General features: G+C 60.0%; 88 protein-coding genes and 3 pseudogenes (2 of these 91 only partly in view). 47 read left to right on the top strand and 44 right to left on the bottom strand.

Translation table 11 applies throughout. The features are described from left to right. Positions 1-3,330, top strand: the 3' portion of a protein-coding gene (hrpA, locus tag AC3IT6_RS06910; protein WP_489354699.1) for an ATP-dependent RNA helicase HrpA. It extends 582 nt beyond the left edge of the window; 3,330 of the gene's 3,912 nt are visible here — the last part of the coding sequence; its start codon lies beyond the left edge, outside the window; its stop codon occupies positions 3,328-3,330. 344 nt (positions 3,331-3,674) lie between these two features. Further along, positions 3,675-4,796, top strand: a complete 1,122-nt coding sequence (locus tag AC3IT6_RS06915; protein ID WP_489354700.1) for a beta-ketoacyl-ACP synthase III — start codon at positions 3,675-3,677, stop codon at positions 4,794-4,796. Positions 4,797-5,042: 246 nt separating this feature from the next. On the opposite strand, the gene AC3IT6_RS06920 is transcribed toward AC3IT6_RS06915, so the two are convergent. Further along, positions 5,043-6,374 (bottom strand): putative porin, encoded by a 1,332-nt coding sequence (locus AC3IT6_RS06920; protein ID WP_489354701.1) that lies wholly within the window; start codon positions 6,372-6,374, stop codon positions 5,043-5,045. Between the two features lie 280 nt (positions 6,375-6,654). On the opposite strand from AC3IT6_RS06920, the gene AC3IT6_RS06925 reads away from it, so the two are divergent. Then, positions 6,655-7,779: a GNAT family N-acetyltransferase gene (locus AC3IT6_RS06925; RefSeq protein WP_489354702.1), complete on the top strand. Its 1,125-nt coding sequence runs from the start codon at positions 6,655-6,657 to the stop codon at positions 7,777-7,779. An 11-nt stretch (positions 7,780-7,790) separates the two neighbouring features. Here the strand turns inward: AC3IT6_RS06925 and aqpZ are convergent, their stop codons facing one another. The 5 genes from aqpZ to AC3IT6_RS06950 form a co-directional block, all read right to left on the bottom strand. Further along, entirely contained in the window at positions 7,791-8,489 is a 699-nt protein-coding gene (gene aqpZ, locus AC3IT6_RS06930) for an aquaporin Z (protein WP_489354703.1), read from the bottom strand. Between the two features lie 309 nt (positions 8,490-8,798). Next, positions 8,799-10,631: an ABC transporter ATP-binding protein gene (locus AC3IT6_RS06935; protein WP_489354704.1), complete on the bottom strand. Its 1,833-nt coding sequence runs from the start codon at positions 10,629-10,631 to the stop codon at positions 8,799-8,801. Positions 10,632-10,725: 94 nt separating this feature from the next. Beyond that, entirely contained in the window at positions 10,726-11,289 is a 564-nt protein-coding gene (locus tag AC3IT6_RS06940; protein WP_489354705.1) for a peptidylprolyl isomerase, read from the bottom strand. Between the two features lie 3 nt (positions 11,290-11,292). Continuing rightward, positions 11,293-12,096 (bottom strand): alpha/beta fold hydrolase, encoded by an 804-nt coding sequence (locus tag AC3IT6_RS06945; RefSeq protein WP_056721391.1) that lies wholly within the window; start codon positions 12,094-12,096, stop codon positions 11,293-11,295. A 14-nt stretch (positions 12,097-12,110) separates the two neighbouring features. Then, complete coding sequence (locus tag AC3IT6_RS06950) at positions 12,111-13,034, bottom strand: PA3225 family LysR-type transcriptional regulator (RefSeq protein WP_008018223.1); 924 nt, start codon at positions 13,032-13,034, stop codon at positions 12,111-12,113. 49 nt (positions 13,035-13,083) lie between these two features. On the opposite strand from AC3IT6_RS06950, the gene AC3IT6_RS06955 reads away from it, so the two are divergent. The 3 genes from AC3IT6_RS06955 (at position 13,084) to AC3IT6_RS06965 (ending at position 15,449) form a co-directional block, all read left to right on the top strand. Continuing rightward, complete coding sequence (locus tag AC3IT6_RS06955) at positions 13,084-13,398, top strand: 3-phosphoglycerate kinase (protein WP_150724377.1); 315 nt, start codon at positions 13,084-13,086, stop codon at positions 13,396-13,398. 230 nt (positions 13,399-13,628) lie between these two features. After that, on the top strand, positions 13,629-14,228 hold the full coding sequence (locus tag AC3IT6_RS06960; RefSeq protein WP_489354706.1) for an FMN-dependent NADH-azoreductase: 600 nt from the start codon (positions 13,629-13,631) through the stop codon (positions 14,226-14,228). A 354-nt stretch (positions 14,229-14,582) separates the two neighbouring features. After that, entirely contained in the window at positions 14,583-15,449 is an 867-nt protein-coding gene (locus tag AC3IT6_RS06965) for a carboxylate/amino acid/amine transporter (RefSeq protein WP_489354707.1), read from the top strand. Positions 15,450-15,565: 116 nt separating this feature from the next. On the opposite strand, the gene AC3IT6_RS06970 is transcribed toward AC3IT6_RS06965, so the two are convergent. Continuing rightward, positions 15,566-16,453, bottom strand: coding sequence for a LysR family transcriptional regulator (locus AC3IT6_RS06970; protein WP_489354708.1), 888 nt, complete (start codon positions 16,451-16,453; stop codon positions 15,566-15,568). Positions 16,454-16,611: 158 nt separating this feature from the next. On the opposite strand from AC3IT6_RS06970, the gene AC3IT6_RS06975 reads away from it, so the two are divergent. Then, positions 16,612-17,256: a hydrolase gene (locus AC3IT6_RS06975; RefSeq protein ID WP_008018228.1), complete on the top strand. Its 645-nt coding sequence runs from the start codon at positions 16,612-16,614 to the stop codon at positions 17,254-17,256. A 145-nt stretch (positions 17,257-17,401) separates the two neighbouring features. Here AC3IT6_RS06975 and AC3IT6_RS06980 read toward each other — a convergent pair whose 3' ends face one another. Continuing rightward, the gene (locus AC3IT6_RS06980; protein ID WP_489354709.1) at positions 17,402-18,700 is read right to left on the bottom strand and encodes a mechanosensitive ion channel family protein; all 1,299 of its coding nucleotides are present in this window, start codon (positions 18,698-18,700) and stop codon (positions 17,402-17,404) included. A 191-nt stretch (positions 18,701-18,891) separates the two neighbouring features. Here AC3IT6_RS06980 and AC3IT6_RS06985 point away from each other — a divergent pair, with 191 nt between their 5' ends. From AC3IT6_RS06985 to AC3IT6_RS07020, 8 genes and pseudogenes are all read left to right on the top strand, one after another. Further along, a complete protein-coding gene (locus AC3IT6_RS06985) occupies positions 18,892-20,232 on the top strand; it encodes a DEAD/DEAH box helicase (protein WP_489354710.1) in 1,341 nt (446 codons plus the stop codon). Between the two features lie 407 nt (positions 20,233-20,639). Then, entirely contained in the window at positions 20,640-21,245 is a 606-nt protein-coding gene (locus AC3IT6_RS06990) for a two-partner secretion domain-containing protein (protein ID WP_489354711.1), read from the top strand. Continuing rightward, entirely contained in the window at positions 21,242-29,128 is a 7,887-nt protein-coding gene (locus AC3IT6_RS06995) for a hemagglutinin repeat-containing protein (protein WP_489354712.1), read from the top strand. The genes AC3IT6_RS06990 and AC3IT6_RS06995 overlap by 4 nt, the downstream gene beginning before the upstream one ends. Then, positions 29,125-29,373 (top strand): hypothetical protein, encoded by a 249-nt coding sequence (locus tag AC3IT6_RS07000; protein WP_489354713.1) that lies wholly within the window; start codon positions 29,125-29,127, stop codon positions 29,371-29,373. The genes AC3IT6_RS06995 and AC3IT6_RS07000 overlap by 4 nt, the downstream gene beginning before the upstream one ends. 584 nt (positions 29,374-29,957) lie before the next feature. Further along, positions 29,958-33,590: pseudogene (locus AC3IT6_RS07005) on the top strand (DUF637 domain-containing protein); the annotation flags it as partial. 3 nt (positions 33,591-33,593) lie between these two features. After that, entirely contained in the window at positions 33,594-33,923 is a 330-nt protein-coding gene (gene imm40 / locus AC3IT6_RS07010) for an Imm40 family immunity protein (RefSeq protein ID WP_489354714.1), read from the top strand. A gap of 49 nt (positions 33,924-33,972) precedes the next feature. Further along, positions 33,973-34,204 (top strand): annotated as a pseudogene (locus AC3IT6_RS07015) (colicin E5-related ribonuclease). A gap of 323 nt (positions 34,205-34,527) precedes the next feature. After that, positions 34,528-34,860, top strand: a pseudogene (locus AC3IT6_RS07020) (hypothetical protein); the annotation flags it as partial. A gap of 128 nt (positions 34,861-34,988) precedes the next feature. On the opposite strand, the gene AC3IT6_RS07025 reads toward AC3IT6_RS07020, so the two are convergent. Further along, positions 34,989-35,459 carry an AraC family transcriptional regulator gene (locus AC3IT6_RS07025; protein ID WP_489354715.1) on the bottom strand — a complete coding sequence of 157 codons (471 nt, stop codon included), beginning with the start codon at positions 35,457-35,459 and terminating at the stop codon, positions 34,989-34,991. Positions 35,460-35,733: 274 nt separating this feature from the next. Between AC3IT6_RS07025 and AC3IT6_RS07030 the strand changes: the two genes are divergently transcribed. Next, the gene (locus tag AC3IT6_RS07030; RefSeq protein ID WP_489352329.1) at positions 35,734-36,681 is read left to right on the top strand and encodes an IS110 family RNA-guided transposase; all 948 of its coding nucleotides are present in this window, start codon (positions 35,734-35,736) and stop codon (positions 36,679-36,681) included. 102 nt (positions 36,682-36,783) lie between these two features. Here the strand turns inward: AC3IT6_RS07030 and AC3IT6_RS07035 are convergent, their stop codons facing one another. Continuing rightward, positions 36,784-37,518 (bottom strand): DUF899 domain-containing protein, encoded by a 735-nt coding sequence (locus AC3IT6_RS07035; RefSeq protein WP_489354716.1) that lies wholly within the window; start codon positions 37,516-37,518, stop codon positions 36,784-36,786. A 194-nt stretch (positions 37,519-37,712) separates the two neighbouring features. Between AC3IT6_RS07035 and AC3IT6_RS07040 the strand changes: the two genes are divergently transcribed. Further along, positions 37,713-38,105: a transcriptional regulator gene (locus AC3IT6_RS07040; RefSeq protein WP_489354717.1), complete on the top strand. Its 393-nt coding sequence runs from the start codon at positions 37,713-37,715 to the stop codon at positions 38,103-38,105. 136 nt (positions 38,106-38,241) lie between these two features. Here AC3IT6_RS07040 and AC3IT6_RS07045 read toward each other — a convergent pair whose 3' ends face one another. The 3 genes from AC3IT6_RS07045 to AC3IT6_RS07055 form a co-directional block, all read right to left on the bottom strand. After that, positions 38,242-39,111 carry a DUF6279 family lipoprotein gene (locus AC3IT6_RS07045; protein WP_489354718.1) on the bottom strand — a complete coding sequence of 290 codons (870 nt, stop codon included), beginning with the start codon at positions 39,109-39,111 and terminating at the stop codon, positions 38,242-38,244. Positions 39,112-39,188: 77 nt separating this feature from the next. Then, positions 39,189-39,911, bottom strand: a complete 723-nt coding sequence (locus AC3IT6_RS07050) for a TorF family putative porin (protein WP_223445898.1) — start codon at positions 39,909-39,911, stop codon at positions 39,189-39,191. A 206-nt stretch (positions 39,912-40,117) separates the two neighbouring features. Beyond that, positions 40,118-40,306 (bottom strand): hypothetical protein, encoded by a 189-nt coding sequence (locus AC3IT6_RS07055; protein ID WP_015096330.1) that lies wholly within the window; start codon positions 40,304-40,306, stop codon positions 40,118-40,120. Positions 40,307-40,656: 350 nt separating this feature from the next. Between AC3IT6_RS07055 and AC3IT6_RS07060 the strand changes: the two genes are divergently transcribed. Both AC3IT6_RS07060 and AC3IT6_RS07065 read left to right on the top strand, forming a co-directional pair. Further along, positions 40,657-41,493, top strand: a complete 837-nt coding sequence (locus tag AC3IT6_RS07060) for a CvfB family protein (RefSeq protein WP_056721413.1) — start codon at positions 40,657-40,659, stop codon at positions 41,491-41,493. Between the two features lie 196 nt (positions 41,494-41,689). Then, positions 41,690-42,622: a DMT family transporter gene (locus AC3IT6_RS07065; protein ID WP_008046826.1), complete on the top strand. Its 933-nt coding sequence runs from the start codon at positions 41,690-41,692 to the stop codon at positions 42,620-42,622. Here AC3IT6_RS07065 and AC3IT6_RS07070 read toward each other — a convergent pair. Continuing rightward, positions 42,567-43,748 (bottom strand): MFS transporter, encoded by a 1,182-nt coding sequence (locus tag AC3IT6_RS07070; RefSeq protein ID WP_489354719.1) that lies wholly within the window; start codon positions 43,746-43,748, stop codon positions 42,567-42,569. The genes AC3IT6_RS07065 and AC3IT6_RS07070 overlap by 56 nt on opposite strands. Before the next feature lie 104 nt (positions 43,749-43,852). Here AC3IT6_RS07070 and ptrR point away from each other — a divergent pair, with 104 nt between their 5' ends. Together ptrR and AC3IT6_RS07080 are read left to right on the top strand one after the other, a co-directional pair. After that, entirely contained in the window at positions 43,853-44,746 is an 894-nt protein-coding gene (ptrR, locus tag AC3IT6_RS07075) for a putrescine utilization regulator PtrR (protein ID WP_223445903.1), read from the top strand. A gap of 135 nt (positions 44,747-44,881) precedes the next feature. Further along, complete coding sequence (locus tag AC3IT6_RS07080) at positions 44,882-45,010, top strand: PA1414 family protein (protein ID WP_007972508.1); 129 nt, start codon at positions 44,882-44,884, stop codon at positions 45,008-45,010. 86 nt (positions 45,011-45,096) lie between these two features. On the opposite strand, the gene AC3IT6_RS07085 is transcribed toward AC3IT6_RS07080, so the two are convergent. The 6 genes from AC3IT6_RS07085 to speB form a co-directional block, all read right to left on the bottom strand. Further along, positions 45,097-45,348 (bottom strand): acyl carrier protein, encoded by a 252-nt coding sequence (locus AC3IT6_RS07085; protein ID WP_489354720.1) that lies wholly within the window; start codon positions 45,346-45,348, stop codon positions 45,097-45,099. A gap of 70 nt (positions 45,349-45,418) precedes the next feature. Beyond that, positions 45,419-46,144: an MBL fold metallo-hydrolase gene (locus tag AC3IT6_RS07090; RefSeq protein WP_489354721.1), complete on the bottom strand. Its 726-nt coding sequence runs from the start codon at positions 46,142-46,144 to the stop codon at positions 45,419-45,421. A gap of 348 nt (positions 46,145-46,492) precedes the next feature. Further along, complete coding sequence (locus tag AC3IT6_RS07095) at positions 46,493-47,872, bottom strand: sodium:solute symporter family protein (RefSeq protein WP_489354722.1); 1,380 nt, start codon at positions 47,870-47,872, stop codon at positions 46,493-46,495. Positions 47,873-48,034: 162 nt separating this feature from the next. Continuing rightward, entirely contained in the window at positions 48,035-49,546 is a 1,512-nt protein-coding gene (locus AC3IT6_RS07100) for a purine-cytosine permease family protein (RefSeq protein ID WP_489354723.1), read from the bottom strand. Positions 49,547-49,601: 55 nt separating this feature from the next. Beyond that, positions 49,602-50,024, bottom strand: coding sequence for a YybH family protein (locus AC3IT6_RS07105; RefSeq protein WP_150755714.1), 423 nt, complete (start codon positions 50,022-50,024; stop codon positions 49,602-49,604). Positions 50,025-50,033: 9 nt separating this feature from the next. Next, complete coding sequence (speB, locus tag AC3IT6_RS07110; RefSeq protein ID WP_007984912.1) at positions 50,034-50,984, bottom strand: agmatinase; 951 nt, start codon at positions 50,982-50,984, stop codon at positions 50,034-50,036. 267 nt (positions 50,985-51,251) lie between these two features. Between speB and AC3IT6_RS07115 the strand changes: the two genes are divergently transcribed. Further along, a complete protein-coding gene (locus tag AC3IT6_RS07115) occupies positions 51,252-52,145 on the top strand; it encodes a LysR family transcriptional regulator (RefSeq protein ID WP_007972518.1) in 894 nt (297 codons plus the stop codon). Between the two features lie 5 nt (positions 52,146-52,150). After that, entirely contained in the window at positions 52,151-52,747 is a 597-nt protein-coding gene (locus tag AC3IT6_RS07120; protein ID WP_489354724.1) for a tRNA-uridine aminocarboxypropyltransferase, read from the top strand. Positions 52,748-52,885: 138 nt separating this feature from the next. Here AC3IT6_RS07120 and AC3IT6_RS07125 read toward each other — a convergent pair whose 3' ends face one another. Genes AC3IT6_RS07125 through AC3IT6_RS07135 form a run of 3 tightly spaced genes read right to left on the bottom strand, consistent with a single transcriptional unit; the run spans position 52,886 to position 57,785 of the window. Next, positions 52,886-54,241: an HlyD family type I secretion periplasmic adaptor subunit gene (locus AC3IT6_RS07125; RefSeq protein WP_489354725.1), complete on the bottom strand. Its 1,356-nt coding sequence runs from the start codon at positions 54,239-54,241 to the stop codon at positions 52,886-52,888. A gap of 9 nt (positions 54,242-54,250) precedes the next feature. Next, positions 54,251-56,410 (bottom strand): type I secretion system permease/ATPase, encoded by a 2,160-nt coding sequence (locus AC3IT6_RS07130; RefSeq protein ID WP_489354726.1) that lies wholly within the window; start codon positions 56,408-56,410, stop codon positions 54,251-54,253. Between the two features lie 16 nt (positions 56,411-56,426). After that, positions 56,427-57,785, bottom strand: coding sequence for a TolC family outer membrane protein (locus AC3IT6_RS07135; RefSeq protein ID WP_458370833.1), 1,359 nt, complete (start codon positions 57,783-57,785; stop codon positions 56,427-56,429). Positions 57,786-58,373: 588 nt separating this feature from the next. Between AC3IT6_RS07135 and AC3IT6_RS07140 the strand changes: the two genes are divergently transcribed. From AC3IT6_RS07140 to AC3IT6_RS07150, 3 genes are all read left to right on the top strand, one after another. Beyond that, positions 58,374-67,058: a retention module-containing protein gene (locus AC3IT6_RS07140; protein WP_489354727.1), complete on the top strand. Its 8,685-nt coding sequence runs from the start codon at positions 58,374-58,376 to the stop codon at positions 67,056-67,058. 273 nt (positions 67,059-67,331) lie between these two features. After that, on the top strand, positions 67,332-69,311 hold the full coding sequence (locus tag AC3IT6_RS07145) for a hypothetical protein (protein ID WP_489354728.1): 1,980 nt from the start codon (positions 67,332-67,334) through the stop codon (positions 69,309-69,311). Positions 69,312-69,601: 290 nt separating this feature from the next. Then, positions 69,602-71,791, top strand: a complete 2,190-nt coding sequence (locus AC3IT6_RS07150; RefSeq protein WP_489354729.1) for an autotransporter outer membrane beta-barrel domain-containing protein — start codon at positions 69,602-69,604, stop codon at positions 71,789-71,791. Positions 71,792-71,882: 91 nt separating this feature from the next. Here AC3IT6_RS07150 and AC3IT6_RS07155 read toward each other — a convergent pair whose 3' ends face one another. The 5 genes from AC3IT6_RS07155 to AC3IT6_RS07175 form a co-directional block, all read right to left on the bottom strand. Further along, complete coding sequence (locus AC3IT6_RS07155) at positions 71,883-74,534, bottom strand: carboxypeptidase-like regulatory domain-containing protein (RefSeq protein ID WP_489354730.1); 2,652 nt, start codon at positions 74,532-74,534, stop codon at positions 71,883-71,885. 134 nt (positions 74,535-74,668) lie between these two features. Then, complete coding sequence (gene lapD, locus AC3IT6_RS07160; RefSeq protein WP_489354731.1) at positions 74,669-76,609, bottom strand: cyclic di-GMP receptor LapD; 1,941 nt, start codon at positions 76,607-76,609, stop codon at positions 74,669-74,671. 22 nt (positions 76,610-76,631) lie between these two features. After that, positions 76,632-77,339 carry a cysteine protease LapG gene (lapG, locus tag AC3IT6_RS07165; protein WP_489354732.1) on the bottom strand — a complete coding sequence of 236 codons (708 nt, stop codon included), beginning with the start codon at positions 77,337-77,339 and terminating at the stop codon, positions 76,632-76,634. Positions 77,340-77,440: 101 nt separating this feature from the next. Beyond that, on the bottom strand, positions 77,441-77,836 hold the full coding sequence (locus AC3IT6_RS07170) for a YbaN family protein (RefSeq protein ID WP_223441261.1): 396 nt from the start codon (positions 77,834-77,836) through the stop codon (positions 77,441-77,443). A gap of 10 nt (positions 77,837-77,846) precedes the next feature. Further along, positions 77,847-78,434, bottom strand: a complete 588-nt coding sequence (locus AC3IT6_RS07175) for a UPF0149 family protein (RefSeq protein WP_489354733.1) — start codon at positions 78,432-78,434, stop codon at positions 77,847-77,849. Positions 78,435-78,820: 386 nt separating this feature from the next. Here AC3IT6_RS07175 and recQ point away from each other — a divergent pair, with 386 nt between their 5' ends. From recQ to AC3IT6_RS07195, 4 genes are all read left to right on the top strand, one after another. Then, on the top strand, positions 78,821-80,947 hold the full coding sequence (recQ, locus tag AC3IT6_RS07180; RefSeq protein WP_489354734.1) for a DNA helicase RecQ: 2,127 nt from the start codon (positions 78,821-78,823) through the stop codon (positions 80,945-80,947). A gap of 119 nt (positions 80,948-81,066) precedes the next feature. Continuing rightward, complete coding sequence (locus AC3IT6_RS07185) at positions 81,067-81,501, top strand: MarR family transcriptional regulator (protein WP_150724407.1); 435 nt, start codon at positions 81,067-81,069, stop codon at positions 81,499-81,501. Between the two features lie 127 nt (positions 81,502-81,628). After that, a complete protein-coding gene (locus tag AC3IT6_RS07190; RefSeq protein ID WP_489354735.1) occupies positions 81,629-82,882 on the top strand; it encodes a type IV pilus assembly protein FimV in 1,254 nt (417 codons plus the stop codon). Between the two features lie 33 nt (positions 82,883-82,915). Then, the gene (locus AC3IT6_RS07195; RefSeq protein ID WP_223456411.1) at positions 82,916-83,203 is read left to right on the top strand and encodes an Rdx family protein; all 288 of its coding nucleotides are present in this window, start codon (positions 82,916-82,918) and stop codon (positions 83,201-83,203) included. Here AC3IT6_RS07195 and AC3IT6_RS07200 read toward each other — a convergent pair. After that, on the bottom strand, positions 83,197-84,090 hold the full coding sequence (locus AC3IT6_RS07200; RefSeq protein WP_489354736.1) for a DMT family transporter: 894 nt from the start codon (positions 84,088-84,090) through the stop codon (positions 83,197-83,199). The genes AC3IT6_RS07195 and AC3IT6_RS07200 overlap by 7 nt on opposite strands. Positions 84,091-84,167: 77 nt before the next feature. Then, positions 84,168-84,926 (bottom strand): helix-turn-helix transcriptional regulator, encoded by a 759-nt coding sequence (locus AC3IT6_RS07205; protein ID WP_489354737.1) that lies wholly within the window; start codon positions 84,924-84,926, stop codon positions 84,168-84,170. 134 nt (positions 84,927-85,060) lie between these two features. On the opposite strand from AC3IT6_RS07205, the gene AC3IT6_RS07210 reads away from it, so the two are divergent. Further along, on the top strand, positions 85,061-85,876 hold the full coding sequence (locus tag AC3IT6_RS07210) for a UDP-2,3-diacylglucosamine diphosphatase (RefSeq protein WP_223441250.1): 816 nt from the start codon (positions 85,061-85,063) through the stop codon (positions 85,874-85,876). A gap of 144 nt (positions 85,877-86,020) precedes the next feature. On the opposite strand, the gene AC3IT6_RS07215 is transcribed toward AC3IT6_RS07210, so the two are convergent. After that, complete coding sequence (locus AC3IT6_RS07215) at positions 86,021-86,611, bottom strand: HD domain-containing protein (RefSeq protein ID WP_489354738.1); 591 nt, start codon at positions 86,609-86,611, stop codon at positions 86,021-86,023. A 27-nt stretch (positions 86,612-86,638) separates the two neighbouring features. Further along, entirely contained in the window at positions 86,639-86,950 is a 312-nt protein-coding gene (locus AC3IT6_RS07220) for an Mpo1-like protein (protein WP_489354739.1), read from the bottom strand. 159 nt (positions 86,951-87,109) lie between these two features. On the opposite strand from AC3IT6_RS07220, the gene AC3IT6_RS07225 reads away from it, so the two are divergent. Beyond that, positions 87,110-88,171, top strand: coding sequence for an AraC family transcriptional regulator (locus AC3IT6_RS07225; protein WP_223441241.1), 1,062 nt, complete (start codon positions 87,110-87,112; stop codon positions 88,169-88,171). Here AC3IT6_RS07225 and AC3IT6_RS07230 read toward each other — a convergent pair. Then, positions 88,128-89,582, bottom strand: coding sequence for a TrkH family potassium uptake protein (locus AC3IT6_RS07230; RefSeq protein WP_223441239.1), 1,455 nt, complete (start codon positions 89,580-89,582; stop codon positions 88,128-88,130). The genes AC3IT6_RS07225 and AC3IT6_RS07230 overlap by 44 nt on opposite strands. 121 nt (positions 89,583-89,703) lie before the next feature. Here AC3IT6_RS07230 and AC3IT6_RS07235 point away from each other — a divergent pair, with 121 nt between their 5' ends. Beyond that, positions 89,704-90,270 (top strand): NAD(P)H nitroreductase, encoded by a 567-nt coding sequence (locus AC3IT6_RS07235; RefSeq protein ID WP_489354740.1) that lies wholly within the window; start codon positions 89,704-89,706, stop codon positions 90,268-90,270. 142 nt (positions 90,271-90,412) lie between these two features. On the opposite strand, the gene AC3IT6_RS07240 is transcribed toward AC3IT6_RS07235, so the two are convergent. The 6 genes from AC3IT6_RS07240 to AC3IT6_RS07265 form a co-directional block, all read right to left on the bottom strand. Further along, a complete protein-coding gene (locus AC3IT6_RS07240) occupies positions 90,413-91,756 on the bottom strand; it encodes a sensor histidine kinase (RefSeq protein ID WP_489354741.1) in 1,344 nt (447 codons plus the stop codon). Between the two features lie 188 nt (positions 91,757-91,944). Further along, on the bottom strand, positions 91,945-92,394 hold the full coding sequence (locus tag AC3IT6_RS07245; protein ID WP_056721474.1) for a Spy/CpxP family protein refolding chaperone: 450 nt from the start codon (positions 92,392-92,394) through the stop codon (positions 91,945-91,947). Between the two features lie 258 nt (positions 92,395-92,652). After that, positions 92,653-93,330, bottom strand: coding sequence for a response regulator transcription factor (locus AC3IT6_RS07250; RefSeq protein WP_489354742.1), 678 nt, complete (start codon positions 93,328-93,330; stop codon positions 92,653-92,655). 7 nt (positions 93,331-93,337) lie between these two features. Further along, positions 93,338-93,751: an SH3 domain-containing protein gene (locus tag AC3IT6_RS07255; protein ID WP_150757648.1), complete on the bottom strand. Its 414-nt coding sequence runs from the start codon at positions 93,749-93,751 to the stop codon at positions 93,338-93,340. 122 nt (positions 93,752-93,873) lie between these two features. Continuing rightward, a complete protein-coding gene (locus AC3IT6_RS07260; RefSeq protein WP_057715934.1) occupies positions 93,874-94,173 on the bottom strand; it encodes a YciI family protein in 300 nt (99 codons plus the stop codon). Between the two features lies 1 nt (position 94,174). Then, a complete protein-coding gene (locus AC3IT6_RS07265) occupies positions 94,175-94,771 on the bottom strand; it encodes a septation protein A (protein WP_150724421.1) in 597 nt (198 codons plus the stop codon). Between the two features lie 87 nt (positions 94,772-94,858). Between AC3IT6_RS07265 and AC3IT6_RS07270 the strand changes: the two genes are divergently transcribed. From AC3IT6_RS07270 to arfB, 7 genes are all read left to right on the top strand, one after another. After that, positions 94,859-95,722: a PHP domain-containing protein gene (locus AC3IT6_RS07270; RefSeq protein ID WP_489354743.1), complete on the top strand. Its 864-nt coding sequence runs from the start codon at positions 94,859-94,861 to the stop codon at positions 95,720-95,722. Positions 95,723-95,735: 13 nt separating this feature from the next. Then, positions 95,736-96,365, top strand: a complete 630-nt coding sequence (locus tag AC3IT6_RS07275) for an L-threonylcarbamoyladenylate synthase (protein WP_032829738.1) — start codon at positions 95,736-95,738, stop codon at positions 96,363-96,365. After that, positions 96,366-97,184 carry a segregation and condensation protein A gene (locus AC3IT6_RS07280; protein ID WP_007984128.1) on the top strand — a complete coding sequence of 273 codons (819 nt, stop codon included), beginning with the start codon at positions 96,366-96,368 and terminating at the stop codon, positions 97,182-97,184. Positions 97,185-97,195: 11 nt separating this feature from the next. Next, entirely contained in the window at positions 97,196-98,185 is a 990-nt protein-coding gene (gene scpB / locus AC3IT6_RS07285; RefSeq protein ID WP_489354744.1) for an SMC-Scp complex subunit ScpB, read from the top strand. Positions 98,186-98,481: 296 nt separating this feature from the next. Further along, positions 98,482-99,702 (top strand): 23S rRNA pseudouridine(2605) synthase RluB, encoded by a 1,221-nt coding sequence (rluB, locus tag AC3IT6_RS07290; RefSeq protein ID WP_489354745.1) that lies wholly within the window; start codon positions 98,482-98,484, stop codon positions 99,700-99,702. An 848-nt stretch (positions 99,703-100,550) separates the two neighbouring features. After that, a complete protein-coding gene (locus AC3IT6_RS07295; protein WP_489354746.1) occupies positions 100,551-101,963 on the top strand; it encodes an amino acid permease in 1,413 nt (470 codons plus the stop codon). Between the two features lie 160 nt (positions 101,964-102,123). Further along, the gene (gene arfB, locus AC3IT6_RS07300; RefSeq protein WP_057715927.1) at positions 102,124-102,537 is read left to right on the top strand and encodes an alternative ribosome rescue aminoacyl-tRNA hydrolase ArfB; all 414 of its coding nucleotides are present in this window, start codon (positions 102,124-102,126) and stop codon (positions 102,535-102,537) included. On the opposite strand, the gene AC3IT6_RS07305 is transcribed toward arfB, so the two are convergent. From AC3IT6_RS07305 to phhA, 5 genes are all read right to left on the bottom strand, one after another. Continuing rightward, positions 102,534-103,733: an MFS transporter gene (locus AC3IT6_RS07305; protein WP_489354747.1), complete on the bottom strand. Its 1,200-nt coding sequence runs from the start codon at positions 103,731-103,733 to the stop codon at positions 102,534-102,536. The genes arfB and AC3IT6_RS07305 overlap by 4 nt on opposite strands. A gap of 98 nt (positions 103,734-103,831) precedes the next feature. Then, positions 103,832-104,017 (bottom strand): hypothetical protein, encoded by a 186-nt coding sequence (locus AC3IT6_RS07310; RefSeq protein WP_160388219.1) that lies wholly within the window; start codon positions 104,015-104,017, stop codon positions 103,832-103,834. A gap of 479 nt (positions 104,018-104,496) precedes the next feature. Further along, the gene (locus AC3IT6_RS07315; RefSeq protein ID WP_489354748.1) at positions 104,497-105,690 is read right to left on the bottom strand and encodes an amino acid aminotransferase; all 1,194 of its coding nucleotides are present in this window, start codon (positions 105,688-105,690) and stop codon (positions 104,497-104,499) included. Further along, positions 105,690-106,046: a 4a-hydroxytetrahydrobiopterin dehydratase gene (locus AC3IT6_RS07320; protein ID WP_046037728.1), complete on the bottom strand. Its 357-nt coding sequence runs from the start codon at positions 106,044-106,046 to the stop codon at positions 105,690-105,692. Before AC3IT6_RS07320 ends, AC3IT6_RS07315 begins: the two co-directional genes overlap by 1 nt. A 104-nt stretch (positions 106,047-106,150) precedes the next feature. Beyond that, positions 106,151-106,942 (bottom strand): phenylalanine 4-monooxygenase, encoded by a 792-nt coding sequence (gene phhA / locus AC3IT6_RS07325; RefSeq protein ID WP_057398326.1) that lies wholly within the window; start codon positions 106,940-106,942, stop codon positions 106,151-106,153. A 316-nt stretch (positions 106,943-107,258) separates the two neighbouring features. Here phhA and AC3IT6_RS07330 point away from each other — a divergent pair, with 316 nt between their 5' ends. The 7 genes from AC3IT6_RS07330 to flgK form a co-directional block, all read left to right on the top strand. Beyond that, complete coding sequence (locus tag AC3IT6_RS07330) at positions 107,259-108,818, top strand: sigma-54-dependent phenylalanine hydroxylase transcriptional regulator PhhR (protein ID WP_008021363.1); 1,560 nt, start codon at positions 107,259-107,261, stop codon at positions 108,816-108,818. 311 nt (positions 108,819-109,129) lie between these two features. Next, positions 109,130-109,870, top strand: a complete 741-nt coding sequence (locus tag AC3IT6_RS07335; RefSeq protein ID WP_489354749.1) for a flagellar basal body rod protein FlgF — start codon at positions 109,130-109,132, stop codon at positions 109,868-109,870. Between the two features lie 45 nt (positions 109,871-109,915). Then, the gene (flgG, locus tag AC3IT6_RS07340; protein ID WP_015096282.1) at positions 109,916-110,701 is read left to right on the top strand and encodes a flagellar basal-body rod protein FlgG; all 786 of its coding nucleotides are present in this window, start codon (positions 109,916-109,918) and stop codon (positions 110,699-110,701) included. Positions 110,702-110,752: 51 nt separating this feature from the next. Then, positions 110,753-111,448 (top strand): flagellar basal body L-ring protein FlgH, encoded by a 696-nt coding sequence (gene flgH, locus AC3IT6_RS07345; protein WP_489318839.1) that lies wholly within the window; start codon positions 110,753-110,755, stop codon positions 111,446-111,448. Between the two features lie 27 nt (positions 111,449-111,475). Beyond that, entirely contained in the window at positions 111,476-112,564 is a 1,089-nt protein-coding gene (locus AC3IT6_RS07350) for a flagellar basal body P-ring protein FlgI (protein ID WP_057715914.1), read from the top strand. Between the two features lie 11 nt (positions 112,565-112,575). Beyond that, on the top strand, positions 112,576-113,862 hold the full coding sequence (gene flgJ / locus AC3IT6_RS07355) for a flagellar assembly peptidoglycan hydrolase FlgJ (protein ID WP_489354750.1): 1,287 nt from the start codon (positions 112,576-112,578) through the stop codon (positions 113,860-113,862). Positions 113,863-113,885: 23 nt separating this feature from the next. Next, positions 113,886-115,343: the 5' portion of a flagellar hook-associated protein FlgK gene (flgK, locus tag AC3IT6_RS07360; RefSeq protein WP_489354751.1), read on the top strand. The gene runs 588 nt beyond the window's last position; 1,458 of the gene's 2,046 nt are visible here — the first part of the coding sequence; its start codon is at positions 113,886-113,888; its stop codon lies off the right edge, out of view.

The following is a 115,343-nucleotide window of genomic DNA, read 5'->3' on the forward strand; positions in this document are numbered from 1 at the left end:
CACGAGCGCAGCCTCAACATCGACTTCCTGCTGGGCTACCTGAAAACCCTGCTGCCGCGTCGTCCCGACCTGAAGGTCATCATCACTTCGGCGACCATCGACCTGGAGCGCTTCTCCAAGCACTTCGATGACGCGCCGATTGTCGAGGTGTCCGGCCGCACCTACCCGGTGGACACCTGGTATCGCCCGCTGACACTTGAGCAGGACGAAGAGGGCAACCGCGTCGAGGACGACCTGACGGTGGATCAGGCGATCCTCGCCACCCTCGATGAAATCGCCGCCTATGAGCGCAGTGAGCGCCGCAGTCCCGGTGACGTGCTGGTGTTCCTGCCCGGTGAGCGCGAGATTCGTGACGCTGCCGACATGCTGCGCAAGGCCCAACTGAAACACACCGAAATCCTGCCGTTGTACGCGCGCTTGTCGCCAGCCGAGCAACAGCGGATTTTCCAGTCGCACCCAGGGCGTCGCGTGGTACTGGCGACCAACGTCGCGGAAACCTCGCTGACCGTACCGGGCATTCGCTACGTGATCGACAGCGGTACGGCACGCATCAGCCGCTACAGCTACCGAGCCAAGGTCCAGCGCCTGCCCATCGAAGCCATTTCCCAGGCCAGCGCCAACCAGCGTAAGGGCCGCTGCGGACGGGTCGAGCCGGGCATCTGCGTGCGGCTGTACAGCGAAGAGGATTTCCTCGGTCGCCCGGAATTTACCGATCCGGAAATCCTGCGCACCAACCTCGCGGCGGTCATTTTGCAGATGCTGCATCTGCGCCTTGGCGAGGTCAGCGCTTTCCCGTTCATCGAGCCGCCGGATGGCAAGGCCATCAGCGACGGGTACAACCTGCTGCAAGAACTCTCGGCGGTGGACCGCAACAGTGAGCTGACCCCGCTCGGTCGCCAATTGGCGCGGCTGCCGGTGGACCCGCGCATGGGCCGCATGTTGCTCGAAGCGGCCAAGCTCGGCAGCTTGCAGGAAGTGCTGATCGTCGCCAGCGCCATGTCGATCCAGGACCCGCGCGAGCGTCCGCCGGAGCGTCAGCAAGCGGCGGACCAGGCCCATGCCCAGTGGAAGGACGCCGATTCGGATTTCGCCGGGCTGGTCAACCTGTGGCGCGGTTTCGAGGAGCAGCGCCAGGCGCTGACCGCCAGTCCGCTGCGCAACTGGTGCCGCAAGAATTTCCTCAATTACCTGCGCCTGCGCGAGTGGCGCGACTCTCATCGCCAGTTGAGCCTGATCTGCCGCGACATGCAGTTGAGCCTCAATAAAGAGCCGGCGGATTATCCGAAGCTGCACAAAGCGGTGCTGGTGGGGTTGCTCAGCCAGATCGGCCAGAAAACCGAAGACGGCGACTACCTTGGCGCCCGTCAGCGGCGCTTCTGGATTCATCCGTCGTCGGGTATCGGCAAGAAGCGCCCGCAATGGCTGATGACCGCCGAACTGGTGGAAACCACCAAGCTTTACGCGCGGATGGTGGCGAAGATCGACGCCGACTGGATCGAGCCGCTGGCCGGGCATCTGATCAAGAAAAACCACTTCGAACCCCACTGGGAGAAGAAACGCGGCCAGGTCGTGGCGTTCGAGCAGATCACCTTGTTCGGGTTGATCGTGGTTGGGCGCCGGCCGGTGCATTACGGCCCGGTCGACCCCGTGGTGTCCCGCGAATTGTTCATCCGCGAAGCGCTGGTGCGCGGCGAAATTCAGTCCAAGGCCAAGTGCCTGACGGCCAACAAGCAATTGCTGGAACAGCTCGACGAACTGGAAGCCAAGGCTCGCCGTCGCGACATCCTCGCCGACGAAGAAACCCTGTACGCCTTCTACGACGCGCGACTGCCAGCGGAGATCCACCAGACCGCGACTTTCGACAGCTGGTACCGGATCAACAGCCAGAAAGACCCGCAGCTGCTGATCATGCGCGAAGAAGACGTGCTGGCCCGCGAAGCCAGCGAAGTCACCGCCCAGCATTACCCGGATACGCTGCATATCGGTGATCTGGAATTGGCCCTCAGCTACCACTTCGAACCGAATCACCCGCGCGACGGCGTGACCCTGCGCGTGCCGGCACCGCTGTTGCCGATGCTGCCGCCGGAACGCCTGGAGTGGCTGGTGCCGGGTGTCATCGAGGCCAAGTGCATTGCCCTGGTGCGCAACCTGCCCAAGGCTCTGCGCAAAAATTTCGTGCCGGTGCCGGACTTCGTCAAGGCGGCCTTGCAGCGCATGATCTTTGCCGAAGGCTCGCTGCCCCAGGCCTTGGGTCGCGAGCTGCTGCGCATGACCGGTGCGCGGGTCAGCGATGAAGCCTGGGCCGAGGCGGCGCAGCAGGTCGAAAGCCATCTGCGGATGAACCTGGAAATCGTCGACGCCCAGGGCAAGTTCCTCGGCGAAGGTCGCGATCTGGCCGAACTGACTGCACGTTTCGCCGAGGCCAGCCAGGCCGCATTGGCGGTGCCGCAAACCGCCAAGAGCCAGCAACCGGTGGAGCCGAAAGTGTTTGCCGCCGTGGCCGAGAAAACCCAGCAGAAGATCGCCGGGCTGTCGATGACGGTCTATCCGGCGCTAGTGGAGGAGGCCGGGACGGTCAAGGAAGGGCGTTTCTCGACCCCGGCCGAGGCCGAGTTCCAGCATCGCCGCGCGTTGCAACGCTTGCTGATGCAGCAACTGGCCGAACCTGCCAAGTTCCTCCGAGGCAAGTTGCCGGGCCTGACTGAATTGGGTCTGCTGTACCGCGACATGGGCCGCGTCGATGCGCTGGTGGAAGACATTCTGCTGGCCAGTCTCGACAGCTGCATTCTTGAGGGCGAAGACCCGCTGCCCCGTGACGGCGCCGGTCTGGCGTCCCTGGCCGAGCGCAAGCGTGGCGCCTGGACCGAGCACGCCGAGCGTGTGGCGAAGTTGACCCTGGAAATCCTCAAGCTTTGGCATGGCCTGCAAAAACGCTTCAAGGGCAAGATCGACCTGGCGCAAGCCGTGGCCCTGAACGACATCAAGCAGCAGCTCAGCCATCTGGTGTATCCGGGGTTTGTCCGGGAAACGCCGATGCAGTGGCTCAAGGAGTTACCGCGTTACCTCAAGGCGATTGAACAGCGCTTTGAAAAAATCGCTGCCCAGGTGCAGCGCGACCGGGTCTGGAGTGGCGAGTTGAGCGGGTTGTGGACGCAATACCAGACCCGCGCCAACAAACACGCCCAGGAAGGCAAGCGCGATCCGCAGCTGGAGTTGTATCGCTGGTGGCTGGAGGAATACCGGGTTTCGCTGTTTGCGCAACAGTTGGGGACCAAGGTGCCGATCTCCGACAAGCGCCTGAACAAGCAGTGGTCGCAAGTCGAACCGTAGGGCCTGAGACCAATGCAATACCCTGTGGGAGCGGGCTTGCTCGCGAAGGCGTCGTGTCAGTCGATATCACTGTTGCCTGACACACCGCCTTCGCGAGCAAGCCCGCTCCCACAGGTCAGGTGGTGTGTCAGTGGGAGTTTGATCCAGCAAAAGGGGCGAAATGCCCACGTTTATGGCAAACTTCGCGCCTATAAACGCCGGCCCCGCGGTTTTGAGCCTTCACGGTCTCGGGCAGGTCGGAATAAAGCGATGCCAGGTTTGCGTCCCCCGGATGGGAATAGACCCTTTGTGTGTTGGTACGACGGTGCCAATGCTTTCTGCCTGAACAGATTAGAGACACGACCATGCATAACGTCGTCATCAGTGGCACCGGCCTGTACACCCCGGCCAACAGCATTTCCAATGAAGAGCTGGTGCAGTCTTTCAATACTTACGTCGCGCAATTCAACGCCGACAACGCCGATGCCATCGCGCGCGGCGAAATTGAAGCATTGACCGAGTCCAGCGCAGCGTTCATCGAAAAAGCTTCCGGCATCAAGAGTCGCTTTGTCATGGACAAGGACGGCATCCTCGACCCGCAACGCATGGCCCCACGCCTGCCGGAACGTTCCAACGACGAGTGGTCGGTACTTTGCCAAATGGCCATCGGTGCGGCCGAACAAGCCTTGCAGCGCGCCGGCAAGACCGCAGCCGACATCGACGGCGTGATCGTCGCCTGTTCCAACCTGCAACGCGCCTACCCGGCCATTGCCATCGAAGTCCAGGAAGCGCTGGGTATCCAGGGTTTCGGCTTCGACATGAACGTGGCGTGCTCGTCCGCAACCTTCGGCATCCAGACCGCTGCCAACAGCGTGCAACTGGGCCAGGCCCGGGCGGTCCTGATGGTCAACCCGGAAGTCTGCACCGGCCACCTGAACTTCCGTGACCGCGACAGCCACTTCATCTTCGGCGATGCCGCCACTGCGGTGATCATCGAGCGTGCTGACCTGGCGACGTCCAAGTACCAGTTCGACATCGTCAGCACCAAGCTGCTGACCAAGTTCTCCAACAACATCCGCAACAACTTCGGCTTCCTCAACCGCGCGGCGCAAGAGGGCATCGGTGCCAGGGACAAACTGTTCGTGCAGGAAGGCCGCAAGGTGTTCAAGGAAGTCTGCCCGTTGGTTGCCGAACTGATCGGTGAGCATCTGCAAGAGAACCAGCTCAACGTCAGCGACGTGAAGCGCTTCTGGCTGCACCAGGCCAACCTCAGCATGAACCACTTGATCGTCAAGAAACTGCTGGGTCGCGACGCCACCGAACAGGAAGCGCCGGTGATTCTCGACACCTACGCCAACACCAGTTCCGCCGGTTCCGTGATTGCGTTCCACAAGAACCAGGACGATCTGGCCGCCGGTTCGCTGGCCGTACTCAGTTCGTTCGGTGCCGGTTATTCGATTGGTAGCGTGTTGCTGCGCAAGTTGTAGGATGTAGGAGCGAGCTTGCTCCGGGCGGCGTTCCGACGAAGAACTCAAAGACGCTGCGTTTATCCAGATTGCACGCGTTATCGTTGACGACCTTCGCGAGCGAGCTCGCTCCTACATTCAGGTTGGATTAGCAGAAATAGAAACAGCCCGGCGTTGATGCATCGGAGGATGATGGGGACCGATACATCAACGCCAGGCTGTAAAAGGGGCCCGGGCTTCCTTGCCCGAGTCGTGCAGCGGGGTGAATCAGAACTTCGCTTCGGCATCCAGTTGCAGGGTGTTGATGTCCGAATCCTTCTTGTTGATGTTTGCGTTGGTCTGGTCCGAGGTCGCCATGTAGTAGGTCGCGCCCAGGGCAAAGTTCTTGTCCAGGTCGTAGCTCACTTTCAGCTTGCTGCCGCGCGAACCGGTGAAGCCGTTGGCGAAGTCGGAGTCGGTGAAGGCGCCAACCACAGCGTTACGCTGCACGTCGCGGTAGTTGTAGTCCACGTTGAAGCCGTAGAGCTTGGACTTCACACCGGCCAACCAGCCAGTGTCCTGGTCGTTGCTGGCATCGGTGTTGTTGACGTACTGACCGTAGATCGACAGCGGAACCGGCAGGTTGCTGAAGTCCAGCTGACCAAAGCCTTCGTACAGTTTGAACTGCTCGCCCGGGCTGTTGCCGTTGACGGCCAGTGCGCATGGCGTAGTAACGGTACCCGAGGTAGGGCAAGCGCTGCTGTCGTCGTTGTCGTAGGCGTAGAGACTGCCGCCCAAGGTCATTTTCATGCTGTCGGTGATGGCGAAGCGCGCACCCAGCTGGCCGGCGTACAGACGCAGGTCGTGCTTGAACTGCACGCCTTCGCCGTCGACGTTGTCCTTGAGGGTGTAGTGACCGGCGCTACCGAACAGCTCGGTGCTGCCGCTCAGCGGGTACTTGTAGGTAACGGCCAGACCTTCCGGGTTGATGTCGCTATCCCAGATGATGTCGCCCATGCTCACCCATTGTTGCGGCATCTTGCCGCCAACCAGGTGCAGGTTCTTGATCGCGTCCGGGTGGTAGTCGATGTAACCCTGGTCCAGCCAGATCTGCTTCTTGTCGAAGTAGTTGTTCAGGTCCTGGTTGGTCGAGCGAGCGTCGTCGTTGCTGCCGGTGGCGATACGGATACCGGTGTCGACTTGCGGGTTGATTTCGCTGTAGGCACCCAGGCGGGCACGAATGCGCTGACGGTCCTGGTCCTTGTTGTTCGGCACGCCATCGTTGTGGACGTTTTCCTGACGGAAGCGCACGTCGCCCTTGAACTGGGTCTTTGCCGCCCATGCAAGCTTCTGGTCGAAAGCGCTCAGTGTGTCGGTTTTCTTCGCGGTGGCCGCGATTTGCTCGTTGGTCTCTTGCTGAGCCTGACGGGCGATCTGCTGGTCTTTCTGATCCCTGGCCAGCTCGGCTTGCAGTTCGCTGTACTGCGCGTTGGTGATCGAGCCGTTAGCCTTGAGCATGTCGAGCAGTTTGGCGTCGACTGCGGCACTGGCCGGAACACTCATGGCCAGCAACAGGCCACCGCACAAGGCCGCCGCAGTTTTCGTGGAAGCAAGACGCATATCAATCTCCGAAGATGAGAGGGGATGACAGAGCCATCCGGGACACAACCGACCGTTAGGGGCGGAAAACAGTGACCGGGTATAACCCGGCGCTCTAAAAACAGGCGCCAGTATCGCGATGGTTTATGACAGAGCAGTGGCAATGTGATGTCATGTCGGTGACGATACAAAGTCGCCGTGAACTATTGAGTTAGAGCACTGTCGTCGTTTTGCCCGTGTGCATTGCGGAGCGATAGGCGATACTCGCGGGGCTTTCACGCCATGAAGAGTGAGGATGGTGATGCCGTTGCAACGCCTGCAAAAACTGTCAGAAATCGCCCCGCAGATATGGGACGCACTGGTGCCCGAGACTCAGCCTTTTCTGCGTCACGCTTTTTTGAGCGCACTGGAAGACAGCGGCAGCGTCGGACCCCATACCGGCTGGCAGCCTGAGCATTTGTTGCATGTTGAAGGTGAGCGCTTGATCGCCGCGCTGCCCGGTTATCGCAAGTGGCATTCCTACGGCGAGTATGTGTTCGATCACGCCTGGGCCGATGCCTGTGAACGTGCCGGCATCGACTACTACCCCAAGCTGTTGAGCGCGGTGCCGTTCAGTCCTGTCACCGGGCCGCGGCTGTTGGCGGCCACGGTCGAAGACGGTTTCGAGTTATTGAAAAGCCTGCCGGGCTACCTTGAGCTTGAAGGGCTCTCCAGCGCGCACATCAACTTCACCGATCCGTTCACCGACGCGGCACTGAGCGAGCAACCGGGCTGGCTGCAGCGCGTTGGCTGTCAATACCACTGGCAGAATCGCGGCTACCGGGATTTCCAGGACTTCCTCGACGTGCTCAGTTCGCGCAAGCGCAAACAGATGCGCAAGGAGCGCGAGCAGGTGGCGGGGCAGGGCTTCGATTTCGAATGGCTGGAGGGGCGGGAACTGAGCGAGGCGCAATGGGATTTCGTCTATGCCTGCTACGCCAATACCTACGCAGTGCGCCGGCAAGCGCCGTATCTGACGCGGGAGTTTTTCAGCCTGCTGGCCGAGCGCATGCCGGAGTCGATTCGCGTGGTGCTGGCCAGGCAAGGTTCACGGCCGGTGGCGATGGCGTTCAGTCTGGTGGGGGGCGACAGCTTTTATGGCCGTTACTGGGGATGCCTGGCAGAGTTCGATCGCCTGCATTTCGAGACCTGTTTCTACCAGGGCATGGACTATGCCATTGCCAATGGTTTCCAGCGTTTTGATGCCGGGGCCCAGGGCGAGCACAAACTGATTCGTGGATTCGAGCCAGTCATTACGCATTCCTGGCACTACTTGCGGCATCCGGGATTGAAAGCTGCGGTGAAAGACTTCCTGGAGCAGGAGCGACTGGGAGTGCTGGCTTATGCAGAGGAGGCGAAGTCAGCCTTGCCATATCGACAAGGCTGAGCATCAGCGTTTCAGCTTTCTTCTTTACCCAGCCAGCGATACAGCACGCCGCCGACCACTGCACCGAGTAGCGGTGCGACCCAGAACATCCACAGTTGTTGAATCGCCCAGCCGCCGACGATCAGCGCCGGGCCGGTGCTGCGCGCCGGGTTGACCGAGGTGTTGGTGACCGGGATCGAGATCAGGTGGATCAGCGTCAGCCCCAGGCCGATGGCAATCGGTGCCAGGCCTGCCGGTGCACGCTTGTCGGTGGCGCCGAGGATGATCAGGATGAACATCGCGGTCATCACCAGTTCACAGACAAACCCTGCCGCCATTGAATAGCCGCCAGGGGAGTGTTCGCCGTAGCCGTTGGACGCCAGGCCCCCCGCCAGTTCGAAACCGGGTTTGCCGCTGGCAATGAAGTAGAGCAGGGCGGCCGCAATCACGCCGCCAATGACCTGGGCAACGATGTAGGCCGGCAATTCCTTGGCCGGAAACCGCCCACCCACCACCAGGCCGAGGGATACCGCGGGGTTGAGATGACAGCCGGAAATATGGCCGATGGCGAAAGCCATGGTCAGCACGGTCAGGCCAAACGCGAAGGACACCCCGAGCAGGCCGATCCCCACCTCCGGAAAAGCCGCGGCCAACACGGCGCTGCCGCAACCACCCAACACCAGCCAGAACGTACCTACCAACTCGGTAGCCGAACGTTTTAACAGAGACATAAGAGAGTGTCCTTTCGAGATTATGCTGCCTTTAGCATCCAGCCGATGGACTGCAGAACCACCTCCAGAACGTTGAAGTGAGTACAGCACGGTTTTTTCAGAATTCCAGCAGGCATAAAAAACCGCCAGGCCCCGTTGTTGGCGGGGCCTGGCGGTTATCCAAGGTCCATCGGAATCACTTGACCCCTGTAGGAGCGAGCTTGCTCGCGATGGTCGTCAACGATAATGCTGAGAGCCTGACACCGCGCGGCGTTCTTTGATCCATCGCGAGCAAGCTCGCTCCTACAGGTAATGTGGCCATCCTGAGGATCAATCGATCCCGACAAACCCACCGGTCTGGTGTTGCCACAACCGCGCATACAAACCGCCATGGGCCAGCAGTTCGGCATGGCTGCCGGTTTCGGCGATCTTGCCGTTTTCCAGCACCACCAGCCGGTCCATCCGGGCGATGGTCGAGAGCCGGTGAGCAATGGCAATCACGGTTTTGCCCTGCATCAGGGTTTCGAGGCTTTCCTGGATCGCCGCTTCGACTTCCGAATCCAGTGCCGAGGTGGCCTCGTCCATGATCAGGATCGGCGCGTCCTTGAGCAACACACGGGCAATGGCGATGCGCTGGCGCTGGCCGCCGGAGAGTTTCACCCCGCGCTCACCGACGTGGGCATCGAAACCGGTGCGGCCTTCAGCGTCCGACAGCGAAGGAATGAATCCGTCAGCCCGTGCCTTGTGCACCGCTTCCCAAAGTTGCGCGTCGGTGGCGTCGGGTTTGCCGTACAGCAGGTTGTCGCGGATCGAGCGGTGCAGCAGCGAGGTGTCCTGGGTGATCATGCCGATGCGTTCGCGCAGGCTTTCCTGGCTGACGTCGGCGATGTTCTGGCCGTCGATCAGGATGCGTCCGCCTTCGACGTCGTACAGGCGCAGCAGCAGGTTCACCAGGGTCGATTTGCCGGCACCGGACGGGCCGATCAGGCCGATTTTCTCGCCAGCCTTGATGGTCAGGTTGAGGTCGCCGATGATCCCGCTCTGCTTGCCGTAGTGGAAATCCACCTGTTCGAAGCGCACTTCGCCACGGGCCACCGCCAGGGGTTTGGCCTGGTCGCGGTCGGTGACGCTGACCGGTTGCGAAATGGTCTGCAGACCGTCCTGGACCATGCCGATGTTTTCGAAGATGCCGGTCACCACCCACATGATCCAGCCGGACATGTTGACGATGCGGATCACCAGGCCGGTGGCCAGGGCAATCGCCCCCACGCTGATCAACGACTGCGTCCACAACCACAGGGCCAGACCGGTGGTGCAGACGATCAGCAAGCCGTTCATGCTGGTGATGACCACGTCCATGCTGGTGACCACGCGGCCGGCCAGTTGCGCCTTCTCGGTCTGCTCCTTGATGGCTTCGCGGGCGTATTGCTGCTCGAAGTTGGTGTGGGCGAACAGCTTCAGGGTGGTGATGTTGGTGTAGCCGTCGACAATCCGCCCCATGAGTTTTGAGCGGGCATCGGACGCCACCACCGAGCGATCCTTGACCCGTGGCACGAAGTAACAGAGGGCGCCGATGAAGGCGAAGATCCAGGTCAGAAGCGGGATAATCAGGCGCCAGTCGGCTTCGGCGAATAGCACCAGCGAACTGATGGCGTAGATCAGCACATGCCACAACGCATCCACGGCCTGCACGGCGGAATCGCGCAGTGAGTTGCCGGTTTGCATGATGCGTTGGGCGATGCGCCCGGCGAAGTCGTTCTGGAAGAAGTTCAGGCTCTGCTTGAGCACGTAGCTGTGGTTCTGCCAGCGGATCATGCTGGTCATGCTGGGGCTCAGGGTCTGGTGCACCAGCAGGTCATGCAGGCCCACGAATATGGGGCGCAGCACCAGCGCAACCACCACCATCCAGGTCAGTTCGAGGGCATGATCCTGGAACAGACTGACGTTCGGCGTACCTTGGGCCAGGTCGATGATGCGGCTCAGGTAGCTGAACAGCGCCACCTCGATCAACGCACCAATCAGGCCGACGATCAGCAGGGCGGCGAAGCTCGGCCAGACCTGCTTGAGGTAATAAGTGTAGAAAGGGAAAACCCGGTCCGGCGGAGACGCCGTCGGTGCTTCACGGAAAACATCGATCAGTTTTTCAAAGCGGCGATAAAGCATTGGTTGTTCGCCCGCGAGCGGGCTCTCCTTTTAACGTTTTGAGCGTTGCCGGCAAGCACCGGCAACGGCTCGGACATCCTTGTCCAGCTTAGTCTCAGTCGATGCGCTTGGCCGACTTGATGAACACCGGATCGGCCGGCACGTCGCGCATACCGTTTTTGGTGGTGGTCGGTGCATTGACGATGATATCGACCACATCCATGCCCTTGACCACTTTGGCGAATACGGCGTAACCGGCGTCGCGGCCCGGATCAAGGAAGTCGTTGTCCTTGACGTTGATGAAGAACTGGCTGGTGGCCGAGTCAGGATCGGAGGTGCGTGCCATCGACAGCGTGCCGCGTACGTTATGCAGGCCGTTGCTGGCTTCGTTCTTGATCGGGTCCTTGGTTGGCTTCTGCTGCATCGAGGAACTGAAACCACCGCCCTGGACCATGAAACCCGGGATCACCCGGTGGAAAATCGTGTTGTTGTAGAAACCTTTGTCGACGTACTCAAGGAAGTTCCTGGTACTGATCGGGGCCTTGACCGGGTCCAGTTCGATTTCGATCTGGCCGTTGGTGGTGTCCAGCAGCACATGCGGTGCCTTTTCCGGCGTCGCGGCCATCAGGTTGGCGGCAAACAGGACGGAGCCTGCGGCGAGGGCGATTTTTTTCAGCATGGGTCAGTGATCCTGAGTGGTGGTGTCGACTGCGGTCAGAAACTCCAGCAGTGTTTGGTTGAAGTGTTCCGGCTGGTCCAGCGGCGTGGCGTGGCGTGAATCGGCGATCACCACCAGCCGCGCGTCAGGCAGCAGTTTTACGTAGTTTTCCTTCAGCGCCACCGGTGTGTAGTCCCGGTCGGCGCTGACGATGAGGGTTGGACAGGTGACCTTCGAAAGTCGTTCCTGAACCCCCCAGCCGACAATGGCATTGAAGCTGGCGAGATAAGCATGTTTGTCGTTTTTTGCCCAGCGTTCGGCCATTTTTTGTCGCAAGTCGGCCTGCTCGGGTTTCGGAAACAACTTGCCGCCCAGCGCCTTGCCGATGGTGCCCAGGCTAAGGGCGCGCATCAGGCTCCAGCGCTTGAACCACTGCCAGTAGTCATCGCGGCTGCGCAGTTTGACCTCGGGCGCGCTGTTGACGATGCACAGGCTCTTGAGCAGCTGCGGCTGATCCACGCCCAACTGGAAGCCGATCATGCCGCCCATGGACAAGCCGACATAGTGTGCCGGACCGAGATTGAGGTGCTCGATCAATGCAATCAGGTCAGCGCTGAATCCGGCAATGCTGTAGCGCTCCCGGGGTTTGTCCGAACGGCCGTGACCGCGCACATCCGGGACGATCACCCGGTAGCGGGTAGCAAGTGTCGGGATCTGTTTTTCCCAGTCCAGGGTGCTGGAACCAAGACCGTGGACCAGCAGCAGCGGCGTGCCGTGGCCATATTCCTCATAGTGCAGGTTGCAACCTTCGTGTTCGAAATAGGCCATGCATACACTCCGTGTCAGGCTTGTTCGGGGGCGGCGAACGGTGCGTCCAGTGGGGCGGTGTCAAACGTACGCAGCAGTTCGATGAGAATCTGCGTGGCCGGCCCCAGCGGTTTGTCCTTGTTCGAATACAGGTAAAAGCTCGGGTTACGGCTGCCGCCCTGATCCAACGGTAGCAGCTTGAGCGTACCCTCCTTGAGTTCCCGTTCGATCATGTGCCTGGGTAGCCACGCAAACCCCAGGCCGCTGCTGACGAAGGTCGCGGCGGTGGCCAGGCTGCCGACGGTCCAGCGCTGTTCGGCACCGAGCCAGCCGACGTCCCGTGGCTGCTGGCGGCCCGAGTCGCGGATCACCACTTGCATCTGGCTTTCCAGGTCCTGGAAGCTCAGTTCGCGGTTGAGGCGGTGCAGGGGATGCTCCGGGTGGGCGACCGCGACGAATTCGACGTCGCTCAATTCCGCACCCAGGTAACCGGGAATACTGAAACCCGTGATGGCCAGGTCGGCCACGCCTTCGAGCAGGACTTCCTCCACACCCGACAGCACTTCTTCACGCAGGCGCACCCGGCAGCCACGGCTTTGCGGCATGAACGCGGTCAAGGCGCGGACAAGGCGGGCGCTTGGGTAAGCGGCATCGACCACCAGGCGCACTTCGGCTTCCCAGCCCTGCTCCATGTGATGGGCCAGGTCTTCGAGTTGACTGGCCTGTTTCACCAGTTGCCGGGAACGGCGCAACAGCACGCCGCCGGCTTCGGTCAGCACAGCTTTGCGTCCGTCGATGCGCAGCAACGGCACACCGAGTTGATCCTGCATGCGGGCCACGGTGTAGCTGACTGACGATTGCGAGCGATGCAGCGCCTCGGCGGCCTGGGCGAAACCACCGTGATCGACCACGGCCTGCAGCGTTCGCCATTGATCAAGGGTCACGCGGGGCGCTTTCATGTTGAGCTCCTCTTGTCCTAAGCTGGCAGCCCTTATTGGAGGCTGCTGAATGAAAAAATTCTGTTGTGTGCTGCTGGCGCTTCTGCCGCTGACGGCGATGGCTTACCCGATCGATGTGAAAAAAGACCTCAACGGCATGAAGATCGATTACCAGACCTACGACACGGATAGCGACATCGGCTCCATTCAGGTGGCCAACTACGGCGACGTCGATGCGAGCTGCAAGGCCGTTTTCATCAATGGCCCGGAAGCCCCCCGCACTCGCAAGCTCGATGTACCGGCCGGCAAACACAAAAACGCCACGGCCAAATTCAGCCGCAACATCATCAAATTGCGCATCGAGCTGACCTGCACCCCGAAATGACATCCAACCCCTGTGGGAGCGGGCTTGCTCGCGAAGAGGCCGTGTCAGTCGATATCAACGTTGAATGACACACCGCCTTCGCGAGCAAGCCCGCTCCCACAGGGGCATGGTTTGCTTATAAACGAATTTATTGATGGGTTATACCAGTTATTTGCGCTTTTTCATCGATATAACTCTGTTTAACCTTCACTCCATCGACCTGAAGCATTCTCAGATGGAGGCTACATCCCATGTCCCGCGTTCTGATCATCGAAAGCAGTGCCCGTCAGCAAGACTCGGTTTCCCGTCAGCTGACCCAGACCTTCATCAGCCAGTGGAAAGCCGCTCACCCGAATGACCAGGTCACCGTCCGGGACCTGGCCGCCAAGCCGGTGCCGCACCTGGACATCAGCTTGCTGGGTGGCTGGATGAAACCCGCCGAGCAGCGCAGCGACATCGAGCAGGCGTCCCTGGAACGCTCCAACCAGTTGACCGATGAATTGCTCGCCGCCGATGTACTGGTCATGGCCGCGCCCATGTACAACTTTGCGATCCCCAGCACCCTGAAAGCCTGGCTCGACCATGTGCTGCGGGCCGGCGTGACCTTCAAGTACACCGAGACCGGCCCGCAAGGCCTGCTCAGCGGCAAGCGTGCCTATGTGTTGACGGCTCGCGGCGGCATCTATGCCGGCAGCACCGCCGATCACCAGGAACCGTACCTGCGTCAGGTCATGGGCTTCATCGGCATCCACGACGTGACGTTCATCCACGCCGAAGGCATGAACCTGGGCGGTGACTTCCAGGAGAAAGGCCTGAACCAGGCGAACGCCAAGCTCTCGCAAGTGGCTTGACCGGTTAATCGCCAGATAATCGCTGGATGGTCTAGTGACCTGGCGCAACCCTTCAAGCCTGTACGCGCATCGAACCTCCCTTCGCACTGGTTGCTCCTGAGTGCCCTGGCCCGATTGAACGCTTTAGCGAGATCGGGCTTTTTTTTTGCCTGTGAATCAGCCATCACCCAAGAACCCTGTGGGAGCGGGCTTGCTCGCGAAAGCGGTATGTCATCCCACATTTATGTCGACTGACACTCCCTCTTCGCGAGCAAGCCCGCTCCCACAGGTTTTAGCGTATTTTCCGACAGCTTTCGGGGATCGCGATTCAAAGCAAAAACCGCTATCGTCGCCGCCATTCGAAATGAGGCGAGCATGGGCTATCTACTTTTTGTCACGCTGATCCAGGCGTTTTCCTTCAGTTTGATCGGCGAATACCTGGCCGGTCATGTCGACAGTTACTTCGCCGTGTTGGTACGGGTACTGCTGGCAGGGCTGGTGTTCATCCCGCTGACCCGCTGGCGCTCGGTGGAACCGGCGTTCATGCGCGGCATGCTGCTGATCGGCGCGTTGCAGTTCGGCGTGACCTACGTCTGCCTGTACCTGAGCTTTCGCGTACTGACGGTGCCGGAAGTGTTGCTGTTCACCATCCTCACGCCGCTGCACGTGACCCTGATCGAAGATGCGCTCAATCGTCGCTTCAATCCCTGGGCCCTGGTCGCGGCGCTGGTGGCGGTGGCGGGGGCGGCGGTGATTCGCCTTGACCGGATCAACCCGGACTTCTTCATGGGCTTCCTGTTGCTGCAACTGGCCAACTTCACCTACGCCGCCGGGCAGGTGCTCTATAAACACCTGGTTGCCCGCCACCCGAGCGATCTGCCGCATTACCGTCGCTTCGGCTACTTCTACTTCGGCGCACTGGCCGTGGCGCTGCCGGCGTTTCTATTGTTCGGCAAACAGAACTTCCTGCCCGAAGCGCCACTGCAATGGGGCGTACTGCTGTTCCTTGGCCTGGTCTCGACCGCTTTGGGGCTCTACTGGTGGAACAAGGGCGCGTGCCTGGTCAATGGCGGGACGCTGGCAGTGATGAACAACCTGCATGTACCGGTGGGGTTGCTGATCAATCTGCTGATCTGGAACCAGCATGAAGAACTGGGGCGGTTGTTGCTCGGCGGGTCGGTGATTTTGCTGGCGGTGTGGATCAGTCGGTTGGGTATACGCCAGTCGTTGGTGGCACGCTGAACCCTGTGGGAGCGGGCTTGCTCGCGAATGCGGTGTGTCAGTCGATACCTTCATTGGCTGACACACCGCATTCGCGAGCAAGCCCGCTCCCACACTGGATTGCGTGATCTCCGAAATCACTTCGGCGCCAGTTGCCCCACCAGAAACTCGATAAACGCCCGGGTCTTCTGCGGCACCCGTCGTGCTGACGAATACACCGCATTGATGGTGATCGCCGGAGCCTGCCATTCGCACAGCACCGGCACCAGTCGCCCGGCTGCCAGCGCATCCTCGACGATGAAGTCGGGCAGCAGGGCGATGCCCATGCCGGCTTCGGCGGCCTGGGCCAGCAGGTCGCCGTTGTTCGCGTGCAGTGGGCCGGTGACGTTCACTCGCTGGGTTTCCTTGCCATTGCACAGTTGCAGGCTGACACCGCTCTGCAGATACCCGTAGTTCAGGCATTGATGGGCGCGCAGATCCTGCGGAGTCTGCGGAACGCCCACGCGCTCGAGATAAGCCGGGGACGCCACCATGATGCGCGGTGCGGGCGCCAGTTGCCGGGCGATCATCGTCGAGTCAGGCATGCTGGCGATGCGGATGGTCACGTCAAATCCGCCCCGCACGGGATCGACCTGCTGGTCGCTGAGCACCAGTTGCAGCTCGATGTTCGGGTGCTGTTCATGAAACAGCGGAATCAACGGCCCCAGCCGCCGAAGACCGAACGACATCGGCGCATTGACCCGCAATACACCGCGTAACTCGCCGATGCCGTCACGGGCGCGTTGCTCGGCTTCGTCCAGTGCCGCCAACACTTCCCGTGCTGCATCGAAATACTCGGCTCCGGCCTCGGTCAGGTGCAGGCTGCGCGTGGTGCGTTGCAGCAATTGCACGCCGATGGCTTCTTCCAGTGCCTGAATCTGTTTGCTGACTTTCGAGCGCGGCACGTCCATGGCCCGGGCGGCTGCGGCGAAGCCGTTCTCGCCGACCGTGACGACGAAGGCGCGCATGCATTCGATGCGATCCATATTGTCCCTTTTTCAGAATCAATGATTCTCAATTTTAGGTAATTGTCCCTTTTATAGCCAGCCCCTAAAGTGACATCCAAGCCGACAACAACGCCGCTGAAGGCAAGGTCGACTAACCCCTTACCCATTCGAAGTATCGACATCAAAAGGAACGCGCCATGTCTATTCGTGAACTGCTCAACCCAACCAACTCCGCCCTGATCCTGATCGACCACCAGCCGCAAATGGCATTCGGCGTGCAGTCCATCGACCGCCAGACCCTGAAGAACAACACTGTTGGCCTGGCCAAGGCGGCGAAGATCTTCAACGTACCGACCATCTACACCTCGGTCGAAACCGAAAGCTTCAGCGGTTACATCTGGCCCGAATTGCTGGCAGTGCACCCGGATCAAAAACCGATCGAGCGCACTTCGATGAACTCCTGGGAAGACAAGGCATTGGTCGACGCGGTGAAAGCCACCGGTCGCAAGAAGCTGATCATTGCCGCGCTATGGACCGAGGTCTGCCTGACTTTCCCGGCATTGGAAGCCCTGGCTGAAGGCTACGAGGTGTACATCGTCACCGACGCCTCCGGCGGCACCAGCAAGGAAGCCCACGACATGTCGGTGCAACGGATGATTCAGGCCGGCGCGGTGCCGGTGACCTGGCAGCAAGTATTGCTCGAATACCAGCGTGACTGGGCGCACAAGGATACTTACGAGGCGGTGATGGAACTGGTGCTGGAACACAGCGGCGCCTACGGCATGGGCGTGGATTACGCCTACACCATGGTGCACAAGGCGCCGCAGCGGCAGGTCAAGTAACCCGCAAATTCTGAAAACGATGTAACCCTTGTGGGAGCGGGCTTGCTCGCGAAAGCGGAGTGTCAGTCGACATCAATGTTGAATGACCCACCGCATTCGTCGGAACGCCGCCCGGAGCAAGCCCGCTCCCACATTTTTTTGGGTGTTACACCCTGCGCTTTTCGGCTTCGGGAATATGACTCGCGCCCAGTACCGCCGGCAATATCCCCGCACGCAAATCCGTTCCGCTCGGCTGCTGATAAAGACTCAACCCAAACTCCGGTAGCACCGCCAGCAGGTAGTCGAAAATATCCCCCTGGATCCGCTCGTAGTCGGCCCACGCCGTGGTGCCAGTAAAGCAGTAGATTTCCAGCGGAATGCCTTGGGCCGTGGTCTGCATCTGGCGCACCATGCAGGTCATGTTCGGCTGGATCCCCGGGTGACACTTCAGGTAGGCCAGCGCATAGGCGCGGAAAGTACCGATGTTGGTCATTCGCCGGCGGTTGGCCGACATGGCCGCGACGTTGCCCTGGGCTTCGTTCCAGGCCTTGAGTTCGGCCTGTTTGCGAGTCATGTAGTCGGTGAGCAAGTGCACCTGGGACAGCTTCTGCTCTTCGTCGTCACGCAGAAAACGTACGCCGCTGGCGTCGATGAACAGGCTGCGTTTGATCCGGCGGCCACCGGAAGCCTGCATGCCGCGCCAGTTCTTGAACGACTCGGACATCAGGCGCCAGGTCGGGATCGAGACGATGGTCTTGTCGAAGTTCTGCACCTTGACCGTGTGCAGCGTGATGTCCACCACATCGCCGTCGGCGCCCACCTGTGGCATTTCGATCCAGTCGCCGACCCGCAGCATGTCGTTGCTGGTCAACTGCACGCTGGCGACGAACGACAGCAGCGTGTCCTTGTAGACCAACAGAATCACCGCCGACATGGCACCCAGGCCCGACAGCAGCAACAGCGGCGAGCGGTCGATCAGCGTGGCGACGATGATGATCGCGCCAAATACGTACAACACCATTTTCGCCAGTTGCACATAGCCCTTGATCGAGCGGGTGCGGGCGTGCTCGGTGCGGGCGTAGATGTCCAGCAGGGCGTTGAGCAGGGCGCTGACCGCCAGCAGCAGAAACAGGAAGGTGAAGGACAGGGCGACGTTGCCGAGGAAATTCAGGCTGGTTTTGCTCAGGTCCGGCACCAGATTGAGACCGAACTGGAGCACCAGCGAAGGCGTGATCTGCGCCAGTCGATGGAACACCTTGTTCTGTAGGAAATCATTGACCCAGTGCAGGGCCGGCTGGCGGCCGAGCATTTTTGCTGCGTGCAGAATGAGGTAACGCGCCACCCGTCCGAGGAACAGCGCAATCGCCAAAAGCAACAACAGCGACAGGCTGGAGTGCACGAGCGGGTGCTGGTCGAGGGCGCCCCAAAGGTCCAGGACGTTGGTCCAGAGCTGTTTGATATCCATGGTCGAAACGATTCTTCTGTAAGGCGCGAGAGGGGATTAGAGCATTTAAGACGCTTTGTATTACGTTTCGGGAAAAATCAGGCAACAAAAAACCAACTGTTTACCGCCATTTGTATAAAGAAACTCGGCCTGAGCGCTCGAAACCGTTACCCTATGCAGCTGTTTTTTTGCATTTCTTCGAGGTAGCACCCGTGTTTTCCCAATTCGCCCTGCACGAACGCCTGCTCAAAGCCGTGGCCGAGCTGAAATTTGTCGAGCCAACGCCTGTGCAAGCCGCGGCCATCCCGCTGGCGCTCCAGGGGCGTGACCTGCGGGTGACGGCGCAAACCGGTAGCGGCAAAACCGCTGCATTCGTTTTACCCATCCTCAACCGTCTGATCGGCCCGGCGAAAATCCGCGTCAGCATCAAGACCCTGATCCTGCTGCCGACCCGCGAACTGGCTCAGCAGACTTTGAAAGAAGTTGAACGCTTTTCGCAGTTCACCTTCATCAAGTCCGGCCTGATCACCGGCGGCGAAGACTTCAAGGTCCAGGCCGCGATGCTGCGCAAGGTGCCGGACATCCTGATCGGTACGCCGGGCCGGATGATCGAGCAACTGAACGCCGGCAACCTCGACTTGAAAGAAGTTGAAGTACTGGTGCTCGACGAAGCCGACCGTATGCTCGACATGGGCTTCGCCGATGACGTTCAGCGTCTGGTGGACGAGTGCACCAACCGTCAGCAGACCATGCTGTTCTCCGCCACCACCGGTGGTTCGGGCCTGCGCGAGATGATCGCCAAGGTCCTGAACAACCCTGAGCACTTGCAGCTCAACGCGGTCAGCCAGCTGAACGAAACCACTCGCCAGCAAATCATTACCGCTGACCACAACCAGCACAAAGAACAGATCGTCAACTGGCTGCTGGCCAACGAGACCTACCAGAAGGCCATCGTCTTCACCAACACCCGGGCCATGGCCGACCGTATCTACGGCCGCCTGGTGGCGCAGGAATACAAGGCGTTCGTGCTGCACGGCGAGAAAGACCAGAAGGATCGCAAACTGGCGATCGACCGCCTGAAGCAGGGCGGCGTGAAAATCCTCGTGGCCACTGACGTCGCCGCTCGCGGTCTGGACGTGGACGGCCTGGACCTGGTGATCAACTTCGACATGCCGCGCAGCGGCGACGAATACGTGCACCGCATCGGTCGTACCGGTCGCGCCGGTAACGACGGCCTGGCCATCTCGCTGATCTGCCACGGCGACTGGAACCTGATGTCGAGCATCGAGCGCTACCTCAAGCAGAGCTTCGAGCGCCGCACCATCAAGGAAGTCAAAGGCACCTACGGCGGACCGAAAAAGGTCAAGGCCTCGGGCAAGGCCGTCGGCGTGAAGAAGAAAAAGACCGACGCCAAGGGCGACAAGAAGAAAACCGCCGCCAAGACCCCGACCAAGCGCAAGAGCGCCAACCGGCCGAAGACCGATTCCCTGGTCAGCAAGGACGGCATGGCCCCGCTCAAGCGCCGCAAGCCGGAAGCGCCGGCGGCTGAGTAAGTCGATGGCGTGACCAAAAAACCGGGCAAATGTCCGGTTTTTTTTTGCTCGAAATTCCTCAAACGATCAGCTTTCGGCTTTCTTGTCCGTCGTCTGCTCGGTGAGCCTGGTCACTTCCTGAACCAGTTGCTCGCGCTTGGCGGTGGCTTCCTCTTAACCGCTACCGTTCGTCCCCCATACTTTTCGAATGGATCCATTATTTGACGCCAGGATGATGGCTCTTTAATATTGCGCCATTATTGTGCTATCACTTTCCGCTTCGAGGGATCGAACATGTACTTACCCGCCCTTGTGGCGAGGTTGTGCCTGGCTTTGCTGTGCCTTTCTCCGCTGAACTCTGCTAATGCTGCCACTCCCCCGGGTGACACTGATCTCATCCGCGAACGTCAGGATCGTCTAACGGGCGCGTGGATCGTTATCAGGTGGATCAGGGCAGCGTCTCCATCGACGGCGCAGGGCTGAATGCCAACAACGTCGACAGCTTCGAAATCATCACTCGCAGCGCGAAGATCAACGCCGAGATTCAAGCGAAAAACCTGACGATTGTGGCCGGTCGCAACGACGTCAACGCCCAGACTCTCAGTGCTACTGCTCGCGCCGATGACGGCAGCGCCAAACCACAATTGGCCATCGACAGTTCGGCGCTGGGTGGCATGTACGCCGGGGCGATCAAACTGGTCGGCACCGAGGCTGGGGTCGGGGTGAAGCTGGCCGGTAATCTGGCCGCCAGTGGCGGTGACATCCAGATCGATGCCAATGGTCATCTGAGCCTGGCCCAGACTGCTGCCGCTGGTGCAGTCAACGTCACAACCGCGAGCCTCGATGCCCAGGGGTCGGTTTATGCGGGCACCAGCCTTGCAGTCACCACCTCTGGAGACCTCAACACACAACAAAACCTCGCTGCCCGCGACCGCATCAGCCTGTCCAGCGGCGGGCAACCGCAACGGCAGCATCAGCAGCGATGCCGACCTGAGCCTGCAACTGGCTGGCGCGCTGCTCAACCAGAACGGTGAACTGTCCAGCGCCGCTACTGATTCAAGGTGCGAGCCAAATCAACAACCGGGGTGGGCAACTGGCGAGCCAGTCTCTGCTGACCCTGCTCACCGGCGGCCTCGACAACAGCAATCGCGGCACCGTGGCCGCCAATGGTCAACTATTGCTCACGGCAACGGGCGCCGTGCAGAACAACGCCGATGGCTTGATCTACAGCAAGAATGGTGGTGTGCAACTGCAAGCCGCCAACCTGGCCAACAGTCATGGCGCACTGCAAAGCCAGGGCGTGCTGAACCTTAACGTCGCCGGTGACATCGACAACCATAGCGGTCGCATCATCGCCCAAGGCAGCGACCTGACCGTCATTGCCGGCAACCTCGACAACCGTGGCGGCGTGTTGGCCAGCCTGCAAGGCGCGTTCAGCGCCCACCTCACCGGCGTGCTGAAAAACGGCTACGACCCAAGCAACAACAACCAGGGCGGCGTCACCCAGGCCCAGCGCCTGGACCTGACCGCGCTGGCCGGCATCGACAACTACGGTGGGCGTATCGCTGCGCAAGCCGGCGATACGATCATTCATACCGCTGACTTCGACAACCGCAATGGCGGTCTCTATGCCCAGGGCCGGGTCAGTGTCACTGGCAACAACTTCGACAACAGTGGCAGCAATGACGGCCAGATCGCCGGCAGCCAGATCGACCTGACCCTGAGCGGTGCTCTGAACAACCGCCTGGGCATCATCGAAAGCGACAGTACCCTGGCGATCACCGCCGCGAGTATCGACAACCAGACGGGCCAACTACGTGCCCTCGGCACCAGTGGCGCGACCCAATTCAATGTCGGTGGCCTGTTCGATAACCGTAATGGCACCGTCGAAAGCGCCAACAGCGACCTGACCCTTGGTGCTGGCAGCTTCTTTAACACTGGCGGCACCCTGTTGCATGTCGGCACCGGAACTTTTGGCCTGTCCATGCCCAACGTCGTCAATGCGGGCGGTAGCATCGTCACCCGTGGCGGCCTGACTCTAAACGCGGACACCTGGACCAACAGCAGCGTCATTCAGGCCGGGCGCCTGAACGTCAACGTCAACAACTTCAGCCAAACCGCCGGTGGCCAACTCCTGGCCTCCGACAGTTTCACGGGGAGCGGGGGCAACTGGTACAACGATGGGTTGATCGCCAGCAGCGGTAGCCTTGCCCTCAACCTGGGAGGTGTTTATAGCGGCAATGGCAGCGTGAGCAGTGTCGGCAATCTTGGTCTGAGTGCTGCGCAGATCGACCTTACCTCTGTGGCGAGTATCACGGCTGGCGCCAGTGGAACCGTCGGTAGCAGTGGCAGCCTGACCAACCTCGGACGCCTCACTTCAGTCGGGGCACTGACCGTCAATGCCGCCTACCTGAACAACCAGGGCACCCTGGGCAGTGGCGCCAACCTGCGCGTCAACGCCCCCACCATCCTCAACCAGAATGGCCTGATCTTCAGTGGCGGCGACATGGCGCTGCGCACTGATAACTTCACCAACCGCTACGCGGATATCTTTGGCCTCGGCAACGTCAGCATCGCCAAGGACGACAACAATGGATTGAGTGCGTCGATCTCCAACGTGTCGGCGACCATCGAGAGTGGTGGCGACCTGAGCCTGGCGTCCAGCTCCATCGAGAACCGCAAGGACGTATTCCAGACCACAGGCGGGTTGGTCTCTGGCGAGATCGGCGTGCAGTGCTACACCTGCTCTTCGCTCGATCCTCTTGCCCCGTTGGGCTTGAGCAGTTATGCGGTCTGGGTGGAAAACTACCAGTCGCAGATTGTCCAGGATTCAGCCTCGGCCAGTATGACGGCTGGGCGTAGCTTTCTGGCAACCGGCGGGGTGTTTCTCAATCAGGCGTCGATCCTCAGCGCAGGAAACAACCTCACGTTCAACCTGCAGACCTTTACGAATCAAGGGGCTTCTGTAGGCGACTATAACGTGCGGCGATCTATTGCTCTTACTGCCGGGCAACAGACTACCGATTTGAATCTATGGAATTCGATCATGGCTTACAACGCTGCCAATGATCCTTCCTACGATCCGGGATCATTGGGATACGTCGGCGGCAGCAACCCGACCTTCTCAAGGCCTAATCTCCATTTCTGGAACAGTTCCGGTGCCGAATCCGTAATACAGGTAGCACCTCACCCTGGCGGCAAAAACCTGGAAACCTACATTAGGTTTGGTTCGGTATATATCACCGTGCCTGCTGGATCCCTATGGTACGACTTTGCGCTTCCTCATTACGGCGATGGTGTACGGACCGCTGCACCGGGCGCGATCCAGTCCGCAATTCCCTTCGACACCACGGTGACTTACAACAGCCCATCGTCCTACGCTAATGCGGTCGTGCAGGCGGGTGGTGCAGTCAATATCACCGCGTCGCAAAATCTCACCAACAGTGTGGTCCGCGAAGGGGTGGTCATCGGTTCCGGTGCATCACGCGTCGGCTCGACCCAGGTCAGTGGGCAGCCCGCGCCGACCATCGTCAATCTCAACGCCCAACTACCTCCCAACCTGGCCCAACAGCAGGTCAACCCCCTGACACTGCCGGGCTTCAACTTGCCAACCGGCCAAAACGGTCTGTTCCGCCTGAGCGGGCAGGGCGGCAACGGTGCCCAGGCAACTCAGGCCAACGCTGCGCCACAAAGCTGGACCTTCGGTGGTGCCAGTGTCGCCTTGGCTCAACGCGACCAAGCAGTGCCGGATGCTCAGGTGCGCGACATCCAACTGAGCGATATCACGCAGACCTCGCTCGCCAGCCGTCAGGTAGTCGCGGACGCCCGTCAAGGTGCCGGCGTTGTCGGCAATGCATCGTCGATCAATATCACGGCGCCGAGCGATGGCGGTGCCGGCAGCGTCGTCGTGCCGGGGCACAGTGCCGATGCGCCCGCTGCCACCGTGATCAGCGATATAACCGGCGCGAACCTATCCAGTCAGGCAGCCGCCGTCGCTCCGCTGCCCGGTCAGTCCAGTGTCGTTGCTCCGCTGCCTGGTCAGCCCGCCGCCGTCGCTCCGCTGCCCGGTAAGCCCGTCGCCGTCGTCCCGCTGCCCGGTAAGCCCGTCGCCGTCGCTCCACTGCCCGGTCAGCCCGCTGCCGTCGCTCCGCTGCCAGGTCAGCCCGCTGCCGTCGCTCCGCTGCCCGGCAAGCCCGTCGCCGTCGCTCCTCTGCCTGGTCAGTCCAGTGTCGTTGCTCCGTTGCCCGGTCAGCCCGCCGCCGTCGCTCCGCTGCCCGGCCAGACATCGCCTGCAACTGCGCAAATCACCCCGGCAGCCAGCCAGACCGTCGCCCGGGTGCAAGGCCTGCCCAGCAGCAGCGGTCAGTCCAAACCGCAAAAATACCTGATCGAAACCAATCCAGTGCTCACCGACCTCAAGCAGTTCATGAGTTCGGATTACCTGCTGGGCAACCTCGGCTACGATCCTGACGACAGCGCCAAGCGCCTCGGCGATGGCCTGTATGAACAACGCCTGATTCAGCAAGCGGTGGTCGCCCGTACCGGTCAACGCTTTCTCGACGGCCTGACCTCGGACGAGGCCATGTTCAAGTACCTGATGAACAACGCCATCGCCAGCAAGGAGGCGTTGAATCTGTCGCTTGGCGTATCCCTCACCGCCGAACAGGTCGCAGCACTCACCCACGACATCGTCTGGATGGAAACCATGCAGGTCAATGGCGAGGACGTGCTGGTGCCGGTGCTGTACCTGGCCCACGCCAACAATCGCCTGGCACCCAACGGGGTACTGATTCAGGGCAGCGACGTGACCCTGATCGCCGGGCAGGACCTGAACAACGCCGGTACTCTGCGCGCCAGCAACAATCTGGCCGCCATGGCCGGCAATGACCTGGTCAATAGCGGCCTGGTGCAAGCGGGCAACCGCCTGGACCTTTTGGCCGGCAATGACCTCGTCAACAAAGCCGGCGGCATCATCGCGGGCCGTGACGTTACCCTGACTGCCGTCAACGGTGACGTGATCAACGAGCGTAGCGTGACCACCCATGAAAGTGGTACGGGCAACATCAGCGAGCGCAGGGACTTCGTCAACAGCGCGGCCCGCATCGAAGCCGCCAACAACCTGACCCTCAAGGCCGGGAAAGACGTCAACAACATCGGTGGCGTACTGAAAAGCGGTGCCGACACCACGATCAACGCAGGGCGTGACGTCAACCTCATCTCCGCCGAGCAAGTCGTCAGCGGGGTTCGCGGGCTGCATCGGGATCAGACCGTCACCCAACATGGCTCAGCGATCGAGGTGGGCCAGGACCTGACCGTCAACGCCGGTCGGGACATCTCCGCGATCGCCAGTCAGATCGACGCCAAGCGGGATGTGACGATGAGCGCGGTGGCTGACCTGACCCTGGCTTCAGCGGCGGATGAACAGCACTCCTTCGATCAGAACAAAAAATTCAAAAGTCAGGAAGACAATGTCAGTCAGGTATCCACCACGCTCACTGCGGGGGGCAGCGTTGCGCTGAGTGCGGGCAAGGATCTGGGCCTGATTGCCAGTCGGGTGAGTGCGGGGGATGAAGCCTATCTGTATGCCGGCAATGATGTGAATCTGGAGACGGCGGACAACGTTGACTACTCCTATTACTCGAAAACCAAGAAGGGCTCGTTCGGCAAGAAAAAGTCGACGATGACCGAGAGCGGAGGTGAAGAAGCAGTTTCTTCAGTTGTACAGTCCAAAGGCAAAGCGACATTAGTCGCGTTGAATGACATCAATATCGAAGGATCGAAAGTTAACAGCGACGGAGGTGAATTAAGGGTTATGGCGGGTAATGACGTCAATCTCACTGCGGCCCAGAACAGTGAGTTCAACGCCTCTGCAAAATCGAAGTCCGGTGGTTTCGGGTTATCCAGCACCAGCAAGGCGAGCAGTGATTCGTCAAGCAATACGTGGCTGACAGGTTCAACGCTCAGCGGCGATACGACGTTGATTCAGGCGGGACATGACTTACTGGTCTCTGCCAGCAATGTGGTATCGACCAATCAAACGACCTTGCAGGCTCGCAACGACGTACGCATTGAAAGTGACACTGAAAACTTCAGCGCGGACCACGGTCAATCGACCAAAAAGTCTGGTCTGATGAGCTCTGGCGGAATTGGTGTCACCCTCGGCTCCTCCAAGAATACGTTTACGCAATCGACACATAGCGAGACTCAGAAAGGCAGCATGGTGGGTAGTGTGCTGGGTGATGTAAATATCACTGCGGGTAATAACCTGACAATACAGGCATCAGATGTCGTTACCGGAGGCGATATCAATTTGGCGGCGCAGAATGTCAGCATCCTTGCCGCGCAGAATCAGAGTTCCACTCATCAAACTCAAGAGAGCAAGAAAAGTGGTTTGACACTGGCGCTGTCGGGCGTAGTGGGCGAAGCCGTCAACACGGCTTACCAGACTGCACAAGCGGCCAGACATGAAGATGACACACGCTTGGCGGCGCTTCAGGGGGTAAAAGCGGGACTAACGGGGTATCAAGCCTATCAGGCTGCGCAAGCGCTTGAGTCCGGGGCGGAGGCGGGTAGCTTTGTGGGTATCAGCCTGTCTCTCGGTACCCAAAAGTCCAGTTCGAAACAGACTCAGGAACAAAGTGTCAGTCAAGGCAGTGGTTTGACGGCAGGCAACAATCTTCGAGTCGTTGCAACGGGTAGCGGTAAAGCCGGTTTTGAGGATGGTGATATCACCATTCAAGGCAGCAAATTGCAGGCCGGTAATGACATGGTGATTGTAGCCAACCGAGACATCAATTTACTTGCTGCCTCTAATACGCAAAAAGTCGACGGGTCAAACAAAAGTGGCGGGGGGGCGGTTGGTATCAGTCTGGGTGTGGGTTCAAGCGGTGCGGGTTTGAGCATTTTTGCCAGCGGTAATAAAGGGGCTGGCAAGGAAACCGGTAACGGAACGACTTGGACTGAAACCACTCTTGACGCGGGTAACAACCTCAAGATCGGCAGCGGACGCGATACAAACCTGATCGGGGCGCAGGCCAATGCTCAGCAGGTGGTCGCCGGTGTGGGACGCAATCTGACGCTGACCAGTTTGCAGGACACTGACCGTTATAACTCCAAGCAAACCAATGTCAGCGGTGGGGCCAGTTTCACATTTGGCTCCATGACTGCAAGTGGTTCGTTGAGTGTTAGTCAGGACAAAATAAACTCAAACTTCGACAGCGTTCAGGAGCAGGCCGGTTTGTTCGCCGGGAAGGGGGGGTATCAGATTAATGTCGGCGAACACACTCAACTCAATGGCAGTGTGATCGCCAGTACCGCCACTGCCGATAAGAACACGTTAAGCACTGGATCTCTGGGCTGGATCGATATCGGTAACAAGGCTGATTTCAGTAGCCAGCATCAAAGCGTCAGTGCCAGTAGCAACGGCAGCATGGGTGAACAGTTCATAGGCAACATGGGCAGTATGTTGCTGGTGGGTGCGAACAACAGTGGCCACGATAGCAGCACTACCCATGCAGCAATTTCCGGGGCAGGACTGGTTATTCGTGACAAGAACGATCAGCAGCAAGATATTTCGACACTTAGTCGGGATGTTGAAAATGCCAATAACGCACTGAGCCCAATCTTCAATAAGGAGAAAGAGCAGCGACGCCTGCAACAGGCCCAACTGATCGGTGAGATTGGCAACCAGACGATGGACATCGTCCGGACTCAAGGAATGATTGAGGCGAGCAAAGCGGCTCAGGCAGAACTGACGGACGAACAGAGAAACATGCCAGGTGCCAACCCCAATGCTTCGTATGAGGATCGTCAGAAATATATAGCTGTGCTGCAGGCTACCGATGCGTACAAAAATACGATGACCACCTACGGGACGGGTGGCAGTTTGCAGCAGGCGGCTCAGGCCGTGACAGCCGCCATTCAAGGATTAGCGGGCGGCAATGTCGGGCAGGCATTGGTTGGGGCTTCCGCGCCTTATTTGGCTGAAACCATCAAACAAATGACCAAGGGCAATGAGGAGGCCAGAATTATGGCTCACGCTGTATTGGGTGCGCTCACCGCGAGTGTGCAGGGAGGCAATGCGGCGGCTGGAGCAACCGGTGCAGCTCTGGCTGCGGGTAGTACCGAAGCCATTATGCAGGCGTTGTACGGCACCACGGACGTGAAGGAGCTGAGTGAAAGTCAAAAGCAGACCGTTTCCGCGGTCGTGACGTTGGCCAGCGGTATTTCCGGGGGGCTCATAGGAGGGAACAGCGCCGCCGCTATTGCTGCCGCACAAGCCGGGAAAAATGCTGCCGAAAACAATGACATGTTTATCTTACCTCCCGGGTTGGTGGCCACTAGCCAAGCCGCCACATCGTATGGTGAGTATGCGGTTCTTCACGGCGCGTCAGCGGAAGAGATGGAAGCAGGATTTAAGGCCATAAGAGAGGGCGAAGGTTTTGAAGGACCAGACGCCGCCAAAGGACTTATTCAAGCATGGACCATTATGATTGCAGGCCCCCTGACTGCAACCGAACTTTCGGTTGGGGCTGCGGCGATGGGCTTGGGCGCGGCAATTTCGGGTGGGGCAAACGCTGGATACCAGCTGACAAAAGGGGAACCTTTCAGCTATACCGATGCTTTTATTGCTGCGACTGTAGGTGCGTTGACACAAGGGAAAGGTTTTTTAGTAACCCAAGGGGCAGGCTTGAGCGGTTCCTTTGCTGGTAGCCTGATAAAAGGAGAGGATCCGACCTATCCGTTATTGGGCTCGTTTGTAGGAACAACCATTGGATTTAAAGGTGGCCCTATAATATCTAATCAGCTTAAACCGCTTGTCGGAGATTCGGCGGCGGATACCTTGGGCAATATGGCTGGTTCTACATTTTCGGAGATGGCGGGCGATGAAATTCAAACATTAGGGGATAAAAAATGAAACCGAAAACAGTGGGTTTTCACTTATTTGTTTTATTGGTTTTGTATAGTTTTTCATTGTTTTTGGTAGTGGGGGTTTGTGCCGTTTTTTTTGGTGCCTCCGTGAATTATTTTAAGCATGATGTTTGGACATTTAGTGGTGAGGATATTGCGAAAATTCTGAAAATGGCTAGTATTTATGGGGGGTTTGCTGCAACCGGAATTTGGATTAAATCAAAAATAAATGAACGTAAAAAAAATAAATAGCATCGGTGATTATCTCAGACCCCGCTTCTGACAATACCAAGTTGCCAAACTAACGCCAAGTTACTTCCGCCAGCCTAGAACAATGTCTAACCGCACCGAGATAAACGGGGACAGACCACGTTTTCGGTGCTTCTTCATACATGGGGCGCGAACCCGGCCATGATGGCGGCAGCTATGAGTTCGTCAGGCTGACCGACACGCAAACCGGCCTGGTAGTCAATGAACGCTGGGGCTACGGCTACCCCTTGCCAGGATTCAGCTACGGTTTCGAGGGCCATTTCCCCTCGCTGTACGACCCGAATAATCTGGTCCAGTTGCCCGATCGTTTGACCCAGTACACGCCCATCTCGGACATCGAATTCGCCAAGGACAACACCGGTTCGGCCAGTACCGGCACCGTGCGAAACGCGGTGATCCAGGCCGGTGGAAAAGTCGCAATCACGGCCACGCAGGACCTGGTCAACAACGTGATTCACGAGGATTACGCCTACGCTGGCAGCGCCAGCAAGGTGCTGGATACCCAGACGAGCGTCGGTCCGCGTGTTCAAGTCCGGATCAATGCGCAACTGCCGCCGGACCTCGCCCAGCAAAAGGTCGATCCGACGACCCTGCCAGGCTTCAACCTGCCAACCGGCCAAAACGGTCTGTTCCGCCTGAGCGGACAGGGTGGTAGCGGTGCCCAGGCCACTTCGGCCAATGCTGCGTCACAAAGCTGGACCTTCGGTGGTGCCAGTGTCGCCTTGGGTCAACGCGACCAGGCCGTGCCGGATGCTCAGGTGCGCGATATCCAACTGAGCGATATCACGCTTGCCTCGGCCTCCAGCCGTCAGGTAGTCGCGGACGCCCGTCAAGGCGCGAGTGTTATTGGCAATGCATCGTCGATCAATGTTACGGCGCCGAGCGATGGCGGTGCCGGCAGCGTCGTCGTGCCGGGGCACAGCGCCGATGCGCCCGCTGCCACCGTGGTCAGCGATATACCCGGCGCGAACCTATCCAGTCAGCCCGCCGCCGTCGCTCCGCTGCCCGGCCAGACATCGCCTGCAACTGCGCAAATCACCCCGGCAGCCAGCCAGACCGTTGCCCGGGTGCAAGGCCTGCCCAGCAGCAGCGGTCAGTCCAAACCGCAAAAATACCTGATCGAAACCAATCCAGTGCTCACCAACCTCAAGCAGTTCATGAGTTCGGATTACCTGCTGGGCAACCTCGGCTACGATCCTGACGACAGCGCCAAGCGCCTCGGCGATGGCCTGTATGAACAACGCCTGATTCAGCAAGCGGTGGTCGCCCGTACCGGTCAACGCTTTCTCGACGGCCTGACCTCGGACGAGGCCATGTTCAAGTACCTGATGAACAACGCCATCGCCAGCAAGGAGGCGTTGAATCTGTCGCTTGGCGTATCCCTCACCGCCGAACAGGTCGCCGCACTCACCCACGACATCGTCTGGATGGAAACCATGCAGGTCAATGGCGAGGACGTGCTGGTGCCGGTGCTGTACCTGGCCAACGCCAACAATCGCCTGGCACCCAACGGGGCACTGATCCAGGGCAGCGACGTGACCCTGATCGCCGGGCACGACCTGAACAACGCCGGTACTCTGCGCGCCACCCACAACCTGTCGGCCACTGCGGGTAACGATCTGGTCAACAGCGGCCTGGTGCAAGCGGGCAACCGCCTGGACCTTTTGGCCGGCAATGACCTCATCAACAAAGCCGGCGGTATCATCGCGGGCCGTGACGTTACCCTGACTGCCGTCAACGGTGACGTGATCAACGAACGCAGCGTGACCGCCGCGCAAGCCAGCAACGGTGATTTCAGCACCGGCCGCGCGTACGCCGACAGCGCCGCCCGCATCGAAGCCGCCAACGACCTGACCATCAAGGCCGGTCGTGACGTCAACAACATCGGCGGGGTGCTCCAGAGCGGCCGAGACACTACGATCAACGCCGGTCGGGATGTGAACCTGGTGTCCGCGCAGGCCGAAAACAAGCTTGCGAACGGCAGCAGCTTTCTCGAGCAAAACATCACCCAGATGAGTGGCTCCGTCAGCGCCGGTCGTGACCTCTCGGTCAATGCGGGGCGTGACATCAGCGTCATCGCCAGCCAGATCGACGCCACACGCGACATTGCCATGGCGGCGACGGACAACCTCACGTTGGCCTCGGCAGCGGACGAGGGGCATAGCTACAGCAAAACCAAAAAAGTCACGACGCAGGAAGACCACGTCAGCCAGGTCGGCACCCGCCTCACCGCCGGCGGCAACGTCGCCCTGAGCGCCGGGCAGGACCTGACCCTGCTGTCCAGCCGGGTCAGTGCCGGCGACGAAGCCTACCTGGTGGCGGGCGGCAACCTTGAGTTGCTGGCCGCACAGGACAGCGATTACTCGCTGTACGACATGAAGAAAAAGGGCGGCTTCGGCGGTAGCAGCAAGACGAAACGCGACGAAGTCACCGATGTGACAAACATCGGCAGTGCAATCACCAGCGGCGGCGACCTGACCCTGGTCAGCGGTGGTGATCAACGTTACCAGGGCGCCAAGCTCAATAGCGGCCAGGACCTGACGTTGGACAGTGGTGGCAGCATCACCTTCGAAGCGGTCAAGGACCTGCACCAGGAAAGCCACGAGAAGAGCAAAGGCGATTTGGCCTGGAACTCAGCTTCAGGCAAAGGTCAGACCGATGAAACACTGCGCCAGAGCACATTGGAGCACCAGGGCCAATTGGCGATCAAGGCCGCTGACGGCCTGCAGATCGACCTCAAGCAGATCGATCAGAAGTCGGTCAGTCAGACCATCGATGCCATGGTCCAGGCCGACCCGAATCTGGCTTGGTTGAAGGAGGCCGAAGCCCGTGGCGACGTAAACTGGCAGATGGTCAAGGAGCTGCACGACTCTTTCGACTACAGCAGCTCCGGCTTGGGTGCAGGGGCACAACTTGCCATCGCTATTGTCATGGCAGCTTTTGTCGGTCCATATGCCCTGACTGCGTTGAGTTCAATGGGTCCAGTAGTTGCCGGAGCAGGTGCGGCGATTGCCGCCGGGGCGGCGACCAATGCCTCTATCAGTCTGGTCAACAATCGTGGCGACCTGGGTGCCGTATTCAAGGACGTCACCTCCAGTGACGCGCTCAAGGGCTATGCCATCTCCGGTATCACGGCAGGTTTGACCGCCGGCGTCTTCGATAACTGGACCGGTACCACTACTGATCCGGTTACCGGCAAGGTCACCACCAATCTCAGTACCTGGAAAGGGATTGGTCAGTTCGCGGCCAACCAAGGTTTGCAAAACGGCACATCGGTGGCGATGAGCAGAATCATGGGCCAGGGCGGTGACTTGGGTGATGCCCTGCAAAGCACGTTGTTCAACACCCTGGCGGCGGCGAGCTTCCATGCAGTGGGAGATAACGTTCCAGCTGCTGACGGTAGTCTGCAAAAGATCATGGTTCACGCCATTGTCGGTGGCTTATTGGCCCAAGTCAGCGGTGGCGACTTCAAGACTGGGGCGCTGGCAGCTGGGGCTAATGAAGCCGTGGTGGCGGACCTCAATAAACTGGTTCAAGGCAATCCGAATCTACTGAGCATGAGCTCGCAGCTGGTCGGCTTGCTTGCCGCGTCCATACAAAGCGGCGCGGACGAAGACAGCCTTAAAACTGGGGCATGGGTCGCACAGAACGGCACCCAGTACAATTTTGGGGATCACCTGCCTCCAGGTTTGAACGAGTATGGACAAGCGGCAACCTCCCTTTTGGAGCACATGCAAAACCAAGGGGCTTCAGCTGAAGATATGGATCAGGTCGCACGCGCACTCGCTCAAGGCCAAGGATTTGACGGCGTCCAGCCCGCCAACGAATTCGTCAAGGCGTGGGGCGAGTTCATGGCCGGACAGCTCTCGGGCTTAGGGTTAGCATCTGTGCTGGGGAAGGCCGGTTCTTGGTTTGCAAAAGGCGAAAGCACGGTCGCGAATGATTTCTTTGCAGGTACGAAATACACAGATAAAGTCTTAGGTCAGATCAAGACTGGCGATCTTCATGGATTCCCGGAAAGTGTCACAACGTTCCAAGGGGCCGGACAAGTGACGAAGATCACAGGGGGAGACGGTGTTGTAAGAGATATGTTGAAAATTCCAGGTGAGTATCGTGGGAAAAAAGGCGTCTTCGAGTTCATAAAGGAGTCGGATGGGTCAATCAATCATCGACTATTCAAATCGGCCCCGGTGGAGTGAATTATGGACGTTATATGGTCGGAACAAATTGATCCTATTCTCCGTCAAGGGATATCCCTAGATCATTTGGGGGTGAGGAACTGGGCTTTGGGTCGTGATGACGCTTTGCGCGCTATTTATGAGCTTAAGGCCTCCGGCATCTCGATTCTTGGAGGGGATGTATACCAATTAGTTGGCGAGATAGCGGAGGAGACGTATGACAGTTGGTACTGTGATCAAGGGCCCGATGAGTCGGATTCTGTTTTTTTAAAGCGAAGCTCAGATAAGGCCGTGAATTACATTTGCAGCTACTCAATGCAAGGGGGGCTCTTTGCGCTAGTGCCTAAAATTTAATGGGGCAAAAGGAGTGCCATCCGTTATTGAGCCAAAAATTGCTCAGCAGATGGGGAAACGAGGCTGGACAGATGATTCTCTCGAAAGCGTCATCGCAAATCCCAACAATCGTCGTGACTAAAGATACTAGATTCGATCCAATTTCTGGTACGCGGCTCAATGACCCTGCAACTGGTTATGTGGCCAAAGATGGTTCTTATGTCGTCCGAAGCGACCGGACGGGTGCAATCGTCCAGATTTCAGATAACAATGATAAAAACTGGGTTGCGCCATGGGGCTGATTGAAGTTGAAGTGTCGTAGAGGATTTGCCTATTACTCCTACATTGATGTGGAATGGCACTCCTTTGTTTGATGTCGGCGATGGAATTAGGCTGCTCGACTACTGCAAAAATAATGATATTGCAGTTCTGGGCATGGAGGGATTTAAAATCAAGGGAAATAAGAGGGTTCTAGATATGGATTGTATCGTTGACTTTTCTGCGTAATTAAATGAAATGTATTTCGCCACGAAGTCGATAGGAGTAGAAAAGGGGGCGGATATATTTGTTTGGTTTGTGTGATGACCAGTAAGTAAATCTGTCCGCTATTTCCGATAACCACCCCGTCAACCGTGTTACCGTCCTACCGGACATCAAGGCGTCGAACAACGCTCACAAATACCTGATCGAAACCAATCCAGTGCTCACCGACCTCAAGCAGTTCATGAGCTCGGATTACCTGCTGGGCAACCTCGGCTACGATCCTGACGACAGCGCCAAGCGCCTCGGCGATGGCCTTTATGAACAGCGCCTGATTCAGCAAGCGGTGGTCGCCCGTACCGGTCAATGCTTTCTCGACGGCCTGACCTCGGATGAGGCCATGTTCAAGTACCTCATGAACAACGCCATCGCCAGCAAGGAGGCGTTGGATCTGTCGCTTGGCGTCACCCTTACTGCCGTCAACGGTGACCTTGAATCGCTGGCCGCACAGGACAGCGAACCGACGATGTCGGTGTGTCAGTCGATCTTCGCAGCGGATGTTAGTCCGCCATCGCGAGCAAGCTCGCTCCCACAGGGTTTTGGGGGTTATTGGTCTTTTATGGCGATGCACATGTCCATTTCCATCACGCCGGTATTCTCGTCGTAGGAAGCCTCCACCGGGTACCGCTCGAAACCCGGACGCTGGTCGTAGGCCAATCCGCTTTCTGGCATCCACTGTCCGCACAACTCACCCCACGCCGCCGGGATCTCACTGGCCGGTCCTTTGAAGTGGGCGACGGCGTAGCGGCCGCCGGGCAGGTGGGTGACGGCGAACGGGTATTCGGGTTCGAAGTCGGCGGGCACTTCGACGCAGGCGTCGTAGCGGCAATATTGCGGTGGGGTGGTGCTGGGATCGTCGTGGCCGATGCCGTAGCGCACGCGGTTGAGCAGGTTGTTTTCGATCATCCACGGGGCGATGGTTTCGCGCCAGAAGGTACCGATTTCCGGGCCGTAGGGGCCGGTGTAGCGAAGGTAGGCTATGCGGGCCGGGGGCAGGGTTTTGAGGGTTACGTTCATTGGCTGGGCCTTGATTTCAGTCTGTGATTTTTGCGTTGGCGGGTTGGGCCTCTTCGCGAGCAGGCTCGCTTGTATGCTAGGACTTGAAGGGAGGAGGAGGGACAAGGCTCGATTCTGACTGTTAGCGCAGTACAGATCCGTGGGAGATTTCGCCCCTCCTCCTTTCACCCAAGCGCCGATAAAGAATGCATCTGGCTAGACCGACGATAGGAACAAGCCTGCGCCTCTGGGTGAGCCCTTCAAGTGCTCAAAACCATATCTCGGGGGATGTTCAATGGCAATGCCGGTTTCTGCTATCAAACCAATCGTGGGCGTGGATGTCGCCAAGAATGAATTGATGATCTATCAGGCCGAACTGGATCTGCTTGAGACGCTTCCCAATAACAAGCCAGCCATCAAGAAATGGCTGAAAGCCTTGCCGGCACCGGTCGATGTCGCGATTGAGTCGACCAATATCTATCACCTGGAGTTCGCCGACCTGGCCCATGAGGCCGGTTGCACCATTTACATGGTCGGCGGCTATGAACTGAGTCACTACCGCAAAGGTGTGAAGGTTCGCGCCAAAACGGACGCACTGGATGCAAAGTTGCTCGCTCGTTATCTGAAGAACGAGTATGAAGAGCTCCATCCATGGATTCCGCCATCGCCGCTGTACCGCTGCCTCTTGAGCCTTTTCCGCCGGCGCGCGGCGCTGGTTCAGGCGCGGGTTGGCCTGGTGCAGAGCTGGACAAATGAACCGCTGCTCAAAGCCGCTTTTGCCGAGCAAGTGGCCTCCATGCAGAGGCTTGAAGGGCTGGTCGAGAAAATGATCAACGACCGCCTGAAAGAGGCCGGCTTGCTTGCCCAGTTGAAGCGTTGCATGAAAGTTGAAGGTATTGGTTTTCTGACTGGCGCCCGCTTGATCGCGGCCTTTCAGCGAGGCGATTTCAGAAATGCAGATGCCTTCATCGCGTTTTTGGGGATGGATTTGCGGGTATCGCAGTCAGGACAAAAAGACGGTCGCCGCAGCCTGACAAAGCGAGGCGATCCGGAGGCGCGTCGGCTTTTGCACAACGCTGCCATGTCGGCCAGCCGCACAGCCGCCTGGAAAGGTTTTTACCAAGAACAAAGAGCTAAAGGGTTCAGTACTACGCAGGCACTGGTGATCTTGGCCCGTAAACTGGCCCGGATCGTATTTGCACTGCTGAAAGGGCAAGGTGAATACCAACCGAAAGCAGGTTGAGGGCTTCCCCTCAACCATAGAATCTCCCACAGGGCACCGTGGCGAGCACAAGTCCAATGTGGGAGCGAGCCTGCTCGCGATGGCCTCGATTCGGTTTCAAGGCTAACCACCATGACAGCAGCTCGACTTCTCCTGTTCCCCATATTTGTCGTGATGCCGCACCCATTCCATGATCTCCTCCTCGTTGCGGCCCTTGGGCGTCAGGTCGAGGTAGTTGTAGGCGCCGACCAGCAAGTCCAGGCCCCGGGCGTAGGTGGAGTAGGTGTGGAAGATGTCGCCAGCTTCGTTGCGATAAAACACGCTGAGACCGGGGAGTTCTTCCTCGGCGCCGTCGGTTTTTTCGTAGTTGTATGTAGCCTTTCCGGCGGCGACGTCTTCGGCTCGGGCGGTGACGCCAAAGTCGTAGTTGAAATCGCAGCCTTCGGACGATACCCAGTCGAACTTCCAGCCCATGCGCCGCTTGAACGCCTGGAATTCGGCGAACGGTGCGTGGGAAACCGCCACCACGGCCACGTCATGGTGGGCCAGGTGCTGGTTGGCGCCGTCGATGTGATCGCTCAGGTACGAGCAACCGGGGCAGCCCTCATCCCAGCCCTCGGCAAACATGAAGTGGTAGATGACCAACTGGCTGCGCCCCCCGAACAGGTCCGCCAGTTTCAGTTCGCCGTTGGGCCCCTGGAAGTGGTAGTCCTTGTCGATTTTCACCCAGGGCAGGTCGCGGCGTTCGGCGCTGAGTCTGTCCCTTTCCTTGGTGAAGGCTTTTTCGTGGGCCAGGTGCTGTTTGCGGGCGGCGAGCCATTCTTCCCGCGATACGACGGGATGGTTCTGAATATTCATGTTGTTTTCTCCTGCGTGGGGCGGGGAGGTGACTTACATAGCCTAGTCGTTTGGCTTGCATGGATTTCGACATGCCGCCGGTCGGTCGTCAGCAAATGCCCGGCTGAACGGCGGCCGGGTGTACCGGTCACAACCTGTAAGGCCCGTTCAATTGCACGGGCATCAATCGAACGGGCACCGGAGGTTGAATCAGGATGACGACTTACAACTGGGACTTGATTGAGCGCTTGCTGCATGAAGTGCAAAACAGTGCGGGCCACAGTTTCACGCCGCGGCCTTACGCCGAACAGCATGCCGCGCAGAAGGCCGCGGAAGGCGAGCCGATTGAAAATCTTGATCACTTGAAAACGGTGGCTGGAGAGTACGAAAAGTTACTGCTGGCGCGTGGCTATATCGAGCCGCGACCGGCGGACGAAGGTGGCACGGGCGCCAATTATATTTTGACGGCGCGGGGTTCGCGTTTGTTGAGCCTGATCGACAGCAGTATTCCCGGCAATGATCACCCGCGGCAGGTACTGGACGAGCAGGAGGATGCACTGGATGAGATGACGTTCGATGAGGTAGCGTCGATGGCGCAGATTGCCTGAAATGCCGTTGTACCCTTGTGGGAGCGGGCTTGGTCCGGGCGGCGTTCCGACGAAAGCGGTCTGTCAGTCACATCCATGTTGGATGTGCCGGCGTCTTCGCGAGCAAGCCCGCTCCCACATGTGACTTGTGTTGCAGTCAGCTTTGTTTCGCCGCTTTCAGGCACTTCAAGTCGCTGAAGTCCTTCCTCACACCTTCAATTTTCTTCAGTAATCGTGCGCGTTGGTTCGGCGTGCTGTCAGCCATCAGATCCACGAACAGCGCACGTGCCTGGGCCTCGGTGTTGGCAAAGGCCTGACGATAGGCGGGTGTCCACAAGCTCTCGCGATTGACCAGAAGTGTCTCGATGCGTTGTGGGAATTGGGGACTCTGTCGTTGGGCAACGGCCGCGCTGAACTGCTTCTGCCAATGGACCCGGTTGGCAAGCCACTGGGTGTTCTGCTCGCCCAGGGCGCTGGACCATGTGGCTACCCGCTGTCGCTGGGTGGTGCTCAGTGGCCCGAGCCAGTCGTTCAGGCGCTTCTCCATGCGCGCGCCGCGTTCCTTGATCTGCTGGTCGAGGGTGGGTTTGAGGTATTCCTCCTGGCGTTTGCGCTGGTCCTTGGCAAAGGCGTCGTTCATTTCGGCGACTTGCTTGTCATCCAGCCCTTGCAGCAACTCGATGGCTGACGGGGTGATTTCCCGCGCGGTCTCGGCGATCGCCTGTTCGGCTTCGTGGGCGCGGGCCTGCAAGGCGGCATCGGTGACCTGGTTGGTGGCGATCATGGTTTGCAGGCGATCCAGCCAGTCGAGATAGTCGGGCAGTTGGGTGGTGCAGTGCCAGCTCAGGTGTTCCTTCAGGCGTTCGTCCAGCCAGCTTTTCTGCTCGCCGTTCATGTCCAGGTAGTCGCTGAGCGTCCACGGGATGATCACATCGAGATTGCGGTAGGCCAGGCCCACGCGGCTGCACGCGCCGAGGGCGAGGGCGACGGTCAGCACAAAGGCGATATGTTTGAACCAGCGGGACATGGGCGAATCCTTGCGAAAGCCAGCCTTCGGGGTCTGATTCTCATGTGAACCCGGGAGGAGCCCGGCAGTTCAGCCGATCAATAGAACGCGTGTTCGGCCTTGAGCGTCACCAGCCCGTCGCATTGGTTGTTGTGCCCGGCATAGGCCGAGCAACCGCTGCCGCTCAGGCTGGAGTCACTGTAGATCAGGTCGAGGTCGATGCCCATGAACGGGCGGGACAATTTCAGCGACCAATCGGTAAAACTGCCTACATACCCGCCATCCACCGCCACTGGCGTATTGAATTGGTGAGTGGTGTATTTCAGGCTGACACCGACACCGAACGGTTGATTGCCGCTCAAGTCAGCGAACAGGGTGTTGTTCTGTTTGTCCGGGTCATTGCTGAAGGCAATGCCGAAACGGCTGCCGAGCAAGGTCAGGCCGCCGAACAGTTCCTGGCTGTCAGGGGTGGTGACTTCGGGGTAGCTGTAGCGGATCAGGCCCACTTCGTAGCCGAGGGTCTGGTCGAAGGGTTGTTTAAAACCCATGTAGGAATCGATCTCGAGGTCTTTCCCCGGGCTGATGCCCATGCTGGGCGACCATTGGCCCACGTAGAAACCGCTGTCGTGGCTCAGGTCCAGGCCACCGTGGAACGAGCCGACGGCCGAGGGTTTGACCAGGCCTTGGGCCATGCTGCGGGTGGGGGTGGTGCCGAGCTTGAGGTCGAAGGCACCCAGCTCACGCTGAAAGATTTGTGCGTGGGCTACGGAGCAGGCCAGCAGGCTGGCGAGCAATGCCGATAGATAGAAAGGTTTGAACATGCGTCACTCCATGAACAGCGAGGACAGGCTGGCGGGCCCGCTGAAACGCTTGATCCAGACGTGTGCAAGGATACCGGCGAATGATCGGCAATGAAGGCCGTTCGTCGATTTCTACGGGATTTGAGGGAGTGCCAGAGGAGTAACGAGGGTTCCAGTCCAAGCGCTTCGAAGCTCAAAGCGCTTTGGGACCAGGTGACGCGAGGGGATTACTTTTTGCCCAGAGTGATCTGCTTGGACGGGCCGAACGTCTGGCCGCTGACGCCTTTGGCAATTTGCTGGATTTCACCGCCGGACTTGAGGAACGCAGCGATCTGGCTGTTGATCGACTCGCTGGTTTCGACGGCTGGAGCTGGCTTTGCTTTGCTGGTGGATGCTTTTACGCGCATGGCGGCCATTAACCTGTAGAAAATTAACTTGGCCAGGCATCGTACAGGAATTACCTGATAATTGCTTGGCAAATATCCCCTCGGCATATTCGTAAAGGCGGGGTAGTTAGCCACCGGCGAATATTCGAAATATGCACCTAAGCCGCTGTTTTAACTAATAACATTGTCTGGAAAAATACCGTATCACGCTTGCCTGGGCGTGGCGTAAATGCCCGGAACGGCCTGACGAGCGGACGGGGTGCGAAGAAAACCCGGGAAAATTAAGGGTTTCAGAGGATTTTCTCGCGCCATCGGGCCGGCTGCCGAACGCGGCGCTTAAAACCGGGTAGAATGCCGCCCACGCAATGAGGGTATTGGACATGGCTTTAGTCGGGCGTTACAACAGTTTGCAAGTGGTTAAACACACTAACTTCGGTTTATATCTGGACGGTGGCGCGGATGGCGAAATCCTTCTGCCTAATCGTTATATTCCAAAAGATATTCCTACCGAAGATGAAGACTGGCTCAACGTTTTTATTTATCTGGACAGCGATGACAAACTCATCGCAACTACTGAGAAGCCGAAAGTTCAAGTCGGTGAGTTCGCCAGTTTGAAAGTTGTTGAAGTCAACAGCATCGGCGTATTCCTGGACTGGGGGTTGCCGAAAGACCTGTTGCTGCCGTTCTCCGAAGAGAAGCGCCAGATGACGGCGGGCGAGTATGTGGTGGTGCACGTCTACCTGGACAAGCACACCCGTCGCATCACCGCCACCGCGCGCCTGGACCGCTACCTGGACAAGACCCCGGCCAACTATACCGCGGGCCAGGAAGTTGACTTGCTGGTGGCCGAAGCCACGGACATGGGCTTCAAGGCCATCATCAACAACAAGCATTGGGGCCTGATCCACAAGAACGAAATCTTCAAGTTCATGCGCGCCGGTAAAGAAGAAAAGGGCTTCATCAAGGAAGTTCGCGCCGACGGCAAGATCAGCCTGAGCCTGCAACCGGTCGGCCAGGAAGCGGCCACCAGTCTGAACTCGAAGATCCTCGCCAAGTTGCGCGAAAACAACGGTAGCCTGGCGGTGAGCGACAAGAGCGATCCGGCGTTGATCAGCAGCCTGTTCGGTGTCAGCAAGGGCAACTTCAAGAAGGCCATCGGTGCGTTGTACAAGAATGGCCAGATTGTCATTCATGCCGATCGCATCGAACTCAGTTGATGCACTGACAATACAGAGGGCCAGGATGGCGCAAGCAGAGAAGTAGAGGTCTCTGGCGGGCGGCATTTTCTGGTTTTCTGGTTAATAATCGACAACATGATTTTTCGCCCCGGTGTTTTCTTTTCAACGAGAAGGCCGGGGTTTTGCTTTTTTACTGCCGAGTCTTTGCCATGGATTGTGTCTTCGAGGTGTTCCGGTGAGCGCCACCCGGCGCAGCGCCGACGGGTTTGCCCTGCAGGTTATGGTCGGGTTGTGCCTGGTCTGGGGCGTTCAGCAGGTGATGATCAAGTGGGCGGCGGCCGATATCGCGCCGGTGATGCAGGCGGCCGGACGTTCCGGTATGTCGGCGTTGCTGGTCGGGTTGCTGATCTGCTGGAAGGGCGGCTGGAACCAGGTGGGTGCGACCTGGCGCGGCGGTCTGCTGGCCGGTGCCCTGTTCGGCCTGGAGTTCTTCTTCATTTCCGAAGGCCTGCAACTGACCACGGCGGCGCACATGTCGGTGTTCCTCTATACCGCACCGATCTTCACCGCATTGGGGGTGCACTGGTTGCTGCCCAGTGAGCGATTGCGGCCGTTGCAATGGCTGGGGATTGTCCTGGCCTTTATCGGGATTGCCATTGCATTTGCCGGCGGGGTGTCCTGGGACAACCTTGATTACCGCATGTTGATGGGCGATGCCCTGGGTGTGCTGGCGGGTGCCGCCTGGGGCGCGACCACGGTGGTGGTACGCGCGTCGCGCCTGTCGGAAGCGCCGGTGACCCTGACGCTGTTCTATCAGTTGATTGTCGGTTTCTTCGGCTTGTTGTTGATTGCGCTGCTCAGCGGCCAGATCACCCATGTCAGCCTGACCCATGTGGCGGTGGCCAGTGTGCTGTTTCAGGGCGTGGTCGTGTCGTTCTTCAGTTACCTGATCTGGTTCTGGCTGCTGCGCCGTTACCTGGCTGCCAACCTCGCGGTGTTTTCGTTCATGACGCCGTTGTTCGGCGTCACCTTCGGTGTGGTGCTGCTCGGTGAGGAACTGAGCCTGAACTTCGTCATCGGTGCCGTGCTGGTATTGGCGGGCATCACTTTTGTCAGCGCCGAGCAGTGGTTGCGCCGTCGTTTGCGCAAAGCCCTCGGGCAGCACTGACCGGCGCGAGCAACAGGCCGCCGGCGATCAGCAAGCCGCAGCCGGCGACCACCAGTGCCGGCTGCAAACCGCCACTGAAATGACTGCTCAGCGCCGCCAGCAATGGCCCGCTGATCTGGCCCAAGGCAAAGCAGGCTGTCAGCAGGCCGGCATTGCGCTGGGTGGTGTGGGGCGCCAGTTCCCGCGAGCGTTGCATCACCAGTTGCATGCAGGCCAGGAACGGCGTGCCGCACAGGATCACGCCCAATGCCAGACCTGGACCGTTGCCCAGCAGGCAGGCGAACACACCAGCGGCTTGCAGCCATAACGTCGCCATCAACCAGTGACCCGTGGCGCCAGGTTTTTGCCGCCGCAGACTCACCAGCACCACACCGGTTGCTGCCGCCAAACCAAAGCATGGCCAGAACAGGTCGGCCTGCCATTGGCCATGGAATTGTGCGTTGGCCATTTGCGACAAAAAGGTCGCCGGAATGATGTAGCCCAATCCGTACAAGGCGTAAATCCAGCCCAGACGAGCGATACCTTGATTGCCCGACGCGCTGGCACTGGGCGCAGCAGTCGCGGTGATACCCGGTTGTGGCAGGAACGGCAGGATCCCCAGTAACATCACCAGCCCTGCGGCGGCGTACACCAGCCACAAGGTGGCGGAAGTCTGGCCCAGCAGATTCGAGCCCAGGGCCAACAAACCTGTCAGAAAAATCCCCAAACCGGGTCCGGCGAAGACCAGGGCGCCGAGTCGAGGACGACCGGCCTCTGCCGCAAGGGGTTGGCTCAGGGCAGTAATCATCACCAGCACCCAGGCGCTGGCCACGCCGGTGCCGAAGCGCAGCAGCAGGTGCGACCAGAAACCATTGGCCCAGAACGACGCCAGGGTCAGCAGCACGCAGAGCCACAATCCGCCGAGCAAGCGCCGGCGCACTTGCGCGGGACGCCGGGAAAACATCGCGTCCACCGCGCCAATGAAATACCCGAGGTAGTTGGCGGCGGCAATCAGCCCGGCGGCGGTCAGGTCGATCTGGCCTTCGCTGAGCAGGTGCGGCAGTTGCGGTGTCAGGGCAAAACGGCCGATGCCCATGGCCATCATCAGGGCAACGAAACTGGCAGATAAGCGGATCAGGGGAGACATGGTCTGGATTCCGTCTGGAGGATCAATGACCGTCAGGCTAGGACTGGTTGACTTTCTTTAAAAATGAATAATAGTGAGTAACTTGTTCTTTTTTGGAGAATGTCGTGGAATTCAGCCAATTGCGCATCTTCCAGGCGGTGGCGGAAGAGGGGTCCATCACCCGGGCCGCCGAACGGCTGCATCGAGTGCCCTCGAACCTGTCGACCCGGCTCAAACAGCTGGAAGAGCAACTGGGTGTCGAACTGTTCCTGCGCGAGCGTCAGCGCTTGCAGTTGTCGCCTGCGGGAAAAGTCCTGCTGGACTACACCGCCAGGCTATTTGCCTTGCGCGATGAAGCCAGCGCGGCAGTGCAGGGTGGGCAACCGGCGGGCGATTTTGTGCTCGGCACCATGTACAGCACGGCGGCGATTCACCTTCCGGGGTTGTTGGCGCACTACCACCGTTTGTATCCGGCCGTGAACCTGCAAGTGCAATCCGGCCCCAGCGGTGAATTGCTCGAAGGCCTGCTCACCGGTCGACTCGATGCGGCGCTGGTGGATGGCCCCCTGGAACTGGCCGGGCTCGACGGGGTGCCCTTGTGCGACGAGCGCCTGGTGCTGATCAGCGAGGCCGACCATCCGCCGGTGCGTAGCGCGCTGGATGTGCAAGGTCGCTCGGTGTTCACCTTTCGCCAGGGCTGCTCCTACCGTATGCGACTGGAAGCCTGGTTCGCCCATGACCATGCGGCCATGGGCCGGGCGATGGAGATCGAGTCCTACCCGGGGATGCTGGCGTGTGTGATTGCCGGTTCCGGCGTGGCGCTGATGTCGGAGTCGATGCTCGCCAGTCTGCCGGGCCGTGAGAGTGTGGCCGTGCATCCGTTGGCCGAACCGTTCGCCAGTGCTACCACCTGGCTGATGTGGCGCAAGGGCATGGTCGGGGCCAACCTGAATGCCTGGATCGAGCAGCAACAGGTGGTTTTTCCACCGGCACGGGTGCGGGCACGGGAAATTGCCTGAACACAGGCTGATTGTGATGGATTCAGTAACAGATCATTGTGACTTTGCGCGAGCATTGCGTAGGACTTCGGACTATTATCTGTACGAAGGGGCTACAGAACTTTGGCCGCTCGGCACTACCCTGAAGGGGGCACCATGAAAGAGAAAATCCAAAACTGGCTGCATGACCTGGGCGTGGCTCTCGGTTTGATCGAACCGCCTCTGCAACCCGTGCCTGTTCGTACTGACGACGAACAGCGTCGACGCCAGCAGCGACGCCGGTAATGGCAGATATCATCTGACAGGTGAAAGGTTTCCCGTGGCGAGGGAGCAAGCTCCCTTGCCGCTTCGTGTACGTTTGATCAACAGCCTTAGTACCGCCCGATCTCCAGCAAGAACCGGCTCAAATCATTCGCCGTCCTGGCGGTCTTGAGCATCCGGTCTTCCTCCGCGGTAAACGCCGTGACACCCAGTTCATCTTCCAGATGGAAGATCAACTCTTCGATATCTTTTTTATCCAATCCCAACTGCGCCAGGCTGGCGTTGTCGTCGAAGTCATCCCGACCTTCCAGCAGGCGGCTGATGTAGCGATGTACGACAGCACGAAGGGCGGCTTCTTTCATGATCGTTCTTCGAGGAGGTGGGGGTAGTTCTCTCTGCCGGTGCAGATCCTGCCGTTGAGTACAGCAGGCTTTAGCCGTGTGAGCGCTGCCACTCGTCAATCATGCTGCGCAAGTGTTCCCCGGAAAAACTGCCGAAATGCCCGCCATGCACCGTGCGGATCGACAGCTCACGCAAGCGTTGCAGGCTGCGGGCGTAGTCATCGAGGTTGGAGTGGTAGGCGTCTTCGATCAGCGGGCCGTCGTAGATGATGTCGCCGCTGAACAAGGTCTCGGTGGCGGCTTCGTACAGGCAGATACCGCCCGGCGAATGTCCCGGTGTGTGCACGACCTGCAACACCCGATTGCCCAGGTCCAGCACATCGCCATCTTCGACAAACCCCGTGGCCGGTGCGGCCTTGACCCGGTATTCGGCGTAGCACAGCGGGCAATCGGGGTGCGCCTCGAACATGTCGTCGCCGACAAAGGCTTTGCTCAGGTCATTGTTGCCATCGGGCGCGGCGAGAATGTCCGCCTCGGCCGGGTGCACCAGCCGTTCAGCGAATTCGTGATGACCGGCGATGTGATCGAAATGGCAGTGGCTGGCCACGGCCACCAGCGGCCGTTCGGTGATCCACGGCAGTTGCTCGCGCAGGCTGACCAGGCCTGAGCCGCTGTCCAGCAGCAGGTCCTTGTCACGGCCCTGAATGTGCCAGAGGTTGCAGCGGTAGAAGGGGCGGATGTACGGCTCGTGAATCAGGCGGATGCCGTCACTGAGATGTTTCACCTCAAACCACTGGTCACGGCTGACGATCTTCATGTGCAGTTTCCTTCAGACGAAAAAAAACGAGTGTGGCAAGTGGGCGTGTCCTCCCTTATTTCATGTGCCGCGCCGGATCTGATGTCGTGCAGGGCAAGGCGCGAGGAGCGTGGTTTGGTTGTTCCAAATAAGCTCCGAGCAACGCAGCCCTGCACGACATCAGATCCGGCCCTCCGGGTTGTGCCTAAAAGCGAGCCAGGCTGCGTTGCAGTCCTTGGCAAGGAACGACCCTTACCTACGGACTGCGCCTTGCCTGGCTCGCTTTTAGGCGCAACGCGACGCATGAAATAAGGGAGGACACGCCCGTGCCACACTCGTCGAAGAAAGCATCAAGTCGTTATGTTCAGCTTAGGCCGCGCTGGCCACAGTCACCGGGCGACGGGACAGCAGGCTGACTGCAACAAAGCTCACCAGACCTACACCAAGGCTGTAGTAGATCGGGGTGTTGGCGTCCAGACCGTCCTTGAACATGAACAGCAGCGCGGTGGCGAAGCCCATGCCCATGCTGGCGATAGCGCCGGCGGTGGTGGCGCGTTTCCAGAAGATCGCGCCCATCAGCGGGATCAGCATGCCGCCCACCAACAGGTTGTAGGCCAGGGTCAGGGCGCTGATCACGTCGTTCACGATCAGGGCGATGCCCAGTACCACGATGCCGGTCAACAGGGTGAACAGGCGGTTGATCGCCAGGCTCGACTGTTTACCGCCACGCAGTTTCGGCAGCAGGTCTTCGGTCAGGGTGGTGGCAGCGGCCAGCAGGCCGGCGCTGGCGGTGGACATCATGGCGGCCAGTGCGGCAGCGATCACCAGGCCACGGATACCGTCCGGCAGGGACAGTTTCACAATCGCGGCGAAGGCGTTGTTGACGTTGTCCAGATCCGGGATCAGTACGTGGGCAGCCATACCGATCAGGGCGCAGGCCAGGCCGTAGAGGATGCAGTAGATACCGGCCGCGGTACCGGCAACCTGAGCCACTTTGGCGGTCTTGACGGTGAACACCCGTTGCCAGATGTCCTGACCGATCAGGATGCCGAAGAAGTAGATCATGAAGTAGGTGATGATGGTGTCCCAACCGATGGTGGTGAAGCTGAAGCTCGCCGCCGGCAGTTTCAACACCAACTCATCCCAACCGCCGACGCGGTACAGGCAGATCGGCAACAGGATGAACATCAGGCCGACAGTCTTGATCACGAACTGGACGATGTCGGTCAGGGTCAGCGACCACATGCCGCCGATGGCCGAGTAGATCACCACGACGCCGCCGCCGAGCACTACCGAGATCCAGAACGGCAGGCCGAACAGCACTTGCAGCACGGTGCCGATTGCCAGGATCGAGGTCACGCCGATCATCAGCGCGTAGGCCAGCATGATCACCGCGCTCGCGGAGCGGGCCATCGGGTTGTAGCGTTTTTCCAGGACCTGGGTAACGGTGTAGATCTTCAGTTTCAGCAGCGGTTTGGCGAGGAACAGGTTCAGCGCCACGATCCCGCAACCCAGGGCCGCACACAGCCAGAAGCCGGAGATGCCATGCACGTAGCCCAGACGCACGGTGCCCACGGTGGACGCGCCGCCCAGGACGGTGGCAGCCATGGTGCCCATGTACAGGCTTGGGCCGAGGTTACGACCGGCGACCAAAAAGTCTTCGTTGGTCTTGGCCTTGCGCATGCCGTAGTAGCCGAGTATCAGCATCGCGGCGGCGTAGATGAGTACGACGAATAAATCCAAAGCCATTGTTGCGTGTCTCCGATTGTCTTTTTTATGTGAGGCTGAAAATCAATCCCTGTGGGAGCGGGCTTGCTCGCGAAAGCGGTCTGTCAGTCACATCAATGTTGGATGTGCTGCCGTCTTCGCGGGCAAGCCCGCTCCCACAGGTAGTGCGTTTGGTTCATTGAATCAGGCGGCTTGACGCGTCGCCGGTTGAGTGAGCGAATCCGTGCTCTTGCTGCGAGGGTCGTTCGGACCGAACACTGCACTCGATTCCGGGAACAGGCTCAGCAGCGCCAGGTACACCAGCGAAGCCAGGCCCAGGGTCACCGGCAGGCTGATGTCGATACCACCGGCCATTTCGCCCAGCGGCCCGACAAACTGACCCGGCAGGTTGACGAAGCACAGGCCGACGGCCGCGCTCGGGATCCAGGCACCCAGGCCACGCCAGTTCCAGCCGTGGGTGAACCAGTAGCGGCCACCTTTCTCGCCGCGGGTGAATACTTGCAGGTCATCCGGGCAGTAGAAGCCGCGACGCACCAGCAGGCCGATGATCATGATCACCATCCACGGGGTGGTGCAGGTGATGATCAGCACCGCGAAGGTCGACACGCTCTGCACCAGGTTGGCCGCGAAGCGCCCGATGAAGATGAAGGCAATCGACATCACACCGATCAGCAGCGTGGCCTTGACCCGCGACAGCACCCGAGGGAACACGCTGGACATGTCCAGGCCGGTACCGTACAGCGAGGTGGTGCCGGTGGACATGCCACCAATCACCGCGATCAGGCACACCGGCAGGAAGAACCAGCTCGGCGATACCGCCAGCAGGCCGCCGACATAGTTGTTGGCCGCGATGTAGTCCGGTGCCTTGACCGCTACGATGGTGGCGGTGACGAGGCCGAACAGGAACGGAATCAGCGTGGCGAGTTGCGCGGCGATCACCGACGCCATGATCCGGCCTTTGGGCGTATCACGCGGGATGTAGCGCGACCAGTCGCCGAGGAACGCTCCGAAGGAGATCGGGTTGCTCATGGCGACCAATGCTGCCCCGATGAACGCAGCCCAGAAACCGGCCTGGCCCATGGCGACGGTGCCGGCGTACTGGCTGTCGAATGCAGGGGCGAAAGCGAAAACCCCCAGCAGGAACAGCAGACTGGCCGCCCACACCGCAATGCGGTTGACCCACAGCATGAAGCGGAAGCCATAGATGCACACGGTCAATACCAGCAGCGCGAACAGACCGTAGGCCAGGCCCAGGGTCAGATCGGTTTCCGGCAGATCGATCAGGCGTTTGGCACCGCCCACCAGCGCATCGCCCGAACTCCAGACGGAGAGCGAGAAGAACGCGATAGCGGTCAGCAGCGACAGGAAGGAACCGACGATTCGCCCGTGCACTCCGAAGTGCGCACCGGAAGAAACGGCGTTGTTGGTGCCGTTGATGGGTCCGAACAGGCCCATCGGCGCCAGGATCAGCGAGCCGAGTACCACGCCCAGCACAATCGCCCAGACACCAGCCTGAAAGGACAGGCCGAACAGCACCGGGAAACTGCCGAGCACGGCGGTGGCAAAGGTGTTGGCGCCGCCGAAGATCAGGCGAAACAGATCGCTGGGCTTGGCGTCACGCTCATGGTCCGGGATCTGTTCGACCCCGTTTGTTTCGATGCTGCTAAGGCTTTTTTCGTTGTTTTTGTTATTCATGATCAGCTCCGATCATAAAGGCGCGCTCATCGTGCGTGAGCGTCACCTGTGTTGGCTAAGGGGATGGCAGCCCTTCCGGCATCGCGGACAAATGTTCGTGGCAGGCCAGCCATAGGCCTTGTTGTTCTTGGCCAGACGCTTGTTTCTTGAAAACAATCGTCTCGCGCTCCTGGCTGAAGTGTTGCTCCCCTTGCATGCGCAACTCGGTGGCTACGTCATGGATGAAAATCGCCACGTCACCTTGCAGGCTGACGAAAGCGTTGCTTGAGGTGCACGAGAGCACCTCGAAGCCATCCTCGGCGCGCCAGCCGTCCCACATCGCCTGATAGGCGTCGCGCGACAGCAGGGGCTGTTCGAGGGTGTAGAAGACGAAGCTGGCATCGGCGCTGAACGCGCCGAAGTAGGCTTCGCGATCGTTACGGGCAAAAGCGGACACCAGATCGGCGGCGGCTTTCAGCACCTGATCACGTTCGTTCATGACCGATCCTCAGCGATGGACTACGCCAGGCAGTACGCAGAGCATTTCGTACAGCAGGTTGGCGGCCAGCAGCGAGGTGTTGCCGGTGGTGTCGTAAGCGGGCGAGACTTCTACCAGATCGCAACCGACCAGGTCGAGGCCTTGGCAGCCACGAACGATCTCGATCGCCTGAATGGTCGTCAGACCGCCGATTTCCGGGGTGCCGGTACCCGGTGCCCAGGCCGGGTCGATGCCGTCGATGTCGAAGCTCAGGTATACCGGGCCGCCGCCGACTTTCTCGCGGACTTCAGCCATCAAAGGCTCCAGCGATTTGTGCCAGCACTCTTCGGCCTGAACCACACGGAAGCCCTGGTTGCGGCTCCAGTTGAAGTCATCGGCGGTGTAGCCCTGGGCGCGCAGGCCGATCTGCACGACGCGATCCGGGTCCAGCAGGCCTTCTTCAACGGCGCGACGGAAAGTCGTGCCGTGGGCGATTTTCTCGCCGAACATGTGATCGTTCACATCGGCGTGGGCGTCGATGTGCACCAGGCCGACCTTGCCGTGCTTTTTATGGATGGCACGCAGGATCGGCAGGGTGATGGTGTGGTCGCCGCCCAGGGTCAGCGGGATCACATCGTGTTCGAGGATGTTGTCGTAGGACTCTTCGATGATGCGAACGGCGTCCAGCAGGTTGAAGGTGTTGATCGCGATGTCGCCGATGTCGGCAACCGACAGCGAGTCGAACGGCGCAGCACCGGTGGCCATGTTGTACGGGCGGATCATCACCGATTCAGCGCGGATTTCGCGAGGCCCGAAACGGGTGCCGGGACGCAGGGAAGTACCGATGTCCAGGGGCACGCCTACGAAGGCAGCGTCCAGGCCGGCAGCGGTATTCAAATGGGGGAGTCGCATCATGGTGGCGATGCCGCCGAAGCGCGGCATTTCGTTGCCGCCCAGTGGTTGGTGAAGAATCTTGTCCACGGGTAGGGCCTCATCGTCGTTGTTTTATTTATTTAGGTAAGCCGTTCACGGGAGTACGGGCGAACCTTGTGGCGCCGATTCTGCGAAATGTAGTGGCCGGGAAGAATCGCTACGGGCAAATACTTAGTTCAGATTTTTCTAAACTAATGGCGAGGGCGGGGATAGACTTGTTGCCTCATCCTTCAATGTGATGAGTTGTACAGTACCTGTGGGAGCGAGCTTCATTACCTTCAGCAGTGTGCGTTACCCCGAGATCGGAGCATTTCCATGGCCAACGCTTTACCCGACCTGAAACTATTGCGCATCTTCGTCAGTGTGGTGCGCCATCAGGGGTTCGCCAACGCCCAGCAGGAGCTCAATCTCTCGACGTCGGCCATCAGCACCTACATGAGCCAGCTTGAAGCAGCCCTGGGCCTGGTGCTGTGCCATCGCGGCCGTGGCGGTTTCAGCCTGACCAGCAAGGGCGAGCTGTTCCATCAGGAAACCCTGCGTCTATTGGGTGAACTCGAAGGCTTCGAGCAGTACGCCGCTGCCCTCAAGGGTGAGTTGCGCGGTACCTTGAACCTCGGGGTGATCGATTCCACCGTCAGTGACAAGGCCCTGCCGTTTGCCGAAGCCATCGGCGCCTACAGCCAGGAACACCCGGCCGTGCACTTGCACCTGTCGGTGATGAGCCCTTACGAATTGCAACTCGGCGTGCAGGACAACCGCCTCGACCTGGCCATCGGTGCGTTTTCCACGCGCATGAGCGGCCTGGTGTACATGCCGCTGTACCGTGAACAACACTGGTTGTATTGCAGCACGCGGCATCCACTGTTCAACGAGCGGCGCATTCCCGAGCAAGTCATCACCCAGCAGCGCATGGTCGGACGTGGCTACTGGAGTCAGGCCGAACTGGCGCGCCATGGTTTCAAGCACAGCGCCGCGACGGTAGAAAGTATGGAAGCCCAGTTGATTCTGGTGCTGTCCGGCGCCTACATCGGCTACCTGCCGGAGCACTACGCCCAGGCTTGGGCCGACAAGGGCGACTTGCGGGTGTTGCTGCCGGCGACCTTCGGTTATCAGGCGCCGTTCTCGATGATCGTGCGCCGGGGCCGTAGCCGCGAGCCGCTGATCCAGACCTTCCGTGATCTGCTCAAAGCACAACTGAATCAGGCGTAAAGACGATGTCCAGAATTCAATGTCCGCGTTGCCTGCGCCCGCAAACTCATTGCCTGTGCCCGTTGATTCCCAGCCTCGACAGCCGCACCCGGGTACTGTTGTTGCAGCATCCGAGCGAAGTGAATCATGCGTTGAACACCGCGCGTCTGGCGGCGCTCGGGTTGAGGAATGCCGAGTTGATCGTCGGCGAGGTGTTTGAGGATTTGCCGGCGATGTTGAATCAGCCGGGGTATCGGGCGCGGTTGCTGTTTCCCGGCGAAGAGGCCCAACCGATGCAGGCTTGTGCCGCGACAGACGAACCCTTGTTGCTGGTGGTCCCCGACGGCACCTGGCGCAAGGCGCGTAAGATGCTGCACCTCAATCCGCTGCTGGCGGCGCTGCCGAGGGTGACGCTGGCCGAGGGCGGTGTGTCCCGCTATCGCCTGCGCAAGGCGCCGGGGCCGGGAGCGTTGTCGACGGTGGAGGCGATTGTGCAGGCGCTGGAAACTCTCGAAGCGCCGGCGACGTTTGCGCCGTTGCTGAAGCCGTTCGAGGCGTTGATCGAGGGGCAGATTGCGGCGATGGGGGAGGAGGTTTATCAGCGCAATCATGCCGACAAATGATGGTTGCTTGTGCCGGCCTCTTCGCGGGCAAGCCCGCTCCCACATTCGACCGAGTTCCTTCAGGAGAAATGCGATCAACTGTGGGAGCGGGCTTGCCCGCGATGGGGTCGGTTCAATCACCACAACTTCTGAAAAAGACTACCTTTCCCGCATCGCCTCGGTCCGAGCCTTGAGCACCGGTTTAAGCAAGTAATCCAGCACCGTTTTCTCCCCGGTAATAATGTCCACCGTCGCCACCATCCCCGGGATGATCAGCAGTGGTTTCACATCCCCGCCCAAATGGTTTTTGTCGGTACGCACCTGAATCAGATAGAAGCTGTTGCCTTTGTCGTCGGTGATGGTGTCGGCGCCGATCAACTCCAGTTTGGCGCTCAGGCCGCCGTAAATGGTGTAGTCGTAGGCACTGAACTTGACCATGGCTTTCTGGCCCGGATGCAGGAATGCAACGTCCTGTGGACGGACCTTGGCTTCGATCAGCAGGTTGTCTTCCAGCGGCACGATTTCCACCATGTCACTGCCGGGCTGGACCACGCCGCCGATGGTGTTGACCTTCAACACCTTGATGATGCCGTGCACCGGCGAGACCACGGTGGTACGGGTCACGCGGTCGTCGATGGCGATGCTCGAGGCCGTGATTTTCGACAGGTCGGTGCGTTTCTCGTTCAGCTCTTTGGCCGCTTCCGAGCGGAAAGTCTGTTCCGACTCGTCAATCTTGCTTTTGATCTCGTTGATCGCCGATTCGGCCCGGGGAATCGCCAGGGTCGTGGCATTCAATGAGCCGCGAATCTCCACCGCGCTGCGTTTGAGCCGGAGGATTTCCACCGGTGACACCGCACCTGTGCCCACCAGCGGTGTGGACATGTTCATCTCTTGTTGCAGCAGCGCCAGGCTGGAGCTGAACTGCCCCTGTTTTGAACGAAACTCCGCCAACTCCTGGGTTTTTTGCCGAAGTTGCTCGGTCAGGGTGCGCTGTTCGCTGGCCAGTCGCCGTTGCCGCTGCTCGTACAGCGAGCGCTCGTCTTCAGCCACTTGCGGGGCCTTGGCGATCACTTCTTCCGACAGCTTGAACGGCCGGCCTTCGGCTTCGGCCGAAAGCCGTTCGACCTGGGCGGTCAAGGCATAACGATCGGCTTCGCTTTCGCCCTTGTTCGACAGGTAGCGGGTGTCATCCAGGCGCAGCAAGGTGTCGCCCTTGTTCACCATTTGTCCTTCACGGACGAAAATTTCAGTGACGATGCCGCCCTCCAGGTTCTGGATCACCTGGACTTTGCTCGACGGAATCGCCTTGCCTTCGCCCATGGTCACTTCCTGCAACACGGCGAACTTGGCCCAGAGCAGTGCACTGACCACCAGCACGGCGGTCAGCCACACGGTGATTCGCGACCAGCGCGGTGAGTCCTGCAAGGAGGCGCCGGCGGTTTCCGGCATGAACTCGGTCTCGGCACTTTTGTTGAAACTGTCGAAGTAGCCACGGGATCCTTGATCGGCAGACATGGACGACTCCTAGACGGCCGCAGAGCCGACACGGCCCTTGCGCAGTGCATCGATGACCGCCTCTTTCGGACCGTCGGCGACGATCCGTCCGTTGTCCAGCACCACCAACCGGTCCACCAGGCTCAGCATCGAGGTGCGGTGGGTCACCAGCAGGATGGTTTTGCCCTGGACCCAGCCGTGAAGTTTTTGCCGCAGGACGTCTTCGCTGCTGTTGTCCATGGCGCTGGTGGGTTCGTCGAGCAGCATGATCGGCGGGTCGAGCAACATCGCCCGGGCCATCAAAACGGCCTGGCGCTGGCCGCCGGACAGCAGTTGCCCACGTTCGCCCACGGGCCGGTCGAAGCCTTGCGGGTGTTGCCGGGCCAGTTCGGTGACCCCGGTCATTTCTGCCACTTCGAGCATGCGTGCGTCACTGATATAGCGCGCGCCGAGGGTCAGGTTGTCGCGCAGGCTGCCGGCCAAAAGTGGCAGGTCGTGGGCGACGTAGCCGATTTGATGGCGCAGGTCGGCGACGTCCAGTTGCCGCAGGTCCAGGCCATCGAGAAGCAACTGGCCTTCATCCGGTTCATAGAACCCCATTACCAGTCGCGCCAGGGTGCTTTTGCCTGAGCCGCTGCGGCCGATGATGCCGATCCGCTCACCGGGTTTCACACTGAAGCTGGCATTGGCCAGGGCGGGAGAACTCTGGCCGTTGTAGTGAAAGGTCACGCCGACAACATCCAGCGCACCTTGCAGTTGGGTGCGCTCCAGCGGCCGTTGTCTGGCGTCGCGCTCCTGGGGCAGGCCCATCAACGCGTCGGTGCTTTTCATGGTCAGTTGCGCTTGCTGGTAGCGGGTGATCAGGCCGGCGATCTGTCCCAGTGGCGCCAGCACCCGACTGCCGAGCATGTAGCTGGCCACCAGGGCGCCGACGCTGAGGTTGCCGGCGATGATGCTGTAGACCCCGGCGACGATGGTTGCCATGCCGGACAGTTGCTGGATGAACAGCGTGCCGTTGGTGGCCAGGGCCGAGAGGTTGCGCGCGTGGCTGTCGAGGCGGGTGAGGGCGCCGTGGGTGCTTTCCCATTTGTGCTGGCGTTCGCTTTCGGCGCTGCAGGCCTTGAGGGTTTCCAGGCCGCTGAGGGTTTCGATCAGCAGTGCCTGGCGTTCGGCGCCGAGGCTGAGGCTTTTCTGCACGGTATCGCGCAGGCGCACCTGGATCACCATGGCGAAGATGATGGTGATGGGAAACGCCAGTATCGGGATCACCACCAGCCAGCCACCGAGCAGGCCGATCACCAGCAGCATCAGCAGGCAGAAGGGCAGGTCGATCAGGCTGGTGAGGGTCACGGCGGTGAGAAACTCCCGCAGGCCCTGGAAGTCATGAATGCTTTGGGCAAAGCCACCGATGGTCGCCGGTCGCGCTTTCATCGCCATGCCGGTGATGCGCTCGAACAGGGTGGCCGACAGGATCACATCGGTTTTCTTGCCGGCGGTATCCAGCAAGTGAGCGCGCACGACCCGCAGCACCAGTTCGAAAACGGTGCCGATCAGCAGACCGATCGCCAGTACCCACAAGGTCGAGGTGGCCTGGTTCGGCACCACGCGGTCGTAGGTCTGCATCACGAACAGCGGCACCATCAGTCCCAGCAGGTTGATCAGGAAGCTCGCCAGGATCGCATCGCTGTACAGCCATTTCGACAGCTTCAGCGTATCGCGAAACCAGGCCTGCACCCGTGGCACCAGTGGCGAGCGCAAGTCTTCGAGCTCGTGGCGTGGCCGGGCAAACAACGCCTGGCCACTGTAGTGTTCGGCCAGCTCCTCAGGGCTGAGCCATTGTTCGCCGCCGTCGGCTTCGCTGGGCAGGATCAGCACCTTGCCGTCCTCGCCATAACGGCGCAGGACCGCCGTGCGGCCGTTGTTGAGCAGTAGCAGCACGGGCAAGTTGAGCGCGGAGATGTCTTTGAGGTCACGGCGCAGCAAGCGCGCCTGCAAACCGGCCCGGGCCGCTGCACGGGGCAGCAGGTCCAGGCTCAGGCGTTGGTGTGCCATGGGGAGCCCGGCACTCAGGCTGGCGCGGCTGACCGCCGCGCCGTGGAGTTTACAGAGGATCAACAAACCGTCCAGAAGCGGGTCATCGAAGCTCAGGCGCGGATCGACACCGGTGTTGCCGGGTTCCATGCTGGTCATTGAACCCTCCCGGGCCCTACTTCATTTCAGGCAGACGAGCTTCGTTTTTCACTTCGGTCTGGGCGATCGCGTCGGCGGGCAGTACGACCCGTTGTTTGCTCAACAACTGGCCCATGTCCGCCAGGACACGGTACATCGAGAACTCTTCGGTGTAGCGCACTTCGGTGTAGCGACGGTTGGCGTTGTAGAGTTCGTTTTCACTGTCGAGCAGGTCAAGCAGGGTCCGTTGACCGAGGCCGAACTGGTCCTGGTAGGCAATGCGCACGCGCTTGCTGGTTTCGGCATATTCACGGGCGGTCGGGGTTTGTTTCTTGGCATTGACCATGGCGTTCCAGGCCAGGTGAATGTTCTCGTTGAGCTGGCGCAGGGCATTGTTACGGATGTCCATGGCCTGGTTGATCTTGTGCGAGTCGGAGGCCAGGCGCGCCTTGTCGCTGCCGCCGCGGAACAGGTTGTAGTTCATTATCACGCCGACCCGCCATTCGTTGTCGTGGCCTTCGTCACCCTGCACGTTGTTGTTCGCGCCCACTGCCGCCTCGGCGTCGAGGCGCGGGTAGAACGGCGACTTGGCGACTTCGTACTGGCTTTCGGCCGATTGCACGTCGGCCTGGGCGGATTTCAGAAAAGGGTTGTTTTCCACCATGCTCTGCTGGGCTTCGGGCAGGGAAGTGGGGACTTCACCGCGAATCGATGGCGGGGTTTCAAGTTCATCGGGCATGCGCCCCACAACGGCGTAGAAGTTCGACTCGGCATCGGCCAGATCGACTTCGGCGGTGTCGAGGTTGTTTTCTGCCAGTGCCCGGCGAGCCGAGGACTGGTCGGCATCGGCGTTGCTGCCCACGCCGCGCTGGGTGCGCAGGCCGATCTGGTCGTTGACCCGCAAGTGCGCTTGCAGGTTGTTCTTGGCCAGTGTCACCAGTTCGCGGCGCTTGAGGACTTCGAGGTAAACCTCGGTGGTGCGCAGGGCCAGATCCTGAGCCGTACCCTGAGCGTAATAGGCTCGCGAGTTGACCACGCCCTGGGTGCGCCCGACTTCATTGGCGGTGTTGAACCCGTCGAAGAGCATTTGCCGCAGGCGCAGTTCCGACTGGGTGTAGTTGAGGGTTTCGGTGTTGTGATTGCCGAACGCGCGGGTATTGGTGTTATCGCTGTACCCGCGCCCGTAGGCCGCGTTCAAATCAACCGATGGATAAAAGCCCCCTTTGGCGACCTTCACGTCCTCATCCGCCGACAGGCGGCTGTCCACCCGTGATGCCAGTTCCGGATGGGTCGCGATGGTGCTCTGGATTGCCTCGGTCAGCGTCATGGCCTGAGCCTGGGACGAGCAGGCCATGGCCAAAAGAACCGCGCTGCAGAGGGGGGTTAATAGGCGCATGGTACATCTCCCTGATTCCTGGTGGTGCTTATCAGTCGCCAATTATTTGACGATATTTATAGGTAAAGTTGTTTCACATCTTTAACAAAAGAGCTAAGAACATTCTGGAGCGTAGCTAAGAAATTTTTTTCATAACCGGTATGTCAAAAAAAACTTATGCGCTCTGCAAAATCCAGCACATTGTTCAATTCGAAAGCCCTTGTTTTACGAGCTCTAGGGCGCTCATCGGGGTTTGAGGAAAGTTGCAATCCACTTATCGACAAAGAGCGGAGAAGTGCTGGAGGGGAGGGACGCGAGCGATCTGAAGGTGACGGTTTTTTGTCACTTGAGTGATTCAAGATCGTTACGCACCGCTCACAGGCAAGGTTGTTGCGAACAGGGATCCGATGCCATTGATTGCAGAGGGTTTTTCCCGAAATCGTAAACAGCGCCGTGAGCGACTGGCTGGGCGAGATCGTTGCCGGGGCCACGGCTTACTCAAGTAAACCGGCACCCGCAACACGATCCGCCAGACAACCCGCTTGAGCCATGAGCACGTTCTTCGCACAAACAAGCTGCCGACAGTGGTTGGCAGCGGAGGAAGTGCACATGGCTACGCTCATCGGTATCGTCAGTAAGGTCATCGGTCAGGTGTTCGCGGTTGCGAGCGACGGCACCCGGCGTGCTTTGGTCGAGGGGGATCGGCTGTTTGCCGGCGACCAACTGAGCACCGGCGCTGAAGGCGCGGTGGCGGTGCATCTGCAAAATGGCCAGGAACTGACCCTCGGGCGCGGCAGCAGCATGCAGATGACGCCGCAGTTGCTCGCCAATCAGATTCCCCATGTGAACTCGCCTGAAGCGCTGACGCCGAGCGAAGCGCAACTGACCGATGTCGAACAGCTGCAAAAAGCCATTGCGGCGGGCGACGACCCGACCCAAACCGCTGAAGCCACCGCTGCCGGGCCCGCCACGACTACCGGTGTACCGGGCGGCGTCCAGGGCAGTGGCCATAGTTTCGTCCTGCTCGAAGAAGTGGGCGGGCAAGTCGACCCGACCATCGGCTTCCCCACTGCCGGGTTCAATGGCATTCCCGAACTTCCCGAAGAACGCCTGAACGTTAATCCGGACAACGTTGTCGCGGCCGATGCCCCTGTGGTGCCGCCGGTGGTTGCGCAAGTGCCGAACAATCCGGTGACCTTCGACGGCCTGTCGCAGCAGAACGGCGAGCGGACCGTCAATGAAGCCAACCTGGCCGACGGTTCGGCGAGGAGCGAAGGCTCGCTGACACGAAGCGGCACCTTCACCATCAATGCGCCAGACGGGCTGAGCAGCCTCAGCATCGGCGCGATCAACTTGATCAGCGGCGGCGTGGCGGCAGGTTTCCCGCAGTCGATCATCTCCCCGCTGGGCAGCACGCTGACCGTCACCAGTTACAACCCGGCCACGGGCGTGGTCAGTTACAGCTACACCCTCAACCGTGCCGAATCCCACGCAAGCGGCGAGGGTGCCAATAGTCTTGCCGAACACGTCACCGTGGTGGCCAGCGACAGCAATGGCGACAGCATTACCGGTACGCTGGATATCAGCATCATCGACGACGTGCCCAAAGCAGTCGATGACAACAATGGTATCGCCTCGGAAACCCTGCTGACGCTCAACGGCAACGTACTGAGCAACGACGTGCAAGGCGCTGACCGGGTGCCGCTCGGCGAAAACACCGGCCCGATCACCCCCGGCACCTTCACCGGGACTTACGGCACCCTGGTACTCAACGCCAACGGCACTTACACCTACACGCTGAACACCAGCGATGCCGACTTCAAGGCGTTGCACGGTGGTGGCGATGGCACTGAAACCTTCACCTATACGCTGACAGACGCCGATGGCGACAGCAGCACCGCGAACCTGGTGCTGCAGATTCACAACAACGATGACCCGGATACGATTGACGGTTTAAGTGTTGGGGGCGGCGAATTGACCGTCTTCGAGAAAAACCTCAGCGATGGCAGCCTACCGGATGCCACGGCGTTGACCCAGAACGGCACCTTCACCGTCACCGCCCTCGATGGCGTGACAACCCTGACCGTCGGCGGCATCGCCGTGGTCACCGGCGGCGTGGCCGCCGGCTTCCCGCAATCGATCACCACGCCGTTGGGCAGCACGCTGACCATTACCGGGTTCAATGCAGCGACCGGGGTGATCAGCTACAGCTACACCCTCAACGATGACGAAGCACACCCGACTGGCAACGACGCCAACACTTTGTCTGAGCAGTTCGCTGTGACCGTGGTCGACGACAACGGCACCACCGCCACCGGTTCACTGGACGTGAACATCGTCGACGACCTGCCCAATGGCGTGGACGACAGCAACGCCAGTACCGCCTCGGAAACCCTGTTGACGTTGAACGGCAACGTACTGAGCAACGACGTGCAAGGCGCCGACCAGGTAACGGTCGGAGAAAACGCCGGCCCGATCACCCCTGGTACGTTCACCGGCACTTACGGCACCCTGGTGCTCAATGCCAACGGCACCTACACCTACACGCTGAACACCAGCGGTGCCGACTTCAAAGCCCTGCAGGGTGGTGGCAATGGCAGCGAATCCTTTACCTACACCATCACCGATTCGGACGGCGACAGCAGAACCGCGAACCTGGAGCTGCAGATCCACAACAACGATGACCCGATCACGATTGGCGGTTTGAACGCTCAGGGTGGCGAGCTCACCGTCTTTGAGAAAAACCTCAGCGACGGCAGCGCACCGGATGCCACGGCGCTGACCCAGAGCGGGACCTTCACCATCACCGCCCTCGACGGTGTCACGACCCTGACCGTCGGCGGTATCGCCGTGGTCACCGCTGGCGTGGCCGCCGGGTTCCCGCAATCGATCACCACGCCGTTGGGCAGCACCCTGACCATTACCGGGTTCAATGCCGCGACCGGTGTCGTGAGCTACAGCTACACCCTCAACGATAACGAAACGCACCCGACTGCCAACGACGCCAACACTTTGCCTGAGCAGTTCGCCGTGACCGTGGTCGATGACAACGGCACTACCGCGACTGGTTCGCTGGACGTCAACATCGTCGACGACCTGCCCAATGGCGTGGACGACAGCAACGCCAGTACCGCCTCGGAAACCCTGTTGACGTTGAACGGCAACGTACTGAGCAACGACGTGCAAGGCGCCGACCAGGTAACGGTCGGAGAAAACGCCGGCCCGATCACCCCTGGTACGTTCACCGGCACTTACGGCACCCTGGTGCTCAATGCCAACGGCACCTACACCTACACCCTCAACACCAGCGATGCTGACTTCAAAGCCCTGCACGGTGGCGGCGACGGCAGCGAATCCTTCACCTACACCATCACCGACTCGGACGGCGACAGCAGCACCGCGAACCTGGTGCTGCAGATCCACAACAACGATGACACGATCACGATTGGCGGTTTGAACGCTCAGGGTGGCGAGCTCACCGTCTTCGAGAAAAACCTCAGTGACGGCAGCGCACCGGATGCCACGGCGTTGATCCAGAGCGGGACCTTCACCGTCGCTGCACTCGACGGTGTCACGACCCTGACCGTCGGCGGCATCTACGTGGTCACCGCTGGCGTGGCCGCCGGGTTCCCGCAATCGATCACCACGCCGCTGGGCAGCACCCTGACCATCACCGGGTTCAACGCGGCGACCGGGGTGATCAGCTACAGCTACACCCTCAACGATAACGAAACGCACCCAACTGCCAACGACGCCAACACTTTGCCTGAGCAGTTCGCCGTGACCGTGGTCGATGACAACGGCACCACCGCCACCGGTTCGCTTGACGTCAACATCGTCGACGACCTGCCAAAAGGCGTGTACGACAGCAACGCCAATACCGCTTCGGAAACCCAGCTGACGTTGAGCGGCAACGTGCTGAGCAACGACGTGCAAGGCGCGGATCGGGTAACGGTCGGTGAAAACACCGGGCCGATCACCCCAGGCACTTTCACCGGGACTTACGGCACCCTGGTGCTGAACGCCAACGGCACTTACACCTACACGCTGAACACCAGCGATGCGGATTTCAAGGCATTGCACGGCGGTGGCGACGGCAACGAAACCTTCACCTACACCATCACCGATTCGGACGGTGACACCAGCACCGCGAACCTGGTGCTCAACGTCTACAACAACGACGACCAGGTAACCCTCAGCGGCCTCGACGTGTATGGCGGTGAGCTGACGGTCTACGAGAAAAACCTCAGCGACGGCAGCAGCCCCAACACGCCGGCCCTGACCCAAAGCGGCACCTTCACCGTCACGGCCCTCGATGGCCTGCAAACCCTGACCGTAGGCGGCATCACTGTCGTGAGCGGTGGTGTGGTCGCAGGCTTCCCGCAAACGGCCGTCACGCCGCTGGGCAGCACCCTGACCATCACCGGTTTCAACGCCGCCACCGGGGTAATCGGCTACAGCTACACACTGAACGATAACGAAGCCCATCCGACGGCCAACGGCGCCAACAGCCTGACCGAGAACTTCAACGTCGTGGCCACCGATACGGATGGCGACAGTGCGACCAGGCAGATCAACGTCAACATCGTCGACGATCTGCCAAAAGGCGTGTACGACAGCAACGCCAGTACCGCTTCGGAAACTCTGTTGACTCTCAACGGCAACGTGCTGACCAATGATGTGCAAGGTGCCGACCGGGTGACGGTCGGTGAAAACACCGGGCCGATCACCCCAGGCACTTTCACCGGGATTTACGGCACCCTGGTGCTGAACGCCAACGGCACCTACACCTACACGCTGAACACCAGCGATGCGGACTTCAAAGCCCTGCACGGCGGTGGCGACGGCACCGAAACCTTCACCTACACCATCACCGACTCGGACGGCGACAGCAGCTCCGCCAACCTGGTGCTCAACGTCTACAACAATGACAATCCGGTGACCCTCAACGGCCTCGACGTGTATGACGGTGAGCTGAAGGTCTATGAGAAAAACCTCAGCGACGGCAGCAGCCCCAACACGCCGGCCCTGACCCAAAGCAGCACCTTCACCGTCACCGCCCTCGACGGTGTAACGACCCTGACCGTCGGCGGCATCGCCGTGGTCACCGGCGGCGTGGCCGCCGGCTTCCCGCAAACCGCCGTCACGCCACTGGGCAGCACCCTGACCATCACCGGGTTCAACGCCGCGACCGGTGTCGTGAGCTACAGCTACACCCTCAACGATAACGAAGCGCACCCGACCGCCAACAGCACCAACACCCTGCCTGAGCAGTTCGCCGTGACCGTGGTCGACGACAACGGCACCACCGCGACCGGTTCACTCGACGTCAATATCGTCGACGACCTGCCAAAAGGCGTGTACGACAGCAACGCCAATACCGCTTCGGAAACCCAGCTGACGTTGAGCGGCAACGTGCTGAGCAACGACGTGCAAGGCGCGGATCGGGTAACGGTCGGGGAAAACACCGGGCCGATCACCCCAGGCACTTTCACCGGGACTTACGGCACCCTGGTGCTGAACGCCAACGGCACTTACACCTACACCCTGAACCCCAGCGATGCCGACTTCAAAGCCCTGCACGGCGGTGGCGACGGCAGCGAATCCTTCACCTACACCATCACCGATTCGGACGGCGACAGCAGCACCGCCAACCTGGTGCTCAACGTCTACAACAACGACGATCAGGTAACCCTCAACGGCCTCGACGTGTATGGCGGCGAGCTGACGGTCTACGAAAAAAATCTCAGCGACGGCAGCAGCCCCAACACGCCGGCCCTGACTCAAAGCGGCACCTTCACCGTCAACGCACTCGACGGCCTGCAGACCCTGACCGTGGGCGGCATCACGGTCGTCAGCGGTGGCGTGGTCGTCGGCTTCCCGCAAACCGCCGTCACGCCACTGGGCAGCACCCTGACCATCACCGGGTTCGTCGCCGCCACCGGGGTGATCAGCTACAGCTACACGCTGAACGATAACGAAGCCCACCCAACGGCCAACGGCGCCAACAGCCTCACCGAGAACCTCAACGTCGTGGCCACCGATACGGACGGCGACAGCGAGACCGGGCAGATCAACGTCAACATCGTCGATGACCTGCCGAGCGCCAAACCTGACTCGTCGTCGGTAGTGGAGGGCGGCACCGTCAACATCAGTGTGCTGGGCAACGACATCAGCGGCGCCGATGGTCCGGCGACGGTGGTCGGCGTACGCGCCGGCAGCAATACCTCGACGTCGGCCATCGGCGGGCTGGGCAACCCGATCAACGGCACCTATGGCTACCTGACCCTCGATGCCAACGGCAACGCGGTGTATCACAGCAACCAGAATTCGCTCGGCGATGCGGGGGCCACCGATACGTTCACCTATACCGTGCGTGATTCCGATGGCGATGAAAGCACCACCACCATCACCATCGACGTGGCCAACAGCATCATCAAGGCCAACCCCGATAGCGACGTGACGGTCTACGAAAAAGCCCTCGACCTGAGCCAGGACGGGCAGGACCTGGCCGCCGCTACGGTCACCGGCAGCGACCCGGGCAACACTGGCGAAACCGCGTCCGGGACCCTGGTCGGTTCGGTCTCGGGTGGCAGCGGCGCGCTCACCTACACCCTGGTCGGCAGCGCCACCGGCACCTACGGGCAAATCCTGCTCAACCCCGACGGCAGCTACACCTACACCCTGACCTCGGCGCCGAAAACCTCGCCGAATGCCAACGACGGGCCGAACAGCCTGAGTGAAAGCTTCACCTACAAAGCCACCGATGCATTGGGTAACAGCAGCACCAGCACCATCATGGTCAATATTGTCGATGACGTGCCCAAGGCGGTGGCAACGGATCGCTCGGTGGCGGCGGTGGAGATCGATTCCAACCTGCTGATCGTGCTCGATGTCTCCGGCAGCATGGCCGACCCTTCCGGCGTGTCGGGCCTGTCGCGGCTGAGTCTGGCCAAGCAGGCCATCAGTGCCTTGCTGGATAAATACGACGACCTGGGCGATGTGAAAGTGCAGCTCGTCACCTTCAGCAGCAGCGCCACCGACATGACCTCGGTGTGGGTCGATGTCGCGACCGCCAAGACACTGCTGGCCGGCCTCATCGCGAACGGCGGCACCAACTACGACGCGGCCGTGGTGACCATGCAGACCGCGTTCAACACCTCGGGCAAACTGACCGGTGCGCAAAACGTCGGCTACTTCTTCTCCGACGGCAAGCCCAACACTGGCCTGGAAATCGGCACCGCCGACGAGACCGCGCTGAAAGTCTTCCTCGATGCCAACAACATCAAGAACTACGCGATCGGCCTGGGCAGCGGTGTGAGCAATGACAATCTCAATCCACTGGCCTATGACGGCAACAGCCACACCGACACCAATGCGGTGATAGTGACCGACCTCAACCAGCTCAACTCGGTGCTGTCCGGCACGGTGATCGGCGCACCGGTCACCGGTTCGCTGCTGGGCGAGGGCGGTGCATTCGGCGCCGATGGCGGCTTCATCAAAACCATCACGGTGGACGGTACCACGTACACCTACGATCCAAGCGGCAACAGCAATCAGGGCTCGCTGAACTTCAGCGGCGGGCTCAACCACGGCACGTTCAACACCGTGAACAACACCTTGAGCATTACCACCAACAACAGCGGTACCTTGCAGATCAATCTCGACACCGGTGAATACGCCTACATTTCGCAGAAAACCACGTCGGTGTTGATCACCGAAACCATCGGCTTCACCGCCAGCGACAACGACGGTGACCTGGCCAGCGCCACCCTGACGGTCAAAGTCATACCGAACGCACCGCCGGTGGCCGTCGATGATAGCGTCATCACCAACGTGCTCTCGAGCAACATCGTGGTGCCGAGCGAACTGTTGCTGGCCAATGACACCGACCCCAACGGTGATCAACTCTCGGCGACACCGACCTCGTTCAACACCGGCTGGATAGTGAAGGGCGCGGACTTCACCGGGACCGGCGCGATCAACTTCGCCGACACCAATAACAACCCCGCCAACCAGAGTCTGGCAAACGTGCGCAATGCGTTTGCGGCCAACGCAGCGACCATGACGGCACTGCTGGTGATCAGTGGCTATCTCGACAAAGCGAACAGCTCCAATGGCAACAATGAAGACCTCATCACGGTCAAGCTGAAACAAGGTGAGACGCTCAACCTCGATCACAATCTGGCAGCCGGGCACGTCACGATGGAGTATTCGCTCAACGGCGGGGCGTTCGTCAGCATCGCCGATGGCGGCACCATCACCGCAAGCGCGGATGGCACCTACCAGATCCACCTGACCAACATCACCGACTCCGGTAACGGCAATACGAATGCGGCGGAAGACTATCAACTGACCATGACCGTCAACTACGCCGGGGCACACGACGTCACCCCGGACTACCACGGCACCTACACCGCCAACGACAACCATGGCGGCAGCGACTCGGCCAACCTGACCATCAGCTATCAGGACGGCCACACCCTCACCGGTACCAGCGGGGATGACGTACTGGTGGCGGGCACGGGCAACAACATCATCAATGCCGGCGACGGCAACGATGTGCTCACTGCCGGCTCCGGCAACAACGAGCTGCACGGCGGCGCCGGCAATGATCTGCTCTTCAGCGGGCCGGGCAATGACATCCTCGATGGCGGCACGGGCATCGACACGGCCAGCTATGCCCATGCCAGTGCCGAGGTGACGGTCGACCTCAGTCTGCTCGGTGGGCAAAACACCCTGGGCGCGGGCTCGGACACCCTGACCGGCATCGAAAACCTAACCGGCTCGAACTTCAACGACACCCTGACCGGTGACAACAACGGCAACGTGATCAACGGCGGCCTGGGCAACGACATCCTCAATGGCGGGGGCGGCGATGACTGGCTGATCGGCGGCCTGGGCAACAACACCCTGACCGGCGGAACGGGGGCCGATACCTTCCAGTGGCTCAAGGGCAACAGTGGCCATGACGTGATCACCGACTTCACGCCCGGCACCGACAAGCTCGACCTGTCGCAACTGCTGCAAGGGGAGAGCGGTACCACGGCTTCGCTGGATGACTACCTGCACTTCACCGTCACCGGCAGCGGGCCGTCGACGGTGACCAGCATCGATGTCAGCGCCATGGCCGGCGCCGCGCCGAACCAGACCATCGACCTGGCCGGCGTCAACCTGGCCAGCCACTACGGGGTAACGCCGGGGGCGGGTGGGGTAATCGCGGGCGGGCATGACACGGCGACCATCATCAACGGCATGCTCAATGACCATTCGTTGAAGGTGGATACCGTGTGATCTGAAAACCCACTAAAGAACCCGCCATCCCTGTGAAGGAGTGGCGGGTTTTTTGTTGCCCGAGACAATGGTGAATCTCCGACCAGTGGTAGCAAAACCTGTAATTTCTGACAGTAGCCAGTCTTCTGTAACTGCCTTTTAATCGAGCCAGCGATTAGGCAAATCGAGTTTTCAACTTCCTCTGCGCTGCACTTCGAACAGGCGCCGATCATTCTGGATTGGGCGTTGAGTCGCTACGTGGGCTAAATGCCCGATACTGAAAGGAGCTTTGAAATGACCGTCCTAGAAAAACTGTCCACCAAAGAGAAAAGACTGCTCAGTTACAGGAGAAAACCGCGTAGCGCTCCTCTGGAGGATTTGATTCCGCCCTCACTGGAAACGATCGCGTTGCTACCGGCAACGACCGATGATCTGGGTAATCAACTTCACTCCAGAGATCAAGGCCTTGAGATGAAGTTGAAGCTCTCACGGTTTCCAACATCAAACTATCCGGACGGCTCATCCATCACCGTACAAGCACTGTTCAATGACATTCTGGTTGGGAACGTGCTGAACGGAACGACGCCGTTATCGGACGCGTGGTTCGAGCAAACACTGACGGTGCCGGCAGGCCTTACTGCCACCGAGGGTGAGCACAGTGTGCAATATCGTATTAAATATCGACTGAACGAAGACGATTCGTTGCCGCTCATCATCCGGGTAGATACCCAAGCCCCTACACCTGTCACCGAAACCATTGTTCCCCCCAGGATCAAAACCGAGGGCATTACTGCCGAGTACTTTGTCGAGGAAGCTGTCGACCATGTGCTGGTGGGTTATCTGCCGACTTACCCGGTTGCAAAAATCGGCGACATCGTTGAGTTCATGGTCAAGGAAGTCGGGAAACCGGACGATCAGGCAACGCTCATCGAGCGCATTGAGCGGCTGAACCTTTCGGATCCATTGAACACGCAAAAGCTGACCAAGTCCTTGATCGGGATTGATGAAGGGGAAATCGAGTTATTTGTTTACGTGACCGATCGCAAGGGAAACAAAAGCCTTGCTTCACCGAAGCTGAAAGTTGATGTTTCACTTTTTCCTGCGCCGGCTGGAATGGTGGTGACCGTTCCCTTGCATGATGATGACAACATTATTTTATTTGAGGATGCACGCGGGCCTGTGAGCGCCATACTCAACTATACGAATTTCAAGGCTAATGATAAGTGGCGGTTGGCCGTTGATCACCAAACGCCGGTATTGGAAGCTGATGTTGATGCTGTTCCGTTTCCCCATACATTTACTTATCGCTATCTTTACAATAATAACGATGGCCCAAAGGATGTTGATTTTGAATGGCAAGTCAGGCGTGGCAATAAGCTTTACCCCGAACCGCCTCATAGCCAGAAACTGAAAATCGACCTGAGAAAACCGGGAGAGCAACCCGATCCGGATAACCCAGGTTTGCCTGGCTCGCCAGATCCAAAACTGCCGCTGATAACGGTACAGGGTGTAGATAGATCACGGCAAAATTACCTGATCAAAGCGGACGGAGAACTAGGCGCGAGCGCATTCGTGAACATATATAAAGGACACAAGAAAGACGACGTCATACAGCTTACTTATCACGGAGTAGAAGTAGATGAAGCCGATGGTGGTATTGTCAAGCTGGACGGCAGCGAAACCGACGATACGGTTCTGCAATTTAGAATTCCCGGCGCTTATATAACGGGCAACGGAAACAATAAGCAAACACGTGTCGAGTACATTGTCAGTCATGATCAAAATGCCACGGTGGCGCGGTCGAATACGCAACATGTCGAAGTTTATGTTGATGCGATTCCTATGCCGCAGCCTGATTTTGCCATTACTGGCGATGCTGGCGATGGTCCGGAGTTGTATTGCGGATCTTTGAAGCACAATACAGATTTGGGCACGATGGCCGTTGAAGTCAAGTTCCCGGCAAAAGCAGAGCTGGCAGATACAAAAATTACCTTTCATGTCCAGGGTTACGAAAACACCAACGATGGAAGTGGCAATACGCCGGGGTTGGTGATACCTGGGGCTGCGGACTCCGTGGAAAAAACGCCGAACGAGACCGAGGCCACGGCAGGGTTTAGTGTGTTTTTCACTTATCACGTTTTCGAAAAAATCAAGAACGGTTGGTGTGAAGTTAGTTGCACTGCCGTTCAGCAGGGGTATATCACACCGTCCGGCCCTCGCTTGTTCCGGGTGGGCATGGAACGTCCGGGTGGTGATTTCTGCGCTATTCCATGATCGAAAAAACAAGAGGCGCTTAGGCGCCTTTTGTTTTTTTACGTTTTTCGCTGTGTTGAAAATCGGTTTAGAGGAGGAGGTTTTTTAAGTGCGATTGGAGATTAATCCTACATTTTTTTGTAGGAAGTGACGCTATCTTGCGGCCCCTTCATAGTCCTCCAGTCGGTTTTGTTCGGTGAGGACGGATTGATCAACAGGACATGAACATGACAACTGACAACGTAACGTTACGCCCACCTTTTATTTCAGGTTCCAACGGAATGCTGGCATTAGTGCCGGCGTTTTTTTTGATGAGCTCGTCAGCGTTCGCTGCCGTGATCGTCGACAATGGGAGCACTCTGGATATCGACTCGAGCGCTGCCCCCATCGACTATGCGGTGAAAAACAACAGCACGCTGAACATGACCGAGGCGACCACCCGAAGTGTCTATGTCCAGACCGGTTCTACCCTGAACATCAGTGGCGCGACCGTCACCGCTAATCCGGGCCAGGCGGGTATAACCATCAACACCAGCCGCGCAACCATTGATCGGGCGAAGGTCACCAGCGACACCATCGCGTTGCTGGTCAATCGCACCGCCGGAGGAACGTCAGGCTCGACGGTGACAGCGGCCAACAGCGTTTTCAGTGGTGCCGCCGCCGGCGCCGCGGTGACAGGTTTCGGCACCCTTGAGCTGATCAACTCCGAAGTTACCGGAACGGGCGCAGGCAGCTCTGGCCTGATCGTCGCGGGGGGGAGCGCTCGTGCAACGGACAACACTCGTATCAGTGGCGATGCTGCAGGCGTTCGATTTGAAACGAACCCACCCGTAGGCAATGCGTCCCTGGTGCTGGACGGCTCCAGCGTAGTGGGCCGCAACGGGCCGGCGCTTGAGGTGGACGACGGTGTCAACGCTACGATCGAGGTGTTGAACGGTTCCACGTTGGCGGGCGGCAACGGCAATCTGCTGGAAGTGCTGGGCGCATCCACGGCCGCGATGAGAGTGGCCGGCAGCGCCTTGCAAGGCAACGTGCAAGTCACTGACAACAGCAGCGCCAACCTGACGTTCGATCGAGGACAGATGACTGGCGACGTAGTGGTCGAAAATGGCTCGACCGCCAATGTCACCTTGCAAAACGGCTCGCAGTTCACTGGTCGCCTGGATAACGTCACAGGCGTCACGCTCAGTCAGTCGAACTGGACCATGACCGGTAATGACACAGTCGGCAGCCTGACCATGGATGGCGGCCGGGTGGACTTCGGTGATGCCGCGGGTGCATTCCGTCAACTGAACATCGGTACCCTTGAGGGCAGTGGCACGTTTGCCATGAAGGGCGATTTTGCTACCGGAACCGGTGATTTTCTCAATGTGACCGGTGCAGCCAATGGTCAATACGGGCTGGAAGTCGCGGCTTCGGGCACGGATGCGGTGGCTACGCAACAACTGGCACTGGTGCGCACCGCCAGCGGCAATGCGCAGTTTTCGCTGAACGGCGGCCGGGTAGATCTGGGCACCTGGTCCTACGATCTGGCCAGCGCCACCGATGGCAGCGGCGGTACAGACTGGTTCCTCGACCCCACCACGAAAACAGTCAGCCCCGGCGCCCAGACGGCGTTGGCGTTGTTCCGCACCGCGTCGACCATTTCCTATGGCGAGCTGAAATCACTGGAAAACCGCATGGGCGATTTGCAATCGGACGGCAAATTGCATGGCGTTTGGGTACGACCTTACGGCAACAAGTACAACGTCGGCGAGGGGGCGGGCGTGGCCTACCAACAGCGGCAACAGGGCGTTTCCCTGGGCGCCGATACTCGTCTGGGTGACGGCCCCTGGAGCATCGGGGTGCTGGCCGGTTACAGCCAGTCGGACATTGATCTCAAAGGCGGAAGCAGCGCAACGGTCGATAGTTTCTACGCCGGTCCATACGTTGGCTGGCAGGATCCGGACAACGGCTACTACGTCGATGGCGCGCTGAAATTCAACCATTTCCGCAACGACTCGAAAGTCCGTTTGAGCGACGGAACCCGCGCCAAAGGCGATTACAGCAACTCGGCTGTCAGCGCACTGGTGGAAGTCGGCCGCAACATCCGGCTGGCGGATGATTGGCGGGTCAAACCTTCCGCTCAATTGTCGGCCGCGGTCATCGAGGGCGCGAGCTATGACCTCGACAATGGCATGGACGCCGACGGCGACCGGACGCGTTCGTTGCGTGCCAAGCTGGGTGTCGCTGCCGGTCGTGATTTCAACATGGCTGGCGGCACCGTCGTGCAGCCATACGGGCGGGTCGCAATGGTTCATGAGTTTGCCAACAATGACAACGTGCATGTCAACGGCAACGAGCTCAACAGCGATTTGTCGGGCAGCGGTTTTGAGGTGGGTGGCGGAGTGTCCGTTGCCTTGGCATCCAATGTACGGGTGAGTACGGACCTCGACTACGGCAAAGGGGAAAATTACGAGCAGCCATGGTCGGTGACGCTGGGGGTGAGTTACGGGTTTTAAAGGCTTGGTATAAAGGAATGAAAAAACCGCGTTAAGCGGTTTTTTTCATTCAAAAGTTTCTAACTAAAGGCCTGCCTGAGCGATCTGTAAATCATGATGAAGTGACACTAAAGGTCCATGTTTGAGAGGTTTCACCATTGCCATCTCTTACACCTAGCGTGTATGGGCCACCTGGTATGGGCGCGCTTATCACAAAGCGCCACGCTCCCTCTGAACTGGCGTTTCTGTCCATCAAGGCGTTGTTGTTCAACAACAACGTGACTTGAGTGTCTGGGACGGCACCATACCCATCGATAGTCAATATTGTATTACCAGGCGTACTGCCTCCATCAGAAACGGGGCTTCCCGCTCCGTTGGTGACACTTTCGATAGTTAATTTACGTTTTACGGTGAAACGACGAATTGCAGAGGACGGTAGGTCGCTACCATAAAGTGGTATGACTCTCAAATTGTAGGTTTTAAGGCTCAATCCGGAAATGGTATGGGAAAAGAGGTTACCGGAATAGGCCTGTACCTCCTCCAAAAAGTCGCTGCCGTCCATTATTCCCACCTTGTACGGTGTGTGGGCTTGGCCAGCGACAGTCACGGAAGTTTCATTGGTGTAACCGTCCGGGGGAATTTCGCTTGTGGAGTCAAAAATACGCTCAATAGTTGGCTTGACTACCGGCACAATTGTAAATTTCCAGGGTGGAGAACTTTCTGGATTATCGGAGTACAGGCCTCTGATTATGATGTCGTAAGTTGTTGCTGGGAGCCCGAGAATGACTTTTCGGAAGTTACCTTTTTCATCGACCGTGGCCTCACCGAGTCTGGAGGCTCCATTCAGTATCTCGACTGTTTCAAGTGGTTTGGCCTGGCCCATAAAAGTCAGTCTCGTATGGATTGTCTGTCCATTTCCTCCGAGGCTGTTGTCGACAGGGTCAGTAACATCATCGAGGATCGGCACGATGGCGGCCGCTCCGGTAGTAATCGTCCACGAATTAGACTCGGCATTGGCACCATAGTCTGCCACCGCGATGAATTCATAACGGGTTTCGTATTTCAGATTTCGAACGAGTCTGGCCCATTTGCCCTTATCGTCGGTCGGTTCCGGCGTCGGGTCGGTGTCACCGTTGATCTTCAGCTTGATCCCGGCTGATGGCTTGGCATCACCCCTGACAATGACATGGTTGTATGGGGTATTACCATTGTCCTCGATCGGGCCGTCCGAATCGTACACGCGGGTATTGTGCGGCTTGATGATGGATGACACGGTAAAGGTGCGGGGTGGGGCGGAGATGTCCCCGTTGTCATAGTTCGCCTTGGCGGCGAGGCTGTAGGCACCATCTGTCACATCGAGGAGGATTTTCCAGACGCCATCGCCGGGATCGGCAGTAGCGATTGCATCTTTTATGGGAGCGCCACCATTGAGTAGCTGAATGCTCTCACCAGGCCTTGCATGCCCCTTGATGATCAACTGGTTCTTGTCGGTGGTGCCGTCTTCAGGGACAGAAGGGCCGTCTTCGGACTCGAGGACATCATCCAGGCTCAGTTCGACGTCCACCGCCACGGTAAAGGTGCGCGGGGGGGCGGAAATGTCGCCATCGCCATAAAGTGCCAGAGCGGTAAGGCGGTACGAACCGGAGTTCACATCAAGTACGATTTCCCAGAATCCGTCTTCCTCCCGGGCGGCGACTGATTCGCCGACGTGCCCGTCATTATTGCGCAACTGCACACGTCTGCCGGGCCTGGCATAGCCGCTGACCGTTACCTTATTGTCGTGTGTCTTGCCGCCCTCAGGGATCGACCCATTGGAGTCGACGACATCATCCAGGCTCAGCTTGACATCCAACGCCACGATAAAGGGATAGGGCGGCTTGGAAATCTCTCCCTCACCATAAAGCGCCTGAGCGTCAAGGCTGTATGAACTGGGGGACACCTCAAGTTCGATTTCCCAGAGTCCGTTGTCCTCCCGGGCGGTCGCCGTTGCTCCGTCGATAGGGGCGTCGTTATTGCGCAGTTGCACATCTTCACCGGGCCTGGCATAGCCGTGGACCGTAACCTTGGTGTCGTAGGTGGTCCCGCCTTCAGCGATCACCTGCCCCTTGGAATCGAAGACCTTATCAAGGATCAGTTTTACATCCAATACGACGCGGAAGTCGAACACGCCGGACTCTTTGCCATTGGTTGCCCTGATCTTGATGTTGTAGGTGCCAGCGGTGAGCCCATCGAAGGTGAGTTTGAACAGGCCGTCACCATCAACAGTGGCTTTCTTGCCCGTGGGTATGTCGCCGTTGAATGCTTCGACTTCCATATCGGGAGGTGCGTAGCCGGAGAACTCCAGCGAGTCGCCGTCGTAGGTCGCGCCACTTTCAATCGGGCCATCCTTGCCAGTGACTGTGTCGATAATCGGCGTCTCGGTCGCCAGAACGAAAATGTACTGTGTGGAGAAATCGTAGGGTATCTCTTTTTCCATAGCATTAAGGCTGTAACGCTTGAATCCCTGTTGAAAGTCGAGTTTTTTGATCCAGTTTCCTGAACTACCGGTGGTCACATCGCTGATAACGGTAAAGCGATCGCGAATATTGAGCGCCCTATTAGCGCCGGCGGTACCCTTTAATTCCAGGATTGGGTCAAAAGTAACGCTGTTTTCGCTAACGAGAGTACCGCTGCTGTCTCGGATTTCATCGAAGGTTACTGTCGCGGTCTCTTCACCCAGTGTGTCTGGCGTGAGTGCTGAAGTGTTCGGTGGTTTAGCAGTCATGATGATGACTCCGGGCGTTGAAAGGTGAGGGTGCCGGAGTGATTTAAAACCTGGTCTGATAGCTTGCCTACTGTCATAAATAACAGGTGCAGGTCGGTTTCCGATCAATGGTCGAAGTTGCATAGGCTGCCTTGCTACGTTGGCTTCGGCGCCCCGATCAACCGCCCCATCGCCCCGAACACACCCAACTCCCGGATGATCTCCAGTTCCCCTGGTGTCTCGACCATCTCGGCAATCAGCGGCAGATCAATGCTGTGGGTCGCGCGAAAGATCGCGTCGATGAACAGCCGCTTGTCAGGCTGCTCGTCGATGTTGCGAATGTAGGCCCCATCGATTTTCAGGTACGCCAAGCCCAACTGGGTCAGGTTGCCGATCTGGCTGAAGCGCCCGCCAAAGTGCTGCAGGCCGATTCGATAACCGGTCTTGAGCAATGTGCTGCAAAGGTTCTGCAGCACTTCGGGGGACGGCAACTGGCGCTCGTCGATTTCCAGGGTCAACAGCGGCGCCAGTTCGGGAAGGGAGTCGAGCAGGTCGAGGATTATTCGCCATTGCAGTGGGTCGCGCAGGGTGCTCCCGGACAGACTCAGTGCCAAAGGCCTGCGGTTGACCACCAGGTCGTCCAGCGTGGCTTCGAGCATTGCCAGGTCGAACCGTCCCGACCAGCCGAGACGCTCGATCCACGGCAGGAAATGCCCGGCGGCAATCGCCTCGCCCTGTGGGTCGAGCAGGCGTGCGAGCACTTTGTGATGCAGCACCTGGCGGGTGTCGGCGCATTGCACGACGGGCTGGAAGTACAGCTGCATTTTGCCTTCGGTCAAGGCGTCGTCGATCCAGGTGCGCCAGTCGTGCTGAGAGTGATTCGGCGCCGTGTCACGATGGCTCAAATAAACCCAGGGTCGTTCGGGATGTTGCCGGGATTCCGTCACTGCCTGATCAAGGCGCAGGAGTACGGTGCTGATCGGCTCACCGGGGCGGTAGGCGACAACGCCCAGATGGGCCACGGGCATGCAATCGCTGGCGCCGGTCAGGCGCAGGTTCTCCAGGCTGACGCTGACATCGGCGGCCAGGCGTGCGGCACTTTCAGCGTCCAGGCCCGGTGTCAGCAGGCTGAATTCGCCGCCACGATTGCGCGCCGCCAGCCAGGTTCGACGCTCCGGCAATTGAGTCAGGCGCTTGAGCAATTCGCCCACGGCAGTGATCAGCGCGTCAGTCCGTTGGCCACCCAGGCGTTGGTTGAGGCCGTTCAGGTCGTTGATTCGCAACATCAGCAAATGGCCATCGCGGCTCTGTTCGCACACGCGTAAATGGTCGGCCAGTTGCTCGTCGAGCAGACGCCGGTTGGCCAGGCCGGTGAGGCTGTCCAGATAGGATTCGGCCCGCAGTTTTTCGCTGCGTGCAGCCTCCTCGACGAACAGCGCCTTGAGCTTCTCGACCATCTGGTTCATCGCCAGCACCACCCGTTTCAATTCCGGTGTGCGCGGCAGTTTCGGCAGGCTGAGAAATTCGCGTTTGCTGATGGCCTCGGCTTGCCGGACCATGCTGTCGAGTGGGCGAAATTGCCGGCGCAGCATCCATCCTCCGATCACGGCGCTGAACAGCCCGCACAACAGCAACCAGATCAGGCTGCCGAGGGTGCTGTCCCAAAGCCTGGTCAGGGCGAATTGCGGATTGCTCAGCACTTCGACCCGTGCCAGTTGTTCCCAGCCGCGCATGATCAAGGCATCACCACCTTCCGGGCGCAGGTCGACCAGGTTGACGAACCAGTCAGGCACACCCTCGATTTTCGTCGGTGCGCTGCGCTCTACCAGGGTTTGCTGATCCTTGAGCCTGATGACGCGGATGCTGCTGAAATAGCCACTGTCGAAAATCGAACTGACCATCAGTTCCATCATTGCCGGGTCATCGACCTGTGCCGTCAGCGACAGCCCCAGCGCGGTGGCCGCGTCCTGGGCATGGGCGCGCAGTTGGCTGAGCGTTTGTTCGCGGGAGCTTTCCAGGCTGGCAAAAAAACTGCCGCTGAACGCCACCAGCAGGAACAGGCAGATGGCCAGGAACAACTGTTTACGCAGTGTCATGCTTCGCTCCTTGCCAAGGCGGCTAGCCGTCGCCGATGTCGAACCCTTCGGCCTGCATCTTTTTCAACACCTCCTGCCAGCGCGACAGCTTTTTCGAGTCGCTGCTGCGCTGGCCGCCGTTCTTGCCCGGCAGGTACAGGCCTTCGGCGTTGAAGGCGTACACCGGCAGCAAGTCATTGCGTTGGGACGCGGGGCGGATATCGCCGATCAGGTTGTCCAGCACCAGTGGGTCGCTCGTGGGGGTGCTGTAGAACGTCAGCACCATGTGCGCCTGGTTCTGGCTCAGTGCCTTGACATAGGTGATGCGCAGTTTTTCGCTGGGAATGCCTAGTCGGCGCAGGCTGAAATACTTCGCCAGCGCGTAGTCCTCGCAATCGGCGGCGCCCTTGATCAGGGCTTCGATGGGCGTGGCCCAGTAATCGGTTTGTTGCCAGATGCGCGTGTCGTCCTGGAAGTTCAACTGCTGATCGAAGAAGCGGTTCACCGCGTTGAGCTGCTCGCGTTCGGTCGCGCCGCGTGCACTTTGCAGCATTTGACTCCACGCCTCGATCCGACCCCGCGCCGGCCCCAGTGGGCCGTAGCGTTGTTCAATGGTTTGCAGAATCTGCGCAAAATCCCAGTCGGCCCGGACCTCGTTGAATACGGTCAGTAGCAAACCCGCCAGCAGCAACCAGCCGCCGAGCCGAAGTCGGAGCGTTGGCCATCCTGGACTACGCAGACTGCGGGCCATGTCTGGCTGCTCGAGTGTAGGTTTGTGAAGTTTAGGTGGTGTTTTGGGCGCGGCAGGGCAGGTCGTCGGACGGGACTAGCCACAAATGGCCAAGGGAGACTTCAGGATTTGTGCAGGGTTTTCTGCTTGAGGATGTAGATCGTCACGAGTACCGCACTGGTCAGCATGAAGCCCCGTGCCCAGGGCAGCGGCACCAGGTAGCAGGAGAGCAGGATGCTCGCCCACATCAGGCTGATGGCGTAGACCTTGCTCTTGAGCGGGATGCCGTTGCCGTCGAGGTAGTCGCGGATCCAGGGGCCAAGCCGTGGATGCTCAACCAGCCATTGATAAAAGCGCGGGGAACTGCGGGCGAAGCAGGCTGCCGCCAGTAGCAGGAAAGGGGTGGTGGGCAATACCGGCAGGAAAATCCCGATCACCCCCAGCGCCACGCTCAGCCAGCCGATGGCCAGCAGCCCGTAGCGCAACATCAGGGGGCGGTTGCCTATGGGGTTGTCCATAGGCAGAACCTTAGTGGTGGCGAGGCTTGAGAATCGCCGGTTTTTCGTCTGGCGCGTTGCACAGCAGGTACAGTGCGGTCAGGGCTTCCGGGATCTGTACGATCATGTCGTCCATCAGGTTGGCGTCGGCGGCAATGTCGGAGAACTCCGGTTGCTCGTCGAACAGACCCGAACCGACCATGATCGGCAGCAGCATTTCGCTGACTTCGTCTTCGGCGGTTTCGAACCAGGCTTCTTCGCGCAGGAACACGCCTTCCATGAAACCGATGCACCAGCCGCGCAGTTCGGAATCATCCGGGTCGTCGCCCAGGTCGAGGTCGCACGGCAGCTCGAACTCTTCGTCGGAGGCCAGTTGGCGGGCGATGTGGGCCTTGAGGCCGATCAGCGTGGCTTCGATCTCTTCGCGCTGGGCTTCGCCGCTGTAGTGCGGCTCTTCGGCGAAGAGAGCATCGATCCATTCACGGTCCGGGACCACTTGCGAACAGATCGACAGCGCAGTGAGGTAGCCGTGGGCGGCCACGTAGTCCAGCGCCTCGTCATGCAGTTCATCAGCATCGAGGAAGACTTGCAGGCGGGTTAGTTGCTCAGCGAAGGACATTAAAGGACTACCTTGGGGAATGTTCGATGCGGGAATTCTAGGCCTTCTTGAGCACTTGGGCCAGCCGCACGGCATATTTGCACCTTTGTGGGAGCGGACTTGCTCCGGGCGGCGTTCCGACGAAGGCGGTGTGCCAGGCTGCATTAATGTCGACTGACACTCCCTCTTCGCGAGCAAGCCCGCTCCCACAGTCCGATTGTGTGAGTCTTATCAGCGGTGCCCTTTGCCGGACAGCGCTCGGGTATACTCGCGCGTTTTGTAATGCCCTGCTGGCGTTACGGCTGAAATGTGAAGCGTCATGCAATGCGCACTTACGATTTGTCGGTGCAGCATCGCGGGTTCTGAACCAGCATTGCAGGGATGTTTCGGTGATTTTTGGAGTTTCTATGCTCGAACAGGCTCAACGCGTCCTCAAGGACATCTTCGGCTACGACAGTTTCCGTGGCCGCCAGGGTGCAATCATTGAGCGCGTGGCCAGTGGCGGCGATGCCCTGGTCCTGATGCCTACCGGTGGCGGCAAGTCCCTGTGCTTCCAGGTCCCGGCGCTGTTGCGCGAAGGCCTGGCCGTGGTGGTCTCGCCGCTGATCGCACTGATGGACGATCAGGTCGCCACCCTCGAAGAGCTGGGCGTGGCGGCCGCCGCGTTGAACTCCACCCTCAGCGCCGAGCAGCAGCGTGATCTTGCCGTCCGCATCCGCCGCGGTGAAGTGAAAATGCTCTATCTGGCACCGGAACGTCTGGTCCAGCCGCGCATGCTGTCCTTCCTGCAGGGGCTGGACATCGCCCTGTTCGCCATCGACGAAGCACACTGCGTGTCGCAATGGGGCCACGATTTCCGCCCGGAATACCTGCAACTGGGCCAATTGGCGGAAATGTTCCCCGACGTGCCGCGCATCGCCCTGACCGCCACGGCCGACAAGCGCACCCGGGAAGAAATCGTCACCCGTCTGCACCTGCAAGACGCCGAGCGCTTCCTGTCGAGCTTCGACCGGCCGAACATCTTTTATCGCATCGTGCCCAAGGAGCAGCCGCGCAAGCAGTTGCTGGCGTTCCTCGCCGAGCGCCGTAGCGATGCGGGCATCGTGTATTGCCTGTCGCGCAAGAAAGTCGAGGAAGTCGCTGCGTTTCTCAGCGAGCAAGGCTTCCCGGCGCTGCCGTACCACGCCGGCCTGCCCAACGATTTGCGGGCCTACCATCAGAAACGCTTCCTCAATGAGGAAGGCCTGATCATGGTCGCCACCGTGGCGTTCGGCATGGGCATCGACAAGCCCAACGTGCGTTTCGTCGCCCACCTTGATCTACCGAAATCCCTTGAGGCCTATTACCAGGAAACCGGTCGCGGCGGCCGTGACGGCCTGCCGGCGGATGCCTGGATGGCCTACGGCCTGCAAGACGTGGTGATGCTCAAGCAGATGCTGCAGAACTCCGAAGGCGATGAGCGCCACAAACGCCTGGAGCAGCACAAGCTCGACGCCATGCTTTCGCTCTGCGAAGAAACCCGCTGCCGTCGGCAAACGCTGCTGGCTTACTTCGACGAAGACATGCCCGAGCCTTGCGGGCATTGCGACAACTGCGTCGACGGCGTGCAGACCTGGGATGCCACTGAGCCTGCGCGTCAGGCGCTGTCGGCGATCTACCGTACCGGGCAGCGCTACGGGGTCGGGCACCTTGTGGATGTTTTGCTGGGCAAGGACAACGAAAAGGTCCGCAACTTTGGCCATCAGCATCTGTCGGTGTTTGGTGTCGGCAAGGCGATGGCGGAGGGCGAATGGCGCTCGTTGTTCCGCCAACTGGTGGCTCGCGGTTTGGCCGATGTTGACCATGAGGGCTATGGCGGTCTGCGCCTGAGCGACAGTTGCCGGCCGTTGCTCAAGGGCGAAGTGACCCTGGAGCTGCGCCGCGATCTCAAGGCGCAAACCGTGGCGAAAAGCAGCAAGAGCCAGGCGAGCCAACTGGTCCGTGGCGAGGAGCGCGAACAATGGGAAGCCTTGCGCGCCCTGCGTCGCAAGCTCGCCGAAGAACATGGTGTGCCGCCGTACGTCATCTTCCCCGACTCGACCTTGCTGGAAATGCTGCGCAGCCAGCCGACCTCACTGGCGGAAATGGCCACGGTCAGCGGTGTCGGCGCGCGCAAGCTAGAGCGCTACGGCGAGGCCTTCCTCGAAGTGCTCGGCGGCCAGGTCGAGGCGCCGAAACCGGTGGCCGACGTGCGTCATGAACTGATCACTCTGGCGCGGGCCGGGATGACGCCGGTGCAGATCGCCGGTCAGTTGCAGTGCTCGGAAAAGAACGTCTACACCATGCTGGCCGAAGCGATCGGCAAGCAGCAGTTGTCGTTGGAACAGGCGCTGGATCTGCCTGAAGACCTGATGGGTGAAATCCAGGACGCCTTCCTCGACGGCGAAGGTGAGTTGCCGGCGGTTTCCGAGATCGCTGCGTTGTTCGCGGGCAGGGTGCCGGAAGGGGTGTTGTACTGCGTTCGGGCGGCGTTGCAGTCGGAGTTCGAGATTTGAGACATCTGTAGTGCTGATGTAACGATTCAGTACAGATCAAGCCTTGCCTCAAGTCTAGGCTCATGCTTAGCTGACTAATAATTAGTTTTTATTTATTTCAGTCTAATCATGAGTGTTTTATGCCGTTAACCGATCAACACCGCTTTGGCATGCAATTGGCCCAGATGTCCCGTGGCTGGCGTGCCGAACTGGACCGCCGACTGGCGGGCATGGGCTTGTCCCAGGCGCGCTGGCTGGTGCTGCTGCACCTGGCGCGTTTCGATGAAGCACCGACCCAGCGTGAGCTGGCACAAAGCGTCGGCGTCGAAGGCCCGACCCTGGCCCGTTTACTCGACAGCCTGGAAAGCCAGGGCCTGGTGCAACGCCAGGCAGTGCTGGAAGACCGTCGGGCGAAGAAAATCGTGCTCTGCGCCCCGGCGCGTCCCCTGATCGAACAAATTGAAACCATTGCCACGCAACTGCGTCACGAACTGTTCGAAGGCGTCGATGAGGCGGATTTGAAGGTGTGCATGCGGGTTCACGGGCACATCCTGGGCAACCTTGAAAAGTCTTGAGGCATAACCGAACGCCAGGCTTTTGAGAGACCGCATTGGGCAGACTATAAGAACTACTCGGCAATATCGTGTTCGTAACGGATGTACGAACCCGTGCGGATGGTTTCTGTAGATCTCAAGGATGCTCATGCTCAAGTGTTGGCGATTGGTTTTACGCGGTGGTTCTCAGTGGTTGCTGGCCGGGGCCGCAGTCACTTACTCGGCATGGGCACCTGCGCTGGGCCTGGGTGAAATCACCCTGCATTCGGCGCTGAACCAACCGCTGCGTGCCGACATTGCACTGGTGGATGCCGCTGGCCTTGAGGAAAACCAGCTGTCGGTGAGCCTGGCAACGGCAGACGAGTTCAGTCGTGCCGGGGTCGACCGGGTATTTTTCCTCAACAACCTGAAGTTCACCCCGGTCCTGCGCGGTAATCGCAGCGTGATCCAGGTGACCTCCGGCAAACCGGTCAGTGAACCCTTCCTGAATTTCCTCGTGCAGCTCAATCAGCCTAACGGGCGATTGCTGCGTGAGTACACGGTACTGATCGATCCGCCGGGTGCGCCGGGCGTTGTTCCCGCCACCGATGAAGCGGTTTCCCGCTCTCCGGCGTCCGCATTCCCCCGTGTTCAACCGGTCGTGGCGCCATCACCCGTGACAAAGACGATGCCAGAAACGGACGTCGCCGTGGTTGATCCCGCTGTCGAACAACTGGCCGCCAGCGCCCTGAAAAACCACGAGTTGCAAACCACTGTCGATGAGCTCAACGCAAAGCTTCAAGGCCAGGATGAGCTGATCGCCGGCCAGAAAAAACAGTTGGCCGAGCTGCAAACCGAACTGGCGGAGTTCAAGAAGGTAAAGGCGCAACCCGTTGCTTCCGACGCCGTGGCGCCAGCCCCCGCTATTGTTGAAAGCCCCGGGATTGGCTGGCTGCCGATTGCCGGTGTGTCGGCGCTGATGGCGTTGCTGGCCTTGGGCTGGATTGTTCGCCGCCAGCGCCAGCAGCACCAAGCCACAGCGTCAGAGGCTCTGCCGTCGCAGCATGAACCGTTGGCTGAGCTATTTACCGAGCCAGTGACGTGGCCCTCCGTCATGCAACCGCCCACTGTGCATCGCGACGGGGCGCCAGCCAACGATGAGCTTGAGCTGGTCGATAACCATCTTTCCATTCCGGTCGCTGCTGCCGTGGCGGTGGTTCCGGGTTTGGCGATATCCGGCGAATCCGCCGCTGACGATGAGTACCGGCTCAACCTGGAGGAGTTGTCCATGGTGTCGAGTTGGGACGTGATCAGCCCAAACGAGAACCAGCAGTCGGCTGCTCTGGCCATGATCGAGCCTGCGTTCGAGTTGGAGGCGCAACCCGCTTCGCCGTCTCGGCAGCCTCCGGTCGGGCTATCATAGCGGCGTCGTCAAACTCTGGAGTTACGTCCCATCATGACCGTCAGCAAACCGGAAATCATCATCACCTATTGCACGCAATGCCAGTGGCTGCTGCGTGCGGCCTGGCTGGCCCAGGAACTGCTCAGCACCTTTGGTGATGACCTGGGCAAAGTCTCCCTGGTGCCGGGTACTGGCGGGGTATTTCATATTTACTGTGATACCGTGCAGATCTGGGAGCGCAAGGCGGACGGTGGCTTCCCTGAGGCCAAAGTGCTCAAGCAGCGGGTCCGCGACCAGATCGACCCGGACCGCGACCTGGGGCACAACGACCGCACTCAGTGAGACGCGGCCTCGGCTGCAACGGCTTTCTTGCTTGATCCGCTTGAGAACCGGCTGGACACCACAATCGCCACAATGATCAGCACGCCCCCCAGCAACATGCGCAGGGTCGGGTTTTCGTTGAACAGCAGCCAGGCGACGGTGATGCCGTAGACCGGCTCCAGGGCGAACACCACGGCGGCAGTGCGAGCCTTGATCACCGCGAGGCTGGCGACGAACAGGCTGTGGGCGACACCGGTACAGAACACACCGAGCAGGCCGATCCACAGCCAGTCGATGGCGCGCACTTCGCTCAATTGAGGCGCCGCCACCGGCAGCAGGCACAGGGCAACCACCACGTTCTGGCACAGCGCCGCTTGTACCGGCGGGATCCGCCCGGAGCTGGCACGGTTGGTCAGTGACAGCAGGGCGAACAACAACCCGGAACCCACGGCCCACAGCAGGCCGGTGGTGGCGCCGCTGGCCAGGTCAAAATCAGGCGTGACCAGCACCAGGCCGACACTCACCAGCAGCACCAGCACGATTTCATTGGCGCGAATGCGCTCGCGGAAGATCAGCCCTTCGAGGATCACGGTAAAGGCCGGGAAGCTGGCGAAACCGAGCGTCGCAATCGCCACGCCTGCGACTTTCACTGCAATGAAGAAGCTCACCCAATGTCCGGCCAGCAACAAGCCGCTGAGCAGCAGCCGACGCCAGTCCACGGCCTCGAGTTTCTGCCAGCGCGTCTGGCTGGCGAACCGTGCAAAAAACGCCAGCGCGAGCACGGCAAACGCGGCACGGCCGAAAACGATGATCGCTGGTGAAGCGGCAGCCAGTTTGCCGAACACACCGGTCAGGCCGAACATCAATGCGCCGATATGCAAGGCGCCAAGGGCGGTACGGGGAGTCATTGCAATCCTTAACGACAAACGAACAGAGGCCTCATTGAAGCGCGTAATGGCCCATCAAGTCTGTCGGCAAACTCGCGTTATTTGTCGCCAGCCTCGCGCCGCAGTTTTCCGGGCGATGCCCCGAACTCGCGCAGCACCGCCGCCGCGAAGGCACTCTGGGAGCTGTAGCCGACGCGGCTGGCAATCTCGCCGATGGGCAGCGCCGAGCTACGCAGCAAGCCCACCGCGATGTGCAGGCGTCGACTACGGATGTAGTCCATCGGCGTCTGCCCGCATTCGGCCACGAACCGCGCATGCAAACGGGCACTGGAAAGGCCGGCCACCCGGGCCAGGTCGGCTACTTGCAGCGGGTACGCCGCGTACTGATCGATGTGCGCGTTCAGCGCGGCATAGGGCAGGCGCCGACCGCCGACGGCGTCGGGCCTGGCGTTGTTGAGACTGGCCAGCAACAGCACCGCGCCTTGTTGCGCGATCAGCGGATCATCGACCGGACTGTTCGCCAGCCAACTGACCAATTGGCTTTGCCCGGCGTCCAGGGGCAGGCGCCCGGCGTTGTCGAGCAGGCGTCGGCTGGACTCGGCGTGATCGCCCAACGACTGGGTAACCCATTGTTCGTCGGGTACATCCAGCACCAGGCAGCGGCTGCCATTGGCGCTGCCACACGCGTGATGCGCCCCGGAGGGCACCACCACGAAACTCTGCTGCACCACCTGGCTGCCACGGCCGTCGACCTCGAAATCCAGCGCGCCCGAAAGCCCGAACACCAGTTGCGCGTGTTCGTGGCTGTGGACGATCAGGTCGTGGCTGTATTGGCGAAGCGTGAGGATCGGTCTCATCGCAGGTCTCCCGGTTCAGGGCGTCAGTCTACACCGAGCGGGCCAACAAGCGCTGTCACAGGACTGACTTGACGCTGTCATGGACCATTAACCGGGCCGGGGCAGACTTGGCAAAACTTGCCAGAGGGTTGCCCATGACCAGCGCCGAGCTCGCCAAACCCACCCGTAAACAACGCGTACGGACTTTATGGATTTCCGACGTGCATTTGGGCACCCGGGATTGCCAGGCTGAACACCTGTCGCAGTTTCTCAAGAGCTACCACGCAGACAAGATCTACCTGGTCGGCGACATCATCGACGGTTGGAAACTGCGCGGCGGCATGTACTGGCCACAAGCGCACACCAACGTCATCCGTCGCCTGCTGACCATGAGCAAGCGTGGCACCGAGGTGATCTACGTCACCGGCAACCACGATGAATTCCTGCGCCGCTATTCGAAGCTGATCCTGGGCAACATCCAGTTGGTCGACGAAGCCGTGCACGTCACCGCCGACGGCCGGCACTTGCTGGTGATCCATGGCGACCAGTTCGATGTGATCACCCGTTACCATCGCTGGCTGGCGTTTCTCGGTGACTCGGCCTACGAATTCACCCTGACCCTCAACCGCTGGCTCAATCATTGGCGCGCGCGATATGGCTACGGCTACTGGTCGCTGTCGGCCTACCTCAAGCACAAGGTGAAAAGCGCGGTCAGCTTCATCAGCGACTTCGAAGAAGCCATCGCCCATGAATGCGTCAAGCGCGAGTTGCACGGCGTGGTGTGCGGGCACATTCACCATGCCGAGATTCGCAAGGTCGGCGAGGTGGACTACCTCAATTGCGGCGACTGGGTGGAATCGTGCACCGCGCTGATCGAGCACTGGGATGGTTCGATCGAGTTGTATCGTCTGGCGGATGCCCAGGCGCGCGAGGCGCAGTTGAAGGCGGCCAGGGTGGCGGAGCTGGCCTGATCATTCGGTGTCTGTGCTGGCCTCTTCGCGGGCAAGCCCGCTCCCACAGTGGGCGAAGGTGAGCACAAGATTTGTGACCGCCTGATAAACCTGTGGGAGCGGGCTTGCCCGCGAATGGACCGCGAAGCGGTCCCGCTGGATCTGTCAGGCTGGCGATTGCTCTTCCATCGCCGCTTTGTAAATCGAATTCCTGGGGTGCGCAAACAAGCGCTCCATCATTGGCTCGAAAAAACTCAACGGCAGCGTGTCGTACGCTGGATCAAACGCCGCCGCATCGTATCTGGCGCAGAATTCGACGGTCGCCTGGTACTGCGGATGGTCCTGGAATTGCTCACGCAGATGCCGGTCCATGCCCAGGTGATGGAAGAAGTAGTAGCCCTGGAAAATCCCGTGCTTTTCCACCATCCACAAGTTCTCGGCGCTGACGAACGGCTTGAGGATCGCCGCCGCGATGTCCGGGTGATTGTAGGTACCCAGGGTGTCGCCGATATCGTGGAGCAGGGCGCAGACCACGTACTCTTCGTCGCGGCCATCGCGCCAGGCGCGGGTGGCGGTTTGCAGGGAGTGGGTCAGGCGATCCACCGGGAAGCCGCCAAAATCCCCCTCCAGCAACTTCAGGTGCGCCACGATCCTTGTCGGCAATTGTCGCGCGTAGGCACTGAAGTCCGCGGCGATGATCGCCCAGTCTTCCTGCGTGCCGTCCTTCATGTGGGTGAAGCGGGCATTGGCATTCATGGGCAACTCTCTTGTGACGGATGTCAGCTAGAACGGAACGCGCCCCATAACCATGTCCCGGTACATGACAAAATCGCCGAGCAGGCTATAGAAGGGGTGTTGGAACGTTGCCGGGCGGTTCTTCTCGAAGAAGAAATGCCCGACCCAGGCAAAGCTGTAGCCTGCCAGTGGCAGGGCCCACAACAGCATCCATGCTCCGCGACCAATGGTCAGCGACAGAATCAAGATAACCAGGGTCGTGCCGATAAAGTGTAAACGGCGACAGGTGCTGTTGCTGTGCTCGCTGAGGTAGTAAGGATAGAACTCAGCGAAGCTGTTGAATCGTTTGACGTTTTCCACGACAGCGATCTCTGTGGTTATTGTTCTTGCTGCAAGTTGTTCTGCGGGTAGCTTATTTGAGTCTAGAGTGATCAATGGCATCAGCCACTGACAATAGGCGCCACTTTAGTATCCTTCGGTCAATAGCCGTAGCATGCGGCCACCAAGTAAGAAAACGCCATGAGCGAACGAACGACTTCTGCAAGCTGGGCGATGGGGATTGTCAAAGCGTTGGAGATGGACGGCCTGGATTGCCGGGCTCTGTTCAAACAGCTGGGGCTCGACTACGCGGCACTGGATGATCCGGATGCACGCTTCCCGCAAGATTCCATGACACGGCTGTGGCAGCGCGCGGTCGAGCTGTCCGGCAACCCGGCCATCGGCCTGAACATGGGCAAGGTGGTGCGACCGGCGCAGTTTCATGTGACCGGTTACGCCTTGATGTCCAGCCAGACCCTGGCCGAAGGCTTTCAGCGACTGGTGCGCTATCAGCGGATCATCGCCGAAAGTGCCGACCTGAGTTTCCAGCTGCTGGAGGAAGGCTACGCGTTGATTCTGATGGTGCATGGCGACCATCTGCCGCCGACCCGACAAAGCGCCGAAGCTTCAATGGCCTGTGCCTTGGCGCTGTGCGGCTGGTTGACCGGGCGTACGTTGCAACCACGTCAAGTGTTGTTGCAAGGTGCCGAGCCGGCCAACCTGGAGCCCTATAGACAAGCCTTCCATGCACCGCTGGTGTTCAACGCGCCTTACGATGCACTGATTTTCGAACGCGCCGATATGGAAGCCCCGCTGCCGACGGCCAACGAGGCCATGGCATTGCTGCATGACCGCTTTGCCGGCGAGTACCTGGCGCGCTTTTCCGAAAGCCGCGTGACCCACAAGGCGCGGCAGGTGTTGTGCCGCCTGCTGCCCCAAGGCGAGCCCAAGCGCGACACCGTGGCGCAGACGCTGCATCTGTCCCAGCGCACCTTGCAGCGGCGCTTGCAGGAAGAGGGCACGAGTTTTCAGGTGCTGCTGGACGATACCCGGCGCGAGCTGGCCGAGCAGTATCTGGCGCAACCGAGCATGACCTTGCTGGAAATTGCCTACTTGCTGGGGTTTGCCGATCCGAGCAACTTTTTCCGTGCTTTCCGCCGCTGGTTCGATGCCACACCCGGCGAGTACCGGATGCGGCTGATGCAATCAGCTGAAGCGGTCAATGACGCCAAAATGCCGGAATACAAAGCACAAACACCGTAATGATCTCCAGCCGGCCCAGCAACATGCCGAACGAGAGAATCCACTTGGCGGCATCCGGCAGGGTGGCGAAGTTGCCCGCCGGGCCGATGGTTTCGCCGAGCCCCGGGCCGACACCGGACACGGTACTGGCTGCGCCAGTGAGGGCGGTCATCCAGTCCACGCCGAGCAGCGACAGCAGCAGTGCGATGACACAGATGGTGATTGCAAAGAAGAACGAAAAGGTCAGGATCGACCGCACGATTTCTTCGTCGAGGCGGTGACCGTTGTACTTCTGCTTGATCACCGCGCGCGGGTGAATCAGCTGGTTAAGGTTGGCCTTGAGCAGGATATAGGCCACCTGGAAGCGGAAAATCTTGATACCGCCCGCAGTCGAGCCGGAGCAACCGCCGATAAACCCCAGGTAGAAGAACAGCATCAGCGAGAAATTGCCCCAGAGGCTGTAGTCCCCCAGTGCAAAACCGGTGGTCGTCACCACTGACGTCACGTTCAGCGCCACATGCCGCAACGCCTCCAGCCAATGCAGCTGGGTGGTCCACCAATACCAGGTGCCGAGCACCAGCCAAGTCACCAGCAGCATGCCGAGCAGGCCTTGTACCTGTTCATCCTTGATCAGCGCCCGACGGTTACCACGCAACGTGGCGACATACAGGGTGAACGGCAGGGCACCGAGAATCATGATGACAATCGCGACCCAATGCACCGCAGGCTCCGGCCACTTGGCCAAAGACTGGTCGGAGGTGGAGAAGCCGCCAGTGGAAATCGCCGACATCGCGTGGTTGACCGCATCGAACGGGCTCATTCCGGCCCACCAGAACGCCAGGCTGCCGACAATGGTAATGCCGACGTAAGCCGCCACGATCAGTCGCGCCACCATGTGTGAGCGGGGCATTACCTTTTCCGAGCGGTCCGACGATTCGGTCTGGAACAGTCGCATGCCACCGATGCGCAACAGCGGCAGAATCGCCACCGCCATGCCGATGAAGCCGATGCCGCCAAGCCAGTGCAGCAACGAGCGCCACATCAGGATGCCGGGGGACATGGTGTCCAGGCCGCTGAGCACGGTTGCGCCAGTGGCGGTGATGCCGGACATGCTTTCGAAGAATGAATCGGTGTAGCTGATGTGCTGGGTCAGCAGGAACGGCAGCGCGGCGAAGATGCACACCACCAGCCAACTGCTGACGGTCAGCAGGTACATGTCCCGGGGGCGCAGGTGAATGTGTTCGGGGCGCCCCGGAATCACCAGCGCCAAACCGGCGACAAAGGTGATCATGCTGGCCCAGAGGAACGACGGCAGATCGCTGGTGCGGTCGAAAATGACCAGCGTGGCCATGGGCACGACCATGGAGATCGCCAGCGTGATCAGGAAGATGCCGATGATGAAACCAATGATCCGTAAGGTCGGCAACGCCATGAGGTCCGCTCGGCTGATAGTGGAAAGGGCGCCATTCTACCTGCGGGGCAGGGCATGTAAACCGGCACTGCTGCGACAGTTACAGCTAGAATAGCCGCACAAATTTTTCAGGAGGTGGCCGATGCAGGCTCTCGACGCTTTGCTCAACCGTGTTTCCGTTCCACGACTGATTGACCCTGCACCCACTGCCGAGCAGCGCGAGGTGCTGTTCGGCGCCGCCATGCGCGCCCCGGACCACGGTCACTTGCAGCCGTGGCGCTTCCTGACGGTGGAAGGCGCGGCGCGCGAGCAAATGGGCGAGTTGCTGGCCGAAGCGGCGAAACTTTCGGACAGCGAAGTCAGCGAAGCGGCCATCGACAAGGCGCGCAATGGTCCGCTGCGGGCACCATTGGTGGTGGTAGTGATTGCTCGCGTGCAGGATCACGTCAAATATCCGAAGTCCGAGCAGTTGCTGGCGGCAGGCTGCGCGGCCCACGGGATTTTGCTCGCGGCCTATGCGCAGGGCATTGGCGCGGTGTGGCGTACCGGTGACCTGGCTTACTCGCCGCATGTGGCCAGGGGCTTGGGCCTGGCGGAGGGAGAAGAGGTGATTGCTTTCCTGTATCTGGGTACGCCGCAGAAAGAACCGCGAGTGGCCGAGAAAGTCGACTTGACCGAATTCGTCAGCGCCTGGCCGGGTAAAGCCTGACACTGCAAAACCTGTGGGAGCGGGCTTGCTCGCGAAAGCAGTCTGTCATCCAACATAGATGTTGAATAGTTAGCTGCTTTCGCGAGCAAGCCCGCTCCCACATTGGTTTGGTGTCGCTTGATCCTGTCGTGTCGGTCCAGGCTCAGGGTTGTACGACAGCCCCCGGCACTAACGGCAATTCCAGGCTGGCAATAAACCCGCCTTCCGGGTGATTGGCCAGCACCAGGCTGCCGCCATGTCGCTCCGCCGCGCGTCGGGCGATGGCCAGGCCCAGGCCGTGTCCGGCCGCGGTCTGCCCCGGGGCCCGATAGAACGGCTCACCGAGCTGGCTCAAATATTCGGCACTGACCCCCGGTCCGTGATCGCGCACGGTCACAACGATCCGCTCACCCTGACGCAAGGCCTGCATTTCGATCGGCAGGCCACCCACCGGATTGAAACGCTGGGCGTTGCGCAGCAAGTTGTCCACGGCCCGTTCGATCATGGTCGGCCAGCCCTTCAGATTCAGTTGCGACTCGGCTTCGAGGTGGACCAGTTGCTCGGGTGAACCGAGTTGCGAATCCTTTTGCAGGGTGTTGAGCAAGGCGTTCAGGTCCACCTCTTCGGCACTGGCGTTATCGGAGTCGACCCGCGCCAGTACCAGGATTTCGCTGATCAGCGCTTCCAGTCGGTCGCACTCGCGGGTAAGGCGCGGCCACAGCTGTTCCCGTTCCTGCGGGGTGGCCCGTTCGGCCAGCGCCAGCGCGATACGCAGGCGGGCGAGGGGCGAACGCAGTTCGTGGGACACATCCCGCAGCAGTTGCCGCTGGCTGCCAATCAGGCTTTGCAGGCGCGCGCCCATGCGGTTGAAGTCGTTGGCCAGGACGCCGAATTCATCGCGACGGTTGGCCAGTTTCACCAGGCTGTTCTGTTGATAGGTGGTTTGGCCAAGGTCATGCACCGCGCCACGCAGACGGCTGAGCGGGCGAGTGATGGAAAAGGTCACCAGCAGGCTGAACAGGGTCAGCACCACCAGGGCGATTCCCAGGGCACTCAGCGGCCAGAGCAGGCTCTCACGGTGCCAGGCGTTCAGTTCCGGATGCGGGATGCGGTAGATGAACAGGTAGGTGTCACCGGTTTTTTCGCTGGTGAACTCATCGGTCAGACGCCGCCATGGCAGGCGTCGGTCATCGTTGTTCTGGCGCGCCTCAAAGGCCGCCGCACGTTTGGGAAAGGTACCGCGCACCACCGGATCGCCGCTTTCGTTAAGCACCTGAACGTCGATGTGATACTGGCGTTTGCGTTGCTGGAGAATGTCCTGGGCGGCGTCTTCACCCTGGCTTTCGTAGGTTTGCGTCCACTCTTCGGCCAGCGTGTTGAGGCCCGGGTGGCGGCTGAGAATCCAGGCGTCCTGGTTGAGCATGTGCCCGAGCAGGATGGAAAGCCCTGCAACCAGAGCGATGGCCAGCCAGAAGCTGGCCAGGATACGCCAGAACAATGAACGCACAGGAAATCCTCGAACAAACGTCAATCCATGTGGGAGCGGGCTTGCTCGCGAAAGCGATTTGTCAGCCAAGAAAATGGTGACTGATACTCCGCCTTCGTCGGAACGCCGCCCGGAGCAAGCCCGCTCCCACATTAAATCGGGTGTTGCCAGACTCAGCGGTGAAAACCGTTGGGTCCGGGGTTAGTGCATTATTGCGCCTTTTGCGGTTGTTGCGCTTTCCAGGCTTTGAACTCGGCCCACTCGGCGCGGCGTTCAGCTTGTTTTTTCTGGATCTCGTCGAATTTCTTCTGTTGATCCGGTTTCAGCAAGGCGCGCACGTCCGCTTCAGCTTTTTTGTGGTTAGCGGCCATCTCGTCCTTCATGGCTTTCTGGTCGGCTGGCGAGAGTTTCTCCAGGTATTTATCGACCAGTTGCTTACGCTCGTGCATCTGCTCGCCCATGATCTTGCGGATCTGCTCGCGCTGTTCGCGGCTCAGGTCCAGTTCACTGTACGGGCCTTTGCCGTGCATGCCGTGCATCTGACCGCCGTGGCGCGAACCGTCCATCGACCCATCCATGGGGCCAGCGCCTTCAGGCATGGCCATGGCAACGGTCGGCAGGGCAGCAGCGAACATCAGAGCGATAAGAGTCTTGCGCATGGTGTATCTCCTTGTCTCGTTCCCGGTACGTTCCGGATGAGTACAGATTACGCAGATCAAGGTCAGCGGCGGTCAGTGGAGGGTAAAGCTTGGGTAAAGACAGTTTTCAGCGATCCTGACAAAACGTCCGGGTGACTGTAGGAGCGAGCTTGCTCCGGGCGGCGTTCCGACGATGAACTCACAGGCAGCGCGCTTTTCCAGACAGCATGCGTAATCGTTCAACTCCATCGCGAGCGATCGAGCGTCGACCGGCTGCTCCTACAAGCTGTAGTAGTAACCGCGGCTGCGCAGGGCGACGATGCGCGGTCGGCCATCGGGGTGTGGACCGATCTTCTTGCGCAGGTTGCTGACGTGCATGTCCAGGCTGCGGTCGTACAGGGTCAGCTTGCGGCCGAGGGCGATCTGCGCCAGTTCCTGTTTGTCCAGGGGCTCGCCGGGTTGCTTGAGCAAGGCTTCCAGCAGGCGGCTTTCGGAGACGGTGAGGGTGAATTCCTGTTCGTCGATGCTGACCACGCCGCGCACCGGGCTGAAACACAGGTCGCCCAGTTGCATCTGGCTGGATACCGCCGCCGGGTGGCTACGACGCATGACTGCGCGCAGGCGGGCGGTCAGTTCCCGAGGGTCGCAGGGCTTGGCCAGGTAATCGTCGGCGCCAAGTTCCAGGCCGAGGATGCGGTCCAGGGGCTCGCCCCGGGCCGAGAGCATCAGCACCGGCAAATCCGGGTGATCGCTGCGCAACTGCTTGAGCAGTTCCAGGCCGCTGCCATCGGGCAACATCACATCCAGCACCACGGCCGCCGGCGCAGTTTCGGCCAGCGCGCGGCGTGCGCTCTGGCCGTCGTGACAGGCACGTACCTGAAACCCTTCCTGGCTCAGCCAACTGCTCAGGAGTTCACACAGTTCCTGATCATCATCAATAAGTAACAGCTCGCTCATGACTCACTCAATTTAGCCATTGTCGACGTTTTCGACTTGCTCCACTGGCGAAGATACCGCAGAGCAGAGCCAATAGCGCTACCCCGGCGCCAATGACGAACCATTGTTGCTGGTCGGTCAGCAGGCGCGGCAGCGGACTGCTGGCCTGGGCTTCCTTGAGTTGCAGCTTCAAACGCTGGTTCTCCTGGCGCAACCGGGCCAGCAGCGGGCTTTCGCGTTCGCTATCGGCAGTTTGCAATTGCTTGTTCAGATCTTCCCGTTGCCGTTCGCTTTCTTTCAAGCGTTGTTGCAGCTCGGTGATCTGGCTGCCGGCGCTCAAGGACAGAGGTGTCGAATTGCCACCCTCGGCGTATTCTTCACCGTGGGCGGGCGCCCCGATCGACAACGTGACCAACATCAGACACAACGGACCCTTGCGCATGGCGACTCCTGGTTCCAATACGAGTATTGGGAAAGTTGTCGGCCGGCAAACGAGAATAATGAGCGATTGAGAACGCGATGAACCGATATGGTTCACCGCGTGGGGCAGTTGAAAGAAGAAAGTTACGGAAGGACTTGCTTGAACGGCTTGACCAGCACGTTGGCGTAGACGCCTGCGGCGATGTACGGATCGGCGTCGGCCCAGGCCTGGGCAGCGCTCAGGGAGTCGAATTCGGCGACGATCAGGCTGCCGGTGAAACCCGCCGCGCCCGGATCATTGCTGTCGATCGCCGGGTGTGGGCCGGCCAATACGATGCGACCTTCGCCCTTGAGCACTTGCAGGCGCTCAAGGTGTGCAGGCCGTGCGGCCAGGCGGGCTTCCAGGGAGTTGGCGACGTCTGTGGCAATGATTGCGTAAAGCATGTCAGTCCTCGGTTTTAGGCGATGTGGTATCGGCGTCGTGCAGATGGCGGGACAGGTAGATGCCCTGGCCGACCAGGAACAGCAAAGTCATGCCCAGGCTGCCGAAGACCTTGAAGTCGACCCAGTAGCTCTGGAAGGTGAACGCGACAAACAGGTTGGCGGCACCGCAAAACAGGAAGAAGGCGATCCAGGCGATGTTCAGGCGCGTCCAGACCGGCTCCGGCAGGGTCAGCGCGTGGCCCATGATGCGTTTGATCAACAGGCTGTCACCGACGAAGTGGCTACCGATGAACGCCAGGGCGAACAGCCAGTTGACCACCGGGGCTTTCCACTTCAGGAACGTCTCGCTGTGGAACGCCAGGGTCAGGCTGCCGAAGACCAGGCAGGCGATCAGGGTCAGCCACTGGCTCTTCTCCAGCTTGCGCTGCTTGATGAACAGTGTGCCGTAGACCGCCAGGGAACTGACGATCAGCATCGCGGTGGCGCTGTAGATACCGCCTACAGTGACCTCATGACCGGCGATGTCGACGACCCGTGGATCGATTTTGAAGACGATGAAAAACAGCAGGAGCGGGATGAAATCGATGAATTGTTTCACAGTGGCAGCCAGAAGCAGGATGTGGCGGCATAATAACAAACATATGGGCGCGCGATAGCGCCAGCTGATTTGAGGTTACAAAGCCCTGTGAATGTTGATTTGCACTGCCATAGCACGGCCTCCGATGGCGCCCTGGCGCCTGCGGTTCTGGTGGCGCGGGCGTTCGAGAAAGGCGTGCGAGTCCTGGCCTTGACCGATCACGACACCCTTGAGGGCCTCGACGAGGCCCGGCACGCGGCCACCGCGCTGGGGATGCAACTGGTCAATGGCGTCGAATTGTCCTGCACCTGGGGCGGCGCAACCATTCATGTCCTGGGCTACGGTTTTGACGTGAACGCCGCGCCGTTGGTCGAGGCCATCGCCAGATTGCATGATGGCCGCTGGCTACGCTCCGAGGAAATCAGCCGCAAACTGGCGCTCAAAGGCATGCCGGGGGCGCTGGATGGCGCCCGGGAGATCCAGCAGGAGCTGGGTGACAGCGGTAACGCGCCGGCCCGCCCGCATTTCGCCGACTGGATGGTGCGTGAAGGTTTCGTCAAGGATCGCGCCGAGGCGTTCCGCAAATGGCTGGGCGCCGGCAAGTTGGGTGACGTCAAGCAACACTGGCCGACCCTGGAGGAAACCGTCGAAACCCTGCGCGCAGCCAAGGCCTGGGTTAGCCTGGCACACCCTTGGCACTACGAATTCACGCGCAGCAAGCGACGTCGTCTGATTGGCGACTATATTCAAGCAGGGGGCCACGCCATCGAAGTGGTCAATGGTTACCAGCCAGCCGAGCAAGTGGGCAGCCTGGCCATTCTGGCCCGCGAGTTCGGTCTGCTGGTCAGCGCCGGCAGTGATTTTCATGGCCCAGGAGGCTGGTCGGAGATCGGTGAATACCGGCCACTCCCGGAGGATCTGCCGCCGCTATGGTGTCGATTCAAACATGACCCAGTTATTGCCGCCGTCTGAACAGGTAGAGAATGTGAGTCAATTTTTCCAGATTCATCCGGAAAACCCGCAAGCGCGCCTGATCAAACAGGCAGTCGAAATCATCCGCAAGGGCGGGGTGGTGATTTATCCCACGGACTCTTCCTACGCCATAGGTTGCCAGATCGGCGACAAGGTGGCCGTGGAGCGCGTTCGGCGCCTGCGACAGCTGGATGAAAAGCACAACTTCGCGCTGATCTGCAGCGACCTGTCGCAACTTGGCCTGTTCGCCAAGATCGACACCGGCACATTCCGCATTCTCAAAGCCCATTTGCCGGGACCGTATACCTTCATTCTCAACGCCACCCGCGAAGTACCGCGGCTGTTGTTGCACCCGAAGAAACGCACCATCGGCCTGCGTGTGCCGAGCCACCCGATTGCCCTGGCGCTGCTGGCTGAACTGGGTGAACCGTTGATGAGCGTGACCCTGATCATGCCTGGCGATGAAGATCCATTGAGCGACCCGCACGAAATGCGCCAGTTGCTCGAACACCAGGTCGATCTGATCATCGACGGCGGTTTCGGCGGGATCAAGGCGTCCACCGTGATCAGCCTCGCCGACGGCGAGCCGGAAGTCATTCGCGTTGGTTGCGGCGACCCTGCGCCGTTCATGGTCGAGGCCTAGATGTCCGCAGTAGAACCCGTCGACAGTCAGGCCGGAGCCCAGCAGGAACTGCCCTTCGCCATGGTCTATGGCCAGGCGGTCATGGAAATGCCGCTGGACCTGTACATTCCGCCGGATGCCCTCGAGGTCTTTCTCGAGGCGTTCGAAGGCCCGCTCGACCTGCTGCTGTACCTGATCCGCAAACAGAACATCAACATCCTCGACATCCCGGTGGCGGAAATCACTCGCCAGTACATGGGCTACGTCGAGTTGATGCAGTCGGTGCGCCTGGAACTGGCCGCCGAGTACCTGGTGATGGCCGCGATGCTGGCCGAGATCAAGTCGCGGATGCTGCTGCCACGGGCCGAAACCGTCGAAGACGAAGAGGAAGACCCGCGCGCCGAACTGATCCGCCGCTTGCAGGAATATGAACGCTTCAAGGCCGCCGCCGAAGGCATCGATGGCCTGAGTCGCGTTGGCCGTGATGTGGTGGTGCCCAAGCTTGACGCCCCGGAAGCGCGGGCGCGCAAGCTGTTGCCGGACGTGCGCTTGTCAGAGCTACTGTTGTCCATGGCCGAGGTGTTGCGCCGTGGCGACATGTTCGAAAGCCATCAGGTCAGCCGCGAGGCGCTATCGACCCGCGAACGCATGAGCGATGTGCTGGAACGCCTCAAGGGCGGCGGTTTCGTACCGTTTGTCGAGCTGTTCACCGCAGAAGAAGGGCGCCTGGGGGTGGTGGTGACCTTCATGGCGATCCTTGAACTGGTCAAGGAATCGCTGGTCGAGCTGGTGCAGAATGAGCCATTTGCCGCGATCCACGTGCGAGCCCGAGCCGAATAACGAGTCGAAACATGAACCTGACTGAACCCCGTGATCTGGCACCCTTGCTTGAAGCCTTTCTGTTGGCCTCGGGAAAACCGCAATCTCTGGAAAGCCTGTTCGAACTCTTCGAGGAAGGCGAGCGCCCGGAACCGCCGGTCTTCAAGAAGGCCCTGACGATTCTCGCCAAGTCCTGCGATGGCCGTGCGTTTGAACTCAAGGAAGTGGCCTCGGGGTATCGCCTGCAAATTCGCGAGAAATTTGCGCCGTGGGTCGGACGTCTGTGGGAAGAACGCCCGCAGCGTTACTCCCGGGCCATGCTGGAAACCATGGCCCTGATTGCCTATCGCCAGCCGATCACCCGTGGCGAAATCGAAGACGTGCGGGGCGTGGCGGTCAACAGCAACATCGTCAAGACCTTGATGGAGCGTGAGTGGATCCGCATCGTCGGCTACCGCGACGTGCCCGGCAAGCCGGCGATGTTCGCCACAACCAAGGCGTTCCTCGATCACTTCAACCTGAAGAACCTCGACGACCTGCCGCCACTGGCGGAGCTGCGCGAGCTGGAACCGGATCCGGTGCTCGACTTCGACGACGCCCCCGTACCCGCCGGGCTGCAAGAGTTGGCCGACGCCAGCGCCGAGCCGGAAGAACCCAAGGAAGAAACCAGTTTCCACACGCTGCTGCTGGAACTGGACAGCATGGAGGAGGGGATCAAGACCGACTTCGACGATTTGTTGCGTGATGGCGCGTCGCCTGAGTTCGATCCGGAACAGTCGGTCATCGAGCCAGAAGTCGAAGCGGCACAGCCCGAGCCTGAACCGGAAGGCCCGCCTGAGCCGGACATTGAACCGGAGCAGGACGACGACATCCTCGGCGTTGCCGAAGCCCGGGAAAAACTCCTGGCCGCCGTTGCCGCCCTCGAACAGCCGAAACCCGAGCCGGAGCTGTCGGACGAAGAAGCCGAAGCCCAAGCCTTGGCCGAGGCCATCGAAGCCGAACGCCGCCAGTTCGAAGATTGATGCGAATCTTGAGAACTGTGGATATCCCCTGTGGGAGCGGGCTTGCCCGCGAAGAGGGCGTGTCAGACGACATCTTTGTTGGCTGACCAGACGCCTTCGCGAGCAAGCCCGCTCCCACAGGGGGGATTGTGTTCACTGCCAAACAGCGAACCACCGGTCGGCGGAAAAACAAATAACCTTGCCTTGATCAGCTAGTCTCTGATGCGCAAACGCCCTCATGCGCGTATGATTCGCGACCCTTCGGCGATCCCTTCGCCCAAGTACCCAGTTTTCAGACCACACCGGGAGGTGCCCAGATGAGTATCAACGACCAGCAAGACGACCAGCCAATCGGCCCAGCAGGCGAAAAACTGCAGAAAGTCCTCGCCCGTATCGGCGTTGGCTCGCGCCGTGACGTGGAAGCCTGGATCAGCCACGGCCGGATCAAGGTCAACGGCAAAGACGCCACCCTTGGCCAGCGCGTCGACATGCACGACGCCATCACCATCGATGGCAAGGTGATCAAGCGCGAAGAGGCCGCCGAGTCGGTGCGCCGCGTGATCATGTACAACAAGCCCGACGGCGAGATCTGCACCCGTGTCGACCCGGAAGGTCGTCCGACCGTGTTCGACAAGATGCCGCGCCCTAAAGAGGGACGCTGGATCAACATCGGTCGCCTGGACATCAACACCACCGGTCTGCTGATGTTCACCACCGACGGTGAGCTGGCCAACCGCCTGATGCACCCGTCCTACGAAATGGACCGTGAATACGCGGTACGTGTACGTGGCGAAGTCGATGACGAGATGATCGAGCGTCTGAAGGCTGGCGTTGTCCTTGAAGATGGTCCGGCGAAGTTCACCGACATCAAGCAGGCACCAGGCGGTGAAGGTTTCAACCACTGGTATCACTGCGTGGTGATGGAAGGTCGTAACCGCGAAGTTCGTCGCCTGTGGGAATCCCAGGGTCTGGTGGTCAGCCGTCTGAAGCGCGTGCGTTTCGGTCCGGTGTTCCTCAACTCGGACCTGCCGATGGGCCGCTGGCGCGAAATGAGCCAGTACGAAGTCGACATCCTGAGTGCCGAGGTCGGCCTGACGCCGGTCGCGATGCCGCAGATGAACGCCAAGAGCAAAGACAAGCTTGACCGGATGCAGCGCAAGTCGTCGCGTCCGATGGCCAAGACCGAGCGCGTGCGTACCCTGCGTCCGGCCACTGGCGCAGTCGCCGCACCTGCCGCACCTCGTGCCAGCCGCGAGCCGCAGATCGAAGGCGAGCGTCCAGGCCGCAAGCCAGCCGCCCGTCAGGACGGCGAACGCGGTCCACGCACGCCACGTCCGGCCAACGGCCGTGCCGAGCGTGGCGAAGGTCGTGGTACGCCGGTAGCCGATCGCCCGGCCGACACCAAGCGCCCGGCCAAGCCTGCGCCGAAGCGTCCGGGGATCAAACTGGTCGACGGTGATGCGCCATCGGGCAAGCGCCGTGGCGCACCGGCCGGTTCCGGCCAGCGTCCGGGCTTTGGGCGTCGTAAGCCGGAATAACCGGCTGAGCGCTTCATAAAAAACGCCAACCTTCGGGTTGGCGTTTTTTTTTTGGACTGGCTTTAATTCTGTGTTGTTTTCGAGGCCGCCTTCGCGGGCAAGTCGGATCACCGCACCGCCGCTCCCACAGGGGACGGAGTTGTTTGGTCGAAATGCGATCCATTGTGGGAGCGGGCTTGCTCGCGAAGGCGTCAGTGTGGAAACCCGAATTTACGCGATGTAAAGAATTCCTGACGAAATCCGCGGATTAACCCCATGAATTCGCCTCTCCTCGAATTCCGTAAGAAAACTCTTACGCACCATTGCCTTATGTCCTTCTCCTAACCCTCTAGCCCGCTTGTTTCACCGCTCCATGCAGGGTGTTATGCGCGCCATGCCTGTCGTGCAGGTGCATAACAAAAAGGAGGCGCAATGAACGCCGTATTCCATCTCCATCTCTCAGCGAGAGGCGGTTTTCCTGCCTTTCCCGTCGATGATCCGCAAGGATCTGACCCATTTTTTGCAGCCGCCCGAGCCTCTCGGGGCGGACACGGGCAATCCCGGCCATAGACACGCTTGTCCAGCGGGTCTGGCAGCAGGGGGTTACGGGTGTACAATGCGCCGCGTTTTACCTGTGACCTCCTGCGCATCTGCGCAAACCTCAAGGCTATCCGCCTTGTTCACTCCGTCGCGTCACGAGCGTGTCGGGTTCGATTTCGTCACAGATAAAAACAAACAGGTGACGCATGACCGTTGTAATTACGCTGAACTCCTGGTGCCTGCGCTGGGGTTTGATCGGTGCCGCTTAACGCCTTTCTTGAGCAGCAACGTCTACTGAACATCATCAAACCTTGCGTGAGACCCTTTTCATGAGTGGACAAAACCCGCAATCAGGCGAGCTGAAACGCGGCCTGAAAAATCGCCACATTCAATTGATCGCCCTCGGTGGCGCGATCGGTACCGGCTTGTTCCTCGGCTCGGCCGGGGTACTGAAATCCGCCGGCCCGTCGATGATCCTCGGCTACGCCATCTGCGGCTTCATCGCGTTCATGATCATGCGCCAACTGGGCGAAATGATCGTCGAAGATCCGGTGGCCGGCTCCTTCAGCCACTTCGCGCACAAGTACTGGGGCGGCTTTGCTGGCTTCCTGTCGGGCTGGAACTGCTGGATTCTGTACATTCTGGTGGGCATGTCGGAGCTGACCGCGGTCGGCAAATACATCCACTACTGGGCGCCGGACATCCCGACCTGGGTCTCCGCAGCTGCCTTCTTCGTGCTGATCAACGCCATCAACCTGGCCAACGTCAAAGTCTTTGGCGAGGCCGAGTTCTGGTTCGCGATCATCAAGGTCGTGGCGATCGTCGGCATGATTGCTCTGGGCAGCTACCTGCTGGTCAGCGGCAATGGCGGCCCGCAAGCGGCGGTCAGCAACCTCTGGTCCCACGGTGGCTTCTTCCCGAACGGTGTCAGCGGTCTGGTGATGGCCATGGCTTTCATCATGTTTTCCTTCGGTGGCCTGGAAATGCTCGGTTTCACCGCAGCCGAAGCCGACAAGCCGAAAACCGTGATCCCGAAAGCCATCAACCAGGTGATCTACCGGATCCTGATTTTCTACATCGGTGCCCTGGTCATTCTGCTGTCGTTGACGCCATGGGACAGTTTGCTGACCACCCTGAACGCCTCCGGTGATTCCTACAGCGGCAGCCCGTTCGTGCAAGTGTTCTCGATGCTGGGCAGCAACACCGCCGCGCACATCCTCAACTTCGTGGTCCTGACCGCGGCGTTGTCGGTGTACAACAGCGGCACCTACTGCAACAGCCGCATGCTGCTGGGCATGGCCGAGCAGGGCGACGCGCCGAAGGGCCTGGCGAAGATCGACAAGCGCGGCGTGCCAGTGCGTTCGATCCTGGCCTCGGCCGCCGTGACCCTGATCGCGGTACTGCTGAACTACCTGATTCCGCACAGCGCGCTTGAACTGTTGATGTCGCTGGTGGTGGCCACCCTGGTGATCAACTGGGCGATGATCAGCTACTCGCACTTCAAGTTCCGCCAGCACATGAACAAGACCAAGCAGACGCCGTTGTTCAAGGCCTTTTGGTATCCGTACGGCAACTACATCTGCCTGGCGTTCGTGGTGTTCATCCTGGGTGTGATGCTGTTGATTCCGGGGATCCAGACATCGGTGTACGCGATCCCGGTATGGCTCGTGTTCATGTGGGTCTGCTACGGCATCAAGAACAAGCGCAGTGCTCAGCGTGCCTTGCAGGCCGCAGTGGAGTAACTCCGCGCAGAAACAACAAACCCGGCCAAGTGCCGGGTTTGTTGTTTTCAAGGTTCACACAAATCCCCTTGTGGGAGCGGGCTTGCTCCCACATTGGTTCTGCTGCGTTCCTGACACTCATTCGCGGTATCCTGCACGTTCTGAATACGGACGCTTTTCCATGCTGGTGATTTCCAACAACGTGCAACTGCCGGATGCCGAGATCGAGTTGACGGCCATTCGCGCGCAGGGCGCCGGTGGGCAGAACGTCAACAAGGTCTCCAGTGCCGTGCACCTGCGCTTCGACATTCCGGCGTCGTCCTTGCCCGAGTTCTACAAGGAGCGGCTGCTGGCGCTGCGCGATAGTCGCATCACCAGCGACGGTGTGTTGATCATCAAGGCCCAGCAGTACCGGACGCAGGAGCAGAACCGCGCCGATGCGCTATTGCGGCTGACCGAGTTGATCCTCAGTGCCACCAAGGTCGAGAAAAAGCGCCGTCCGACCAAGCCGACCCTCGGCTCGAAGACCCGTCGCCTCGAGTCCAAGAGCAAGCGCGGCAACATCAAGGCCGGGCGCGGCAAGGTCGACTTCTAAGGAGTGTCCCGCGCTTCGCGTAGCTTCGGTGCCTGCCGATACAAGTAAAGGCTCAGTATCAATCCGCTCAAGGCGGCGAAGGCAGCGAACAGGAAGATCGAAGCGAAACCGAACCCGGCTGCAATCGCCCCGGCCAGCGGGCCGGTGATCCCCAGCGACAGGTCGATGAACAGCGAGTAGGCGCCGACGGCAGCACCACGGCTGGAGGCCGGGACCAGGTTGACCGCTTCCACCCCCAGTGCCGGAAACACCAGCGAAAAGCCGAAACCGCTCAGCGCCGCGCCTGCCAGCGCCCAATGGGCATCCGGTGCCAGCCACAGCAACAGCAATCCCAGGGTTTCCACGGACAGGCAGGCAATGGCGACGCGAAAGCCGCCGAGGCGGTTGATCAGGCTGCCGAACAGCAGGCGCGCGCCGATGAAGCTGGCGCCGAACAGGCTCAGGCACAGCACCGCGTTGTCCCAGTGTTGCGTGGCGTAATACAGGGTGATGAACGTGGCGATGGTGCCGAAGCCGATGGAGCCCAGGGCCAGGCCGCAGCCGTGGGGGAAGACCCGCCCGAGCACGTGCATGAACGGCAGGCGTTCACCGGCCACGATCGGTGCGGCGGTTTTCGGCCAGGCCAGCAGCAGGCCGAGCACGGCCAGCAAGACAATGCTCACGCCCATGCTCCACAAGCCCAATTGATGGACGATCAGCACACCCAAAGGCGCGCCCACGGCCAGTGCGCCGTAGCTGGCGATCCCGTTCCAGGAGATGACTTTGGCGGTGTTCGCCGCCCCGACCCGGCCGATGCCCCAGCCGATCGAGCCCGAGCCCACCAGGCTTTCCGCGCTGCCGAGCACCAGGCGGCCGATCAACAGGCTGATCAGGCTCAAGGTCGGCAGGCTCTGGGTCCAGGCCGAGATCAGCATGAACACACCGCTCAAGCCGCAACCGGCCAGGCCATACATCACAGCCAGCTTGCTGCCCTTGTTGTCGATGATCTTCCCGGCATAGGGGCGGCTGAGCAGGGTGGCCAGGTATTGCACGCTGATCACCAGGCCTGCGATCACTGCGCCAAAGCCCAGGTCGCTGTGGACATAGCCTGGCAATACGGCCAGGGGAATGCCGATGTTCAGGTAGCCGATGAAGGTGAAAAGGACGATGGAAACGACTTGCAGCGTGACCGCCAGGGGGCGCTGGTTTTCAGGCATGGGAAAGGTCCACGGTAAAGCAGGATAGATAGGCTGCTTATGATAGCGGTGTGGACGGTTGCAGGTTGTGAAAAAGTAAAACTATTTGCCCGGTGGTGTCATTCGGCCTTGATGGGGGCGACCAGTTGCGTGGTGACCAGGGCGGCCAGCGCATTTTCCTGGGTGCCGAAACGGGCGAGCAAGGCGGCTTGTTTCTCGGGGGAGAGGCGATTCCAGATTTCGATCATTTTTTCGGCGGTGCCGATCAGGACGCCGGCCTGCGCTTCGCTGAATTCGTCGGTCATGGGGGAGGCTCGTTTCAGGCAGTGTGGAAAGCGCATGTTAGCGCTTTCCACACGGTCTGTACGGCGGGTGTTTCAGTCTTCTCTGTCAGCCTGGCGGCTGTCTGTGGCTTCTTTCGGCTCGGTCTGTCGGGCTCCGGCTTGCTGCGTGGTCGTCTGCTCAGGTTCGTGCAGGCTTGGGAAGGGGAGATTAGGAATCTCGTGCATAGTCGCGCTCCTCGCTAAGTCTGTTGATAGATCTGGTAGATCCGCGCTTTTAAAAAGCCTGGGCAGGATACAGCAGTAAAAATGACAAACGGACTTTTATATCCATTTGTTTCGACGGATGGGATTGTCTAGACATGTGAGGAGGAGGGGGCAACACGAATCAAAATGTGGGGGCGGCGGTGCGACGATTCGACTTGCTCGCGAAAGCGGTTTAACAGCCAGCATTTAAGCCGACTGATCCGCCGCTTTCGCGAGCAAGCCCGCTCCCACAAGGGTCATGCGCAGACTTTGGCAATCGCCTCGGCCAGCAGATCCAGGCGCGTGGCATCAATCCCCGCCACGTTGACCCGGCCAGAGCTGACCATGTACACGCTGTGGTTGTCCCGCAGGTTCTTCACTTGCTCAGGCGTCAAGCCGGTGTAGGAGAACATCCCGCGTTGCACGCCAATGTGCGCAAAACGCTCGCGCAAACCGTGAGGCTCCAGCGCTTCCACCAGGCCGCTGCGCAGTTGGGCGATACGCAGGCGCATGGCTTCCACTTCGTCAGCCCAGAGGTTTTTCAGCTCCGGGTCGCCGAGGATGGTCGCGACCACGGCAGCGCCGTGATCCGGTGGCGTCGACCACAGGTTGCGGGCGATGTTGGCCAGCTGGCTGCGGATGTCGGTGAGCTTGTCGGCGGTTTTCGCACAGACAATCAGCGCGCCGGTGCGATCGCGGTACAGGCCGAAGTTCTTCGAGCAGGAACTGGTGATCAACAGTTCCGGCAACTCGGCGGCGAACAGCCGGGTCGACCAGGCATCCTGTTCCAGGCCATCGCCGAATCCTTGATACGCGAAGTCGATCAGTGGCAGCAGTTCGCGCTTGCGTACTACCTCCAGCACCCTCTGCCAGTCATCCTGGGACAGGTCGAAACCGGTCGGGTTGTGGCAGCAGGCGTGCAGTAATACCACGTCACCCTTGGGCGCTTCATTGAGCGCCGCCAGCATGCCGTCGATGTCGAGACGGTTGTCGCTGCCCACGTACGGGTAGTGGCTGACCTTGACCTTGGCTGCCGCGAAAATCGTTTCGTGGATCGGCCAGGTCGGGTTGCTCAACCACACGCCGCGCCCCGGCAGGCATTGGGCGATGAAGTCCGCGCTCAGGCGCAAAGCCCCGGTGCCGCCCGGAGTCTGGGTGGCGCCGGCGCGTTGTGCGCTGATCAGCTTCGAGTCGGCGCCCAGCACCAGCTCATTGATCGCTTTGCCGAACGCCGGTTCGCCGTGACCACCGATGTAGGTCTTGGTGGACTGGCGATCCACCAAGCGCTGCTCGGCAAGTTTCACCGACTGGAGAATCGGCGTCAGGCCCTGGGCGTCTTTGTAGACGCCCACACCCAAATCGAACTTGCGTGGATTCGGGTCCTGCGCGTAGGCCTCCATCAGGCCCAGGATCGGGTCGCCAGGCACTCGACCGATGGCGTCGAAATGCATTACTTGCGCCCCTCGGCGTCCTTCGCCACTTCATCAGTGCGCGCGGCCATGATGAAGTCGTTGCGGTGCAGGCCCTTGATCGAGTGGCTCCACCAGGTCACCGTGACTTTGCCCCACTCGGTCAGCAGGCCCGGGTGATGGCCTTCGGCCTCGGAGATTTCACCGACGGCGTTGGTGAACGCCAGGGCGTGCTTGAAGTTCTTGAACAGGAAGACCTTTTCCAGCTGCATGATGCTGTCACGTACTTCGATGTTCCAGTCCGGGATCTGCTTGATCAGGATCGGCAGTTCTTCGTCGCTGACTTGTGGGGCGTCGGCGCGGCAGGCTTCGCAATGGGCTTGAGTTAATGCGGTCATGATGTGTTCCTGAAATCGAATGTTGGGAAATCGGCCCTCAGTGCTACCACGCTAATCCAAAGCGACGGTTTCTGACAGGCTCACTTGATTCTAAAAGCGGCGGATCACGCGGCTTTTGGTTTTGGCGGAAATTTCGGTGTGTGCAGACCCATCTGCATCGCTTGCTTGACCATGCCCATGATGTCTTCGTGAGCGAGGTCGAACAGGCGCTTGAGATTTGGCAGCGCGAAGTACAGTGGCTGCAAGATGTCGATGCGGTAGGGCGTGCGCATGCATTCCAGCGGATCGAACGCCTGATGCTCAGGCTCGTCCGACAGGCAATACACGGTCTCTTTCGGAGAAGACAGAATGCCGCCGCCGTAGATGCGTTGGCCTTGCGGGGTGTCGACCAGGCCGAACTCGATGGTCATCCAGTACAGGCGCGCCAGGTACACGCGTTCTTCCTTGGTCGCCTTGAGGCCGAGCTTGCCGTAGGTGTGGGTGAATTCGGCGAACCACGGGTTGGTCAGCAGCGGGCAGTGACCGAAGATCTCGTGGAAAATGTCCGGCTCTTGCAGGTAGTCCAGTTCTTCGCGGGTACGAATGAAGGTCGCCACCGGAAACTGCTTGCTGGCCAGCAATTCGAAAAAGGTCTGGAAGGGAATCAGTGCGGGAACCCGGGCAACCTGCCAGCCGGTGGTTTCACCGAGGACCTTGTTGATTTCGCCGAGTTGAGGAATGCGGTCGTGGGGCAGACCGAGTTTTTCGATACCGTCCAGGTACTCCTGGCACGCACGCCCTTCGATCACTTTCAGTTGACGAGTGATCAGCGTGTTCCACACCGCGTGTTCTTCGGCGGGGTAGTCGATAAAACCTTGCGCATCGGGCTCGCGAGCCACGTATTGCGTCTGCTTCATGCTGCTCTCCTGCTAGGGGATTTCGTTCTTGTTATGTACTGCTATGGACCTAGAAATACTCCAAGGATTGCACTGTTGCAGCAGGTGGGCAGCGACAAGCGTAGGAAAAAACCGTAATTTTCGTAAAGTTTTCGTTACGAATCGGTCGCGATCGCGCAGCTATTGAGATTTCCCGGTTTGAAAAACGCTTTGCCTGTCACATAATCTTGACGACTATCTGAGCGCCTCGAAAGAAAAATGCGATCGAGCGCGCACCGCCACTCCCACAGGGTTTGCGTTGATACCAACCTTATTCATCGCTTTTCGGGTCTTTTATATGCGTATCAAAGTCCACTGCCAGAACCGCATCGGCATCCTGCGCGACATTCTCAACCTGTTGGTGGAGTACGGGATCAACGTGGCCCGCGGTGAAGTGGGCGGTGAGCATGGCAATGCCATCTACCTGCATTGCCCGAACCTGATCAACATTCAGTTCCAGGCCCTGCGCCCGAAATTCGAAGCGATTGCCGGGGTGTTTGGCGTCAAGCGTGTCGGGCTGATGCCCAGCGAGCGTCGGCACATGGAGCTCAATGCACTGCTCGGTGCGCTGGAATTTCCGGTGCTGTCGATCGACATGGGCGGTTCCATCGTCGCGGCCAACCGGGCGGCGGCGCAGTTGCTTGGGGTGCGGGTCGACGAAGTGCCGGGGATTCCCCTGTCGCGCTACGCCGAGGACTTCGATTTGCCGGAACTGGTGCGCGCCAACAAGTCGCGGATCAACGGGCTGCGGGTCAAGGTCAAGGGGGATGTGTTCCTGGCCGACATCGCGCCGCTGCAATCGGAGCACGACGACAGCGAGGCCATGGCCGGTGCGGTGTTGACGTTGCACCGCGCCGACCGGGTGGGCGAACGCATCTACAACGTGCGCAAGCAGGAACTGCGTGGCTTCGACAGCATCTTCCAAAGCTCGAAAGTCATGGCCGCCGTGGTGCGCGAAGCACGACGCATGGCGCCGCTGGATGCCCCGCTATTGATAGAAGGGGAAACCGGCACCGGCAAAGAGTTGCTGGCGCGGGCCTGCCATCTGGCCAGTCCTCGTGGGCAGTCGCCGTTGATGGCGCTCAACTGCGCCGGCCTGCCGGAGTCCATGGCCGAAACGGAATTGTTCGGTTACGGCCCGGGTGCCTTCGAAGGGGCGCGAGCCGAAGGCAAGCTCGGGCTGCTGGAGCTGACGGCGGGCGGTACGCTGTTTCTCGATGGCGTTGGGGAAATGAGTCCACGCTTGCAGGTGAAGTTGCTGCGCTTTTTGCAGGACGGTTGTTTCCGTCGTGTAGGCAGTGATGAAGAGGTCTACCTCGACGTGCGAGTGATCTGCGCAACCCAGGTCGACCTGTCCGAATTGTGCGCTCGCGGCGAGTTCCGCCAGGACCTCTATCACCGCTTGAATGTGTTGTCGCTGCACATCCCGCCGTTGCGCGAATGCCTCGACGGCTTGACGCCGCTGGTGGAGCACTTCCTCGATCAGGCCAGCCGGCAGATTGGTTGCCCGTTGCCGAAACTGGCCCCGGCGGCCATGGAGCGGCTCAGTCACTACCATTGGCCGGGCAACGTGCGGCAATTGGAAAACGTACTGTTCCAGGCGGTTTCCCTGTGTGACGGCGGCACGGTCAAGGCCGAGCATATTCGCCTGCCGGATTATGGCGTGCGTCAGCCCCTTGGCGATTTTTCGCTGGAGGGTGGGCTGGACGAGATCGTCGGGCGTTTCGAGAAGGCGGTGCTGGAGCGGCTGTATTCCGAGCATCCGAGCAGTCGGCAACTGGGCAAGCGGCTCGGGGTTTCGCATACCACTATTGCCAACAAGTTGCGCGAGTATGAGGTGGGCAAGACTGAGTCATAGCTGAGGCCTGCTGCGTTTGTGCCGGCCTCTTCGCGAGCAAGCCCGCTCCCACAGGGGAACGCATTCCAAATGTGGGAGCGGGCTTGCTCGCGAAGGCGATAGATCAGTCACTCAAGAGGCCAGCACTTGCCACCCACCGGCATGACACCGCCGGTTTTTCGTCTCTGATACAAATCACCAATCCCCTCTGAATCCTCAAAGTCCCCTGTTTGCCGGGCCTCGCGCCGCCAAAAACAAGTTGGTCTGCAAATTGCTTATGGCTCAGCAGTACAGCAGTGGGCGGCAAACGTCCGGCAGGCAGAGGAAAGAGTGTGGACAAGTACCTTTATGTGGCAATGACCGGCGCCAGCCAGAATGCACTGGCGCAAAAGGCGCATGCCAACAACCTCGCGAACATCTCCACCAACGGCTTCCAGAAAGACCTGGAGCAGGCCCGTTCGATGCCGGTGTTCGGTGACAGCTTTCCGGCGCGTGCGTTTGCCATGTCCGAACGCCCGGCCACCGATTTTTCCCCTGGCTCACTGGTGGAAACCGGTCGCGACCTCGACGTCGCCGTGCAAGGCAACGGCTGGATTGCCGTACAGACGCCCGATGGCGGTGAAAGCTATGTGCGCACCGGCAGCCTGAACGTTGACGCCCTGGGCGTGTTGCGCGCCGGCAACGGCATGCCGGTGATGGGCAATGGCGGGCCGATTGCCGTGCCGCCGGAGCAGCAGATCGAAGTCGGCGAGGACGGCACCATCAGCATCCGCGCAATGGGCGAAGGTCCACGGGTGATGGCGGAAGTCGACCGCATCAAGTTGGTCAACCCGGACCTCAAGAACATGACCAAGGGCCTGGATGGTTCGATCCACACCAAGGACGGCGCGCCTGCGCAGGCCGATGCCGGCGTCAAGCTGGTGTCCGGGTTCCTCGAATCGAGCAACGTCAATGCCGTGGAAGAGATGACCTCGGTCCTGGCCTTGGCCAAGCAGTTCGAACTGCACATCAAGATGATGAACACCGCCAAAGACGATGACCAGGCCATGGCTCGGGTCTTGCAGATCAGCTAATTACCAGAACGTCGCGCCGTAAAACAGGCGCACGAGGAGAATCGAATGCTTCCGGCTCTATGGGTTGCCAAGACAGGTCTGTCCGCCCAGGACACCAACCTGACCACCATTTCCAACAACCTGGCCAACGTGTCGACCACGGGTTTCAAACGTGACCGCGCCGAGTTCCAGGACCTGCTCTACCAGATCAAGCGTCAGCCAGGCGCCCAGTCGACCCAGGACAGTGAACTGCCGTCGGGTCTGCAACTGGGTACCGGTGTGCGCATCGTCGGCACCCAGAAAAACTTCACCGCCGGCAGCCTGCAAACCACCGAGCAGCCACTGGACATGGCCATCGACGGTCGCGGTTTCTTCCAGATCCTGCAACCGGACGGCACCACGTCCTACACCCGTGACGGTACCTTCCACCTGGACTCCAACGGCCAGATCGTCAACGCCAGCGGCTTTGCCCTGGAGCCGGCGATTGTCATTCCGAACGACGCGCAGACCTTCACGGTCGGTCGCGACGGCACAGTGTCCATCACCATTGCCGGCAACCCGGCTGCCCAGGTGATCGGCAACCTGCAAACCGCCGACTTCATCAACCCGGCCGGCCTGCAGGCAGTGGGCAACAACCTGTTCCTGGAAACCGCCGCCAGTGGCGCGCCGCAAGTCGGCACTCCGGGCCTGAACGGTTTCGGCACCACGCTGCAGAACACCCTGGAAACGTCCAACGTCAGCACCGTTGAGGAGATGGTCAACATGATCACCACCCAGCGCGCCTACGAGATGAACTCCAAGGTGATCTCCACCGCCGACCAGATGCTCTCGTTCGTAACGCAGAATCTGTAATCAAGTCTATGTGCGGCCATGAGGCTGCCTGCTACACCGTGAGGTAGGGTCATGAATCGCTATGTATCTGTTCTGGCACTGAGTGGGATCACCGCGCTCGCAGGTTGCGTGCCTGCGACGCCCAAGCCCAATGACCCTTACTACGCTCCGGTGTTGCCGCGCACGCCGTTGCCGGCGGCCGCGAACAACGGTTCGATCTATCAGGCCGGTTTCGAACAGAACCTCTACGGCGACCGCAAGGCGTTCCGGGTCGGTGACATCATCACCATCACCCTGAACGAAAGGACCCAGGCCAGCAAAAACGCCAACTCGCAAATTGGCAAGAACAGCAAGGCCAACATCGGCCTGACTTCGCTGTTCGGCAGCAGCGCCACCACCAACAACCCGTTCGGCGATGGCGACCTGAGCCTGAGTGCCAGCTACGAAGGTGACCGCGCGACCAAGGGTGACAGCAAGGCGGCGCAGGGCAACACCCTGACCGGTTCGATCACGGTCACCGTCGCCGATGTGTTGCCCAACGGCATCATCGCGGTACGCGGCGAGAAGTGGATGACCCTCAACACCGGTGACGAGCTGGTGCGGATTGCCGGTCTGGTTCGCGCCGATGACATCTCTACCGACAACACCGTGTCGTCGACCCGTGTCGCCGATGCACGCATCACCTACTCGGGCACCGGTTCGTTTGCCGATGCGAGTCAGCCAGGCTGGTTCGACCGTTTCTTCCTCAGCCCGCTGTTCCCGTTCTAGGTGGCTACGTTGAATTTCAGAAGTCTCATGATGGCTGCGTTCCTGATGTCCGCAGCGTTCAACGTTCAAGCCGAGCGCCTGAAGGACATCGCCAGCATTTCCGGGGTGCGTTCCAACCAATTGATCGGTTACGGCCTGGTGGTAGGGCTTAACGGCACCGGCGACCAGACGACGCAAACCCCGTTCACCCTGCAGACCTTCAACAACATGCTCTCGCAGTTCGGCATCAAGGTGCCGCCGGGCTCGGGCAACGTGCAGTTGAAGAACGTCGCGGCGGTGTCGATCAGTGCCGATTTGCCGGCGTTCGCCAAGCCGGGGCAGCAGGTCGACATCACCGTTTCCTCCATCGGCAACTCCAAGAGCTTGCGCGGCGGCACCTTGCTTCTGACGCCACTCAAGGGTATCGATGGCAACGTGTATGCGGTGGCCCAGGGCAACCTGGTGGTCGGTGGTTTCGATGCGGAAGGGCGAGACGGCTCGAAGATCACCGTCAACGTTCCGTCGGCCGGTCGTATCCCCGGCGGTGCGTCGGTGGAGCGCGCGGTGCCGAGCGGTTTCAACCAGGGCAACAGCCTGACGCTGAACCTCAACCGTTCCGACTTCACCACCGCCAAGCGCATCGTCGACAAGATCAACAACATGCTCGGCCCAGGCGTGGCCCAGGCCATCGACGGCGGTTCGATTCGCGTGACCGCGCCGCTCGATCCGAGCCAGCGCGTCGACTACCTGTCGATCCTGGAAAACCTCGAAGTCGATCCGGGCCAGGCGGTGGCGAAAGTCATCATCAACTCCCGTACCGGCACCATCGTGATCGGCCAGAACGTCAAGGTGTCCCCGGCCGCCGTGACCCACGGCAGTCTCACCGTGACCATCACCGAAGACCCGATCGTCAGCCAGCCCGGCCCTCTGTCCAATGGCACGACGGCGGTGGTACCGCGTTCGAAGGTCAACGCCCAGCAGGAAGCCAAGCCGATGTTCAAGTTCGGCCCTGGCACCACCCTCGACGAAATCGTACGTGCGGTGAACCAGGTCGGCGCGGCACCGGGTGACTTGATGGCGATCCTCGAAGCGCTGAAGCAGGCCGGCGCCCTGCAAGCCGATCTGATCGTGATCTGAGGACGGCCATCGTGGATATGCGCAAGAGCGGTCTGGTCAGCAGCAGCGATTCGGGCTCCTATTCGGACCTCAATCGTCTGAATCAGCTGAAAGTCGGCGACAAGAACAGCGACGGCAACATGCGCAAGGTGGCGCAGGAGTTCGAGTCGCTGTTCATCGGTGAGATGCTCAAGTCCATGCGCTCGGCAACCGATGCGCTGGGGCAGGACAATCCGATGAACACCCCGGCGGCCAAGCAGTACCAGGAAATGTACGACCAGCAACTGGCGGTTTCCATGTCCCGCGAAGGCGGCGGTATTGGTCTGGCCGACGTGCTGATGCGCCAGATGTCGAAGAACAAACCGATGGCGCCGGGCGAGGCGGCCGCTGCATCGCTGGCCAAACAAGAGGCCGCCAAGGCGGCCGTGCAAACACCGGTGGCAGCGGGCACGGTTGCGCTCGACGGGCCGTTGTCGCGGGTCAACGGCCAGCGTCCGTTGTGGGCTTCGCGTTCAGTCCATACGCCACAAGAAGCGGGCGAGGGTGCTCATCGCAATGACATGGCGCTGATCAATCAGCGGCGCCTGGCGCTGCCGCCGAAACTGGCCGACCGTTTGCTGGCGGGGCTGGTACCTTCGGCGACGATCGCCGTTGCAACAGTCAAGGCAACCCAATTGCCGCAGCGCACGACCAGCACCGGTACCGGTCCGTTGTACAACGGCGACTGGCTGGCGAATGCGCAGCAAGCCTCCAGTGGCGGCATGCAGATCTACGGTCGCGCCATGGCGCAGATTCCTCTGGCTCCGGCGAAGAAAGCCTTCAGTTCCGCCGACCAGTTCATCAACACCATGTTGCCAATGGCCAAGGAAGCGGCGGCCCGGATTGGTGTCGATCCACGTTACCTGGTGGCCCAGGCGGCCCTGGAAACCGGCTGGGGCAAGTCGGTCATGCGTGCTCAGGACGGCAGCAGCAGCCACAACCTGTTCGGCATCAAGGCCGGCAATAGTTGGCAGGGCAACTCGGCGCGGGCGATCACCAGCGAATTCAGGAACGGGCAGATGGTCAAGGAGACGGCCGAGTTCCGTTCCTACGACTCCTACAAGGACAGTTTCCATGACCTTGTGACTTTGCTGCAGACCAATAATCGCTATCAAGATGTCGTGAAGTCGGCCGATAACCCAGAACAGTTTGTACGCGAGTTGCAGAAGGCCGGTTACGCAACCGACCCGGACTACGCAAGCAAGATTTCGCAGATAGCCAAGCAGATGACGAGTTACCAGAACTACGCTGCGGCGGGCGTTTCCACCACGCCTTTATAGGCACAAGGATTAAGGTCTGAATCATGAGTTTGCTCAATATCGGGATGTCGGGGCTCAGTGCTGGCCATAACTCGTTGGTGACGACCGGCAACAACATTGCCAACGTCGACACCGCCGGGTACTCGCGCCAGCAGTCTGTGCAGAGCACCAAAGGCTCGATTCAGTACGGCAACGTGTTCATCGGCACCGGCACGACGCTGGCCGATGTGCGTCGCGTGTATAACTCCTACCTCGATTCGCAGCTGCGTACCGCGACCTCGCTCGACAGCGAAGCTACGTCGTACAACGCACAGGCCACGCCGCTGGACGCTACGCTTTCCGATAGCAACACCGGGTTGACCGGTGTGCTGCAAAAGTTCTTCACCTCGATGCAAGGCGTTTCGACCTCGGCCACCGACGACACGTCCCGCCAGTCGGTGCTGACCGGCGCTCAGGCCCTGTCCGCCCGCTTCAATTCGATCGCCAAGCAGTTGAACGATCAGAACACCAACCTGAACGGCAGCCTGGGCGACATGGCGGATCAGGTGAACAAACTGTCCACCACGATTGCCACGCTCAACCAAAAGATTTCCGAGCTCTCCACCGGCACCAACCAGCCAAACGACCTGCTGGACTCGCGCAACGAAGCCGTGCGCCAACTGTCCGAACTGGTCGGTACCCAGGTGGTCGAGCGTGGCAACAGCTACGACGTCTACATCGGCAGCGGCCAGCCCCTGGTGGTCGGCAACACCACCAATACACTGCAAACCGTGCCGAGCCAGAACGATCCATCGCGCATGGCGCTGCAGCTCAACCGTGGCTCCAGCACCATCGACGTGACCTCGGTGGTCAGCGGCGGTGAAATCGGTGGCCTGCTGACTTACCGCAAGGAAGTGCTCGACCCATCGCTCAATGAACTGGGGCGCGTAGCCCTGGTGGTGGCTGACCAGATCAACAGCCAGCAGGCGCAGGGCATCGACAAGAACGGTGATTTCGGCGCGGCGATCTTCAACAACATCAACAGTGCCGCCCTGGTCAGTCAGCGAAGCATTGCGGCGGGTGGCAACAGTGCCGGCTCCGGCAACCTGGATGTCACCATCAAGGACACCGGCAAGCTGACCGCCAGCGACTATCAGGTGACGTTCACCAGCGCGACCAACTACACCGTCAAGCGCTCGGACGGCACCGACATGGGCGCGTTCAGCACCACGACCACCCCGGCTCCGGTGATCGACGGCTTCAGCCTGAACCTCAACGGCGGTGCACTGAGCGCCGGCGACTCGTTCAAGGTGACGCCGACCCGTGGCGCGGCGGCCGGTATCCAGACCGTGCTCAGCGACCCGAAAAAAATCGCCGCGGCAGCACCGTTGACCGGCGTGACCAGCGCCAACAACACCGGCACCTACACCCAGCCGGCGCTGACCAGTACCATCGACATCTACAACCCGACGGCCCAGGCAGAAATGCAGACCGCGCTCAAGAACTCGACGCCGGTCAAACTG

The organism is Pseudomonas sp. KH_017, from assembly GCF_057840285.1.

Coding starts and splice junctions, on each gene's coding strand:
- AC3IT6_RS06915 (WP_489354700.1), top strand. CDS start 3,675: ATGCATAACGTCGTCATCAGTGGCACCGGCCTGTACACCCCGGCCAAC.
- AC3IT6_RS06920 (WP_489354701.1), bottom strand. CDS start 6,374: ATGCGTCTTGCTTCCACGAAAACTGCGGCGGCCTTGTGCGGTGGCCTG.
- AC3IT6_RS06925 (WP_489354702.1), top strand. CDS start 6,655: ATGCCGTTGCAACGCCTGCAAAAACTGTCAGAAATCGCCCCGCAGATA.
- aqpZ (WP_489354703.1), bottom strand. CDS start 8,489: ATGTCTCTGTTAAAACGTTCGGCTACCGAGTTGGTAGGTACGTTCTGG.
- AC3IT6_RS06935 (WP_489354704.1), bottom strand. CDS start 10,631: ATGCTTTATCGCCGCTTTGAAAAACTGATCGATGTTTTCCGTGAAGCA.
- AC3IT6_RS06940 (WP_489354705.1), bottom strand. CDS start 11,289: ATGCTGAAAAAAATCGCCCTCGCCGCAGGCTCCGTCCTGTTTGCCGCC.
- AC3IT6_RS06945 (WP_056721391.1), bottom strand. CDS start 12,096: ATGGCCTATTTCGAACACGAAGGTTGCAACCTGCACTATGAGGAATAT.
- AC3IT6_RS06950 (WP_008018223.1), bottom strand. CDS start 13,034: ATGAAAGCGCCCCGCGTGACCCTTGATCAATGGCGAACGCTGCAGGCC.
- AC3IT6_RS06955 (WP_150724377.1), top strand. CDS start 13,084: ATGAAAAAATTCTGTTGTGTGCTGCTGGCGCTTCTGCCGCTGACGGCG.
- AC3IT6_RS06960 (WP_489354706.1), top strand. CDS start 13,629: ATGTCCCGCGTTCTGATCATCGAAAGCAGTGCCCGTCAGCAAGACTCG.
- AC3IT6_RS06965 (WP_489354707.1), top strand. CDS start 14,583: ATGGGCTATCTACTTTTTGTCACGCTGATCCAGGCGTTTTCCTTCAGT.
- AC3IT6_RS06970 (WP_489354708.1), bottom strand. CDS start 16,453: ATGGATCGCATCGAATGCATGCGCGCCTTCGTCGTCACGGTCGGCGAG.
- AC3IT6_RS06975 (WP_008018228.1), top strand. CDS start 16,612: ATGTCTATTCGTGAACTGCTCAACCCAACCAACTCCGCCCTGATCCTG.
- AC3IT6_RS06980 (WP_489354709.1), bottom strand. CDS start 18,700: ATGGATATCAAACAGCTCTGGACCAACGTCCTGGACCTTTGGGGCGCC.
- AC3IT6_RS07000 (WP_489354713.1), top strand. CDS start 29,125: ATGAAACCGAAAACAGTGGGTTTTCACTTATTTGTTTTATTGGTTTTG.
- imm40 (WP_489354714.1), top strand. CDS start 33,594: ATGGACGTTATATGGTCGGAACAAATTGATCCTATTCTCCGTCAAGGG.
- AC3IT6_RS07025 (WP_489354715.1), bottom strand. CDS start 35,459: ATGAACGTAACCCTCAAAACCCTGCCCCCGGCCCGCATAGCCTACCTT.
- AC3IT6_RS07030 (WP_489352329.1), top strand. CDS start 35,734: ATGGCAATGCCGGTTTCTGCTATCAAACCAATCGTGGGCGTGGATGTC.
- AC3IT6_RS07035 (WP_489354716.1), bottom strand. CDS start 37,518: ATGAATATTCAGAACCATCCCGTCGTATCGCGGGAAGAATGGCTCGCC.
- AC3IT6_RS07040 (WP_489354717.1), top strand. CDS start 37,713: ATGACGACTTACAACTGGGACTTGATTGAGCGCTTGCTGCATGAAGTG.
- AC3IT6_RS07045 (WP_489354718.1), bottom strand. CDS start 39,111: ATGTCCCGCTGGTTCAAACATATCGCCTTTGTGCTGACCGTCGCCCTC.
- AC3IT6_RS07050 (WP_223445898.1), bottom strand. CDS start 39,911: ATGTTCAAACCTTTCTATCTATCGGCATTGCTCGCCAGCCTGCTGGCC.
- AC3IT6_RS07055 (WP_015096330.1), bottom strand. CDS start 40,306: ATGGCCGCCATGCGCGTAAAAGCATCCACCAGCAAAGCAAAGCCAGCT.
- AC3IT6_RS07060 (WP_056721413.1), top strand. CDS start 40,657: ATGGCTTTAGTCGGGCGTTACAACAGTTTGCAAGTGGTTAAACACACT.
- AC3IT6_RS07070 (WP_489354719.1), bottom strand. CDS start 43,748: ATGTCTCCCCTGATCCGCTTATCTGCCAGTTTCGTTGCCCTGATGATG.
- AC3IT6_RS07080 (WP_007972508.1), top strand. CDS start 44,882: ATGAAAGAGAAAATCCAAAACTGGCTGCATGACCTGGGCGTGGCTCTC.
- AC3IT6_RS07085 (WP_489354720.1), bottom strand. CDS start 45,348: ATGAAAGAAGCCGCCCTTCGTGCTGTCGTACATCGCTACATCAGCCGC.
- AC3IT6_RS07090 (WP_489354721.1), bottom strand. CDS start 46,144: ATGAAGATCGTCAGCCGTGACCAGTGGTTTGAGGTGAAACATCTCAGT.
- AC3IT6_RS07095 (WP_489354722.1), bottom strand. CDS start 47,872: ATGGCTTTGGATTTATTCGTCGTACTCATCTACGCCGCCGCGATGCTG.
- AC3IT6_RS07100 (WP_489354723.1), bottom strand. CDS start 49,546: ATGAATAACAAAAACAACGAAAAAAGCCTTAGCAGCATCGAAACAAAC.
- AC3IT6_RS07105 (WP_150755714.1), bottom strand. CDS start 50,024: ATGAACGAACGTGATCAGGTGCTGAAAGCCGCCGCCGATCTGGTGTCC.
- AC3IT6_RS07115 (WP_007972518.1), top strand. CDS start 51,252: ATGGCCAACGCTTTACCCGACCTGAAACTATTGCGCATCTTCGTCAGT.
- AC3IT6_RS07120 (WP_489354724.1), top strand. CDS start 52,151: ATGTCCAGAATTCAATGTCCGCGTTGCCTGCGCCCGCAAACTCATTGC.
- AC3IT6_RS07125 (WP_489354725.1), bottom strand. CDS start 54,241: ATGTCTGCCGATCAAGGATCCCGTGGCTACTTCGACAGTTTCAACAAA.
- AC3IT6_RS07130 (WP_489354726.1), bottom strand. CDS start 56,410: ATGACCAGCATGGAACCCGGCAACACCGGTGTCGATCCGCGCCTGAGC.
- AC3IT6_RS07135 (WP_458370833.1), bottom strand. CDS start 57,785: ATGCGCCTATTAACCCCCCTCTGCAGCGCGGTTCTTTTGGCCATGGCC.
- AC3IT6_RS07140 (WP_489354727.1), top strand. CDS start 58,374: ATGGCTACGCTCATCGGTATCGTCAGTAAGGTCATCGGTCAGGTGTTC.
- AC3IT6_RS07145 (WP_489354728.1), top strand. CDS start 67,332: ATGACCGTCCTAGAAAAACTGTCCACCAAAGAGAAAAGACTGCTCAGT.
- AC3IT6_RS07150 (WP_489354729.1), top strand. CDS start 69,602: ATGAGCTCGTCAGCGTTCGCTGCCGTGATCGTCGACAATGGGAGCACT.
- AC3IT6_RS07155 (WP_489354730.1), bottom strand. CDS start 74,534: ATGACTGCTAAACCACCGAACACTTCAGCACTCACGCCAGACACACTG.
- lapD (WP_489354731.1), bottom strand. CDS start 76,609: ATGACACTGCGTAAACAGTTGTTCCTGGCCATCTGCCTGTTCCTGCTG.
- lapG (WP_489354732.1), bottom strand. CDS start 77,339: ATGGCCCGCAGTCTGCGTAGTCCAGGATGGCCAACGCTCCGACTTCGG.
- AC3IT6_RS07170 (WP_223441261.1), bottom strand. CDS start 77,836: ATGGACAACCCCATAGGCAACCGCCCCCTGATGTTGCGCTACGGGCTG.
- AC3IT6_RS07175 (WP_489354733.1), bottom strand. CDS start 78,434: ATGTCCTTCGCTGAGCAACTAACCCGCCTGCAAGTCTTCCTCGATGCT.
- recQ (WP_489354734.1), top strand. CDS start 78,821: ATGCTCGAACAGGCTCAACGCGTCCTCAAGGACATCTTCGGCTACGAC.
- AC3IT6_RS07185 (WP_150724407.1), top strand. CDS start 81,067: ATGCCGTTAACCGATCAACACCGCTTTGGCATGCAATTGGCCCAGATG.
- AC3IT6_RS07190 (WP_489354735.1), top strand. CDS start 81,629: ATGCTCAAGTGTTGGCGATTGGTTTTACGCGGTGGTTCTCAGTGGTTG.
- AC3IT6_RS07195 (WP_223456411.1), top strand. CDS start 82,916: ATGACCGTCAGCAAACCGGAAATCATCATCACCTATTGCACGCAATGC.
- AC3IT6_RS07200 (WP_489354736.1), bottom strand. CDS start 84,090: ATGACTCCCCGTACCGCCCTTGGCGCCTTGCATATCGGCGCATTGATG.
- AC3IT6_RS07205 (WP_489354737.1), bottom strand. CDS start 84,926: ATGAGACCGATCCTCACGCTTCGCCAATACAGCCACGACCTGATCGTC.
- AC3IT6_RS07210 (WP_223441250.1), top strand. CDS start 85,061: ATGACCAGCGCCGAGCTCGCCAAACCCACCCGTAAACAACGCGTACGG.
- AC3IT6_RS07215 (WP_489354738.1), bottom strand. CDS start 86,611: ATGAATGCCAATGCCCGCTTCACCCACATGAAGGACGGCACGCAGGAA.
- AC3IT6_RS07225 (WP_223441241.1), top strand. CDS start 87,110: ATGAGCGAACGAACGACTTCTGCAAGCTGGGCGATGGGGATTGTCAAA.
- AC3IT6_RS07230 (WP_223441239.1), bottom strand. CDS start 89,582: ATGGCGTTGCCGACCTTACGGATCATTGGTTTCATCATCGGCATCTTC.
- AC3IT6_RS07235 (WP_489354740.1), top strand. CDS start 89,704: ATGCAGGCTCTCGACGCTTTGCTCAACCGTGTTTCCGTTCCACGACTG.
- AC3IT6_RS07245 (WP_056721474.1), bottom strand. CDS start 92,394: ATGCGCAAGACTCTTATCGCTCTGATGTTCGCTGCTGCCCTGCCGACC.
- AC3IT6_RS07250 (WP_489354742.1), bottom strand. CDS start 93,330: ATGAGCGAGCTGTTACTTATTGATGATGATCAGGAACTGTGTGAACTC.
- AC3IT6_RS07255 (WP_150757648.1), bottom strand. CDS start 93,751: ATGCGCAAGGGTCCGTTGTGTCTGATGTTGGTCACGTTGTCGATCGGG.
- AC3IT6_RS07260 (WP_057715934.1), bottom strand. CDS start 94,173: ATGCTTTACGCAATCATTGCCACAGACGTCGCCAACTCCCTGGAAGCC.
- AC3IT6_RS07280 (WP_007984128.1), top strand. CDS start 96,366: ATGTCCGCAGTAGAACCCGTCGACAGTCAGGCCGGAGCCCAGCAGGAA.
- scpB (WP_489354744.1), top strand. CDS start 97,196: ATGAACCTGACTGAACCCCGTGATCTGGCACCCTTGCTTGAAGCCTTT.
- rluB (WP_489354745.1), top strand. CDS start 98,482: ATGAGTATCAACGACCAGCAAGACGACCAGCCAATCGGCCCAGCAGGC.
- AC3IT6_RS07295 (WP_489354746.1), top strand. CDS start 100,551: ATGAGTGGACAAAACCCGCAATCAGGCGAGCTGAAACGCGGCCTGAAA.
- arfB (WP_057715927.1), top strand. CDS start 102,124: ATGCTGGTGATTTCCAACAACGTGCAACTGCCGGATGCCGAGATCGAG.
- AC3IT6_RS07305 (WP_489354747.1), bottom strand. CDS start 103,733: ATGCCTGAAAACCAGCGCCCCCTGGCGGTCACGCTGCAAGTCGTTTCC.
- AC3IT6_RS07310 (WP_160388219.1), bottom strand. CDS start 104,017: ATGACCGACGAATTCAGCGAAGCGCAGGCCGGCGTCCTGATCGGCACC.
- AC3IT6_RS07315 (WP_489354748.1), bottom strand. CDS start 105,690: ATGCATTTCGACGCCATCGGTCGAGTGCCTGGCGACCCGATCCTGGGC.
- AC3IT6_RS07320 (WP_046037728.1), bottom strand. CDS start 106,046: ATGACCGCATTAACTCAAGCCCATTGCGAAGCCTGCCGCGCCGACGCC.
- phhA (WP_057398326.1), bottom strand. CDS start 106,942: ATGAAGCAGACGCAATACGTGGCTCGCGAGCCCGATGCGCAAGGTTTT.
- AC3IT6_RS07330 (WP_008021363.1), top strand. CDS start 107,259: ATGCGTATCAAAGTCCACTGCCAGAACCGCATCGGCATCCTGCGCGAC.
- flgG (WP_015096282.1), top strand. CDS start 109,916: ATGCTTCCGGCTCTATGGGTTGCCAAGACAGGTCTGTCCGCCCAGGAC.
- flgH (WP_489318839.1), top strand. CDS start 110,753: ATGAATCGCTATGTATCTGTTCTGGCACTGAGTGGGATCACCGCGCTC.
- AC3IT6_RS07350 (WP_057715914.1), top strand. CDS start 111,476: ATGATGGCTGCGTTCCTGATGTCCGCAGCGTTCAACGTTCAAGCCGAG.